General features: G+C 73.0%; 82 protein-coding genes, 1 pseudogene and 1 riboswitch (2 of these 84 cut by a window edge). Of the genes and pseudogenes, 54 read left to right on the forward strand and 29 right to left on the reverse strand.

What is annotated here, in order from left to right:
• On the reverse strand, window positions 1-821 hold the 5' portion of the coding sequence (locus OG867_RS29485) for a glycosyltransferase (protein WP_328898917.1). It extends 352 nt beyond the left edge of the window; the window shows 821 of its 1,173 coding nt (coding positions 1-821); its start codon is at window positions 819-821; its stop codon lies off the left edge, out of view.
• 58 nt (window positions 822-879) lie between these two features.
• On the opposite strand from OG867_RS29485, the gene OG867_RS29490 reads away from it, so the two are divergent.
• Both OG867_RS29490 and OG867_RS29495 read left to right on the forward strand, forming a co-directional pair.
• On the forward strand, window positions 880-1,662 hold the full coding sequence (locus OG867_RS29490) for an aspartate/glutamate racemase family protein (RefSeq protein WP_328898916.1): 783 nt from the start codon (window positions 880-882) through the stop codon (window positions 1,660-1,662).
• Window positions 1,663-1,731: 69 nt separating this feature from the next.
• The gene (locus tag OG867_RS29495) at window positions 1,732-2,295 is read left to right on the forward strand and encodes a hypothetical protein (RefSeq protein ID WP_328898915.1); all 564 of its coding nucleotides are present in this window, start codon (window positions 1,732-1,734) and stop codon (window positions 2,293-2,295) included.
• On the opposite strand, the gene OG867_RS29500 is transcribed toward OG867_RS29495, so the two are convergent.
• Window positions 2,243-3,358 (reverse strand): O-antigen ligase family protein, encoded by a 1,116-nt coding sequence (locus OG867_RS29500; RefSeq protein WP_406289951.1) that lies wholly within the window; start codon window positions 3,356-3,358, stop codon window positions 2,243-2,245. The two genes, OG867_RS29495 and OG867_RS29500, sit on opposite strands and share 53 nt — an antisense overlap.
• A 194-nt stretch (window positions 3,359-3,552) precedes the next feature.
• Here OG867_RS29500 and lnt point away from each other — a divergent pair, with 194 nt between their 5' ends.
• The gene (gene lnt / locus OG867_RS29505; RefSeq protein WP_406289953.1) at window positions 3,553-5,148 is read left to right on the forward strand and encodes an apolipoprotein N-acyltransferase; all 1,596 of its coding nucleotides are present in this window, start codon (window positions 3,553-3,555) and stop codon (window positions 5,146-5,148) included.
• Between the two features lie 29 nt (window positions 5,149-5,177).
• Complete coding sequence (locus OG867_RS29510) at window positions 5,178-5,660, forward strand: NUDIX domain-containing protein (RefSeq protein WP_328898912.1); 483 nt, start codon at window positions 5,178-5,180, stop codon at window positions 5,658-5,660.
• Window positions 5,661-5,715: 55 nt separating this feature from the next.
• On the opposite strand, the gene OG867_RS29515 is transcribed toward OG867_RS29510, so the two are convergent.
• Window positions 5,716-7,098, reverse strand: coding sequence for an MFS transporter (locus OG867_RS29515; protein ID WP_406289956.1), 1,383 nt, complete (start codon window positions 7,096-7,098; stop codon window positions 5,716-5,718).
• Between the two features lie 244 nt (window positions 7,099-7,342).
• Here OG867_RS29515 and OG867_RS29520 point away from each other — a divergent pair, with 244 nt between their 5' ends.
• Window positions 7,343-8,758: a hypothetical protein gene (locus OG867_RS29520; protein WP_406289958.1), complete on the forward strand. Its 1,416-nt coding sequence runs from the start codon at window positions 7,343-7,345 to the stop codon at window positions 8,756-8,758.
• Between the two features lie 6 nt (window positions 8,759-8,764).
• Here the strand turns inward: OG867_RS29520 and OG867_RS29525 are convergent, their stop codons facing one another.
• Entirely contained in the window at window positions 8,765-9,361 is a 597-nt protein-coding gene (locus OG867_RS29525) for a helix-turn-helix domain-containing protein (protein WP_328898909.1), read from the reverse strand.
• 254 nt (window positions 9,362-9,615) lie between these two features.
• On the opposite strand from OG867_RS29525, the gene OG867_RS29530 reads away from it, so the two are divergent.
• Together OG867_RS29530 and OG867_RS29535 are read left to right on the forward strand one after the other, a co-directional pair.
• On the forward strand, window positions 9,616-11,103 hold the full coding sequence (locus tag OG867_RS29530; RefSeq protein WP_406289961.1) for a DHA2 family efflux MFS transporter permease subunit: 1,488 nt from the start codon (window positions 9,616-9,618) through the stop codon (window positions 11,101-11,103).
• 137 nt (window positions 11,104-11,240) lie between these two features.
• Window positions 11,241-13,187: pseudogene (locus OG867_RS29535) on the forward strand (acyl-CoA dehydrogenase); the annotation flags it as partial.
• Here the strand turns inward: OG867_RS29535 and OG867_RS29540 are convergent.
• Window positions 13,185-14,006, reverse strand: a complete 822-nt coding sequence (locus OG867_RS29540; RefSeq protein ID WP_406289964.1) for a class I SAM-dependent methyltransferase — start codon at window positions 14,004-14,006, stop codon at window positions 13,185-13,187. The pseudogene OG867_RS29535 and the gene OG867_RS29540 overlap by 3 nt on opposite strands.
• Before the next feature lie 72 nt (window positions 14,007-14,078).
• On the opposite strand from OG867_RS29540, the gene OG867_RS29545 reads away from it, so the two are divergent.
• Complete coding sequence (locus tag OG867_RS29545) at window positions 14,079-14,672, forward strand: TetR/AcrR family transcriptional regulator (protein ID WP_406289966.1); 594 nt, start codon at window positions 14,079-14,081, stop codon at window positions 14,670-14,672.
• A 113-nt stretch (window positions 14,673-14,785) separates the two neighbouring features.
• The gene (locus tag OG867_RS29550; RefSeq protein ID WP_406289969.1) at window positions 14,786-15,448 is read left to right on the forward strand and encodes a lysophospholipid acyltransferase family protein; all 663 of its coding nucleotides are present in this window, start codon (window positions 14,786-14,788) and stop codon (window positions 15,446-15,448) included.
• Between the two features lie 9 nt (window positions 15,449-15,457).
• On the opposite strand, the gene dhbC is transcribed toward OG867_RS29550, so the two are convergent.
• Complete coding sequence (gene dhbC / locus OG867_RS29555) at window positions 15,458-16,654, reverse strand: isochorismate synthase DhbC (RefSeq protein WP_406289971.1); 1,197 nt, start codon at window positions 16,652-16,654, stop codon at window positions 15,458-15,460.
• 478 nt (window positions 16,655-17,132) lie between these two features.
• Between dhbC and OG867_RS29560 the strand changes: the two genes are divergently transcribed.
• The 8 genes from OG867_RS29560 to OG867_RS29595 all read left to right on the forward strand — a co-directional run bounded on the left by OG867_RS29560 (window position 17,133) and on the right by OG867_RS29595 (window position 33,537).
• Entirely contained in the window at window positions 17,133-17,372 is a 240-nt protein-coding gene (locus OG867_RS29560) for a phosphopantetheine-binding protein (protein WP_406289974.1), read from the forward strand.
• The gene (locus tag OG867_RS29565; RefSeq protein WP_406289976.1) at window positions 17,369-18,265 is read left to right on the forward strand and encodes a siderophore-interacting protein; all 897 of its coding nucleotides are present in this window, start codon (window positions 17,369-17,371) and stop codon (window positions 18,263-18,265) included. The genes OG867_RS29560 and OG867_RS29565 overlap by 4 nt, the downstream gene beginning before the upstream one ends.
• Window positions 18,266-18,360: 95 nt before the next feature.
• Window positions 18,361-19,362 carry an ABC transporter substrate-binding protein gene (locus OG867_RS29570; protein ID WP_406289978.1) on the forward strand — a complete coding sequence of 334 codons (1,002 nt, stop codon included), beginning with the start codon at window positions 18,361-18,363 and terminating at the stop codon, window positions 19,360-19,362.
• Window positions 19,359-20,384, forward strand: a complete 1,026-nt coding sequence (locus OG867_RS29575) for a FecCD family ABC transporter permease (protein WP_406289980.1) — start codon at window positions 19,359-19,361, stop codon at window positions 20,382-20,384. Before OG867_RS29570 ends, OG867_RS29575 begins: the two co-directional genes overlap by 4 nt.
• Window positions 20,381-21,376 carry a FecCD family ABC transporter permease gene (locus OG867_RS29580; protein WP_406289982.1) on the forward strand — a complete coding sequence of 332 codons (996 nt, stop codon included), beginning with the start codon at window positions 20,381-20,383 and terminating at the stop codon, window positions 21,374-21,376. The genes OG867_RS29575 and OG867_RS29580 overlap by 4 nt, the downstream gene beginning before the upstream one ends.
• Window positions 21,373-22,158 carry an ABC transporter ATP-binding protein gene (locus OG867_RS29585; RefSeq protein ID WP_406289984.1) on the forward strand — a complete coding sequence of 262 codons (786 nt, stop codon included), beginning with the start codon at window positions 21,373-21,375 and terminating at the stop codon, window positions 22,156-22,158. Before OG867_RS29580 ends, OG867_RS29585 begins: the two co-directional genes overlap by 4 nt.
• Window position 22,159: 1 nt before the next feature.
• The gene (locus OG867_RS29590) at window positions 22,160-32,140 is read left to right on the forward strand and encodes an amino acid adenylation domain-containing protein (protein ID WP_406289986.1); all 9,981 of its coding nucleotides are present in this window, start codon (window positions 22,160-22,162) and stop codon (window positions 32,138-32,140) included.
• Window positions 32,137-33,537 (forward strand): MDR family MFS transporter, encoded by a 1,401-nt coding sequence (locus OG867_RS29595; protein ID WP_406289989.1) that lies wholly within the window; start codon window positions 32,137-32,139, stop codon window positions 33,535-33,537. The genes OG867_RS29590 and OG867_RS29595 overlap by 4 nt, the downstream gene beginning before the upstream one ends.
• Window positions 33,538-33,597: 60 nt before the next feature.
• Here OG867_RS29595 and OG867_RS29600 read toward each other — a convergent pair whose 3' ends face one another.
• Window positions 33,598-34,545 (reverse strand): methionyl-tRNA formyltransferase, encoded by a 948-nt coding sequence (locus OG867_RS29600; protein WP_406289991.1) that lies wholly within the window; start codon window positions 34,543-34,545, stop codon window positions 33,598-33,600.
• 247 nt (window positions 34,546-34,792) lie between these two features.
• Here OG867_RS29600 and OG867_RS29605 point away from each other — a divergent pair, with 247 nt between their 5' ends.
• The 8 genes from OG867_RS29605 to OG867_RS29640 all read left to right on the forward strand — a co-directional run bounded on the left by OG867_RS29605 (window position 34,793) and on the right by OG867_RS29640 (window position 54,763).
• Window positions 34,793-36,139, forward strand: a complete 1,347-nt coding sequence (locus tag OG867_RS29605) for a lysine N(6)-hydroxylase/L-ornithine N(5)-oxygenase family protein (protein ID WP_406289993.1) — start codon at window positions 34,793-34,795, stop codon at window positions 36,137-36,139.
• A 53-nt stretch (window positions 36,140-36,192) separates the two neighbouring features.
• Window positions 36,193-37,251, forward strand: coding sequence for a FecCD family ABC transporter permease (locus tag OG867_RS29610; RefSeq protein WP_406289996.1), 1,059 nt, complete (start codon window positions 36,193-36,195; stop codon window positions 37,249-37,251).
• The gene (locus OG867_RS29615) at window positions 37,248-38,309 is read left to right on the forward strand and encodes a FecCD family ABC transporter permease (protein WP_406289998.1); all 1,062 of its coding nucleotides are present in this window, start codon (window positions 37,248-37,250) and stop codon (window positions 38,307-38,309) included. Before OG867_RS29610 ends, OG867_RS29615 begins: the two co-directional genes overlap by 4 nt.
• Window positions 38,310-38,348: 39 nt before the next feature.
• A complete protein-coding gene (locus OG867_RS29620) occupies window positions 38,349-39,191 on the forward strand; it encodes an ABC transporter ATP-binding protein (RefSeq protein ID WP_406290000.1) in 843 nt (280 codons plus the stop codon).
• 113 nt (window positions 39,192-39,304) lie between these two features.
• Window positions 39,305-40,363, forward strand: a complete 1,059-nt coding sequence (locus OG867_RS29625; protein WP_406290002.1) for an iron-siderophore ABC transporter substrate-binding protein — start codon at window positions 39,305-39,307, stop codon at window positions 40,361-40,363.
• Entirely contained in the window at window positions 40,360-42,147 is a 1,788-nt protein-coding gene (locus tag OG867_RS29630; protein WP_406290004.1) for an ABC transporter ATP-binding protein, read from the forward strand. Before OG867_RS29625 ends, OG867_RS29630 begins: the two co-directional genes overlap by 4 nt.
• Before the next feature lie 57 nt (window positions 42,148-42,204).
• Entirely contained in the window at window positions 42,205-53,076 is a 10,872-nt protein-coding gene (locus tag OG867_RS29635; protein WP_406290006.1) for an amino acid adenylation domain-containing protein, read from the forward strand.
• Window positions 53,063-54,763, forward strand: coding sequence for an ABC transporter ATP-binding protein (locus OG867_RS29640; RefSeq protein ID WP_406290008.1), 1,701 nt, complete (start codon window positions 53,063-53,065; stop codon window positions 54,761-54,763). The genes OG867_RS29635 and OG867_RS29640 overlap by 14 nt, the downstream gene beginning before the upstream one ends.
• 12 nt (window positions 54,764-54,775) lie before the next feature.
• Here the strand turns inward: OG867_RS29640 and OG867_RS29645 are convergent, their stop codons facing one another.
• On the reverse strand, window positions 54,776-55,897 hold the full coding sequence (locus OG867_RS29645; protein WP_406290010.1) for an alpha/beta hydrolase-fold protein: 1,122 nt from the start codon (window positions 55,895-55,897) through the stop codon (window positions 54,776-54,778).
• A 103-nt stretch (window positions 55,898-56,000) separates the two neighbouring features.
• On the opposite strand from OG867_RS29645, the gene OG867_RS29650 reads away from it, so the two are divergent.
• Window positions 56,001-56,213: an MbtH family protein gene (locus tag OG867_RS29650; protein WP_406290012.1), complete on the forward strand. Its 213-nt coding sequence runs from the start codon at window positions 56,001-56,003 to the stop codon at window positions 56,211-56,213.
• A 5-nt stretch (window positions 56,214-56,218) separates the two neighbouring features.
• Entirely contained in the window at window positions 56,219-56,728 is a 510-nt protein-coding gene (locus OG867_RS29655; protein WP_406290014.1) for a GNAT family N-acetyltransferase, read from the forward strand.
• A 47-nt stretch (window positions 56,729-56,775) separates the two neighbouring features.
• On the opposite strand, the gene argB is transcribed toward OG867_RS29655, so the two are convergent.
• Both argB and OG867_RS29665 read right to left on the reverse strand, forming a co-directional pair.
• Complete coding sequence (gene argB / locus OG867_RS29660; protein ID WP_406290016.1) at window positions 56,776-57,618, reverse strand: acetylglutamate kinase; 843 nt, start codon at window positions 57,616-57,618, stop codon at window positions 56,776-56,778.
• A 97-nt stretch (window positions 57,619-57,715) separates the two neighbouring features.
• Window positions 57,716-61,090, reverse strand: coding sequence for a pyruvate carboxylase (locus OG867_RS29665; RefSeq protein WP_406290018.1), 3,375 nt, complete (start codon window positions 61,088-61,090; stop codon window positions 57,716-57,718).
• Between the two features lie 265 nt (window positions 61,091-61,355).
• Between OG867_RS29665 and OG867_RS29670 the strand changes: the two genes are divergently transcribed.
• Window positions 61,356-62,105, forward strand: a complete 750-nt coding sequence (locus tag OG867_RS29670) for an IclR family transcriptional regulator (protein ID WP_406290020.1) — start codon at window positions 61,356-61,358, stop codon at window positions 62,103-62,105.
• A 14-nt stretch (window positions 62,106-62,119) separates the two neighbouring features.
• On the opposite strand, the gene ligD is transcribed toward OG867_RS29670, so the two are convergent.
• The 7 genes from ligD to OG867_RS29705 all read right to left on the reverse strand — a co-directional run bounded on the left by ligD (window position 62,120) and on the right by OG867_RS29705 (window position 66,949).
• Window positions 62,120-63,088, reverse strand: a complete 969-nt coding sequence (ligD, locus tag OG867_RS29675; protein WP_406290023.1) for a non-homologous end-joining DNA ligase — start codon at window positions 63,086-63,088, stop codon at window positions 62,120-62,122.
• A 50-nt stretch (window positions 63,089-63,138) separates the two neighbouring features.
• Window positions 63,139-63,714, reverse strand: a complete 576-nt coding sequence (locus OG867_RS29680; RefSeq protein ID WP_406290025.1) for a hypothetical protein — start codon at window positions 63,712-63,714, stop codon at window positions 63,139-63,141.
• 3 nt (window positions 63,715-63,717) lie between these two features.
• Window positions 63,718-63,984: a hypothetical protein gene (locus OG867_RS29685; protein WP_406290027.1), complete on the reverse strand. Its 267-nt coding sequence runs from the start codon at window positions 63,982-63,984 to the stop codon at window positions 63,718-63,720.
• Window positions 63,985-64,112: 128 nt separating this feature from the next.
• Window positions 64,113-64,745 carry a class I SAM-dependent methyltransferase gene (locus OG867_RS29690; protein ID WP_328898878.1) on the reverse strand — a complete coding sequence of 211 codons (633 nt, stop codon included), beginning with the start codon at window positions 64,743-64,745 and terminating at the stop codon, window positions 64,113-64,115.
• Window positions 64,746-64,832: 87 nt separating this feature from the next.
• Window positions 64,833-65,786: an IS481 family transposase gene (locus OG867_RS29695; RefSeq protein WP_406290030.1), complete on the reverse strand. Its 954-nt coding sequence runs from the start codon at window positions 65,784-65,786 to the stop codon at window positions 64,833-64,835.
• Window positions 65,787-65,903: 117 nt separating this feature from the next.
• A complete protein-coding gene (locus tag OG867_RS29700; protein WP_406290033.1) occupies window positions 65,904-66,638 on the reverse strand; it encodes an SDR family NAD(P)-dependent oxidoreductase in 735 nt (244 codons plus the stop codon).
• A 143-nt stretch (window positions 66,639-66,781) separates the two neighbouring features.
• On the reverse strand, window positions 66,782-66,949 hold the full coding sequence (locus OG867_RS29705; protein WP_158071815.1) for a DUF6381 family protein: 168 nt from the start codon (window positions 66,947-66,949) through the stop codon (window positions 66,782-66,784).
• Window positions 66,950-67,098: 149 nt separating this feature from the next.
• Between OG867_RS29705 and OG867_RS29710 the strand changes: the two genes are divergently transcribed.
• Complete coding sequence (locus tag OG867_RS29710) at window positions 67,099-67,785, forward strand: ribonuclease H (RefSeq protein ID WP_406290036.1); 687 nt, start codon at window positions 67,099-67,101, stop codon at window positions 67,783-67,785.
• Between the two features lie 152 nt (window positions 67,786-67,937).
• The gene (locus OG867_RS29715; RefSeq protein ID WP_406290038.1) at window positions 67,938-68,669 is read left to right on the forward strand and encodes a CDP-alcohol phosphatidyltransferase family protein; all 732 of its coding nucleotides are present in this window, start codon (window positions 67,938-67,940) and stop codon (window positions 68,667-68,669) included.
• Here OG867_RS29715 and OG867_RS29720 read toward each other — a convergent pair.
• Window positions 68,638-69,084: an adenylyltransferase/cytidyltransferase family protein gene (locus tag OG867_RS29720; RefSeq protein WP_073969665.1), complete on the reverse strand. Its 447-nt coding sequence runs from the start codon at window positions 69,082-69,084 to the stop codon at window positions 68,638-68,640. The two genes, OG867_RS29715 and OG867_RS29720, sit on opposite strands and share 32 nt — an antisense overlap.
• Window positions 69,085-69,236: 152 nt before the next feature.
• Here OG867_RS29720 and OG867_RS29725 point away from each other — a divergent pair, with 152 nt between their 5' ends.
• The 3 genes from OG867_RS29725 to OG867_RS29735 are packed head-to-tail and all read left to right on the forward strand — an operon-like array spanning window position 69,237 to window position 73,533.
• A complete protein-coding gene (locus OG867_RS29725; protein ID WP_406290042.1) occupies window positions 69,237-70,499 on the forward strand; it encodes a glycosyltransferase in 1,263 nt (420 codons plus the stop codon).
• On the forward strand, window positions 70,496-72,217 hold the full coding sequence (locus OG867_RS29730; protein ID WP_406290044.1) for a lipopolysaccharide biosynthesis protein: 1,722 nt from the start codon (window positions 70,496-70,498) through the stop codon (window positions 72,215-72,217). Before OG867_RS29725 ends, OG867_RS29730 begins: the two co-directional genes overlap by 4 nt.
• Complete coding sequence (locus OG867_RS29735) at window positions 72,214-73,533, forward strand: hypothetical protein (RefSeq protein WP_328898872.1); 1,320 nt, start codon at window positions 72,214-72,216, stop codon at window positions 73,531-73,533. Before OG867_RS29730 ends, OG867_RS29735 begins: the two co-directional genes overlap by 4 nt.
• On the opposite strand, the gene OG867_RS29740 is transcribed toward OG867_RS29735, so the two are convergent.
• Window positions 73,427-74,896, reverse strand: a complete 1,470-nt coding sequence (locus OG867_RS29740) for a hypothetical protein (protein ID WP_406290046.1) — start codon at window positions 74,894-74,896, stop codon at window positions 73,427-73,429. The two genes, OG867_RS29735 and OG867_RS29740, sit on opposite strands and share 107 nt — an antisense overlap.
• A gap of 113 nt (window positions 74,897-75,009) precedes the next feature.
• Between OG867_RS29740 and OG867_RS29745 the strand changes: the two genes are divergently transcribed.
• Window positions 75,010-76,200, forward strand: a complete 1,191-nt coding sequence (locus tag OG867_RS29745) for a glycosyltransferase (RefSeq protein ID WP_406290048.1) — start codon at window positions 75,010-75,012, stop codon at window positions 76,198-76,200.
• Here OG867_RS29745 and OG867_RS29750 read toward each other — a convergent pair.
• From OG867_RS29750 to gmd, 4 genes are all read right to left on the reverse strand, one after another.
• Window positions 76,172-76,999, reverse strand: a complete 828-nt coding sequence (locus OG867_RS29750) for a glycosyltransferase family 2 protein (protein ID WP_406290050.1) — start codon at window positions 76,997-76,999, stop codon at window positions 76,172-76,174. The genes OG867_RS29745 and OG867_RS29750 overlap by 29 nt on opposite strands.
• A complete protein-coding gene (locus OG867_RS29755; RefSeq protein ID WP_406290052.1) occupies window positions 76,996-77,712 on the reverse strand; it encodes a hypothetical protein in 717 nt (238 codons plus the stop codon). Before OG867_RS29755 ends, OG867_RS29750 begins: the two co-directional genes overlap by 4 nt.
• Window positions 77,709-79,955, reverse strand: coding sequence for a LamG-like jellyroll fold domain-containing protein (locus tag OG867_RS29760; RefSeq protein ID WP_406290054.1), 2,247 nt, complete (start codon window positions 79,953-79,955; stop codon window positions 77,709-77,711). Before OG867_RS29760 ends, OG867_RS29755 begins: the two co-directional genes overlap by 4 nt.
• Window positions 79,956-80,088: 133 nt before the next feature.
• Window positions 80,089-81,102, reverse strand: coding sequence for a GDP-mannose 4,6-dehydratase (gene gmd / locus OG867_RS29765; RefSeq protein ID WP_328898866.1), 1,014 nt, complete (start codon window positions 81,100-81,102; stop codon window positions 80,089-80,091).
• Window positions 81,103-81,214: 112 nt separating this feature from the next.
• Here gmd and OG867_RS29770 point away from each other — a divergent pair, with 112 nt between their 5' ends.
• Window positions 81,215-82,192 (forward strand): GDP-L-fucose synthase family protein, encoded by a 978-nt coding sequence (locus tag OG867_RS29770; RefSeq protein WP_406290056.1) that lies wholly within the window; start codon window positions 81,215-81,217, stop codon window positions 82,190-82,192.
• An 87-nt stretch (window positions 82,193-82,279) separates the two neighbouring features.
• Here OG867_RS29770 and OG867_RS29775 read toward each other — a convergent pair whose 3' ends face one another.
• Window positions 82,280-83,734, reverse strand: coding sequence for a sugar transferase (locus OG867_RS29775; protein WP_328898864.1), 1,455 nt, complete (start codon window positions 83,732-83,734; stop codon window positions 82,280-82,282).
• Window positions 83,735-84,200: 466 nt separating this feature from the next.
• Between OG867_RS29775 and OG867_RS29780 the strand changes: the two genes are divergently transcribed.
• The gene (locus OG867_RS29780; RefSeq protein WP_406290058.1) at window positions 84,201-85,463 is read left to right on the forward strand and encodes a D-arabinono-1,4-lactone oxidase; all 1,263 of its coding nucleotides are present in this window, start codon (window positions 84,201-84,203) and stop codon (window positions 85,461-85,463) included.
• Window positions 85,464-85,472: 9 nt separating this feature from the next.
• Here the strand turns inward: OG867_RS29780 and OG867_RS29785 are convergent, their stop codons facing one another.
• Together OG867_RS29785 and OG867_RS29790 are read right to left on the reverse strand one after the other, a co-directional pair.
• Window positions 85,473-86,468, reverse strand: a complete 996-nt coding sequence (locus OG867_RS29785; protein WP_328898862.1) for an MASE1 domain-containing protein — start codon at window positions 86,466-86,468, stop codon at window positions 85,473-85,475.
• A gap of 66 nt (window positions 86,469-86,534) precedes the next feature.
• Window positions 86,535-87,368, reverse strand: a complete 834-nt coding sequence (locus OG867_RS29790; protein ID WP_328898861.1) for a PP2C family protein-serine/threonine phosphatase — start codon at window positions 87,366-87,368, stop codon at window positions 86,535-86,537.
• Between the two features lie 166 nt (window positions 87,369-87,534).
• On the opposite strand from OG867_RS29790, the gene OG867_RS29795 reads away from it, so the two are divergent.
• Both OG867_RS29795 and OG867_RS29800 read left to right on the forward strand, forming a co-directional pair.
• Window positions 87,535-87,834, forward strand: a complete 300-nt coding sequence (locus tag OG867_RS29795) for a DUF1876 domain-containing protein (RefSeq protein ID WP_406290061.1) — start codon at window positions 87,535-87,537, stop codon at window positions 87,832-87,834.
• A gap of 393 nt (window positions 87,835-88,227) precedes the next feature.
• The gene (locus OG867_RS29800) at window positions 88,228-88,707 is read left to right on the forward strand and encodes a lamin tail domain-containing protein (protein WP_161208101.1); all 480 of its coding nucleotides are present in this window, start codon (window positions 88,228-88,230) and stop codon (window positions 88,705-88,707) included.
• A 101-nt stretch (window positions 88,708-88,808) separates the two neighbouring features.
• Here OG867_RS29800 and OG867_RS29805 read toward each other — a convergent pair whose 3' ends face one another.
• Complete coding sequence (locus OG867_RS29805) at window positions 88,809-90,881, reverse strand: SpoIIE family protein phosphatase (RefSeq protein ID WP_406290064.1); 2,073 nt, start codon at window positions 90,879-90,881, stop codon at window positions 88,809-88,811.
• A 196-nt stretch (window positions 90,882-91,077) separates the two neighbouring features.
• Between OG867_RS29805 and OG867_RS29810 the strand changes: the two genes are divergently transcribed.
• Window positions 91,078-92,967 carry a rhamnogalacturonan lyase gene (locus tag OG867_RS29810; RefSeq protein ID WP_406290066.1) on the forward strand — a complete coding sequence of 630 codons (1,890 nt, stop codon included), beginning with the start codon at window positions 91,078-91,080 and terminating at the stop codon, window positions 92,965-92,967.
• Between the two features lie 45 nt (window positions 92,968-93,012).
• Here the strand turns inward: OG867_RS29810 and pgm are convergent, their stop codons facing one another.
• Together pgm and OG867_RS29820 are read right to left on the reverse strand one after the other, a co-directional pair.
• Entirely contained in the window at window positions 93,013-94,653 is a 1,641-nt protein-coding gene (gene pgm, locus OG867_RS29815; protein WP_328898856.1) for a phosphoglucomutase (alpha-D-glucose-1,6-bisphosphate-dependent), read from the reverse strand.
• A gap of 46 nt (window positions 94,654-94,699) precedes the next feature.
• Window positions 94,700-95,434, reverse strand: coding sequence for a 4'-phosphopantetheinyl transferase superfamily protein (locus OG867_RS29820; RefSeq protein ID WP_328898855.1), 735 nt, complete (start codon window positions 95,432-95,434; stop codon window positions 94,700-94,702).
• A gap of 156 nt (window positions 95,435-95,590) precedes the next feature.
• Here OG867_RS29820 and OG867_RS29825 point away from each other — a divergent pair, with 156 nt between their 5' ends.
• The 15 genes from OG867_RS29825 to OG867_RS29895 all read left to right on the forward strand — a co-directional run.
• Window positions 95,591-96,070: a GNAT family N-acetyltransferase gene (locus OG867_RS29825; RefSeq protein ID WP_406290069.1), complete on the forward strand. Its 480-nt coding sequence runs from the start codon at window positions 95,591-95,593 to the stop codon at window positions 96,068-96,070.
• A gap of 397 nt (window positions 96,071-96,467) precedes the next feature.
• Window positions 96,468-100,742: a discoidin domain-containing protein gene (locus OG867_RS29830; protein ID WP_406290071.1), complete on the forward strand. Its 4,275-nt coding sequence runs from the start codon at window positions 96,468-96,470 to the stop codon at window positions 100,740-100,742.
• A 214-nt stretch (window positions 100,743-100,956) separates the two neighbouring features.
• Window positions 100,957-102,381: an extracellular solute-binding protein gene (locus OG867_RS29835; RefSeq protein ID WP_328898850.1), complete on the forward strand. Its 1,425-nt coding sequence runs from the start codon at window positions 100,957-100,959 to the stop codon at window positions 102,379-102,381.
• Between the two features lie 91 nt (window positions 102,382-102,472).
• Window positions 102,473-103,432, forward strand: coding sequence for a sugar ABC transporter permease (locus tag OG867_RS29840; protein WP_328898849.1), 960 nt, complete (start codon window positions 102,473-102,475; stop codon window positions 103,430-103,432).
• Window positions 103,433-103,448: 16 nt separating this feature from the next.
• Window positions 103,449-104,408 (forward strand): carbohydrate ABC transporter permease, encoded by a 960-nt coding sequence (locus OG867_RS29845; RefSeq protein ID WP_328898848.1) that lies wholly within the window; start codon window positions 103,449-103,451, stop codon window positions 104,406-104,408.
• Between the two features lie 107 nt (window positions 104,409-104,515).
• Window positions 104,516-106,141 carry a glycoside hydrolase family 13 protein gene (locus OG867_RS29850; protein ID WP_406290074.1) on the forward strand — a complete coding sequence of 542 codons (1,626 nt, stop codon included), beginning with the start codon at window positions 104,516-104,518 and terminating at the stop codon, window positions 106,139-106,141.
• Between the two features lie 109 nt (window positions 106,142-106,250).
• Window positions 106,251-106,577 (forward strand): cupin, encoded by a 327-nt coding sequence (locus tag OG867_RS29855; protein WP_020207421.1) that lies wholly within the window; start codon window positions 106,251-106,253, stop codon window positions 106,575-106,577.
• Between the two features lie 42 nt (window positions 106,578-106,619).
• Entirely contained in the window at window positions 106,620-107,246 is a 627-nt protein-coding gene (locus OG867_RS29860; protein ID WP_406290076.1) for a GNAT family N-acetyltransferase, read from the forward strand.
• 91 nt (window positions 107,247-107,337) lie between these two features.
• Window positions 107,338-108,213: an ABC transporter substrate-binding protein gene (locus OG867_RS29865; protein WP_406290078.1), complete on the forward strand. Its 876-nt coding sequence runs from the start codon at window positions 107,338-107,340 to the stop codon at window positions 108,211-108,213.
• A 79-nt stretch (window positions 108,214-108,292) separates the two neighbouring features.
• Window positions 108,293-109,225 (forward strand): carbohydrate kinase, encoded by a 933-nt coding sequence (locus tag OG867_RS29870; RefSeq protein ID WP_406290080.1) that lies wholly within the window; start codon window positions 108,293-108,295, stop codon window positions 109,223-109,225.
• An 81-nt stretch (window positions 109,226-109,306) separates the two neighbouring features.
• Window positions 109,307-110,554, forward strand: a complete 1,248-nt coding sequence (locus tag OG867_RS29875) for a beta-ketoacyl-[acyl-carrier-protein] synthase family protein (protein WP_406290082.1) — start codon at window positions 109,307-109,309, stop codon at window positions 110,552-110,554.
• Window positions 110,555-110,605: 51 nt separating this feature from the next.
• A complete protein-coding gene (locus OG867_RS29880) occupies window positions 110,606-112,450 on the forward strand; it encodes an acyl-CoA dehydrogenase (RefSeq protein ID WP_406290084.1) in 1,845 nt (614 codons plus the stop codon).
• Window positions 112,451-112,692: 242 nt separating this feature from the next.
• Window positions 112,693-112,932, forward strand: a complete 240-nt coding sequence (locus OG867_RS29885) for an acyl carrier protein (protein ID WP_328898841.1) — start codon at window positions 112,693-112,695, stop codon at window positions 112,930-112,932.
• The gene (locus tag OG867_RS29890; protein WP_328898840.1) at window positions 112,929-114,152 is read left to right on the forward strand and encodes a beta-ketoacyl-[acyl-carrier-protein] synthase family protein; all 1,224 of its coding nucleotides are present in this window, start codon (window positions 112,929-112,931) and stop codon (window positions 114,150-114,152) included. The genes OG867_RS29885 and OG867_RS29890 overlap by 4 nt, the downstream gene beginning before the upstream one ends.
• 36 nt (window positions 114,153-114,188) lie before the next feature.
• A riboswitch (cobalamin riboswitch) is annotated at window positions 114,189-114,376 on the forward strand.
• Between the two features lie 59 nt (window positions 114,377-114,435).
• A protein-coding gene (locus tag OG867_RS29895) for an ABC transporter substrate-binding protein (RefSeq protein WP_328898839.1) crosses the window boundary here: on the forward strand, window positions 114,436-115,343 show its 5' portion. Its footprint extends 133 nt past the window's final position; the window shows 908 of its 1,041 coding nt (coding positions 1-908); it begins with the start codon at window positions 114,436-114,438; its stop codon lies beyond the right edge, outside the window.

The following is a 115,343-nucleotide window of genomic DNA, read 5'->3' on the forward strand; positions in this document are numbered from 1 at the left end:
ACCATCCGCCACAGATCGGCCAGGCACGGATACGGGCGCACACTGTCCACCCGGTCCGCGAGCCCCAGCCAGATCCGGCCTCCCGAGCGCCGCACCACCCGGGCCAGCGACACGTCATCGATCACCGCCTGCCGGATCGAGTCCGGCACCCCCGCCCGCACCGCCGCCTCCGTCCGCAGCAGCACACAGCCCCCCGCCGCGGCGGCCGTCCGCCCCCGATTCCGGTTGATCCACCGGAACGGATAGAGCTGCGAGAAGAAGTAGACGAAGGCCGGTACGACCAGCCGCTCCCAGAAGCTCGCCACCCGCAGCCGCGCCATCTGCGAGACCAGGTCGAAGCCGCCCGTCTCCGCCGCCGCCACCAGCTCCCGCAGGCTGTCCGGCTCATGCGCGATGTCGGCGTCCGTGAGCAGCAGATACTCCGGCTCACGGGCCCGGGCCAGCGCGATCCCGTGGCGTACGGCCCAGAGCTTGCCCGTCCAGCCGGGCTCGGGCTCGCCCGGCGACACCACGGTCACCGGCAGGCCCCCGTACCGCACGGACAGGGCGCGGGCGACGTCCCCCGTACCATCCTTGCTGCAGTCGTCCACGAGGAAGACCTCGGCGGTGCCCGGATAGTCCTGCGCGAGCAGCGACGGCAGGCTCACCGGCAGCATCGCGGCCTCGTCGCGCGCCGGCACGACGACGGCGACCGAGGGCCAGCGCGCCGGGGCCGCCCGGCTCGGCAGCCGCTGGTCGGTGCGCCAGAAGAACCCCTGGCCCAGCAGCAGCCACACCCATGCGACAAGCGAACCCACGGCGATCCAGGCAACGGCGCTCATTGGCGGAAGTCTGCACCACTGAGCGGGGACCGCAAGGGCGGTCGACTATGGTGACCGGGTGAAGATCGCGCTCATGGACTCCGGAATCGGACTGCTCGCCGCCGCCGCCGCGGTACGCCGGCTGAGGCCGGACGCCGATCTGGTCCTGTCGTCCGACCCGGACAACATGCCCTGGGGCCGCGCCCCCGAGGGTGTGCGGGCCCACGCGCTCGCGGTGGCCCGGGCCGCCGCCGCGCACCGGCCCGACGCGCTGATCGTCGCCTGCAACACCGCCTCCGTGCACGCGCTGGAACTGCTGCGGGCCGAGCTCGAACCGGGCCTGCCCGTCATCGGCACCGTCCCCGCCATCAAGCCCGCCGCCGCGGCCGGCGGCTCCGTCGCGATCTGGGCGACCCCGGCCACCACCGGCAGCCCGTACCAGCGCGGCCTGATCGGCGAGTTCGCCGGGTCCGCCGCCGTCACCGAGGTGCCCTGCCCCGGCCTCGCCGACGCCGTGCAGTACGCGGACGAGGACGCCATCGAGAAGGCGATCGCCGCCGCCGCCGCGCTCACCCCGCCCGACGTCCGGGCCGTGGTCCTCGGCTGCACCCACTACGAGCTCGTCGCGGAACGCATCCGCGAGGCCGTCGTCGGCGCCGCCGGGCGCCACGTCGTCCTGCACGGGTCCGCCGGGGCCGTCGCCGCCCAGGCGCTGCGCCGGATCGGTGCCGAACCCGCTCCGTCGGCCGAACCCTCCTCGTCCATCGCGGTCATCCTCAGCGGACGCGTCTCGGAGCTTCCGCCGGCGGCTCTGACCTACCCGGAAGGGCGCGGACTGGCCGCCGTCGGCTCCGTCCGCTGACCTCCCGACGGGCCGGCCGGAGCCTTCGCGGCCCTCCCCGCCGGCCCGTTCTTCAGTACGCTGCTCGGCATGAGGGAGCACCCCGGAGAACCGAAGCGCACCGGAACCGGCAGCCACTCGCAGGTCTGGGTCGGCCGGGCCACCAACCGCACCCAGTGGGTCCTCGCGGCCTTGGGCGCCGCCTGCCTGGCCCTGGGCATCCAGCTCGCGGTCAGCTCGAACTGGACCTCCGGCATCGCCCCGCTGCTGATGTCGGTGATCGGCTGCGTGGCCGCCGGCCTGCTCATGCTGTTCGGCACCCTCGCCTTCGTGAACGTCGCCGTCCGCGTCGACGGCGACGCCCTGGAGGTCCGCTGCGGCCACATGGGCCTCCCGCGCCGCCGCATCCTGCTCACCCAGGTGGTGGCCGCCGACTTCGCGCCGCACGTGAACCCCCGGCAGTGGGGTGGCTGGGGCTACCGCTGGCGCCCCGAGAAGGGCACGGCCGTGGTCGTGCGCCGGGGCGAGGGCCTGGTGCTGAGGCTCGGCGACGGCCGCACGTTCACCATCACGGTGGACGACGCCGAGGCGGGCGTACGGTTCATCCGGGCCCGGCTGCACCTGCCGTCCTCGGGCTTCCCGGCCGGGGCCTGACCCCGTCCTCCACCCCGGCTTCCTGCCCGTCCTGCCCGCACGGCTCGCCCGCGCCGATCGGCCGCCTCGCCGACGCCAGCCCGGCCAGCAGCCCCGCGCCCGCCGTCACCGGGGTGAAGCTCAGCGCGTTGCCCACGCTCGCCAGCACGGCCAGCGCCGTGAGCGTGGCCCCCGCCGCCAGGACCACCGCGGTGGACCGGGGCGAGCGCCACAGCGCGTACAGCAGCCAGCCGAACGCGGCGCCCAGGAGCACCACCCCCACGACCCCCTGCTCGGCGGCCTGCTGCCAGGGCGCCGAGTGCGGTTTGCCGTCCGAACCGAGGCTCTGCTGCGCGGTCGGGCTCAGCTCGGCGAACCGGCCCGGACCGATCCCGAGCACCGGATGCTCCTCCGTCAGCCGGGCGGCGTCCTGCCACAGCTCGACCCGGTTCCGGGTGAGCTGCCCCTCCAACGAGACCGTCAGCCCCTCGGGCAGCACCTCCTCGGCCATGGCCCACGAGGTGCCGACGACCAGCCCGGCCACCAGCGCGAGGCCGCCCAGCGCGAGCAGCCGGCGCCGCGTCCGGGTGGCGGCCAGCGCACACACCAGCACCCCGAGCGCCGCTGCGAACCCGGCCACCGAACCCAGCGCGAACGAGGCGCCGGCGGTGCCGAGCGCCAGCAGCCGCAGCGCCGTACGCACCCCCCGCCTCCCGGTCCCCGCCGCCGCGCAGCACGCCGCCCCGGCGGAGAGGACCAGCAGCGCGGCCGCGCCCCCGGTCTGCCCCGGCGCGTGCTCCGCCGTGGCCGTCGCACCGGGCATGCCGTGCCGCCAGAGCAGGGCGAGGAGCAGGGCCGCCAGCGCGGCGCCCGTGGCCGTCGCCACCGGCAGCAGCGTGCCGCAGATGCGCCCGCAGGCGAAGCCCGCCGCGACGGCGAGCAGGGCGAGCAGCACCCCTTCGGGCCGGGTCTCCCGCCCCGCCGCGCTGATCAGCGCCCAGACCGCACAGGCGGAGAGGATCAGTGCCCCGGCGGCATCGGAGGCGTTCCCCCGCTCGGGCCCCCGCCCCACTGATTCAGCCATCACGTCCGTCCCCCGGCCTGTGACCGTCCCGTACGCGAGGGCCGGAGCCGGCCCGTCGGCGGGGGACTGGCGCACAGGTTAACGGCCGCATCGGTCATATGGGCGGAAGATGCGGAGAAATGATGCGGTGGTCGTGATTCCGTCATCGGGACGGGGCTCCCGCGTGGCCCGGCGGCCACCGTAGACTCCGCCGGGTGAGCACCACCATCGCCCAGGTCGGCGAACCGCAGAGCCCCGCCCCCGCCCCCCGGACAGGCGGGCTGCCGCAGCGCCTCGTGCGGCCCGGGGCAGCCGTCCTCTCCGGCGTGATGCTGTACCTCAGCTTCCCGCCCCGGCCCTTGTGGTGGCTGGTTCTGCCCGGTTTCGCCCTGCTCGGCTGGGTGCTGTTCGAGCGCCGGGCCCGCGCCGCGTTCGGGCTCGGGCTGCTCGCGGGACTCGGCTTCATGCTGCCGCTGCTGCACTGGACCGGCGAGGAGGTCGGCCCGGTGCCGTGGCTGGCCCTCGCCGCCGCCGAGGCGCTGTTCATCGCGGTCGGCTGCATCGGCATCTCCGCCGTCTCCCGGCTCCCCGGCGGACCGCTGTGGGCGGCCGCGGTCTGGACATTGGACGAGGCGGTCCGCGCCCGGGTGCCGTTCGGCGGCTTCCCCTGGGGCAAGATCGCCTTCGGCCAGGCGGACAGCGTCTTCCTGCCGCTCGCCGCGCTCGGCGGCACCCCGCTGCTCTCCTTCGCCGTGGTGCTCTGCGGCTTCGGCCTCTTCGAGGCGGTGCGCCGCTGCACCCGCTACCGGTCCGCCGGTGAGTTCCGCCGAGGAGCGGCAGCCGTGGCCGCGGCGGCCGTCCTCGTCCCCGTGGCGGCGGCCTTCGCGTCGCTGCCGCTCGTGGACGACTCCGCCGAGGACGGCACCGCGACCGTCGCCGCGATCCAGGGCAACGTGCCCCGCCTCGGCCTCGACTTCAACGCCCAGCGCCGCGCGGTCCTGGACAACCACGCCAAGCGTACGGAGCAGCTGGCCCGGGACGTGAAGGCCGGCAAGGTCCCGCAGCCGGACCTCGTCCTGTGGCCGGAGAACTCCTCCGACCTCGACCCGTACCGGAACCCGGACGCGCGGATCGTCATCGATGACGCCGTGAAGGCGATCGGGGCGCCGACCGTCGTCGGCGCGGTGGTCGAACCCGACTCGGGCCCCCTGCGCAACACCCTGATCCAGTGGGAACCGGACAAGGGCCCCGTCGCCACGTACGACAAGCGGCACATCCAGCCGTTCGGCGAGTACATGCCGATGCGCTCCTTCGTCCGCATCTTCAGCTCGGACGTCGACCGGGTGCAGCGCGACTTCGGGCCCGGAAAGAAGGTCGGCGTCTTCGACCTCGGGGGCACCTACACCGGTCTTGTCACCTGCTACGAGGCCGCGTTCGACGACGCGGTACGCGACACGGTCGAGCACGGCGCCCAGCTGATCGCCGTCCCCAGCAACAACGCCACCTTCGGCCGCAGCGAGATGACCTACCAGCAGCTCGCGATGTCCCGGGTGCGCGCCGTCGAGCACAGCCGGGCCGTCGTCGTCCCCGTCACCAGCGGCGTCAGCGCCATCATCCGCCCGGACGGCACGGTGGCCGAGAAGACGAAGATGTTCACCCCGGACGCCCTGGTGGACGAGGTGCCGCTGCGCTCCTCGCTGACCCCCGCGACCCGGATGGGACCGCTGCCCGAGGGCATCCTGATCCTGCTCGCGCTCGGCGCGCTCGGCTGGGCGGGGGCCCTGGCGGTGCGCGCGCGACGGGCCGGCTGAACGAATGGCACGCCACGTAGGGTCGTCACATGGCCATTCCTGACTTCATCCGCGAGATCCGTTCCACCGCCGGGCAGCAGCTGCTCCTGCTGCCCGGTGTCACCGCCGTCGTCTTCGACGCCGAGGGCAGAGTGCTCCTCGGCCGGCGCGCCGACACCGGCGAGTGGTCCGTGATCGGCGGCATCTCCGAGCCCGGCGAACAGCCCGCGACGACGGCGGAGCGCGAGGTGTACGAGGAGACCGCCGTGCGCTGCGTGGCGGAGCGGGTCGTCCTCACCCAGGCGCTGCCGCCCATCCAGTACGAGAACGGCGACCGCTGCCAGTTCCTCGACATCACCTTCCGCTGCCGCGCCACCGGCGGCACAGCCCGGGTCAACGACGACGAGTCGCTGGAGGTGGGCTGGTTCCCCGTGGACGCGCTGCCCGACCTGGCCGAGTTCGCGCTGCTGCGGATCAAGCAGGCGCTGACCGACGGGCCCACCTGGTTCGAGTCCACCGCCCCGCAGCAGTAGGCACAGCGTGGGAGCCGGGCGGACCGCCCGGCTCCCACGCCTTCCTCACCCCGGATCAGACGGTGTGAGCCGCGTCCCGCGCCTCGGCCTCCGACCCGGACCCGGCACCGGGCCCGACCTCCGCGAGGTCCCGGTGGCGGGTCTCCTTGGCGCAGACCAGGGCCAGCACCGTGAGGAGCGCGGCGGCTATCACGTACAGGGCGATGGGCGTCGAGCTGTCGTAGTCGGCGAGCAGGGCCGTGGCGATGAGCGGGGCGGGCGCGCCCGCCGCGACGGACGAGAACTGCGCGCCGATCGACGCGCCCGAGTAGCGCATCCGGGTCGCGAACAGCTCCGAGAAGAACGCCGCCTGCGGCGCGTACATCGCCCCGTGGAAGAACAGCCCGACCGTGACGGCCAGCAGCAGGTTCCCGAAGCTCCGGGTGTCGATCAGCGCGAAGAACGGGAACATCCACAGGCCCACGCCGACCGCGCCCACCAGATAGACGGGCTTGCGCCCCACCCGGTCGGAGAGCGCGCCCCACAGCGGGATCACGGCGAAGTGGAAGGCCGACGCGATGAGCACGGCGTTGAGCGCCGTCTGCTTGCTCAGGTCCACCGCGGTCGTCGCGTAGACGAGGATGAACGCGGTGATCACGTAGTAGCTGATGTTCTCCGCCATCCGCGCCCCCATGGCGACCAGGACATCGCGCCAGTGGTGGCGCAGCACGGCGACGACGGGCATCTTCTCGGCGGCCCCCGAAGTGGCCTTCCGCTCGTCGGCGCGGGCCAGGGCCTCCTTGAACAGAGGCGATTCATCGACAGAGAGACGAATCCACAGACCGATGATCACGAGCACCCCGGACAGCAGGAACGGAACGCGCCACCCCCACGACTCGAACGCCGCGTCCGAGGTCAGCGCGGTGAGCGCGGACAGCACTCCGGTCGCCAGCAACTGACCGGCCGGCGCACCGGTCTGCGGCCACGACGCCCAGAACCCGCGCCGCTCCGCGTCCCCGTGCTCCGACACCAGCAGGACGGCCCCGCCCCACTCACCGCCGAGCGCGAACCCCTGGACCAGCCGGAGCAGGGTGAGCAGCACGGGAGCCGCCATGCCGACGGTCGCGTGCGTCGGCAGCAGCCCGATCGCGAAGGTCGCCCCGCCCATCATCAGCAGGCTCAGCACCAGCAGCTTCTTGCGCCCGAGCCGGTCGCCGTAGTGGCCGAACACCAGCGCCCCGATGGGCCGTGCGGCGAAGCCGACCGCGTACGTCAGGAACGACAGCAGCGTGCCGACGAGCGGTTCGGAGTCCGGGAAGAACAGCTTGTTGAAGACCAGCGCGGCCGCCGACCCGTACAGGAAGAAGTCGTACCACTCGATGGTCGTGCCGATGAGGCTGGCGGCGACGATGCGCCGGAGGTGCGAGGGCGGTGGGGGAGCGGATGCTGCGTCGGCCATGGGTACCACTTCCGGCGGTCGGGGGACGGGGGACGTGTCGCCACACCGTAGGAAGGGGCAGGTCAGGGGCGTATGTGGCGGGACACCACAGTTCTCGGCGGGGGTGTGCGCGGGGGCACCATGGAATTGCGGGGTACGCGGGCGGTTGGCGCGGTCGGGGCTGTGCGACGATCGCGGGCATGACACCCCCGCCGCCCTGCCGCCGTCCGGCGTTTCCCCCGAAGGCGTGAACGACGGCCCGGCCATGGCCGTGTTGGCGGCGCTCCTGGACCGCTCGGTGGTCCAGATCGCCGAGGCCGCGGCGGATGCCCGCCGGTACGACCGGGAAGCGATCCGGGCGGCCTCCGACGTGTGGGACAACAACCTGTTCCCGCTCTTCCGGGCCGCGCACTCGGCCCATGCGCACAAGCGGGAACGGCGGGCGCTGGCCGCCCTGGAGTGGATGGCCGGGATCAGCGAGCGCCGCCGCGGGTGGATGACGGAGCAGGCCGCCGTCGCCGGGTACGACATCGGCCCGCTGCTCCCCTCGGCCGGGCCGTACGTCCCGGGCCGGAACTATCGCGGACACGTCATGGCACCCCTGCCCCAGGCGGTGACCGGGAGGCGTGTGGAGGAACTGCTCCCCGACTACGACCTGTCGGCGGCCGAGGTGAGCCATCTGCGGGTGGAGCGCGCCGGCCGGGAGCTGACCGCCCAGCTCCAGCTGGCCGTTCCCCGGAAGTTCGCCGTCGAGCAGAGCGAAGCCGCGGACCCCGCGCTGCTGAACGTCGCCCTGGACCGTGTCACCGAGGCGGCCTTCGACCTGTCGGACACGCGGGGCGCGGTCCTGGACCCCCGGTCCGACGGGATCGCCGTATCCGTGGGGGCGAACGGCCGGCTCCGCGCGGAAGCCGCCGAGTTCTGGTGCCACGACCGTGCCTGGTACCGCTCCGCCGCCGGCCGGCGCGCCGACGCCGTGACTCCGCCGCGCGGTGACCGTTCGGGGCGGCTCAACCCACCGCCCGGGGACGGGAAGCTGGGGGCCGACGCGCAGGCCGCCGCCGTGCTGCTGCGGCACGTCATGTGGGAGATCCGCTCCGTGCGGTACCCCGGCGAGGCCGACCGTGTTCCCGTACGCGATCTGTGCCGGGTCTTCGCGGGGGCGGGGGCGGCGGTCCTCGCCGCCGGCTCCGCACCGCGCGCGGACCGGGAGGCGGCCTTCCGGGACCTGATCCGCGCCTGGGCCGACCGGGGCGGCCCGGTCCTCGCCCGCACGTTCGCGGGGATCCTCAGGTCGACGGGCCGCGACGACCTCATCGAGGCCGGCGAGGACCCCGTACGAGCGCCCTCCCCGCTCACCGCAACGCCTCGGACCCCGGAGCCGCCGCGCCGCGCCGCTCTCGTGATGGCCGCCTGGACGGCCGCCCGCGCCGGCTACCGCACCGAGCAGCCCGCCGAGGCCCAGCTCCAACTGGCCCTCCCGGCCGGGCCCGGGGAGCCGTGGCGACCGCGCACCGTCAGCTGTGCCGAGCCCCGCGCCTTCCGCCTCGCCGTTGCCGCGTTCCAGGGGCCCGGCGCGCTCGCCCGTACCGGGAAGGCCACCGGTCCCAGCAGTCTGGACCTGCATCAGGGCGCGTTGTACGTCGCCACGGAGGAGGGGTGGAGCGCGGCCGTCGGCTGACGCGCCTCAGAAGCCCGCCGGGGACGGGCTGTTCACCAGCCCCTCGTTCGCCGGCCGCCGGGTGCCCGCGCCGTGCATGAAGACCGAGGTGACGGCGGCGGCAGCGGGCTCCACGCCCAGCTTGGCGTGCAGCGCCTGGCCGAGCGCGCCCTGCAACAGCGCGCTGTACAGGTCGAGGAGCGTGTCGGGGCCGAGGTCCGTGCGCCAGGTGCCGTCGGCGGAGCCGCGTACGAACAGGGCGGTGAGGGGCTCCATGAGCCGGCGGGCGGTCTCGTCGGGCATGGCGGGCTTGCCGTGGATGCACATCAGGGCCTGGTACTTGGCGGCCTGGCCCATCGCGATCCGGCTCACCCGCGCCACGCCCTCGGGCACGGCGACGCGGTCCAGGCCCGCGTCCGCCAGCTTGCCGATCAGTTCGGCGCACGCTTCCTGGGACAGCGCGTCCAGCAGGGTCTCGCGGCTGGGGAAGTGGCGGTACAGAGTGGTGCGGCCCACGCCGGCGGCCGCCGCGACGTCCGCCATGCTGACGCTCTCGCCCCGTCGGGCGAGCAGCATCGCCGCGGCGTCGAGGATCGCGACCGCGACGCGATCGCGAAGGTGCACGTTTCTTGTCATCAATCCAAAAGATACTGGCCTACCGGCGCTGGTACATTCATGTTCCACAACGGATCGCATGAATCCCGCCCGGTGAGTCGTCCGTCGTGGACCGTGCCCCGGTGGAGCTCCGACCGCCCGATGGAAGGGCGGATTCCGTATCCATGCCCGCCGGAGCGCACCGTTGCCACCAGCCGGAGGTCGCGGGGGGTGGACAGATCGAGCGGGCCCGTCGGCCCCGCAGCTTCTCCGAAAGGTGAGTCATGACCACGTTGCAGAAAAACGAGTCGAGCCCTCCGGGGGGAGGGGGCGGAGCCGGCGACAAGCTGGACAGCAAGGTCCTCCTCGTGGCCGGAGTGGTCGTGCTCGGCGGGATCATGTCGATCCTCGACATCACCGTGGTCTCGGTCGGACTGCAGACGTTCCAGAAGGAGTTCGAGGCGACCTCGGCCCAGGTCGCCTGGACGATGACCGGTTACACGCTGGCCCTGGCGAGCGTCATCCCGCTCACCGGCTGGGCCGCCGACAGGTTCGGGACAAAACGTCTCTATCTGCTCGCGGTCGCGTTGTTCGCGGCCGGGTCGGCGCTGTGCGCCGCGGCCAACTCGCTGGAGATGCTGGTCGCCTTCCGGGTGATCCAGGGCCTGGGCGGCGGCATGCTGATGCCGCTCGGTATGACGATCCTGACGCGTGCGGCCGGCCCCGAGCGGGTCGGCCGGGTGATGGCCGTACTCGGCATTCCGATGCTCCTCGGCCCCATCTTCGGCCCCATTCTGGGCGGTTGGCTGATCGACATCGCCTCCTGGCACTGGATCTTCCTGATCAACCTGCCGATCGGCGCGATAGCGATCGTGTACGCGGCGCTCGTGCTGCCCAAGGACAATGTGGAGCCGTCCGAGACCTTCGACTGGGTGGGCGTGCTGCTGCTCTCGCCCGGCCTCGCGTCCTTCCTGTACGGCGTCTCCTCCATCCCGGAGACCGGCACCGTCTGGGCCGCCAAGGTCCTCGCACCCGCGCTCATCGGTCTGGTGCTCGTCGCCGCGTTCGTGCCCTGGGCGCTGCGGCCCGCCAACATCCACCCGCTGATCGATCTGCGGCTCTTCCACAACCGTGACCTGAGCGTCGCCGTGATCGCCATGTCGCTGTTCGCGATGGCGTTCTTCGGCGCCAGCCTGCTGTTCCCGCTCTACTTCCAGCAGGTGCGCGGGGAGTCGGCGCTCGACTCGGGCGTGCTGCTCGCCCCGCAGGGCATCGGCGCGATGATCACCATGCCGATCGCCGGCATGCTCGCCGACCGCATCGGCCCCGGCAAGATCGTCATCACCGGCATCGTGGTCATCACCGCCGGCATGGGCATGTTCACGCAGCTCACCGCCGACACGTCCTACGCGTACATCATCACCGCGCTCTTCATCATGGGCCTCGGCATGGGTGCCTCGATGATGCCGATCATGGCCTCGGCGCTGGCCACCCTGAGGGAGCACACGGTCGCCCGTGGCTCGACCCTGATGAACATCGTCCAGCAGGTCGCCGCCTCCATCGGCACCGCCCTGTTTTCGGTGCTCCTCACCAACGGCCTCAAGGACATCACCGCGAGGACTCCGGACGGCATCAAGGACCAGATGGGCGACGCCTTCGCCTCGGTGTTCCTGGTGGCGGCCGCCCTCATCGCGGTCTGCCTCGTCCCCGCCCTGCTGCTGCCCCGCAGGAAGGTCAAGGCGGCGGACCCGACCGCGATGGTCGGCCACTGAGCCAACGGCACAGCCCGGCGAACGCCGCCGGGCCGGAACGGCCTCGCGCCGCCTCCGGCCCGGCGGCGTTCTCGCGTCGCCTGAGGAGACGGCCACGGCACTCGCTTGATCGTCCCGGGGCGGGGTAGCGAAGGTGCATGGTCACTGAGAACACGCCCGCTGCCGGATACGTACAGCCCGAGATCGACGTACCGGGGCTGACCCGGGTGCTCGACGGGGACTACGCCGGGATCCGGGATCTCGTACGGAGCAATCTGGTCGCGTACGCCTCCGTGCTGGAGGAAGCCGAGGAGCTCGGGATCGACGCGTATCGCGAGCGGGTGCGGGAGATCGTGGTCGAGATGGCCGCGACCGGGCAGACCGGGATGGGGTTTCCCGAGGAGTACGGCGGGGGCGGGGACGTCGGGGCGTCCATCGCCGCGTTCGAGACGCTCGCCTTCGGGGACCTGTCCGTGCTGGTCAAGGTGGGGGTGCAGTTCGGGCTCTTCGGCGGGGCGGTCCTCCAGCTGGGCACCGGGCGCCACCATGAGGCGTATCTGCCGGACCTGATCACCGGGCGCCTGATGGGCTGCTTCGCGATGACCGAGACCGGGCACGGCTCCGATGTGCAGTCGCTCGGGACGGTCGCGCGGTACGACCCCGGGGCCGAGGAGTTCGTCCTGACCACCCCGGACGACGGGGCGTGCAAGGACTACATCGGCAACGCCGCCCGCCACGCGGAGCTCGCGGTCGTCTTCGCCCAGCTGGAGGTCGGCGGACAGGCGGAGGGCGTGCACGCCTTCGTCGTACGGGTCCGGCGGGACGGCGAGGTGATGCCCGGCGTCCGGATCGAGGACGACGGGCGCAAGATGGGCCTCAACGGCGTCGACAACGGCCGCATCCGCTTCGACGGGGTGCGCGTGCCACGCGAGGCGCTGCTCAACCGGTTCGCCGACGTCACCGCCGAGGGCGTCTACGAGAGCCCGATCGAGAACCCCGGGCGGCGGTTCTTCACCATGCTCGGCACCCTCGTGCAAGGCCGGGTCAGCGTCGCCGGAGCCGGGGTCGGCGCGGCCAAGGTCGCCCTCGCCGTCGCCGTCAAGTACGCCGCGCGGCGGCGGCAGTTCGCGGCCGCCCCGGACACGGAGGAGCAGCTGCTCCTCGACTACGGACTGCACCAGCGCCGCCTGCTGCCGCTCCTCGCCCGTACGTACGCGCTGCACTTCGCGCAGGACACCGTACGCACCCAGCTGCACGACGTCTTCTCGGGCGCCGGGGACGACCCGCAGGCCCGGCGCCTCCTGGAGTCCCGGGCCGCCGGCACCAAGGCGCTCGCCACCTGGCACGCCACCCGGGTCGTCCAGGAGTGCCGCGAGGCGTGCGGCGGCGCCGGCTACCTCAGCGTCAACCGGTTCGCCGCGCTCAAGGCCGACAGCGACATCTTCACCACGTTCGAGGGCGACAACCACGTCCTGCTCCAGCTCGTCGCCAAGGGCCTGCTCACCCATTACGCGAGTGAGTTCGAGGACCTGGACCAGCTCGGGACCGTCCGTCATGTCGCCGGGCTCGCCGTCGAGACGGTCCTGGAGAAGACCTCCGCCCACAAGCTCCTCGAACGGGTACGGGACCTGCTGCCGGGCGGCGACGAGTGGGACCGCGAGGCCGGGCTGCTCGATCCGGAGTACCAGCTCGCCATGGTCCGCTTCCGCGAGGAGCACATGCTCGCCGGGGTGGCCCGCAGGCTCAAGCGCGGAATGGACGAGCACGAGGACCCGGGCGCCGTCTTCTCCCGGGTCCAGGACCACGTCATCGCCGTCGCCCGCGCGCACGTCGAACGGCTCGTCCTGGAGGCGTTCACGGACAAGGTGCGCGCCCTGCCCGAGGGCGGCGGCAAGGAGGCGCTGCGCCTGCTGTGCGACCTCTTCGCCCTCTCCACCATCGAGGCGGACCGGGCCTGGTTCATGGAGCACGGCCGGCTCACCGTCCAGCGCTCCAAGGCGATCAGCCGCGAGGTGAACGACCTCTGCCGCAAGGTCCGGCCGCTCGCGGTGGACCTCGTGGACGCCTGGGGTATCCCGGACGAGATGCTGCGCGCCCCGGACCTAGCTCTTACCGACGCGCACGGCGGTCGTCGCCAGGGTGACGTACCGCATGGTGAAGCGGCCGCCCAGCGCGTCGATCGCCTTGCCCACCGCCGCGAGGATCTCCGTCAGTTGCCCGGGGCGGAGCTGGGTGAGGCCCCCGGTGGTCGGTAGCAGGTCCAGCCACTGGTCCCGGGTGTACGGGCGCTCCCAGTCGAAGCGCCACTGCTCCGGTTCGTCGAACCGGCCGGTCGCGCGGATCTGTTCGGCGGTCTTCGCGTATCCCGCCCGGTACGCCTCCAGCGGGCGCCGGGCCGGCTGACCGCTGAACGGCGATTCCGGGGCCACCCGGCGGAAGGCCGCCGCGAACGGCTCCGCCACCTCGGCGGGCGGCTCGAAGACATGGCCGAAGACCGCAAGGCGTCCGCCCGGCCGCAGCACCCGGGCCGCCTTGCCGGCGCTCACCGCCGGGTCCACCCAGTGCCACGACTGGGCGGCGGTCACCGCGTCGAACATCCGGCCCGCCGGGTCCCACGCCTCGAAGGTCGCCACCTCGACCCCGACGCCGTGCACGCGCGCCAACTCCGCCATCCGGGCATCCGGTTCGACACCGAGCACCGCGCAGCCGGCCGCCCGAAGCTGACGGGCCGCGATCCCGGTCCCGCAGCCGACGTCGAGCACATCCGGCCCGGGACTCCCGGCGACCACACGGGCCACCAGCTCCTCGGGGTAGGCGGGGCGGGCCTCGTCGTATCGCCGTGCGTCCGTGCCGAAGGACTCGGCGGTCCGCCGGGCGTGATGGGGCTGCTGAGGTCCGGGCTGCTCTCGCGGTAGAGTGGGCATGCGTTCACTTTAATGGGCAAGCGCCCACAAGCCAAGGTGTGGCAGGACGCGGACGACATGAGGAGTGGGTACGTGCCGACCGGAGTGCACCTTCGCGACGCCCGCCAGCAGCTGTTCGACGCCGCCGAGCGCGTCCTGCTGCGGGACGGCGCGGGCGGCCTGACCAGCAGGGCCGTCACCGACGAGGCGGGCTGCGCCAAGGGCGTCCTGCACCGGCACTTCGCCGACTTCGACGCCTTCCTCGCCGAGCTCGTGCTCGACCGGGCGGCGGACCTCGAAGCGCGGGCGCGGACGCTGGGCGAGAGCGCCGGCACCGGCACCGTGGCGGGCAACCTCACCGACGCGCTGACCGCCCTCTTCGGGCCGGTTCCGGTGGCGATCATCCCCCTCATCACCTTCCGGGACGAGCTGCGCGCGCGCCTCAGGGAGGCGACACCCGGGGGCGGCATCGCGATCCTCGCCCAGATCACGACCGCCGTCTCCGGCTACCTCACCCAGGAGCGGGCACGGGGGCGTGTCTCGGCCGGTGCCGACATCGACTCGCTCACCCTCTCCCTGGTCGGGGGCGGGCATCTGCTCTTCGCGGACCGCGATCCCGGTCCGCCGGACGCGGCGGCGGTCGGCAAGCTGGTGACCACGGTGCTCGCGGACGTCGTACGGCGATGAGGTGCGGGCGGCGGGGGCGTCCGGGTACCCACGGCGGATGAGTACCACCGCTCAGCCAAACGGGCGTTCGTCGCGGAACGATGGAACTCCGCCCGAGCGAACCGGAGATCCCCATGCTCAGCCGACTTGCCGGTCAACTGGTGCCCGCCTTCGGGAGGTTGACGCTCACCACCGACACGGACGCGGTGTTGCCCCCGGTCGGCATCATCGCCGCCAACCACACCTCGCTCGCGGATCCCGCGATCGTCCTGGCGGCGCTCCGCCGCCTCGGCGCCCGGCCCGTCGTCATGGCGGCCGCCGGGCTCTGGCGCGTCCCGGTCCTCGGCCGCGCGCTCGCACGTGAGGGCCACATCCCGGTGCACCGCGGCGACCCCCGCGCCAGCCGGGCCGTCGTGCTCGCCCAGGAGGCGCTGGAACAGGGCCGGCACATCCTCATCTACGCGGAGGGCGGGCTGCCGGACCGCGGGGACGCGGCCGAAGCGGCGCCCGGCGCCTTCCACCGCGGACTCGCCCGGCTCGCGCACCGCACCGGAGCGCCGGTCATCCCGGTGGGCCAGGCCGGGGCCCGCCGGGTCACCTCCGGCCCGGTCGCCAAGCAGCTCGCGGGCCTGGCCACCGCCCCGCTGCGCCGGCCCCGGCTGCACGTCCACGTCGGGCCGCCGCTGCGGCTCGACGGCGACGGCCCGGCGGCCACCGCCCAGGCCCGGCTCGCGGTCACCGCGGCCTGGCGGACGGCGGCCGCCCGGCTGGGCGAGCCCGCCGCCCTGACCGCGTAGAACAGCGGCTCAGAGCTCGGCGCCCACCGCGCTCAGGAAGGTGCGGAACTTCGCGGCGGTCTCGGCGGTCTCCGCCTCGGGTTCGGACGCCGCGACGACGCCCGCGCCGGCGTAGAGGCGCAGCGTGCGCTCCTCCGCCTCGGCGCAGCGGATGGTGACGACCCATTCCCCGTCGCCGCTCGCGTCGCCCCAGCCGACCATCCCCGTGAAGTAGCCCCGGTCGAACGGCTCGGTCTCGGTGAGCACCTGCCGGGCCGTGGCCGTCGGCGTGCCGCACACCGCCGGGGTGGGGTGCAGGGCGCAGGCCAGGGCGAGCGCGGAGGCGTCCGGGTCGGTGAGCGTGCCCGTGACCGTGGTGGACAGGTGCCACATGGTGGCGGTGCGGATCAGCGTCGGCCGGGGCGGCACGGTCATCCCCGTGCAGTACGGGGCGAGCGCCTGGTGCACGGCGTCCACGACGACGGCGTGCTCGTGGAGGTCCTTCGCGGACTCCAGGAGAGCGGCGGCCCGGCGGACGTCCTCGGCGAGGTCGTCGCTGCGCGGGGCGGAGCCAGCGAGGGGGTTGGCGACCAGCCGGCGGCCCCGGCGGGAGACCAGGAGTTCGGGGCTGGCGCCGATCAGGGTGCGGCCGGGGCCGGTGGGGAGCGCGAAGGTGTAGCCGGAGGGGTCGCGGCGGGCCAGGCGCTGGAGCATGGCGGGCACGTCCAGCGGTACGGGCGAGGTGAGTTCGAGGGTGCGCGCGAGGACGACCTTGCTGAACTCGCCGCGCCACATCCGCTCCACGGCCGAGGCGACGCCCTTCGCGTAGACCTCCGGCTCCGGGACCGGCCGGATCTCCCAGCCGGGGGAGTCCGCCCCCGGCGAGGGCAGGGCGATGAGGGGGTCGGAGGTCAGCGGCGGCGCGATGCGCAGCGCGGCGGGCACGCTCAGGGCGGCCGGCTCCGTGTGGTCGAACGGGATCGCGCCCATCACCACCGGCGCCTGCTGCCCGGCGTCGGCTGCCTGCGCCAGGGTGTCCGCCACGCGCCGGTCCACCGGCTGTGCGCCGTGCGGCACTTGGAGTGCGGCGCCCCGGGCCAGCAGGGTGCGTCCGGGGGTGGCGAGGAAGCGGGCGCCGGGCGCGTAGGCGTCCAGCAGAGAGGTGGCCGCCCCGGTGGCCGGATGGGCCGTGGGTATGGGCGTGGCGACTCGGGATGCCGTCGACACGGGGACTCCGTTCTCGATGGCCCCACGGGCGGGGCCAGGGATGAGGATGCGCTGAGGAGCTGCGCCGGTTCGGCGCGCTGGCACGCCTGCGGCGGGTCTTCACCCGGAGCAGCACCTACGGTAGGTTAGGTGAGGGTAACCTAAATTTGAGAGTTCGCGCAGGAGGGTGGTGGGGGTCGGGTCATGGATCCGATGTCTGAACTGCGCTTCCCTGCGGCCCGGTTGGCGGGGTGGGGGCGTGTGTCGCGGATGTCGATGTTAGGTTAGCCTTGCCTCGGTCTGGGGGGCCGCGGCCGATTCCGCACCCTGCGCCGCGGGCCGCCATGCCCGCCGGCGGGCCGAGCCGCGCCCTGGCGCGCCCCGTGAACGGCCGCGCCCCGGGCGGGTGTTCACGCGCTCACTGCCGCGCCCGGTCCCGTCAGCACCGTAATTCTCGCTCCGACCCGTCGTCGGCGCTCACCCACTGAGGAGTACTCCGATGAGTCAGACCTTGTCGCCGGACCGTGTCCGGGCCGACATCGCCGAACTGCTGGGCTGCGAGCCCGGTGAGATCGCGCCCGAGGAGAACCTGGTCGATCTCGGTCTCGACTCGATGCGGATCATGGTCCTGGTGGAGCGCTGGCGCGCGGCGGGGGCGACCACGCTGGAGTTCCCCGACCTCTTCGAGCTGCCTGAACTCGGCCACTGGCAGACGCTGCTGGCAGGTGAGGCCGCATGAGCCGCACCGACCACCGCGGGCGCCATCTGGACCGGATCGCCGAGGTGCGCGCCGGGCTGCACGCCGAGAAGGTCGGCTATCCGATCGGCATCCGCGAGGCCGAGGTCGTCCGCACGGCCGCCGTCGGCGCGGGTCTCCTGCGCGTGACGCTGGGCGGCCCCGGCACCGAGGGATTCGAGGCCCACGCGCCCGACGAACACGTGAAACTGATCTTCCGGGAACCGGACGGCACCCTGCGGCTGCCCGAGCGCGACGGCGCGATGCTGCGCTGGCCGAGGCCGCTTCCCACCTCGCGCGAATACACCGTGCGCCGCTACGACTCCCTCACCGGCGAGCTGGATATCGACGTCGCCGTCCACGAGGGCGGACTCGCCTCCGACTGGGCCGGCAAGGCGCGGCCCGGCGACACCGTCCACATCGCCGGACCGCCCGGCGGGCTCATCGTCCCGCACAGCTACGACCGCTATCTGCTCGTCGGGGACCTCACCGCCCTGCCCGCCGTCGCGCGCTGGCTGGAAGAGCTGCCGAGGACCGCCAGGGGCTGGGCGTTCATCGAAGTCGCGGACGCCGCCGAGGAGATCGAGCTCTCCGCGCCGGAGGGCGTCGAGGTCCACTGGCTGCACCGCGACGGCGTGCCCGCCGGCTCCGGTGACGCGCTGACCCGGGCCGCGATGTCCGTCACCGTGCCCGAGGGCGAGCGGGCGTACGTCTGGGTGGCCGGCGAGGCCGGGCAGATCAAGCCGCTGCGCCGCTGGGTCCGGGACGAACTGCGCCTGGACAAGGCCGACTACGACATCACCGGCTACTGGAAGCGGGGCGTCGCGGACTTCGACGAGGACCACGAGCACGACCACGAGCACGGTCACGGTCACGACGACAGTCACGACCACTGATTCATCGCAGCACCGGGGGCGGGCCACCCGCGAGTTGTCCCCCCGAAAGGCCATCAAGTAAAGTGAGCCTTACCTAAGTAGCAAGGAGCTTCGGAATGTCCATACGCAGATCGTCCGGCCTGGTCGGCGCCGTCGCGCTGGCTCTCGTACTGGCCGGATGCGGGTCATCCTCGGACGGCGGGTCGGACTCCGCCTCGGAGAAGACCAAGACCCGGGTGTTCGCCGCGGACAACGGCAAGATCACGATCCCCGCGAACCCGAAGCGTGTGGTGGCCACCGGCTACGCCGTGCCCGCGCTGATCGAGGCCGACGCACCGCTGGTCGGCATCTCGTCGTGGAAGCGCGGCGAGCCCATGATGACCAAGGACGACCTCGCCACCTACAAGAAGCTCAAGAAGATCGCGGGCGAGCAGGCGAGCGAGACCAACTACGAGGCCATCGCCGAGGCCGAGCCCGACCTGATCGTCATCGGTGTCCCCGCGCCCGTGCTCGGCGACATCGACATGAAGCGGCTGAAGTCGATCGCCCCCGTCGTCGCGATCGGCCCGAGCCTGCCGTCCGCCTGGCGCGACCTCTCCCGCAAGCAGGCCGACGCGGCCGGTGCGGTCAAGCAGTTCGACGCCCAGAAGAAGACGTACGACGACAAGGCCGCCGAGCTGGCCGCCCATTACAAGGACGTCCTGCCGAAGCTGAAGCTCGGCCACGTCGGCGCCTACGGCGACGCCGCCAAGGGCACCTTCCAGCGCGAGTTCAACGGCTCCTGGGGCACCAACATCGCCGAGGACCTGGGCGCCACTTACTACGGCAAGGTCAAGAAGGCCGGTCCGGGGTCCGCGGCCGTCAGCGAGTATCCCTCCATCGAGGAACTGCCCGCCGCCTTCCACGAGGCCGACGTGCTGACGTACTCGGTCAACGCCGACGGCAGCGTCCCGCCCTCCGTCAAGTACGTCCTGGACTCCAAGCTCTGGAAGAACCTGCCCGCCGTCAAGGCCGGCAAGGCATTCCCGTACCGCTACACCGAGGCCGCCACCTACGGTGAGGCCCTGTTGACCCTGGACGCGATCGACCAGTCGCTCGCTCCCCTGCTGAAGCCGTGACCGTCGCGGGCCGCGCGTCCGAGACGGCGGAAAAGAACCGGCGGGCCGTCCCGCAGACCGCCCTGCTCGCCGGCGGACTGATCCTGCTGGCCGTTCTCGCCGTACTCAGCATGGGCGTCGGGGCCCGCCACGTCGCACCCGGCGAAGTCGTGCGCGCGCTCTTCGACTACCAGGGCACCGACGACCACGTCGTCGTACGGGACGTGCGGGCACCGCGTGCGCTGCTCGCCGTCGCCGTCGGCGCCGCGCTCGCCGTGGCCGGCGCGCTCATCCAGACGCTCGCCCGCAACCCGCTGGCCGAGCCCGGCATCCTCGGGGTCACCGCGGGCGCCGGGTTCGCCGTCACCCTCGGGTCGGCGGCGGGCCTGGCCGGCGGCCAGGCCGGCGAACTCGGCTTCGCCATCGTCGGCTCCGTGGCCGCGGCGCTCCTGGTCGCCGCGGTCGGCCGCACCTCCCCGCTGCGCCTGGTGCTCACCGGTGTGGCGGTGACCGCGGTGCTCAACGGCGTCGCCCTCGGGCTGCGCCTCATGCTCCCCGACACCTTCGACCTCTACCGGTTCTGGTCGGTGGGGACGCTCGCCGGCCGCGAACAGGCGTCCCTGGGATGGCCGTTGACCGCCATCGCGGTGTCCCTGGCCGGTGCGCTGCTGCTGAGCAAGGCGCTCAACGCCCTGACCCTCGGCGAGAACGTGGCGCACACCCTGGGCGCCAACGTGGGCCGGGTCCGCGTCACCACCCTCGTCCTCATCACCGTGCTCAGCGGCGCGGCGACGGCGGTGGCGGGGCCCATCCTGTTCGTCGGGCTGATCGTGCCGCACCTGGTGCGCAAACCGGCCTCCGGATCGGTGCCCTGGCTCATCGCCTACACCATGGTCCTCGGCCCCATCCTGCTCCTCGCCGCCGACATGGCCGCGCGGGTCCTGCTGCCCACCGGCGAGGTGCCGGTGGCCATCGTGACCGCCTTCCTCGGCGGCCCCATGCTGATCTGGGCGGTCCGCCGCTACGGGGCGGGGTCCCTGTGAACGTGCTGAGATTCCACTTCGAACGGCGTACGGCGATACTCGTCGCCGTCCTGGTCGCCCTGATGCTGGGGCTCGGCCTGCTCGGGCTGTGCTACGGGGCGTCATGGGCGCCGCCCGGCAAGGTGTTCGCCGTCCTCACCGGCTCCGAGCACTCCGTGGTGATCCGGGACTGGCGGCTGCCGCGCGTACTGGCCGGCCTGGTCTTCGGCGCCGCGCTCGGCGTCGCCGGCGCCCTCTTCCAGAACCTCACCCGCAACCCCATGGGCAGCCCCGACGTCATCGGTCTCGACGCCGGCGCCTACACCGGCGCCCTGGTCGCCCTCACCGTGCTGTCGGGCACCTCCGCGCAGCTGGCGGTCGGCTCCGTGGTCGGCGGACTCGTCGTCGCGGCCGCCATCTACCTGCTGTCGCTCGAAACCGGCTTCTCCGGCCTCCGGCTCGTCGTCATCGGTATCGCCATCAACGCGATGGTCACCGCGATCAACTCGTGGATCGTGCTCCGCGCCGACCTGGAGGTGGCGATCGCCGCCGTGGGCTGGAGCGCGGGCTCGCTCAACGGCGTGGGCTGGGAGGACCTCGGCATCCCGTTCACCGTGATCGCCGTCCTGCTGGCCCTCATGACCACCCGGGCCCACGCCATGCACCAGGCGGCGCTGGGCGACCCGATCGCCGTGACGACCGGCGTCGGACTCGACCGGCTGCGGCTGCTGATGGTCCTGGTCGGCGTCGGCTGCACCGCCACGGTGACCGCCGTGGCCGGGCCCATCGCGTTCATCGCGCTGGCATCGCCGCAGATCGGCCGCCGGCTCGCGGGCGCCGCCGGCATCCCGCTGCTCCCGGCCGCGCTGACCGGGGCGGTCCTGCTCCAGGGCGCGGACCTGCTGGCGCAGCTGCTGCTGGCCCCGGTGGCGCTGCCCGTGGGCGTCGTGAGCACCGCGATCGGCGGTTGCTATCTGATCTGGCTGCTGACCAAGGAGGTGAGGCGCGCGTGACCGCACGCCTGACGGCGCGGGAGATCACCCTGCGCTACGGAGACCGCGTCGTGTCCACACGGCTCACCCTCGACATACCCGACGGCGCGTTCACCGCCATCGTCGGCCCCAACGCCTGTGGCAAGTCAACCCTGTTGAGCGCGCTGGTACGGCTGCTCAAACCGCACTCCGGACAGGTGGAGTTCGACGGCCGCGAGGTCGGCGCGTTCGGCACCAAGGCGTTGGCCAAGCAGCTCGGCTTCCTGCCGCAGGACCCCACGGCGCCCGAGGACATCAAGGTCCGCCAACTCGTGGCCCGGGGCCGCTTCCCGCACCAGTCGCTGCTGGCCCTGTGGTCGGACGGCGACCAGGAGGCCGTCGACGGGGCGATGGCCGCCGCCGGCGTCGCGGACCTGGCCGACCGGCCCGTGCAGGAGCTCTCCGGCGGGCAGCGGCAACGCGTCTGGATGGCGATGGTGCTCGCCCAGGAGACGCCCTACATGCTGCTGGACGAACCCACCTCGTTCCTCGACATCACCCACCAGTACCAACTGCTCGGCCTGCTCGCCAAGCTGCGCGACGAGGGCCGCACCGTCGTCGCGGTCCTGCACGACATCAACCAGGCATGCCGGTTCGCCGACCACCTGGTGGCCATGAAGGCCGGCGAGGTGGTCGCCGAGGGCGACCCCGGGGACATCGTGGACGCCACGCTGATCAAGGACGTGTTCGACCTGCCCAGCGTCGTCGTCCCGGACCCCGTGACCGGCACTCCGATGGTCGTCCCCACACTGCAAGGAGAGTAAGTTGACCACCGCGAGCGTGTCCCCGGACGGCCTCCTTCCCCTGACCGGCGCCCAACTCGGCATCTGGAACGCCCAGCGCATCGAACCCGACTCCCCGTACTACGTGGTCGGCGACGTGATCGAGATATCCGGCGAAGGACCCGTCGACACGGACGCGCTCGCGCAGGCCGTCCGGGCCACCACCGGGGAGGCCGAGAGCCTGCGGCTCAGGGTGTACGAGACGCCCGAGGGCCCCCGTCAGGCGGTCGGCGCCGAACCCGTCGCCCTGCCGCCGCTCGTCGACGTCAGCGCCGAGGCCGACCCCGCCGCGGCGGCCCAGGCGCTGGTCGACGCCGAACGCGCCCGGCTCGCCGAGGCGTGCCGGGGCATGACGGACCGCCCGCTGTACTCCCGTACCGTCATCAAGCTCTCCGACCGCGAGGTCTGGTACACCCAGCTCGGCCACCACCTCGTCTTCGACGGGTACACCGCCGCCCAGCTCGCCCGCCGCACCGCCGCCCGCTACACCGCGCTGGTCCGTGGCACCGAACCGCCCCGCTCGACGTTCGGCGCGTTCGCGGCGCTCGTCGCCGAGGACACCGCGTACCGCGCGAGCGACCGGGCCGCCGAGGACCGCGCCTACTGGGTCGAGCGGTTCACGCCGCTGCCCGACGTCGACGCCCACGACGGGCCCGACACCGACGGCGCGCCCGCCCGCACGCTCACCGCCCGGGCCGAACTGAGCGCCGGTGAGACCGCCGCCCTGCGCGCCTTCGCGGACGCGGAGGGCGTCGCCTGGGGCGAGGCCCTGATCGCCTGCTACGCCGCCTTCCTGCACCGCATGCTCGGCCGCACCGACGTCGTCTTCGCCCTGCCCCTGATGTGCCGGACCGGCTCCGTCGCGCTGCGCACCCCCGCCATGGCGGTCAACGTGCTGCCGATGCGGGTCACCGTGCGCGGCGACGACCGGCTCGGTGACCTCAGCCGCCGCGTCGCCACCACCATGCGCGAGATGCGCGACCACCAGCGCTACCGGGGCGAGGACCTGCCCCGTGACCTCGGCGTGCCGGGCGCCGGCGCGCTGCTGCACGGACGCGGCATCAACCTCAAGGCGTTCGACCTGACACTCGACTTCGCCGGGGCGGCCGGCGTCATGCGCAACGTCGCGGGCGGACCGCCCGAGGACATGGGCCTCAGCGTCCTGCCCACCCGCGACGGAGGGCTCCTGCTCGGCTTCGAGGTGGACGCCCGGGCCAAGGACCAGGCCGCCGTCGACAGCCTGATGACCGGGCTCCGCGCCCTGCTCACCGGGCTCATCGAGGGCCTGCCCGTCGCCCGCATCGCGCTCACCGGCGACACCGGCGCCCAGCTCGCCGAGTGGAGCCCGCCCGCCCTGCCCGGCACCCCCCTCGACGTGCCCGCCGCCTTCGACGCGATGGCCGCCGCCGGACCCGGGAACACCGCGCTGGTCTGCGGAGGCGAACGGCTGACCGCCGCCGGACTCGCCGACCGGGTGCACCGCGTGGCCCGCGCCCTGCGCGCCCGGGGCGTCGGCGCCGAGGACGTCGTCGCGCTCGCCCTGCCGCGCTCGGCCGACGCCGTCGTCGCCCTGCTCGCCGTGCTCCACGCGGGCGCCGCCTTCCTGCCGCTGGACGCCGCGCACCCGCCCGAGCGGCTGCGCGAACTCATCGCGGACACCCGCCCCGTCCTCGTCCTCACCGACGGCACCGTCGACGGACTGCCCTGGAAGGCACTCCTGGACGAGGCCGCCGACCTGTCCGGCGCCCCGCTCACCGCCGCCGAGCTCTCCCGGCCCCGCCACCCCGGGCACCTGGCCTACGTCATCCACACCTCCGGATCGACCGGCCGCCCCAAGGGCGTGCTCGGCCGCGCCGGCGGGCTCGCCGCGCTGCTGCACCACCAGCGGTCCACGGTCGTCGCGGAGGCCGAACGGGCCACCGGTCGCCGGCTGCGCGCCGCGCACACCTACTCCTTCGCCTTCGACTCCGCCTTCGAACACCTCATCTGGTTGCTCTGCGGGCACGAACTCCACGTGTACGACGCCGAGACGGCCCGCGACGCGGACGCCCTGCTCGCCTCGTACGCCCGCGACGGCATCGACGTCATCGACACCACGCCCTCGATGGCCGCCCCGCTCATCGACGCCGGACTGCTCGACCTGCCCCCGGCGCTGCTGCTCCTGGGCGGCGAGGCGACCCCGCCCGCCCTGTGGCGCCGGGTCGCCGCGTCCGGGATCGCCGCGCGCAACATGTACGGGCCGACCGAGGCCACCGTGGACGCCACCACCGCCCGCATCGACGGCGGCGACCCGGTCATCGGGCACCCGCTCGCCGGCACCCGGGTCTACGTCCTGGACAACGCCCTCCAGCCCGTCCCGCCCGGCACGGCCGGCGAACTCCACCTCGCCGGACCCCACTTGGCCCGGGGCTACCTCGGCCGCCCCGGCGCCACCTCCGAACGCTTCGTCGCCGACCCCTTCGGCGCCCCCGGCGACCGGATGTACCGCACCGGCGACCGGGCCCGCTGGGTGCCAGGCCGCGGCCTGGAGTACGGCGGCCGGGGCGACGGACAGGTCAAGATCCGCGGCCACCGGGTGGAGACCGGCGAGGTCGAGGAAGCCCTCGCCGCCCTGCCCGGGGTCACCGCGGCCGCCGCCCGGGTCCGGTCGTCCCGGCTCGTCGGATACATCGTGTCCGCCTCCCTGACCGGCGACGAGGCACGCGCCCGGCTCGCCGAGCGGCTGCCCGAACACATGGTGCCCGCCGCCGTCGTGGTCCTCGGCTCCCTGCCCGTTACGCCCAACGGCAAGCTCGACCGCGCCGCGCTCCCCGCGCCCGCCCTCCCCGGCGGCGGCCGGGAACCGGGCACCGCACGCGAACGGCTGCTGTGCACCGTCCTCGCCGACGCGCTCGACGTCGAACGGGTCGGCGTGGACGACGACTTCTTCGCCCTCGGCGGCGACAGCATCACCGCGATCACCGTCAGCAGCCGGCTGCGCGCCCTCGGCCTCGGCCTGCGCCCCAAGGACCTGCTGGCCCGCCGCACCTTCGCCGCGCTCGCCGCCTCCGCCGAACCGCTCGACGGGGCGGCCGGCCCGGCGGACGAGCCGGTCGGCCCGGTGCCCGCCCCGCCCATCGTGCGCGCCCTGCTCGACCCGCACCCCGACATCGACACGGTCGCCGGATACGCCCAGTGGACCGCCCTGCACGTCGACGCGCTCACCCCGGACCAGCTGACCCGGGGCGTGCAGGCCCTCCTCGACCACCACGACGCGCTGCGGCTGCGCGTGGCCGGCGAGCCGGAGATCCTGCCCCGGGGCACGGTCCATGCCGCCGTCGAGGAGGCGACCGGCGAAGAGGTGACCGCCCTGGCCCGGCGGCTCGCCGGACAGCTCGACCCGCGCACCGGCGACCTGGTGCGCGCCGCCCTGCTCCGCACGGGCGAGGGCACGGGCGACGGCACGGCGGACCGGCTGGTCCTCGTCGTGCACCACCTCGCCATGGACGGCGTGTCCTGGCGCGTCCTCCTGCCCGACCTGCGCACCGCCTGCGCGGGCGGCGCCCTCGAACCCGCCGGCACCTCCTGGCGCCGCCACGCCCAGGTCCTCGCCGAACAGGGCAGGACCGGCGCCCGGCGCGGTGAACTCGCCCACTGGCGTACGGCACTGGGCTCCGCGTCCCGGCTCGGAGCCCGCCCCCTGGACCCGGTGCGCGACACCGTGGCCACCGCCCACCGCTCGGTCACCACCGCCTCGCCCGAGGCCACCGAGGCCCTGCTCACCACGCTGCCCGCCGCCTACCGGGCCGGCGTGGACGAGATCCTGCTCGCCGCCCTCGTCCTCGCCCTGCGCGGCTGGGGCCTGCGCGACGACGCCGTCACCGTGACCATGGAGGGCCACGGACGCGAACACCTCGACCTGGCCCGCACGGTGGGCTGGTTCACCAGCGAGTACCCCGTCCGGGTGCCCGCCCGCGACGACGTCCGCGCCACGCTGCGCGCCGCCAAGGAGGCCCGCCGCGCCGTCCCCGACAACGGCGTCGGCTACGGGGTGCTGCGCCACCTCGACCCGGAGGCGGGTCCGGAGCTCGGCGCGACACCGCCGCCGGACGTGCTGCTCAACTACCTCGGCCGGTTCGCCCCGTTGGCCGCGGACGGCTGGCGGCTCCCCGAACACGACGCGTTCTCGGTGACCGAGCCCGACGCCAAGGCCCTCGAACAGGTGCTGGCCCTCAACTGCTTCGTCCACGAGGGCGACACCCCCCGGCTCGCCGTCGAGTGGACCGCCGCCGGCGAGGTCGTGGGCCCCGACGCCCTGGCCGCCCTCCAGGACTGCTGGGCCGCCGCGCTCGACGCGCTGGCCGCGCACGCCCTGCACACCACGGGCGGGCTCACCCCCTCCGACCTGCCGCTGGTGGCCCTCGACCAGGAGGCGATCGACGCCCTGGAGAGCACCGGCCGGGTCAGCGACGTGCTGCCCGCCACCCCGCTCCAGCTCGGTCTGTCCTTCCACACCATGGTCCGCGACGACACGGACACCGACGTCTACGTCGTCCAGGCCGTCACCACCCTGTCCGGGGAGCTGGATCCGGACCGGATGGCCCGCGCCGCCCACGAGCTGCTGCGCCGCCACCCCGCGCTCCGCGTCCACCTGGGCACCGTCGGGGACGACGTGGTGCAGGTCATCCCGGCCGACGTCGTGCTGGACTGGCGGCAGGACGACGACTTCGCCGAAGCGGCCCGCGCCGACCTGGCGCGCCCCTTCGACCCGGCGCGGCCGCCGCTCATCCGCTTCCTGCTCTCCCGGGTCGGGCCCGCCGAGCACAGGCTCGTCATCACCAACCACCACGCCCTGCTCGACGGCTGGTCGATGCCCCTCGTCGGCCGCACCCTCCTGGCGATCTACGCGGAACTCGGCGGCGGCCCCGCCGCACCCGTCTCCCCGCCCCTGTCCGAGTACTTCCACTGGCTGTCGGGCCGGGACCAGGAGGCGTCCGTCGCCGCCTGGCGCGAAGCCCTCGCGGGTGTCGACGACGCGACCCGGCTGGCCCCCGCGAGCACCGGGAAGGCCGTGGAGCGGCCGGGCCGGGAGACCGTCGAGCTGGGCCGCGAGTTCAGCGACCGGCTGCGCGCCTTCGCCCGGGAACGGGGCATCACCCTGACCACGGTCCTCCAGACCGCGTGGGGCCTGCTCCTCGGCAGGCTCACCGGCCGTCGAGACGTCGTGTTCGGCTGCCCGGTCTCCGGCCGGCCCGCCGAGGTCGACGGCGTCGAGTCGATGATCGGCCAGCTCGGCACCACCGTCCCGGTCCGTGTCCGGTACACCCCGGGCCGCACGGCGACGGACGTCATGGCCGAGGTGCACGCGGAGAGCGTCGCCCTCGCCGAGCACCACCACGTCGGACTGCCCGGCATCCAGCGGGCCGTGGGCATCGGCGAACTCTTCGACACGATGCTCGTCATGGAGAACTTCCCGCTCTCCAGCCGCACCCGCACCCCGCTCGCCCCCGGGCTCGACCTCACCGGCGTCGACATCACGGACGCCACGCACTACGCCCTCACCGTCATCGTGATCCCGGGCGACGAGATCACCGTCGGACTCGGCTACCAGCCCGGCGCGTTCGACCGGGACACCGTGCGCGACTACGGCCGCTGGCTGCGCAACCTGCTCCACGAGATCACCGAGAACCCGGACCGGGCCGCCGTCGCGCTGCCCGCCCTGGACGCCGGCGAGCGCGCCCGCATGCTGCGTACGGGCGCCGGGATCGTCGCCGCGAAGGAACGCGGCCACTGGCTGGACGAGTTCGCCGGCTGGGTCCGCCGCAAGCCCGCCGGCGAGGCGCTGGTCTGCCGCGACCGCGGCCTCTCGTACGAGGAACTCGACCGGCGGGCCAACCGCCTCGCGCACGCGCTCATCGCGCACGGCGTCCGGCCCCAGGACCCCGTCGCGGTCCTCATCGGCCGGGACATCGAGATGACCGTCGCCCTGTTCGGCGTCGCCAAGGCCGGTGCGGTGTACGTGCCGATGGACGCCGCCTACCCGCGCGAACGGCTCGCGTACATGTTCGAAGACATCGCACCGGCGGCCGTCGTGACGACCGGCGCCGAACTGCCCGTCGACCGCGAGATCCCCGTCCTGCGCCTGGACGACCCCGCCACCCTCGCCTCCGTACCCGACACCGACCCGGCCGAGGCCCGTGCCCGGCTCACCGACGACGCGCTCGCGTACGTCATCTACACCTCGGGCACCACCGGCCGCCCCAAGGGCGTCGGCGTCACCCACCGGGGCGTGCCCGACCTGATCGCCCTCCAGGAGGAGGTCGTCGGCGTCACCGAGCACGACCGCTATCTGCACTTCGCGTCGACCAGCTTCGACGTGGCGTTCTGGCAGACCATGGTGCCGCTGCTGTCCGGCGGTACGTCCGTCATCGCGCCCGAGGAGGTGCGCGTACCCGGCGACGAACTCCTCGACTACATCGCCGAGCACCGGGTGACCGGCGTGAACCTGCTCCCGTCGTTCCTCGCCGCGATGCCCGACGACCGCACCGTCGACTCCGACGTGTTCTTCGTCGTCGGCGCCGAACGGCTCGACCCGGAGCTCGCCCACCGCTGGGGCCGGGGCCGCCGGGCGCTGTTCAACGCCTACGGGCCGACCGAGGTCACCATCAACTCGACCACCTGGCACTACGATCCGGAGGACGCCGGACCGCTGCCCATCGGCCGCCCCGACCCGAACGTCCGCGCCCATGTGCTCGACGGCGGACTCCAGCCCGTCGGTGTCGGCGTCACCGGAGAGCTCTACCTCGGCGGCCCGAGCGTGGCCCGCGGCTACCTCGGCCGCCCCGGCCTGACCTCCGGCGCGTTCGTCGCCGACCCGTACGGGCCGCCCGGCACCCGCATGTACCGCACGGGCGACCTGGTGCGATGGCGCCACGACGGACAACTGGTCTTCCTCGGCCGCGCCGACCACCAGATCAAGGTGCGCGGCTTCCGCGTCGAGCTCGGGGAGATCGAGACCGCCCTCACCGGGCACCCCGACGTCCGTGCCGGCGCCGTCGTGATGCGCGAGGGCCGGCTCGTCGGCTACGTCATCCCCACCGACGACGCCGACCTGGACACCGCCGGGGTGCGCGCGTATCTCGCCGAGCGGCTGCCCGACCACATGGTCCCGACCGCGCTCGTGCCGCTCGACCGCCTCCCGCTGAGCCCCAGCGGCAAGCTCGACGCCTCGGCACTGCCCGCCCCCGCCACCGTGTCCGCCGTCCGGCGCGAACCGGCCACCGAGGCGGAGGCGCTGCTGCTCGCCGTGTTCCGGGACGTCCTGGGCCGCGACGACATCGGCCCCGACGACAACTTCTTCGACGTCGGCGGCGACAGCATCGTCTCCCTCCAGCTGGTCTCCCGGGTCCGCCGCCAGGGGCTCGGGCTGAGCCCGAAGGACGTGTTCGACGGCGAGACCGTCGCGGGCATCGCGGCCCGCGCCCGCGCCCTGGACGGCGAGGCCGCCCCGGCCGTCGGGGACGCCCCGCTGACCCCGGTCATGCGGGACCTGCTGCACCGCGCGGGGAAGGCCGCCGACGGCTTCTGCCAGTGGGTGGAGGTCTGCGTCCCGGCCGGCGGCGACGAGAAGAGCTGGCAGGCCGTGCTCGACGCCCTCCTCGGCCGCCACGACGTACTGCGCGCCCGCCTCGGCGACGACGCCCTGCACATCCCGCCGGCCGGTGACCTGACCGGCGCCGACGTCCTGACCCGCGTCCCGGCGAACGGCGACCCGCGCGCCGCCGCCGACGCGGCGACCGCCGCCGCGCGCGCCGCGATGGACCCGCGCACCGGACCGATGCTGCGCGCGGTCTGGGTGGACGCCGGGCCCGACCGCCCCGGCCGGCTCGTCCTGATCGCCCACCACCTGGTGGCCGACGGCGTCTCCTGGCGCATCCTCCTGGACGACCTCCGGCACGCCCACGACGGGGGAGAGCTGACCCGGCACGGGCAGTCCTTCCTCGGCTGGGCCCGCACCCTGCGCGAGGCCGACCGGCGCGCCGAACTCCCGCACTGGCGGCGGATGACGGCGACCACGCCCCTCACCCGGCCGCTCGACCCCGCCCGGGACACCGTGGCGACCGCCGCGCACCACGAGATCCGGCTCGACGCGGACACCACCCGCGCCCTGGTCACCACCCTGCCCGCCGCGCACCGCACCACCCCGGACGCCGTCCTCCTGACGGCGCTCGCCCAGGCGGTACGCGACTGGCGCGGCACACCGGAACTGCTGGTCGCCCTGGAGAGCCACGGCCGGCCGCGCGACGTCGACCTCTCCCAGACCGTCGGCTGGTTCACCGCGATCCACCCCGTCCGGCTCGACGCCGAGGACGATGTGCGGGCGGTCCGGGACCGGCTGCGCGCCCAGGGCGACGGCCTCGGCCACGGCATCCTCACCACGGCGGGGCTGCTCGACCCGGTCCGCCCGGAGCTCGCCTGGAACTACCTCGGCCAGTACCCCGGCGCCCCGGAGACCGAGACGCCGTGGCAGCCCGCCCCGGACGCCGACCCGCTCGGCTCCGACGCCTCCGGCCCGATGCCCCTCCCGTACAGCCTCATGGTCAACGCCCTGGTGCGCGACGACGCGCTCGGGGTGCGGATCACCTGGCCCCGGGCGCTGTTCACCGGCGCCGAGATCGAGGAGCTGACGCAGCACCTGAGGGCCGCGCTGCTGCGGGTCGCCGCCGCGCCGGAGACCGTCGCGCTCGGGGACCGGCCGGTCGCCGCCGTACAGCCGCTCAGCCCGTTGCAGGAGGTGATGCTGCGGCACTCGCGCACCGAGCGCCCCGACCCGTACACCGTGCAGTCGGTGTTCTCGCTCGCGGGCCGGCTCGACACCGAGGCGCTGCGGGGCGCGGGCGACGACCTGCTGGTCCGGCACCCCAACATGGGCGCGGTGTTCCCCGCCTCGCTCGCGGTCATCCCGGACGCGCCCCGGACGGAGTTCCGGGTCACCGACGCACCGGCCGACGAGGTGCTGGCCGCCGACCTCGCCGAACCCTTCGACCTCGCGCACGGCCCCCTCTACCGGATCACCGTGATCCGGCTCGGACCCGAGCGCGCCGACCTCGTCCTGACCAGCCATCACGCCCTGTCCGACGGCTGGTCCGCCCCGCGCGTCCTCGGCGAGCTCTTCGCCCTGTACACCGCGCGGACCGGCGGTACCGCCCCCGCCCTGCCGGCCCCCGTGCCGTTCGCGGACTACCTGGACTGGTGCGCGGAGCACGAGCCGGACCTCGACGCCTGGGCGGCCGAGCTGGACGGGCTGCCCGAGGGTGACTACCTGGGCGGTGAGGGCAGCGGCCCGGCCTGGCAGGAGCCCGAGGTCATCACGTTCGACGCGGCGCTCGTGGCCGGGCTCACCCGGCTCGCCGCCCGGCGCGGACTGACCCCGAACACCCTGGTGCAGGGCGCCTGGTCGGTGCTGCTGGCCCGGCGCTCCGGGCGGCGGGACGTCTGCTTCGGCGCCATGGTGTCGAGCCGGCCCCCGGCGCTGGAGGGCGTGGAGGTGATCATCGGCCTGCTCGCCAACACCGTGCCGGTACGGGCCCGGCTCACCGGCACCCTGGCCGCCGCGCTCACCGGTCTCCAGGCCCGCCAGCGGGACCTGGTCGAGCACCACCACGTGGCCCTGTCCGACCTGGAAAGGCTCACCGGCCGGCGCAGGCTCTTCGACAGCATGGTCGTCTTCGAGAACTACCCGGTCGACCCGGACCGGCTGCGCGAACCCGCGCCCGGACTCACCGTGCTCTCCACGCGCTTCCGGGAGTCCACCCACCACCCCGCCACGCTGACCGTCATGCCGGACGGCGACGGCTGGACCGGAGTGCTCGCCCACCGCGCCGGCACGGACACCGCCGGGCTCGCCGGCCAACTGACGGACCTGCTGCGGAACATGGAACAGCACCTGGACGCCGACGTGAGCGCCCTCCTGGAGGACCGATGACCGAGGCACCCGCCCCGCCCGCCGAACGCGTGGACCGGGAGCTGCTGCGGATCGCGTTCATCCTGGTCCTCGGCACGTTCATGGCCACGCTCGACGCCACCATCGTCAGCGTCGGACTCGACCGGCTCACCGAGGAGTTCGACGCGTCCGTCGCCGAGATCCAGTGGGTCTCCAGCGCGTATCTGCTCGCCGTCGTCGCCGCCGTCCCCGCGTCCGGCTGGCTGGCCGGGCGCTTCGGCGGCCGGCGGGTCTGGCTCGCGGCCATCGGCGTGTTCCTGATCGGCTCGGTGCTGTGCGCCTCGGCCTGGTCGGCGACCAGCCTCATCGTGTTCCGTGTGATCCAGGGGCTCGGCGGCGGCCTGCTCCCCGCGACCGGGCAGGCGCTGCTCGCCCGGATCGCGGGGCCCGGACGCACCGGCAAGGTGATCAGTGTCGTCGCCGTGGTCCCGCTGCTCTCCCCGGTGTTCGGGCCGCTCGCCGGGGGCTCCGTGCTCGCGGTCGCTCCGTGGCCCTGGCTGTTCCTGGTCAACCTGCCGATCGGCGCGGCGGCGGTCCTGCTGGCCCGCCGCTACGTGCCCGTGGTGCCACCGGCCCCGCAGCGGACCGCGTTCGACCTGCGCGGGGCGCTGCTGCTCTCACCGGGGCTCGCGGTGCTGGTGTACGGGCTGACCGAGGTCGCCCACGACCGCGCCGTCCCGGCCACGATCGGTGTGGTGGCCGGGGTGGTCATGCTGGTCGCGTTCACCGTGCACGGGCTGCGCACCCGGGGCACTCCGCTGGTGGACCCCCGGCTGTTCGCCCGGCCCCCCTTCGGGGCCGCCGCCCTGGCGCTGGTGGTGCTCGGGGCCTCGGTCTTCGGCACCACGTTCCTGCTGCCGCTGTACTTCCAGTCGGGGCGCGGGATGACGGCCTGGGAGGCGGGGCTGCTGCTCGCCCCCCAGGGGCTGGGCGCGGCCGCCGGTTCGGTGCTCGTCAACCGGACGATCAGCAAGGTCGCGCCGAGGACCCTGGTGGTGGCCGGCATCGTGCTGATCGTCGCCGGGACCGCCCCGTTCACCCTGCTGGGGCACGGGGTCCCGGACGCGGTGATCGTCTCGGCGCTGGTGGTGCGGGGCTTCGGGATGTCGATGGTCGGCGCGCCCGTGATGAACATCGTCTACAGCCGGATCGAGCCGGAGCAGCTGCCCCGGGCGGCCGGAGCGCTCAACCTCCTGAACACCGTGGGCGGTTCGGTCGGCACGGCGGCGGTGGCGGTGATCCTGGAGAACCGGCTCGCCGCGACGGGCGCGGACATCCCCGCGGCCTTCGGCGACACGTTCTGGTGGGTGCTCGGCTTCTGCCTGTTCGCCGCGGCGGCGGCGACGCGGCTGCCCCGTACCCAGCCCCGCAAGGGCTGACCGGCAGGACACATGGGTGTGCCCCCGGCCCTCGGGCCGGGGGCACACCCATGTGCGGGGTCAGGGGCGGCTGGTCAGGTAGCCGCCCATGGAGGTGAAGTACTCCGTCGCGGGCAGCTCGCGGCCGTCCTCGGTGCGGACCCGGGTGACGGCCAGGCCGTGGTTGCGGCCGGTGCGGGCGTCGGCGCCGGCGACGATGACCACGCCCTCGCCCTCGCGGTAGAAGATCCGGCCCGGCGTTCCGCCGTAACGCGCCTCGGAGACCACACTGGCCAGGATCTCGATCCGCTTGCCCCGGTGGAAGGTGAAGGCGCTGGGGTACGGGGCCGACTGGGCGCGCACCAGACGCTCCAGGTCCTCGGCAGGCCAGTTCCAGTCGATCCGGATGTCCTCCTCGGCGCGCTTGTGGAAGAAGGTGGCCTGCGAGCGGTCCTGCGGGGTGAACTCCGTCTGCCCGTCCGCGATCAGGGCCAGCGCCTTGGTGGTGACGGGGGCGATGAGGTCGACGGTCTTGTGGAAGAGGTCGGTGGTGGTGTCCCTCGGGCCGACCGGCACGGACTCCTGCCGGACGATGTCGCCGGCGTCCAGCTCGTCGTTCATCATGTGCGCGGTGACGCCCACCTCGCTCTCGCCGTTGATGAGGGCCCAGATGAGCGGCGAGAAGCCCGCGTACTTCGGCAGCAGCGAGTCGTGCACGTTCAGGGTGCCCCGGCGGGGGAGCGCGAAGATGCGCGGCGGGATCCACGTACGCCAGTTGTTGGCCACGATGACATCGGGGTCGGCGGCCTTCAGAGCCTCGTACAGCTCGTCGTCGTCCGGGCGGTTGCGGATCAGGACCGGGACGCCGTGCTCCTCGGCGAGATCGGCGACGGAGTCGCTCCAGATCTTCTCGTAGGCGTGCTCGCTCCTGGGGTGGGTGACGACCAGCGCCACGTCGTGCTCGGAGTCCAGGAGGGCTTGCAGGGTGCGGTGCCCCCAGGTCTGGTAACCGAACATGACGACCCGCATGGGGTTCCTCCTCGACGTAGAAACAGAACCTGGTTAGTAAAGCAAGGCTTACCTTATCTTGCAACGGAGGTGTGGAGTGCCCCAGTTGGGGTGGGTTCGTGTCCGAGGTGTCCGAATCGCACCTATCGACAAGCGTTGACGGATTAGCTTAGGCTCACCTAAGTTCATCGGGTCGCTGTTTCGGCGTGCCCGTCCTACGCCCGTTCCCCGCATCCGACAGGCGGCTTCCCCGCACGATGGGAGTGACATGTCACAGGCTCGTCCTGGCGACGCAGCACCGGTCCACGACCTCATTGGTATCGGCTTCGGCCCGTCCAATGTGGCCATGGCGATCGCGATCAGCGAGCACAACGCGCGCTTCGGGACGCGGGACGCGGTGACCGCCCAGTTCTTCGAGCAGCAACCGGTCTTCGGCTGGCACCGGGGCATGCTCATCGACGACGCCACCATGCAGGTCTCGTTCCTCAAGGACCTGGTGACACTTCGCAATCCGTCCAGTGAGTTCAGCTTCCTCTGCTACCTCAAGAGCAAGGGACGCCTGATCGACTTCATCAACCACAAGAACCTCTTCCCGCTGCGCGTCGAGTTCCACGACTACTTCGAGTGGGCCGCCGCCCAGGTGGACGACCTCGTCTCCTACGACCACGAGGTCGTCGGAGTGACCCAGGTGGTCGAGGACGGCGTCGTGGAGTACCTGGACGTCACCGTCCGGTCGGGGGAGGGGCTGACGGTCCACCGTGCCCGCAACCTCGTCATCGGCACCGGACTGCGCCCGCTGGTGCCCGAGGGCATCGAGCGCGGCGACCACGTGTGGCACAACTCCGAACTGCTGACCCGGGTCGGCGAGCTGGACGGCACCTCGCCCTCCCGCTTCGTCGTCGTGGGCGCCGGGCAGAGCGCCGCCGAGAACGTCGCGTATCTGCACCGCCGCTTCCCCGGGGCCGAGATATGCGCGGTCTTCTCCCGCTACGGCTACAGCCCGGCGGACGACAGCAGCTTCGCCAACAAGATCTTCGACCCGGACGCGGTGGACGAGTTCTACGCGGCGCCCGAGAACGTCAAGCGCCGGCTGATGGACTACCACGGCAACACCAACTACTCCGTGGTCGACATCGATCTGATCGATGATCTGTACCGGCAGATGTACCAGGAGAAGGTGCTCGGCACCGAGCGGCTGCGCTTCCTCAACGTGTCCCGGCTCACCGCGGCCGAGGAGACCCCGGACACGGTGCGCGCCACCGTGACGTCCCTCGTCACCGGCGAGGAGACCGTGCTCGACGCCGACGTCGTGGTGTTCGCCACCGGCTACAGCCCGGCCGACCCGCTGGGACTCCTGGGCGAGGCCGCCGAGTACTGCCTGCGCGACGAGGAGGGCCGGGTCCGCGTCGAGCGCGACTACCGCATCGCCACCGACCCCGCGCTGAACTGCGGCATCTACCTCCAGGGCGGTACGGAGCACACCCACGGCATCACCTCGGCCCTGCTGTCCAACACCGCGATCAGGGTCGGCGAGATCCTGGACTCACTGCTGGACCGGAGCGTCAAGTCCGCCCCCGACGCCGCCCGCCCGGTCGCCGGGGACGGCTCCCGCTAGATCGCCCGACCGCCGTCCGGGCCCGGTGGGCCAGAGAGATAACGTACGCGGACATGAGCACAACTGCAGTGGAGCGCCCCATAGCCAGGGGCGTCACGGTGACCCGTCGCAGACGGGTCACCGGACTGGCCGCCCTCGCGGTGGCCGTCCTGGCCGTGGCCGCCCTCTCCCTGGCCGTCGGGGCGCGCGCCCTGACACCGGCCGAGGTGTGGCACGGCCTGTTCGCGGCCCCGGAGTCCGATCAACGGCTCTCCGAGATCCGGCTCATCGTGCAGACCGTGCGCGTGCCCCGCACGGTGCTCGGCATCGTGGCGGGCCTGGCCCTCGGGGTCGGCGGCGCGCTGATCCAGGGGTACACGCGCAACCCGATCGCCGACACCGGGCTGGTCGGGGTCAACGCCGGCGCCTCGTTCGCCGTGGTGTCGGTGATCGCCGTGTTCGGGTTCACCGACCCGCTCCAGTACGTCTGGTTCGGGTTCCTCGGATCGGCGGTCGCCGGCGTTGTCGTGTTCGGCCTCGCCAGCATCGGCAGGGGCGCCGGCAACCCGCTGACCCTGGCCCTCGCCGGGCAGGGCGTCACGGTCTTCCTCGCGGCGATGACCACGGCCGTCGCCCTGTCCGACGTGAAGTCGCTGAACGCGCTGAGGTTCTGGAACTCGGGCTCGGTGGCGGGCATCGGCTTCGACGTCATCCGGCCCGTCACCGCGTTCGTCGCGGTCGGGCTGGTCCTGGCCGCGGTCATGCTGCCCTCCCTGAACCTGCTCAACCTCGGTGACGACGTGGCGCGCGGACTCGGCGTCAACATCGCGCTGAGCCGTACGGTCGGCATCGTCGCCGTCACGCTGCTGGCGGGCGCCGCCACCGCGGCCTGCGGCCCCATCGCGTTCCTCGGGCTCATGGTGGCCCACGTCGCCCGGTATCTGACCGGGCCCGACTACCGCTGGCTGGTGCCGTACGCGGGTCTGCTCGGCGCGCTCGTCCTGCTGGTGTGCGACATCGTCGGGCGCCTGGTGGTACGGCCGGGGGAGCTGGACGCCGGGGTCGTCGTCTCGTTGCTCGGAGCGCCGTTCTTCGCGGTCCTGGTGTGGCGTGGAAAGTTCAGGAGCGCATGAACGGCACGGAGTTGAAGGCATCGGTCACGGCGGGCGTCCGCGCCGGCGGCGTCTCGTTCGTCTGGCGGCCCTGGCTCGTCCTGGTCACCCTGCTGCTGGCGGCGGCCACCTTCCTGGTGTTCTGCCTGTCCATCGGCGTCGGCGACTTCCCGATCGGCCTGTCGCGGGTGATCGCCACGGTCCTCGGCGGCGGCGAGCAGGTCGACCGGTTCGTCATCATGGACCTGCGGATGCCGCGCGCCCTGGCCGGCGTCGTCGTCGGCGTCGCGCTCGGGGTGTCCGGCGCGATCACCCAGTCCGTCGCCCGGAACCCCCTCGCAAGCCCCGACGTCCTCGGCATCACCGGGGGCGCCAGTGCGGTCGCCGTGTTCCTGGTGACGGTCACGGGCGGGGCCGCCGCGGCCGTCACGAACTCCGTGGGCCTGTCGGTGGCGGCGCTCCTGGGCGGCCTGGGAACGGGGCTGCTGGTGTACTTCCTGGCCTGGCGGCGCGGGATCGACGGCTTCCGGCTCATCCTCATCGGCATCTCGGTGAGCGCGGCGATGGAGGCGATCACGACCTGGCTCCTCACGTCGGCCGACATCCGGGACGTGGCCCGGGCCCAGGCATGGCTGGTCGGGTCCCTGGACAACCGGTCGTGGGGCGAGGTCCGGATGGCGCTCTGGTGCACCCTCGCCCTGCTGGCCGTGGTGGTCTGCCTCGCCTTCCAGTTCAAGCCGCTGCACCTCGGGGACGAGGTCGCAGCGGGGCTCGGCGTCCGGTTCAACCGGGTGCGGGCCGTCATGCTGCTGTGCGCGGTCCTGCTGGCCGCCGCCGCGGTGGGCGCGGCGGGCCCGGTGCCCTTCGTCGCCCTCGTCGCACCGCAGGTGGCGATGCGTCTGACGAGACACCCGACGCCGCCGATGGCCGCCTCAGGACTGGTGGGGGCGCTGCTGCTGACCGGTTCCGATCTGATCGCGCGCACGGCCCTGCCCGTCGGCCTGCCGGTCGGTGTGGTCACCGCCGCGATCGGCGGACCCTTCCTGGTGTACCTGCTGGTCCGGGCGAACCTCAGGTAAATGACAGACGAGTCGGACAACCCGAGCAGAGGGGGGCCAGTGGCCGCGCATCTCACCACCACGCAAACCAGGGCGCCGGGCGGCGGAGCTCCACGGCTCGCCGCCAGGGGCATCAGGGTCGGCTACGGCGGCCGGACCGTCATCGACGGCCTCGACGTCGAGATCCCGTCCGGCGTGGTCACCACCATCATCGGCCCCAACGGCTGCGGCAAATCGACGCTGTTGCGCACCCTGACCCGGCTGCTGAAACCGGCCGGCGGCGCCGTCGTGCTGGACGGCGAGGACATCGCCTCGCTCCGGACCCGGGACGTGGCGAAGAAACTCGGCCTGCTGCCCCAGGCGCCCGTCGCGCCCGAGGGGCTGACGGTCTCGGACCTGGTCGCCCGGGGGCGCCACCCGCACCAGAGCTGGCTGCGGCAGTGGTCCTCGGACGACGCCGACATCGTACGTCGGGCGCTCGCGCTGACCGGGGTCGCCGACCTCGCGGACCGGCCCGTCGACTCGCTGTCGGGCGGCCAGCGCCAGCGCGTGTGGATATCGATGACCCTGGCTCAGGGCACCGATCTGCTGCTGCTGGACGAACCCACCACCTATCTGGACCTGGCGCACGCGATCGACGTGCTCGACCTGGTGGACGACCTCCACGAGTCCGGGTGCACGGTGGTGATGGTCCTGCACGACCTCAACCTCGCCACCCGATACAGCGACAACCTCGTGGTGATGCGGGACGGTTCGGTGCTGGCGCAGGGCCACCCGCGCGACGTGATCACCGCCGAACTGCTGGAGGAGGCGTTCGGGCTGCGGGCCATGGTGATCGATGACCCGGTCGGCGACCGGCCGCTCATCGTGCCCATCGGCCGTACCCACGTACGCCTGAAGTAGTTTCAGGATCAAGGAAGTGCCTGAGTAAGGCTAGGCTGTCCTCACTCGGTCGGGATAAGGTTTGGCTGCCCTTATGAAGGGCCCAAGTGACAGTGTGAAAGCAAGGGATTCGGATGCTCCTCGACAGAACCACGCCCACCAGGTCGCGGCGGCGGCTCGCGGCGGTCATGACCGCGGCGGCCCTCGGCGTCGGCCTCCTCGCGGGCTGCGGCTCCGACTCCGAGGACAAGGCGGCCGACAAGGCCCCGGCGGCCTCGGCGGACGGCGCCTTCCCTGTCACCGTGGAGCACGCCTTCGGGTCCACGAAGATCACCAAGGCCCCGAAGCGGGTGGTCTCCGTCGGCTACACGGACGACCAGGACATCCTGGCGTTCGGCATCAAGCCGGTCGGCATGGTCGACCAGTACCCGAACCCCGAGGGCAAGACCCCCGACATCAACACCCAGTGGCCCTGGACCAAGGACAAGTGGGGGGACGCCCGCCCCGAGGTCATCATGAAGAACGGTGACTCCGGCCCCAACTACGAGAAGATCGCGGGCCTGCGCCCCGACCTGATCGTCGCCGTCTACTCCGAGATCGACCAGGCCGCCTACGACAAGCTGTCGAAGATCGCCCCCACGGTCGCCCGCACCAAGGGCGAGAAGGAGCCCTTCAGCGCCCCGTGGCAGGACAACGCGGTGCACATCGCCAAGGCCCTCGGCAAGGAGAAGGAGGGCAAGGAGATGGTGGCCGGCATCCAGGAGCGGCTGGACACCGCCAAGAAGGCGCACCCCGAGTTCGCCAAGCAGACGGCCGTCGCGCTGTCCTGGTACGACAACTCGGTGGCGCCGTTCACCACCACCGATGTGCGCGGCCGGCTGCTGACCGGCATCGGCTACCAGGGTGACACCGAGATCGACAAGATCGCCGGCGGCAAGTTCTACACCAAGCTCTCCCCGGAACGCATGGACCTCGTCGACGTCGACCGCGTCTTCGTCATCAACGACAAGGCCGACACGGACGCCCTGAAGAAGTCCGAACTCTTCAGCAACCTGAAGGCGTTCAAGGAGGGCCGGGTGACCTACCTCCTCGACAGCGAGGGCCCGGCGGTCGGCGCCGCCATCTCGCAGGGCACGCTGCTGTCCATGCCGTACGCGGTGGACGAACTGGTGAAGGCGGCGGCCGCCAAGTGACCCTCGCCGCCCGCGCCGACGCACCGTCGACCCTGCGTACGGCGACGGGCGGTGAGGCCACCCGCTGGCTGGTCGCGCACTGCCGCGCGGTGCCGTGGCTGACCACCGCGACCCTCCTCACGACCGTGGCGGGGGCGGCACTCCAGGTGGTCCCCGTGCTGCTGCTCGGCCAAGTGGTCGACGGGGTCGTGGACGGCGGGTCGCGCACGGTGCTGGTCAGGGTCGGGGCACTGATGGTGGCCGCCGCGCTGCTCGGCGCGGCGGCCACCGCGGCCTCGACGTATCTGATCGGACGGCTCGGCGCCGACCTGCTCGCGACGCTGCGGGAAGGCGCCGTCCGTGCGGTGCTGGGCATGCCGAGCGCCCGGCTGGAACAGGTCGGCCGCGGCGATGTGCTCTCCCGGGTCGGCGACGACGTCGCCGTGTTCTCCCGGGGCATCAGGAGCGCGGTCCCCACGGTGTTCTCGGCGGGGGTGCTCGTCGCCATCGCCACCGTCGGCATGTTCGGCCTGGACTGGCGGCTCGGGCTCGCGGGCGCCGGCGCGCTGCCCGCGTACGCGCTGGCGCTGCGCTGGTACCTGCCGCGCTCCGCCCCGCTCTACCGCAAGCAGCGCGCGGCCCAGGCCGACCGCGCCCAGGCGTTGATCAGCGGCCTCAACGGGATCGGCACGGTCCGGGCGTACCGCCTGGAGGGCGCGTTCCGCGAGAAGGTCACCACCGAGTCCTGGCGGGTACGCGATCTGGGCGTCGAGGTGTTCCGCTTCTTCGGCCGGTTCGTCGGCCGGGAGAACCGCGCCGAGTTCATCGGGCTGGTCCTCATCCTCCTGGTCGGGTACGCCCTGCTGGAGGGCGACGCGGCCACCCTCGGCGAGGTCGCTGCCGCGCCGCTGATGTTCCACCGGCTGTTCACCCCGCTCGGCGCGATCATGTTCACCTTTGACGAGGCGCAGAAGTCGGGCGCCAGTCTGACCCGTCTGGTCGGGGTCCTGGGGGAGGACACCGAGGAGAGACTGGTGGGCGACCCCGAGGTGACACCCGCTCAGGAGGTGCCCTACCGGGTGGCGGTGGAGGGGCTGACGTATCGCTACCCCGGCACCGAGGAGCCGGTCCTGCGCGACGTGGGCCTGACCATTCCGGCCGGCGGCTCCCTCGCCCTGGTGGGGGCGACCGGCGCCGGCAAGTCGACCCTGGCCGCGCTGATCGCCGGCATCGGCACCCCGGAGTCGGGATCGGTGCGCATCGGGACGACCGATCTGGCGGACGTGGACGAGGCGGGCGCGCGGGCCCTGGTGAGCATCCTCACCCAGGAGACCCATGTGTTCTCCGGCCCGCTCGCCGACGATCTGCGCCTGTCCGCGCCCGGCGCGAGCGAGGCCGAACTGCTGGACGCCCTGCGGACGGTGGGCGCCGCCGACTGGGTGGAGGCGCTGCCCGAAGGGCTGCGCACCGCGGTCGGCGAGGGCGGCGAGCGGCTGGACGTCACCAAGGTGGCCCAGATCGCCCTGGCCCGTCTGGTGCTGGCCCGTTCACCCGTCGTGGTGCTGGACGAGTCCACCGCCGAGGCGGGCAGCGAGGGCGCCGCGGAGCTGGAGCGTGCCGTGCTGGCGGCCTGTGCGGGACGCACGACGCTGTTCGTGGCGCACCGGCTGACCCAGGCGATGGCGGCGGACCGGATCGCCGTGCTGGACGCCGGGCGGGTGGTGGAGCAGGGCTCCCACCAGGAGCTGGTCGCCCTCGGCGGCCGTTACGCCCGTCTGTGGCGAGCGTGGCGAGAAGGAAGTTAGACCATATGTGCTTAGGTTAGGCTCAGCTAAGTATCTCGGAGAGAAGCGGAGTCCTCGATGTCGGAACCGAGCGGTCGCCACGTACGGCTTTCTCCCCGGGGGCTGGCCGAACTGCGCCGGCGGACCGGCGACCGCGACGACCGGACCCTGACCGAAGCGTGTGCCATCGGCCTGGCGTACTGGGCGGGCGGCCGGAGCCCGGAGGGCATCGACCTGACGCCCGCCACCCTCTTCGCCGACGTGCTCGCCTGGGCCGACAACGGCGGTACGGCTCCGGCCGGCTGGGAGACCGGCACGGACGGCCACACCATCGGCCTTCCCGGGGACGTGGCGCGGGACGACGCGCAGCTCGCCCTGGACGACCTCGCCGGATTCCCCGACCGGCCGCTCGGCACCATCGCCCCCTCCGGTCCCGCCACCCGCATCGAGGAGCTGGCCCGCTGGAACGACACCGGCGCGGACCGGGACCGCCCCACGATCGTGGAGATGTTCCGCGCGCAGGCACGCCTGCGGCCGGACGCCGTCGCGATCGTGGACGAGCACCGCTCCCTGACGTACCGCCAGGCGATGCGGCTCAGCGCCCAGCTGGCCCACCACCTCGCCGGGCGCGGCCTCGCCGCCGAGCAGGTCGTCGGGATATCCCTCGGCCGCTCCGCCGAGATGGTCATCGGGCTGCTCGGGGTCCTCCAGGCCGGGTGCGCGTTCGTCCCGTTCGACCCGCTGTGGCCCGCAGCCCGGCGTGCCGTCGTCGCCGAGGACGCCCGGATCGTGCTCCAGCTCAACGGCGCGGGCGAGCAGACCCCGGGCGAACCGGAGGCCGTGGGAGTCGACCTCGATGACTGGGCCTTCGCCGCCCACCCCGACGACCCGCCCGCCGTGGCCGTCGCGGGCGAATCCCTCGCCTATGTGATCTTCACCTCCGGCTCGACCGGCCGGCCCAAAGGCGCGATGATCCGCCACGAGGCCATCAGCGAACGCCTGTTGTGGCAGTCCCGCGAGATCCTCGGCTTCGGCCACGACGACGCCTCGCTGTTCAAGGCCCCGCTCTCCTTCGACATCTCGATCAACGAGATCTTCCTGCCACTGGTCACCGGCGCCCGGCTGGTGGTCCTCCGGCCGGGCGGCGAACGCGACCCGCACCACCTGCTGGACGTCATCGCCGGGCACCGGGTCACCTTCACCTACCTGGTCTCCTCCATGCTCGACGTGCTCCTTGAGATGACCGGCGAATCCGGCCGGCTCGACAGCCTGCGCCATGTGTGGTGCGGCGGCGAGCTGCTGACCCCCGAGCTGTACGAGCGGTTCCGCGCCCGCCTCGGCATCCCCCTGTACCACGGCTACGGCCCCGCCGAGACGACGATCGGCGTCTCGCACGTCATCTACCGGGGCGAGGCGGAGCGCCTGTCCACCTCCATCGGCAAGGCCAACCCCAACACCCAGCTCTATGTGCTGGACGACGAGCTGCGCCCCGTGCCCGTCGGCGTCGGCGGCGAACTCTACGCAGGCGGGCTCCTGTTGGGCCGGGGCTATGTCAACGCGCCGGGGCTGACCGCGTCCCGCTTCGTGGCCAACCCCTTCGCGCGGGACGGCTCCCGGCTCTACCGCACGGGCGACCTCGCCCGGTTCATGCCGGACGGCTCGCTGGACTTCCTCGGCCGCGCCGACAACCAGATCAAGATCCGCGGCATGCGGCTGGAGATCGAGGACGTGGAGGCCGGCCTCGCCGAGCACCCCCGCGTACGCCACACCTGTGTCGTCGCCCGGAAGAACACCGCGGGCGGGACCTACCTCGTGGCGTACGTGATCCCCGCCGCCGGACACGAGGAGCTGACCCCGGAGGACGTCCGGGTGTGGGCCGAGGCGCACCTCGTGGAGTACATGGTGCCCGCCCACACCGTCGTGCTCGACGCCTTCCCGCTCACCGCGAACGGCAAGACCGACCGGGCCGCGCTGCCCGAACCGGTGCTCACGAGCGGCCCGGTGACCGCGCCCGCCACCGACGACGAGCGCACCGTGTGCGCGGCCGTGGCGGAGGTGCTGCGGCTGGACGCGGCCGGCACCGACCAGGACTTCTTCCGCCTCGGCGGCGACAGCATCCTGGCGATCTCGCTGCTGAGCGCGCTGCGCAAGGCCGGTCTCCACGTCACCGCGCGCCAGATCTTCACCCACAGCGTCCTCGGTGAACTCGCGGCGGTGGCGAGCCGCGAGGACGTCTCCACGGCCCGGGACGACGACGAGCCGACCGGACCCGTCGCCGGCACGCCCATCGTGCGGTGGCTCGGCGAGACCACCGACGCGATCGACGGATTCGTGCAGTCCGTGGTGGTGAACACCCCGGCGGACCTGACCGCCGGAGCGTTGGACGACCTCCTCACCGCCCTCGTCCGCCGGCACGGCATGCTGCGCGCCCGGCTGGTACGCGGCACACCGTGGAGCTTCGACATACCCGGGGCGGACGACGCCGTCGCGGCCTGGGAGGAGAGCGGCGCACCGCTCGACGCCTGCGTCGCCCGCGCCACCGCCGGACTCGACCCGGACAACGGCGTCATGCTGCGCGCCGTCTGGCGGAGCGAGGCCCGCCAACTGGTCCTGGTCGCCCATCACGTGGTGGTCGACGGTGTGTCCTGGCGCGTCCTGACCGAGGACCTGGCCACCGCCTGGGAGCAGTCCGTCGCGGGCGCCCCGGTCGCACTGCCACGCGAGGGCACCTCGTTCCGCCGCTGGGCCGGACTTCTCGACCACACCGCCTTCGACGCCGACCGGGACCACTACGCGCGCCCCCTGCCGGGCCCGGACGCGCCGCTGGGCCGCCGCCCCCTGTCCGAGGACGACACGGTCGCCCGGGAGCGCGCGCGGACCTTCAGGCTCGGCCCCGCCACCACCTCCGCCCTGCTGGGCGAGATCCCCGCCAGGTTCCACGCGGGCGTCAACGACGTCCTGCTCACCGGTCTCGCCGTCGCCCTCGCCCGCCGGCGACGCGACCTCGGCCAGGACCAGACCTTCGCGCACATCGAACTCGAAGGCCACGGCCGCGAGGGCCAGGCGGTCGCGGGCACCGCCGGATTCGAGCCCGACCTGTCGCGGACCGTGGGCTGGTTCACCACCCTCTTCCCCGTGACCGTGGACCCCGGCCCGGCGGCCGACCTCGCCGCCGCCCTCAAGGCGGTGAAGGAGGACCTCGCCCTCGTACCGCACCACGGCCTGTCCTACGGCGCCCTGCGCCACCTGCACGGCACCCTCGGGGCGTCGCCCGCGCCGCAGGTGCTGTTCAACTACCTCGGCCGTTTCGACGCGGGCACCGGCGGGGACTGGCAGCTCGCCGGGACCACCGGCCGGCTCGGCGAGAGGCGCGACCCGCGGATGCGGCTGCCGCGCGCCCTGGAGTTCAACGCCATCGCGGAACCCGACGCGAGCGGCGCCTACGGCCTCGCCACCACCGTCTCCTGGCCCGAGGGCATGTTCACCGACGAGGACATCGACACCCTCGGCGGATACTTCCAGGACGCTCTGACCGCCCTGGCCGCGCTCGACGGCGGCGGCCACTCGCCCAGCGACTTCGCGCCCGTCCCGCTCACCCAGGCCGACGTCGACGCGCTCGACGGACCCGCCCTGCGCGACATCCTGCCGCTGACCCCGCTCCAGGAGGGCCTGTACTTCCACTCGGTCTACGACGACGAGTCGGCGGGCAGCTACGTCGAACAGCAACTCCTCACCCTGGACGGCGAGGTGGACCCCGGACGGCTGGCGACGGCCGCCACCCGGCTGCTCACCCTGTACCCGAACCTGGCGGCCCGCTTCACGGCCCTCGCCGACGGCCGGGTCGTCTCCGTCCTGGAGAGCGGCACCGAGGCCCCCTTCACCGTCCTGGACCGGCCCGGCATCACAGACGAGGAGATCCGCGACCTCGCCGAGCGGGACCGTCGCGCCGGGTTCGACCTGGCCGCCGGACCCCTCATGCGGTACACGCTCGTGCGGGGCGGCCCCGGCCGTCCCGTGCTCGTGCAGACCGTGCACCACATCGTCGCCGACGGCTGGTCCGTGCCGCCGATGCTCCGCGCCCTGCTCGCCGAGTACCACCACCCCGGCGCGGCCTACCGGGCGGGCGGCTTCCCCGACTACGTACGCCTGCTCGCCGGCCGCGACGACGAGGCGAGCGACCGGGTCTGGGGCGAGCAGCTCGCCGGACTGCCCGGCCCCTCCCTGGTCGCCGAGGGCCACACCCCGTCCGACACGTTCGCCGACACGGCCGTGGAGCCCGCCCACGACATCGACACCGCCGCCCGCGAGGCCGGGGTGCCGCTGAGCGTGGCCGTGCACAGCGCCTGGGCGGTGACGCTGGGCGGCCTGCTGCACCGCGACGACGTGGTGTTCGGCTCCACCGTCTCGGGCCGCGACGCCGATGTCCCCGGCATCGCGGACATGGTGGGCCTCCTCATCAACACCATTCCGGTACGCGCCCGTTGGGCTGCCTCCACCACCGCCGCTGACCTGCTCGCCTCCGTACGCGATCACCAGAGCGCGGTCCTGGCGCACCAGCACGTCTCCCTGGCGCGGATCGGCCGCCTTGAGGGCGCCGCCGCCCGTTTCGACACCCTGGTGGTGTTCGACGTCGCCACCGATGTGACCGCGCTGCGCGGCCCCGGTGACGAGCTGGTCGTCGCCGGCATCGTGAACGAGGGCGCCCCGCACTACCCGCTGACCCTGGTGGTGGAGCGCGCCCCCGACGGCCGCCCCCGCTTCAACCTGATCCACGACGGCGCCCTCCTGCGGGAACCGGGTGCACGGCGCATCCTGGACACCTTCACCCGCACCCTCACCGGGCTCCTCTCCCGGCCCGGCACCCCGGTCCGGGAGCTGGCGGCCGAGGGCACCGCGCGCCCGGCAGCCCTCGCCCCCACCACGCTGGACGCCCTGTTCGACGCCGCCGCCCGGCGCGACCCGGCCGCCACCGCCGTCACCCGGTGCGGCCTCGACGGCACCACCACCTCCCTGACGTACGGGGAACTCGGCGCCGCCAAGGACCGGTTGGCCGCGACCCTGCGCTCCGCCGGGGTCCGGCCGGGGCTGCGCGTCGCCGTCGCCGTACCGCGATCCCTGGAGCAGGTCACCGCGCTCATCGCCATCGTCTCGGCGGGCGGCGCCTACGTACCGCTCGACCTGGCGTACCCCGACGAGCGGCTGGAGTACATCCTCGGCGACGCCGCCCCGCAGGCCGTCCTGGTCGGCCCCGACGAGCGCGAGCGCTTCACCGGACTCCTGGAGCGGGCGGGCGTCCCGGCCCGGGTGCTCGTCCTCGGCGAGGAACCCGTCCTCGGCGAGGCACCGGTGGTCACGGGCCCCGCCCCGCACGACCCCGCGTACGTCATCTACACCTCGGGTTCGACCGGCCGCCCCAAGGGCGTCGTCGTCCCGCACCTCGGCGTGGCCGCGCTGCTCGCGAACACCCGCGCCGACATGGACTTCGGGCCCGACGACGTGTGGGTGCAGTTCCACTCGTACTCCTTCGACTTCGCCGTCTGGGAGCTGTGGGGCGCGCTGGCGCACGGCGGCGAGCTGCTGGTCCCGGACTACGGGCTGACCCGCTCCCCGGTCGACTTCCACCGGCTGGTGCGCGAGCGCGGGGTCACCGTGCTCAACCAGACCCCGTCGGCCTTCTACCAGTTCATCGAGGCCGACCGGCACGCCGGGGAACGGGCCACCGCGCTGCGCCGGATCATCTTCGGCGGCGAGGCGCTGGACCCCGTCCGGCTGCGTGGCTGGGTGGAGCGGTACGGCACCGGCTCGCCCGAGCTGGTCAACATGTACGGCATCACCGAGACCACCGTCCACGTCACCCACCGGGTCCTCACCGACGGCGACTTCGGTGTCGGCGTCAGCCCGATCGGCGGCCCGCTCCCCGGCCTGACGGCCTATCTGCTGGACGACCGGCTCCGCCCGGTCCCGCCCGGCAGGACCGGCGCGATCTACGTGGCGGGGGACCAGGTCTCCCTCGGCTACCTGGGCCGCCCCGGCCTCACCGCCGGTCGCTTCGTCGCCGACCCCTTCGCGGACGACGGCTCCCGGATGTACCACACGGGCGACCTGGCCCGTCGCACGCTCGACGGCGAGCTGGAGTTCGCCGGGCGCGCCGACGACCAGGTGCAGCTCAAGGGGTTCCGGATCGAGCTGGGTGAGGTCGAGGCGGCGGTCCGCGAACTGGACGGCGTGGTCGATGTCGCCGTCACCCCGTCGGCCGACGGCGACCAGCTCATCGCGCACGTCGTGGGCCGGGTGCCCGGCGACCTCGGCGTCCTGCTCGCCGCGAAGCTGCCGGTGCACATGGTGCCCGGCCAGGTGCTGACGGTGGACGCGCTGCCGCTCACGGTCAACGGCAAGCTCGACCGCAAGGCGCTGACCGCCCGGGCCGCCGCGCGGACGGACACCGGCCACGCCGCGGTGGACGGCTCCACGCTCGCCGCGCTGACCGCGATCTTCGCGGAGGTCCTGCCGGGCACCGCCGTCGACGAGGACACCGACTTCTTCATGGCGGGCGGCGACAGCATCGTCGCGATCACCGTCATCAACCGGGCCAGGGCGCGCGGTCTGGCCATCGCGCCCCGGGACGTGTTCCTGTGCAAGACCCCGCGTGCCCTCGCCGGGGAACTGCGCTCGCGCGCCCCGCAGACCGCCGCGCCCGAGCGGAGGCGCCGCGACGACGGGCCCTTCGCCCCGACGCCGGTCATGCTGCGCAGGCGCGAACTCGACGGCACGCTCGACGGGTTCGCCCAGGCCCGGACGATGGTCACGCCCGAGGGGATCACGCCCGCGGACATCGAGCGCGCCGCGAACGCCGTCGTGGCCGCCCACCCGGCCCTGCGGATGAGCCTGGACACCCGGCACGGCGTGTGGACGCCGCGCACCGAGCCCGTCCGCGAGGTCTCCCTCGTCCACGCGGACTTCGGTGACCCGGCGCTCGCCGCCCACGCGGCCGCCGCACACCTGAACCCGGAGACCGGCGAGGTCGTCGCGTTCACCTGGCTGGCCGCCACCCGGACCCTGGTCGTCACCGCGCACCACCTCGCCGTCGACACGGTGTCCTGGCTGATCCTCCTGGACGACCTGGCCACCGCCCTGCGCGGCGAGGCACTGCCGCCCGCGACCACCTCCTACGCCGAGTACGCCGACGCGCTCACCGCCCGGGCCGCGCACACCACCGAGGACCTGGGCGACTGGATCACGGTGCTCGACGCCCCCGCCGCGCTGCCCGGCGACGGGGAGCTGCGCGAGACGACCGTGGTCCTCGGCCCCGAGGTCAGCGACCGGGTCACGCGTACCGCGCCCGCCGCCCTGGGCATCGGCCTCACCGAACTGCTCTGCGGCGCCCTGCGCACCGCCCTGACCCGCGTCCAGCCCGAGCCCACCGACCTCGCGGTCGACCTGGAACGCCACGGCCGGGTCCCCGCCCTGGACGGCCACGACTACACCCGTACCGTCGGCTGGTTCACCTCCATCGCACCCGTGCGCCTCACCCCGCACACCGACCCCGTCGCCGCCGCCCGGGAGGTCGTGGCGCGCCAGCCCGACGAGCACGGGCACGTCGCCTACGGCCGGCTCCGGTACCTCAACCCGCAGACCGCGCCCCTGCTCACCGCCCGCCCGCAGGTGCTCTTCAACTACCTCGGCCGGGGCGGCGAGTCCGACGCCCCGCGCATCACCGGCGGCGAGGGCGACAGCCCGTACGCCGTCGAGGTCAACGCCTGGACCGACGCGACCACCGGCAGCCTGCACGCCGAGTTCCTGCTCGCCGAAGGCGTCCCCGACGCGCTCACCGGCCACTGGCGCGCGGCGCTGGAACGCCTCGCGGAGACCGCCGCGACCGCCGAGCGCACCGCGCCGGTCACCCCGCTCCAGCGCGGCCTGTACTTCCAGGCCCAGCTGACCGGCGCGACCGGGCACTACGTCGCACAGAGCCACTTCACCTTCGACCGGCGCCTCGACACCGGAGCACTGGCCGACGCGATGGCGTACGTCATCGCCCGGCACCCCGTCGTCGGCGCAGGCTTCACCACCGACGACGACGGCAACCCGGTCCAGATCCTCCGGGCCGGGACCCGCGTCGGCGTCCGCACGGTCGACGTCGCCTCCGAGGCGGAGTCCGACGCCCTGCGCGCCCGGGACCGCGACACCGGGTTCGACCCCGGGGAGCCGCCGCTGATCCGGCTCACCGTGCACCGCCTGCCCGACGGCCGCGACGGGCTGCTGCTCAGCTACCACCTGCTGCTGTGGGACGGCTGGTCGCGGGAGATCCTGCTGCGGGACCTGTTCGACGCCTACGCGACCCTCGTCGCGGGCGAACCCCTGACCGACGCCACGCCCCGTACACCCGGCTTCGAGGACCACGCCCGCGAGCTCGCCGCCAAGGACCCCGCCGTGGCGGAGCGGTTCTGGGCGGAGCACCTGACCGGACTCACGGGCCCGACGCTGCTCGCCGGGGCCCGGCCGCCCCGCACGGACGAGCTGCCGCAGGCGCTCCTGCACACCCTGTCCGCCGAACTCTCCGAGCTGCTGCGCGGCGCGGCCAAGGCGCACGGAGTCACCCTCAACACCGTGCTCACCGGCGCCTTCGGCCTGCTGCTGGGCGCGCACACCGGCCGCGGCGACGCGGTGTTCGGCGTGACCGTCTCCGGGCGCGAGGGCGAGGGCCTGGCCGGCATCGTCGGCGTCCTGCTCAACACCGTGCCCCTGTGGACCCGCGCCCGGCCCGGTGACACGGCCGGGGAGTACCTGGCGGGCGTGCAGGCGGCCCGCGTCGAGGCCATGGAGCACGAGCACCTGGGACTCGGCGAGATCCAGCGTGCCGGCGGCCACGACACCCTGTTCGACAACCTCTTCGTCCTCCAGAACTTCCTGGACCTGGACGCCCTCGCAGGGATCAACGCCCGGCACGGCATCACCTCGGTGCGGGCCGACGACTCGACGCACTACCCGTACACCTGGGTCGTCACCCCCGGCGACCGGCTGACCGTCAAACTGGAGCACCGCGACGACGACCCCGCCGCCGCCCGCCGCCTCCTGGACGGCTACGTACGGCTGCTTGAGGACCTGGCCCGGGCCACGGGCCCGCTCGGCGCCCTGCCCGGCCCGGAGCAGGCGCCCGGACCGGCCGTGCGCACGGACGTCGGCACGGACACCGTCGTGGACCGCTTCGACCGGGCGGCCGACCGCCACCCGGACCGCGTCGCCCTCGTCGCCGACGGCGCGGCCATGACCTTCGGGCAGCTCCGGGACCGCAGCCGCGAGGTGGCCGGGGTGCTCGCCGGCCGGGGCATCGGACCGGAGAAGGCGGTGGGCATCGCCGTACCGCGCTCCCTCGACTCGATCGTGGCACTGTTCGCCGTGCTGCGCACCGGTGCCGCGTACGTCCCGCTGGAACTGGACCACCCCGACGAGCGGATCGCGGCGATCGTCGCGGACGCCCGGCCCGAGGTGACCCTCACCGTGAGCACCGTCGCACCCCGGCTCACCGGCGAACTGATCGAGCTGGACCGCCCGTTGCCCGCCGCCGCGCCGTACACCACCTTCGCGCCCGGCGCCCCGGGCCGGCTGCGGCACCCCGCGTACACGATCTACACCTCCGGCTCGACCGGGCGCCCCAAGGGCGTGGTCACCGAGTACGCCGGACTCACCAACATGCTCGTCAACCACCAGCGCCGGATCTTCGAACCCGTCCTCGCCGAGCACGGCCACCGCACCTTCCGGATCGCGCACACCGTGTCGTTCGCGTTCGACATGTCGTGGGAGGAGCTGCTCTGGCTCGCCGACGGGCACGAGGTGCACATCTGCGACGAGGAACTGCGCCGCGACGCGCCCCGGCTCGCCGCGTACTGCCTCGACCACGGCATCGACGTCATCAACGTGACCCCGACCTACGCGCAGCAACTGGTCGCAGAGGGGCTGCTCGACCACCCCGGGCGGCGGCCCGCACTGGTGCTGCTCGGCGGCGAGGCCGTCACCCCGGGCCTCTGGCAGCGGCTCGCCGACACGGAGGGCACCGTCGGCTACAACCTCTACGGGCCCACCGAGTACACCATCAACACCCTCGGGGTCGGCACCTTCGAGTGCCAGGACCCGGTGGTGGGCGTGGCCATCGACAACACCGAGGTGTACGTCCTGGACCCGTGGCTGCGACCGCTGCCCGACGGGGTCCCGGGCGAGCTGTACGTGTCGGGTATCGGCATCGCGCGCGGCTACCTCGGGCAGCCCGCCCAGACCTCCCACCGCTTCGTCGCCTGCCCGTTCGGCGCGCCCGGCGAGCGCATGTACCGCACCGGGGACCTGGTCGTCCGGCGGCCCGACGGCAACCTCGCCTACCTCGGCCGCACCGACCAGCAGGTCAAGATCCGGGGCCACCGCGTCGAACCCGGCGAGGTGGAGGCCGCGTTCGCCGCGCACCCGGCGGTCCGGTTCGCCGCGGCCGTCGCCCAGCCGGACCCCCAGGTGGACGGGGCCTACCGGCTGGCCGCCTACCTCGTGCTCGACCACGGTGATCTGGCCGCCGTCGCCGCCGAAGTGGGCGCCGCGCTCCCGGACTTCCTGCGCCCGTCCCACTACGCCGAGGTGGACAGCATCCCCCTCACCGTCAACGGCAAGGCCGACACCAAGGCGCTCCCCGAACCCAAACCGCTCGGCGTCCTGTCCGGGGCGGGGGAGCGCGCCCCGGAGACCGGCACCGAGATCACGGTGTGCGAGTTCTTCGCCGAAGCGCTCGACCTGGACGAGGACGAGGTGAGCGCGGTCAGCGACTTCGTCTCCCTCGGCGGACACTCCATGCTGGCGGTCCGGCTGACCGGGCTGCTCCGGCGGGAGTACGGTCCAGTGATCACCATCCGCGACCTGCTCACCCTGCGAACCCCCGAAGCGATTGCCGGCCACCTCGATGAACACTCCTGACACCCCCCGGCCCCGCCAGGGCGCCGCCATCCTGCGCACCGCACTGCGGCGCAACCTCGGTGCCATGGCCTGGGGAACCGTCCTCATGGGCCTCTACCAGGCCGGGGAGACCGCCTTCCCGATCGCGCTCGGCCTGATCGTGGAACACACCCTGCAACACCGCAGCCCCACCGCGCTCGGCCTGTCGATCGGCGCGCTGGCCGTGATCATCACGACCGTCTCGCTGTCCTGGCGGTTCGGGATGCGCGTCCTGCAGAAGGCGAACACGACCGAGGCGCACCGCTGGCGGGTACGGGTCGCGGCCTGCGGACTCCAGCCGGTGGCCCGGGACGTGGACCTGAAGTCCGGCGAGGTGCTGACCATCGCCACCGAGGACGCCGACCAGACCGCGGACATCATCGAGGTGGTGCCGCTGCTGATCAGCTCGGTGGTCGCGGTCCTGGTCGCCGCCGTCGCGCTCGGGCTCGCCGACCTACGGCTCGGGCTGCTGGTGATCGTGGGCACCGTGGCGATCCTGTCCGTGCTGAGCGTGATGTCCCGGCGGATCGGCGCCAGTACGCAGGAGCAGCAGGCCCGGGTCGCGCGCGCCGGGGCCAAGGTCGCCGACCTGATCACCGGTCTGCGCCCGCTGCACGGCTTCGGCGGCAACCACGCCGCCTTCGGCTCCTACCGCCGGGTCAGCACCGAGGCCAAGGAACAGTCGATCACCGTCGCCCGGGTCAACGGGGTGTACGCGGGCACCGCGCTGGCCCTCAACGCGGCCCTCGCCACCGCCGTCACCCTCACGGCCGGATACCTGGCCTTCGCCGGGCACATCAACATCGGGGAACTCGTCATGGCGGTGGGCCTGGCGCAGTTCATCATGGAACCGCTCAAGCTGTTCTCGGAGATGCCCAAGTACGTGATGATGGCGCGCGCTTCGGCCGAGCGCATGGCCCTGGTGCTCTCCGCGCCCCCGGTCACCGAGCCGGGGACCGGGAGCCCGGCGCCGGGCGGGACGCTGGAGATCGACGGCCTCCGCCACGGGGTGCTGCGCGGCGTCGGGTTCGAGGTGGCCGCCGGGGAGTTCGTGGCCGTCGCCGCCTACCAGCCGCGCGCCGCCGCCGACTTCGCGGCGGTCCTCGCGCTGTCCGTGCCTCCGGAGGCGTACGGGGGAGCGGTACGCGTCGGCGGGCAGGCGCTCGCGGACCTGTCGGCCGAGGCGGTCCGGGAACACCTGCTGGTCAACCCGTACGACGGGGAGATCTTCGCGGGCACCCTCCGGACGAACATCGACCCCTCGGGCACCAGCACCCTGCTCCCCGAGGCCGTCGAGGCGTCCATGCTGACCGACGTGGTCGCCCTCCACCGCGAGGGCCTCGACTACGCCATCCGCGACCGGGGCGCGAACCTGTCCGGGGGCCAGCGCCAGCGGCTCTCGCTGGCCCGCGCCCTGGCCGCCGACGCGGAGATCCTGGTGCTCCACAACCCGACCACGGCCGTCGACGCGGTGACCGAGCAGCTCATCGCCCGCAACATCGCGAAGCTGCGGCGGGGCCGTACCACCGTGGTCATCACCAGCAGCCCGGCCGTCCTGGACGCCGCCGACCGGGTCCTCGTCCTGGACGACGGCCTCATCACCGCCGAGGACACCCACCGCAACCTGCTCTCCACGGACGAGGCGTACTGCCTGGCCGTGGCGCGGTGACGCGGCGGTGACTCAGCCGAGCGCCCAGGCGACGTCCCTCAGCATCGCGTGCCGCCAGCCCGCGCGGTCGTGATCCGCGGGGGAGCGCGACACGCGTACCGCCGCCCCGGCCTGCTCGGTCAGGGCCTCGACCGCCGCGCAGTGGGGGAGCATCCGCGTCTCGTGTTCGCCGAGGTCGAAGGCGATGCGGAGACCGGAGAGATCGGGCCGCTTCCGGAGCCGGTCGGCGAGGGCGCCGCCGACCGGGCCGTCCAGCAGGTCCGTACGGTCCGCGCGGTCGGGCGCCCACCAGAACGACCCCGACTGGCAGGCGACCCGCGACACCAGCTCCGGGAACTCCACGGCGGCGTACAGCGCGCTCAGCCCGCCGAGGCTCTGCCCCGCGACCACCAGCGTGTCCGGGTCGGCGGACACACCGGACTCCGCGACCAGGGGCAGCAGTTCGTCCCGGACCGCCTCCCACAGCTCCGGCCGGCAGGCGAACTCGCCCACCCGGTCCTTGGACGGCAGGAAGACCAGGGTGACCGGAGGCAGCGCCCCGTCCGCGACGGCCGCCTCGAACGCGGTCATGGCCGGGTGCAGATACAGCCAGTCGTCCCCGTCGAGCAGCAGCACCACGGGCCCGCCCCCGGCCACCGGGTGCACGCGCACCGTGCGGCGCCCGCCGAGCCGCGCGGAGGCCCAGCGCAGCCGGGTGCGGGGCACGGGCAGGACGTCGTCCGCGCCGACGAGAGGCCAGTACGGCTGCGCCGGGGCGTCCGGCGTGGCCGCGATCGAACGGTCGCCACCGGCGGCGGACGGGTTGAACGGGTCGGCATGCGCCCCCTCGTCCGTGAGGAACCGGTAGGTCACCCGCAGCCGCGCGGGCATCGGCACCTCCGCGTACCAGCAGTCCGTGCCGCCCCACCGGCGCAGCGGCAGCGGTTCCCGGGTCCAGCTCTCGAAGGCCACGTCCGCCGGGCCGCCGCGCCAGAGGAACAGCGTCACCCAGCCGCCGCCCCCACCGGGCCGCGACACGGGCGTCCTCGCCGCCGCCCAGAACGCCTCGGTGCCGGGTTCGCCGGGCAGCCCGAATGCGGCGAAGGGGCTGCCGGTGGCGGCCAGGACCTGATCCGTGCGATCGCCGGAGGGCATCAGGGGTCTCCTTGTGCAGGGGGAACGGAAAAGGCTAAGCTCACGAATTGTTAGGCGAGCCTAACCTAAGCTTGTTTTTCCTTGATGAGGAGGCACCGCCCGCATGAGCACCAACCCGTTCGACGACCCCGAAGGCCGTTTCCTGGTCCTGGTGAACGACGAGGGCCAGCACTCCCTGTGGCCGTCGTTCGCCGAGGTGCCCCCTGGGTGGACGGTCGCCTTCGAGGAGAACACGCGCGAGGCGTGCCTGGAGTACGTCGAGGCCAACTGGACCGATCTGCGGCCCCGTTCGCTCGCCGCGTCGATGGACGCCTGACCCCCGTGACCACGGCCGCGCCGCGCCCCGTACCCCTGCTCTCCCCGTCCCGCCCGCGGCCACCGCGCGTCCGGACCGCCGGGTCCGGCGACACCACCGCGCTCGCGGAGCTGTCCCGGCCGTTCGCCCGCTCGGGCGTCCTGCGCGAACGGCCCGACTCCCTCTACGCGGCCCGCGCCGCCGAATTCCTCGTGGCCGTCGGGTCCGACGGCGGGATCGAGGGCTGTGTGGGCCTGCGCGTGTACGAGGGGGACGGGGCCCACACGGGCGTCCTGTACAACTTCTGCGTGGCGGGGCACCGGCAGGGGCGCGGGGCCGGGGGCGCCCTCCTGCGGACCGCGCTGGCCCTGGGGCGCACCCAGGCGCTCGGTGCCCTCTTCACCGCGACCACCGGGGACGGCCGGCTGTTCCGCCGGTACGGCTTCACGCCCGCGACGGCCCGTCGGGCGCCCCGCGTCTGGGCCGAATCCCTGGACCCCCGGCGCGACGCGCTGATCCTCGCCCGCACCCTGTGAACCGGGCGCCGGGCCGGACGTGAGCCCGGCCCGGCGCCCCCCACACGTCAGACCGGGCTCACCGCGTGGTCCTCGTCCGGCACCACCGTGGTCCCCGCGCCGTCACCGCCGAGGACGCTCCGCAGCACCGCGTGCGGCACCCGGCCGTCCAGCACGTCCGCCCGGCCGACCCCGCCCCGTACGGCCCGCAGGCAGCCCTCCATCTTCGGCAGCATCCCACTCGCCAGGCCCGGCAGCAGCCCGTCCAGGGCGTCCGCCGTCAGCCGCCCGATCACCTCGGTGCTCGCCGGCCAGTCCGCGTACAGCCCCGCCACATCCGTCAGGACCACCAGCCGCTGCGCGCCGAGCGCCACGGCGAGGGCGGACGCGGCGAGATCCGCGTTGATGTTGTACACCTGACCGTCCGTGCCCCGGGCCACCGGTGAGACCACCGGTATATGGCCCTGCGTCAGGAGTGCGCGCACCATGCCCGGGTTCACCTCCACGACGTCCCCGACCTGGCCGATGTCCACCGGTACGCCGTCCACCCAGGCGGGCCGCCGCACGGCCGTCATGGTGTGCGCGTCCTCGCCGGTCATGCCCACGGCGTACGGCCCATGGCTGTTGATGTGGCCCACCAGTTCGCGCTGGACGCGGCCGGACAGCACCATGCGGACGACTTCCATGGTCTCCGCCGTGGTCACCCGCAGGCCCGCCTCGAAGCGGCTCTCCAGGCCGAGGCGGTCGAGCATGGCGCTGATCTGAGGGCCGCCCCCGTGCACGACGACCGGGCGCAGACCCGTGTGCCGAAGCTCCACGACGTCCTGGGCGAAGGTCTGTTGCAGCTGTGCGTCGACCATGGCGTTGCCGCCGAACTTGATGACGACGACCGGTCCCGAATCCTCTTCCATTTAGCTTAGCCTAACCTTAATTGGCTCGGTGTTGGTCAAGAAGAGGCCCGCCGGCGGAGGAAGCTCCCCTCCGCCGGCGGGCGGCCCCCGCGCGTGGTCAGCCGATCTCGATGAGGAGGTCGCCCGCCTCCACCTGCTGGACCCTGCCGATGGCGAGGCGGCGCACCACACCGGCGGACTGGGCGGTGATCGACGCCTCCATCTTCATCGCCTCGATCGTGGCGACCGTCTGCCCGGCCGACACCGACGCGCCCTCCTCCACCTGGAGCGTCACCACCCCGGCGAACGGCGCCGCGACATGCCCCGCGTCGGTCCGGTCCGCCTTCTCCGCCGCCTTCACCTCGGTCGCCACGGACCTGTCTCGCACCGAGACCGGCCGCAACTGCCCGTTGAGCGTGGCCAGTACGCTGCGGAAGCCGCGTTCGTCCGCCTCCGAGATGGCCTCCAGCTCGAACAGCAGGGTGACCCCGGGCTCCAGCTCGACCGGGTGCTCCGCCTCCGGCTCCAGCCCGTACAGGAAGTCCGGCGTCGGCAGCACCGAGGTGTCGCCGTACGCCTCCCGGTGCGCGGTGAACTCCTTCGTCGGGCCGGGGAACAGCAGCCGGTTCAGCGTCGCGCGCGGCGACTCGCGCAGCGCCTCGCGGTCCTCGTCCGACAGGTGCGGCGCCTTCGCCTTGTCCGGGCGGCCCTTCAGCGCCCGGGTGCGGAACGGCTCGGGCCAGCCACCGGGCGGGTCGCCCAGCTCACCGCGCAGGAACCCGATCACCGAGTCCGGCACGTCGAACTTGCCTGGGTCCGACTCGAAGTCCGCGGCACTCACACCCGCGCCCACCAGGTGCAGCGCCAGGTCACCGACCACCTTCGAGGACGGCGTCACCTTCACCAGCCGGCCCAGCATCCGGTCGGCCGCCGCATAGCAGTCCTCGATCAGCTCGAACCGGTCGCCGAGGCCCAGCGCGATGGCCTGCTGCCGCAGGTTGGACAGCTGACCGCCCGGGATCTCGTGGTGGTAGATCCGGCCCGTCGGTGAGGCGAGCCCCGACTCGAACGGGGCGTACACCTTGCGGGTCGCCTCCCAGTACGGTTCCAGATCGCCGACCGCCTGGAGGGAGAGGCCCGTCGCGCGCTCGGTGTGGTCCGTGGCCGCCACCAGCGCGGACAACGGCGGCTGGCTGGTCGTCCCGGCCATCGAGGCGACGGCCGCGTCCACCGCGTCCACCCCCGCGTCGATCGCGGCGATCAGCGTGCCCAGCTGGCCGCCCGCCGTGTCATGGGTGTGCAGGTGCACCGGCAGGTCGAACCGCTCGCGCAACGCCGTGACCAGGGTGCGCGCGGCCGGCGGACGCAGCAGCCCGGCCATGTCCTTGATGGCGAGCACATGGGCGCCCGCCTCCACGATCTGCTCGGCCAGCCGCAGGTAGTAGTCCAGCGTGTACAGCGTCTCGCCCGGGTCCGACAGGTCGGCGGTGTAGCACAGCGCCACCTCCGCCAGTGAGGTCCCCGTGGCGCGTACCGCGTCGATCGCCGGACGCATCTGCGACACGTCGTTGAGGGCGTCGAAGATCCGGAAGATGTCCATCCCGGCCGAGGCCGCCTCCGAGACGAACGCCTCGGTGACCTCCGTCGGATACGGCGTGTAACCCACTGTGTTGCGGCCGCGCAGCAGCATCTGCGTACAGATGTTGGGCACCGCCTCACGCAGCTTGACCAGCCGCTCCCACGGGTCCTCCGCCAGGAACCGCAGCGCCACGTCGTACGTGGCACCGCCCCAGCACTCCAGGCTCAGCAACTGCGGGACGGTGTGCGCCACCTGCGGTGCGACCGCCAGCAGGTCCCGGGTGCGCACCCGGGTGGCGAGCAGCGACTGATGGGCGTCGCGGAACGTGGTGTCCGTGACCGCGACCGCCGGCTGCGCCCGCAGCTCGGCGGCGAACCGCTCCGGACCCAGCTCCGCCAGGCGCTGCCGCGAACCGGGCGGCGGCGTGCCCGGAGGCAGCGCGGGCAGCTTGTCAGCCGGGTCGATCACCGAAGGGCGGGGCCCGTAAGGCCGGTTGACCGTGGTCTCCGCCAGATAGCTGAGCATCCGGCTGCCCCGGTCGGCCGAGGGACGGGCCCGGATCAGCTCCGGGTGCTCCTCGATGAACGAGGTCGTGATGTGCCCCGCCCGGAACTCCGGGTGGTCGAGGACCGCGCCCAGGAACGGCAGGTTCGTCGCCACCCCGCGGATGCGGAACTCGGCGATCGCCCGGCGTGCGCGGCGGGCCGCGTTGGCGAAGTCGTGGCCGTGACACGTGAGTTTGACGAGCATCGAGTCGAAGTGCGCCGACACCTCCGCACCCGTGTGCACGGTCCCGCCGTCCAGCCGCACACCCGGACCGCCGGGGGAGCGGTACGCGGAGATGGTGCCGGTGTCCGGACGGAAGCCGTTGACCGGGTCCTCCGTCGTGATCCGGCACTGCATCGCGGTGCCGTTGAGGGAGATGGAGTCCTGCGACAGACGCAGCTCGGGCAGCGTGCCGCCCGCCGCGATGCGCAGCTGCGCGATCACCAGGTCGCGGCCGGTGACCTGCTCCGTCACCGTGTGCTCGACCTGGATGCGCGGGTTCATCTCGATGAAGACGTGGTTGCCGCGCTCGTCCACCAGGAATTCGACGGTGCCCGCGTTCACGTACCCGATGTGCCGGGCGAAGGAGACCGCGTCGGCGCAGATCCGCGCCCGCAGCTCCGGGTCCAGATTCGGGGCCGGCGCGATCTCGACCACCTTCTGGTGGCGGCGCTGGAGCGAGCAGTCCCGCTCGTAGAGGTGCACCACATTGCCCTCGGCGTCGGCCAGGATCTGCACCTCGATATGGCGGGGGTTGATCACCGCCTGCTCCAGGAACACCGTCGCGTCGCCGAACGCGGACCGCGCCTCGCGCATCGCCGCGTCGATCGACTCCCGCAGTTCCCCGGCCTCGGCCACCCGCCGCATGCCGCGCCCGCCGCCCCCGGCGACCGCCTTCACGAACACCGGGAAGCCGATCTCCTCCGAGGCCGCGACCAGGGCGTCCACGTCCTCGGACGGCTCCGACGACTTCAGCACCGGCACACCGGCCTCCCGGGCCGCCGCCACCGCACGCGATTTGTTGCCCGTCAGGTTCAGCACCGACGCCGGGGGCCCGACGAAGGTGATGCCGGCCGCCGCGCACGCCGCCGCCAGGTCCGGGTTCTCCGACAGGAAGCCGTAACCGGGGTAGATCGCGTCCGCCCCCGCCTTGCGGGCCGCCTTCACCACCTCGTCCACCGACAGATACGCCCGCACCGGATGCCCCGCCTCACCGATCCGGTACGCCTCGTCCGCCTTGGCCCGGTGCAGCGAGTTGCGGTCCTCGTGCGGATACACGGCCACCGTGGAGATGCCCAGTTCGAAGGCCGCGCGGAACGCGCGGATCGCGATCTCCCCGCGGTTGGCGACCAATACCTTGTCGAACATCAAACTCCCCAGTCGTGTCGCGGCTGTGTGGCGTCGAGGACGGGCGGTACGGCACGGACACGCTGCTCCGCGTCGGGGACCGTACGGCGGTGGCGAGGTGCTCCGTGACCTGCCGGGTACGGAGCGTTCGACACCGTACCGGAGACTTCCCCCGAGATCGCGAGCGCAAAAGATGGCTTGCGTCACGCCCCAAAACGTCCCCCGGACGCACTCCCGCCACCGCGATGTTTTGCCGGTTCTTGGCAGCGGGGCCATGCTGGTGGGCATGGCCGACCACGCCGGCCCCGAACCCGTCGCCACCGTCCGGCGCGCCCTCCGCCTGCTGGAGGCCGCGGGCGCCCACGGGGGCGAGGCCACCGCGCAGCAGCTGGCCCGGGAGGCGGGGCTTCCCCCGGCCACCGTGCGCGAGCTGCTGCCCATGCTCATCGGCGACGGCTACCTCAGGGAGCTGGAGGACCACACCTACGTCCTCGCCGACGACGCCCCGGGCGGCGGCCCCGGCGCGCAGCCGGTGCCCGCCCGGGTACGGCCCGCCCTCGCCGCTCTGCGCAACGACCTGGGAGCCGCCGCCTATCTGACGCTCTACGTGGACGGCGAGGTCCGGGTCATGGAGATCGTGGACAGCGCCCGCACCCCGCGCGTGGACCTGTGGGTGGGACTGGACGAGGCCGGGCACGCCACGGCGCTCGGCAAGAGCGTGCTGCGGGAGCTCGACGACGAGGCGCGGGACGACTACTTCTCCCGGCACGATCTGACCGGGCTCACCCCCCGGACCATCACGCACCGCGACGAGCTGGTCCAGCAGCTCGACGGCTCGCCCGCGCCGGTGGTCATGGACCGCGAGGAGTACGTACGCGGCACGACCTGCGTCGCGGTCCCGGTCTACAGCGGCGAGCAGGTCGGCTCCCTCGGCATCTCCTTCCGGTCCGACCGGATGTACCGCACCTCCCGGGTCCGCGCGGAGCTGCTCTCGGCCGCCGTCAGTGTGTCCCGCAGGCTCACGCTGCCCGGCTGAGGGGCCGCGCGCGTTCAGTCCAGCCGGGTCAGGTCCGGCCGCAGCCGCTGCCACACCGGATGCCGCAGCCGCCCCGCCGCCGTCCACTGCGAGGCACTGACCTCCGCCACGAGCCGCGGCTCCACCCAGTGCGCCCCGGCCACGTCGACCGGCCCGGTGAACGGGGACTCCGGCCGCGCGATCACCCTCAGGTAATCCCGCAGCTCTCCCAGCTCCCGGTCCGACATCCCCGACCCCACGGACCCCGCGTACCGCAGCCCCGACGCGTCGTCCCGCCCCACCAGCACCGCGCCGGGGACACCCGCGGGCGCGCCCTTGCGCTGGGTCCAGCCGCCGATGACCACGTCCAGCGTCTCGACCCGCTTGGTCTTGCGCCAGTCGGGTGAACGGAGACCCGGTGTGTACGGAGAGGAGAGCCGCTTGGCGACCACGCCCTCCAGGCCCCCGCGCACGACGGTCTCCCACGCCTTCGGGCCCTGGCCGCGCACATAGGACGGCACCGACCAGTGCGGCCCCGCGGACAGCAGACCGGCAAGGACCGCGCGCCGCTCCTCGTAACCCAGCGCCGACAGCGTCCGGCCGTCCAGGTACAGCACGTCGAAGACCACCAGGTGCGCGGGGACGTCCAGCGCCAGGCGGGCGGCGCGGCGCGCGTTCAGGATGCCCATCCGGCACTGGAGCAGCCCGAAGTCGGACCGCCCCGACGCGTCCAGGGCCACGATCTCGCCGTCCAGGACCACGCGGCGGCCGCGCAGCACATCACCGAGCGCGTGCAGCTCCGGATAGGTCGGGGTCACGTCGTTACGGGCCCGCGAGGTCAGCCGCAGGGTGCTGTCGCCCGGCGTCGCGACGACACACCGGGCACCGTCCCACTTGGCCTCGAAGGCCCACTCCGTGTCCGGTACGGGGAGCGGGCCGGGCACGGCCAGCATCGGCGCGATCCACGGGGGTGCCCCGGAGGCGTCGGCGGGGAGGGGGGCCATAGCCTCCATGATCGAACGGCCGGCGGCTCCCCGCAGTGCGAGGACGGGCCCTACGCCGCCCAGGCGGACACCGTCAGTGTGGAGGCGAGGAGCTGCCACAGCGCCCAGGCGCCCGCCCTGCTCGCCGCGCCGCACAGCACCTGCCTGGTGCAGTCCGTCTCCCGGTCCTGCCACGCGGCGACGTCCAGGTAGTGGAAGCCGAGGGAGCGGGTGAACGTGAACCGGATGTGCAGGCCGTCGCCCAGGTCGTGGCCGGGAAGCGTGGCGATCTGGAGGTGCTCCCCGGCGGCGGACTCCACGCGCACCGGATTGCCGCCCAGCAGATCGCACGTGTCGCCCGTACGCACACGGCCCGGGCAGCTCCCGCTCACCGGGAACAGCCGGAAGTTGTCGGTGAGCTGCCGGCGTACGGCCTCCGGCGTCGCGAACGGGTGTACGCCGAGCCCGTAGCCGTACCAGTACAGCAGGCGTCTGCCGTCGAGGCAGCGCTCGCGGTCCTGGTCGCACGCGGCCGCGCCCCCGGCCCCTGCGTCCGCGCGAGCCGCCGGGGCGGCGAGCACCAGGGCGAGGCACGGGGCCACCGCGAGCGCCAGGACGCGCCGGGCGGCCCGGCGCTCACGGGGCACGGCTCAGCCCGGTGACTCGTCCGGCACCGGATGCTCCGGGTGCACTCCGGCGTTACGGGCGGAACCGCGTCCCGACCCGGACTCGTCGGGGTCGGGCAGGTTCTCGTCCTCCCGGCCGTCGTCCCCGGTCTGCCCGGCGCGCGGCGGGCCCGGCACGTCCATCGGGTCCTCGCCCTCCTGGACCTGCTGGTCGGGCATGTCCGCGGGCACCGGAGGGGGACTCGGGGACGCGCCCTCGTGGATGGGGCCCTCTGGTCTGCGGTCGGTCATGGAAGATCCTCCGTCGTGGTCCCCGCGGGCAGGCGGCGGGGCATCGGCAGCCTCGCGGTGCCGGGTACCCACGGAGGTCCGGCCAACTCATTGTGGGCCGGTGAGGACCGCACGGCATGTCCGGCCGCTCAGCGCCGCCGCGCGAGCAGGAACATCTGCGGCTCGGGCACGGCCGCCGGGACGGCGGGCACGAACATCGTGTTCTCCCGGGACAGGACGGCGAACCCGGCATCCTCCACGAGCGCCGCGAACGCGTCCTCGCCGAAGCTGGTCACCTCGACCGGCTGGCCCATGAACGTGCCGCTCACGCCCTCCACGTCGAACGGCACCGTCGCCACGGCCAGATGACCCCCCGGCCGCAGCACCCGCGCGATCAGGCGCACCACCTCGCCCTGGTCCTCCCGCCCCATCTGCAACAGCGCGAAGTACAGGCACGCCGCGTCGAAGGAGCCGTCCTCCAGCGCCAGCGTGCGGATGTCGGCGCAGCGGAACTCCGCCCCCGGCACCTGGCGCGCGGCGATGTCCACCATCACCGGCGAGACGTCGACCCCCAGCACCTCGTGCCCGGCGTCCACCAGGGTCTGGGCCGTCGGCCGGCCCGTGCCACTTCCCACGTCCAGCACCCGCGCGTGCGGCGGAAGCACCCCCAGAAGCCGCTCCAGCGAGGCACGGTGCGCGGCCGAAGCGGCGAACGCCGCCTCGTAGTCGGTGCCGAGAGCGTCGAACACGGCGGCGGCGGTGCGACCTCGTCCCGCTGACATGGCAGGCCCCTTCCTGTCGGTGCACCACCACTTCTACTGCAACAGGCGCACCCCCGCCGCGAAACCGCAGGAAGCCGGTGTGCCGCCCTAGCTGTACTGACCCGTGAGGTTAGGGACGCGGCTGGCGGGTGGTTGGCCCTTGAGCGCGGTGTGTCCGCGGTGGTGATTGTAGGTGTGGAGCCATCGCGAGTAGGCGTCACGCCGTTCGGTCTCGGTCCGATATGCCTTGGCGTAGGCCCACTCGTCCAGCAGGGTCCGGTTGAACCGCTCGACCTTCCCGTTTGTCTGGGGCCGGTAGGGGCGGGTGCGCTTGTGTGAAATGCCCTGTGAAACAAGTGAGTTGCGCCAGAGGTACGACGTGTAGCAGGAACCGTTGTCGGTCAGGACGCGCTGGACGGTGATCCCGGCGGCGGCGAAGTAGGCGTGGGCGCGCTGCCAGAATCCGACGGCGGTTTCCTTCTTCTCATCGGTGAGGATCTCGCTGTAGGCGAGACGGGAATGATCATCGACTGCGTTGTGCAGGAAACTCATGCCGGCGCCCGCCCGGTTCTTGCGGCCTGCTTGCCGGCCGAGGGCCTTGTGGCCGCCGCCGTCGGGAATGTTGCCGAGCTTTTTGATGTCGACGTGCACGAGGTCACCGGGGGCGGCATGCTCGTAGCGGCGGATCACCCGGCCGGTCGCTCGGTCCAGATGGGCCAGGCGGGCGAGTTTGTAGCGAGTCAGGACGCGGTGCACGGTCGCCGGGTTCAGCCCGAGCAGATAGGCGATGCGGGCTGGTCCCCAGCGCCGCAGGACACGGACCTTGATGATCCGCCGCTCGGTACGGGTCGGTGTCCGGCGCGGGCTGTAGTGGGGCCGGGAGGAGCGGTCGGTCATCCCGGCCTCGCCCCGCTCGCGGTAGCGCCCCGCCCACCGCTGAGCCGTGGTGGGCGAGACCTGGAAGCGCTCGGCGGCCCGGCGCAGAGGCCAGCCGTCCTCGACGACGCAGCGGGCCAGACGCAGACGCCCGGTCTCGGTCAGGGGTGCATTACGGTGGGGCATGAGGGCCTTCTGATCGTTCCGTGTAGATGTCGCAATCCACACCGAACCCGGAAGGCCCTCACTCGTTCAAGATCCCCAAGCCGTGGGATCCGTCACCAACCTCCATGGACAGAACACCTAGCGCCCGCCCGACACCCGCAGCACCGTCCCCGTCGCGTACGAGGCGTCCGGGGAAAGCAGCCAGGCGACGGCGCCCGCGATCTCCTCCGGTTCGCCGGGGCGCCCGAGCGGGGTGCCGGGGCCCAGCTTGTCGGGGCGGGCCGGGTCCGCGTGGAATTCGGTGCGGATGACTCCGGGGGCGACCGCGTTGACGCGGATGCCGGACGGGCCGACCTCCTTGGACAGGCCGACGGTCATCGTGTCGACGGCCCCCTTGGCGGCGGCGTAGTGCACGTACTCACCGGGGCTGCCCAGCGTGGCGGCGGCCGAGGACACGTTGACGATCGCCCCGCCGCCCGAGGCCGTCATGTCCCGCACCGCGCGGCGCGCGCAGAGCAGGTAGCCCAGGACGTTGACCTCCAGGGCGCGCCGCATCTCCGCCGCGTCCGCGTCGGCCAGGGGGCCGACCGGGCCGCTCATGCCCGCGTTGTTGACCAGGCCGGTGACCGGGCCCAGCTCGGCGGCGGCGGTGTCGAAGAGGCGGTCCACGTCCTTCTCGTCCGCCGTGTCCACCCGGACCGTCACACAGCGCCGGCCCGTCCCCCGTACCGCCTCGGCGACCTTCTCCGCCGCGTCGGCGTCCGAGCGGTAGGCCAGCGCGATGTCCTGGCCCTCAGCCGCCAGACGTACGCAGACCGCCGCACCGATGCCCCGGCTGCCTCCGGTGACCACGGTGACCGGTTGACCGTTCATGGCAGGCCCCACTTCCCTCGTACTCGCTTGCGGAGCCATCGTAGGCGCGGGTGATCATCCACCCCGGAGGGGGCCGGAAACGCGGCGGTGGACTGTCACCCACTCATGGAAGAGTGACAGTCCACCGGTCTGTGCGCCCTGCCTCAGACGGGCATGCCGTCCTGGCGGTCGCTCTGCTCCTGGAGCTTGCGGGCCTTCTCCTGGAGGCGGCTGCGCTGCTCGGGGTCGCTGGTGCGCTCCGCGGCCTCGGTCAGGTGCCGCGCCTTCTCGCGCATCTGCTGGGCTCGGTTCACCTCTCGTGCAACGCTCATCGTCACTCCTCGGGGACGGTAGGGGAGAGCGGGCCCCTTCAGGGAAGCAGCGCCCCGTCACCGATGCACGCCGAAGCATCACCCACCGTGAAGGCCGCAGGTGGGGGCGGGGGGCGGAACCGGTCCCGCGCGCTGGCATGATCGAGGGTATGAACGAGCGCATGATCGCCGCGTGTGACGGGGCGTCGAAGGGTAATCCGGGGCGGGCCGCCTGGGCCTATGTGGTGGCCGACGCGGAGGGCCGTCCCCAGCGGTGGGAGGCGGGGCCGCTCGGCACCGCCACCAACAACGTCGCCGAGCTCACCGCCCTCCAGGAGCTCCTGGAGTCCGTGGACCCCGCCGTGGCGCTGGAGGTCCGGATGGACTCGCAGTACGCGATGAACGCGGTCACCAAATGGCTGCCCGGCTGGAAGCGCAACGGCTGGAAGACCTCGGCCGGCAAGCCCGTCGCCAACCGCGAGCTGGTCACCCGCATCGACGAGCTCCTGACCGGGCGCGCCGTGAGCTTCGTCTACGTGCCCGCCCACCAGGTGGACGGCGACCCGCTCAACGCACTCGCCGACCAGGCCGCCAGCGAGGTCGCCGTCTCCCAGAGCGCGGCCGGCACCGCGCACGGCTCGGCCACCCCCGTACCGGCACCGTCCCGCGCCACCGAGGGCCGCGGGACCGGCGCGACGGCGAAGAAGACCGCGGCCCGGAAGGCGGGGGGCGGGGCCACCATCCGGGCCAGGTTCGCCGGCCGCTGCCACTGTGGACGGCCGTACGCGGCCAAGGACATGATCGCGAAGAACGACCACGGCTGGGGCCACCCGGAGTGCCGGGCCGTGTCCGCCTGAGGGCGGCTGTTCCCGGCCAACTGCCCCCGTAAGACCATCAGATGGGGCGTTCCGCCCGCGCGGCGGACGTCCCCGTGCCATGATGCGGCTCCGGCGGTGCGTGGGGAGCGCCGCCGGGGGAGCGGTGGCGACACCGGGACGCTGGGGGGCGCATGGAAACCACGACGACGGTGCTCGGCCGGCTGCGCGGGGCGCAGAAGACGGCCAAGGGGGTCTCGCTCTACTCGCGGTACGTGAACCGCCCGGCCGGCCGGGTCTTCGCCGCCGCCGCGTACCGGCTCGGCATGACGCCCCATCAGGTCACCCTGACCAGCGCGGCGTTCACCTTCACCGCCGTCGCCTGCGTGGCGCTGGTGCGCCCGGGGCCCTGGGCGGCCGTCCTGGTCTACCTCGGGCTCGCCGTGGGCTTCGCCCTCGACTCGGCCGACGGGCAGCTCGCCCGGCTGACCGGGCGCGGCGGGCCCGACGGCGAGTGGCTGGACCATGTGGTCGACTGCGCCAAGATGATCCTCGTCCACACCGCCGTACTGATCGCGTTCCACCGGTACTTCGCACTGCCCGGCGACGGCTGGCTGCTGCTGCCGCTCGGTTTCCTGTTCGTCGCCGTGCTGACCTTCTGCGCGGGGCTGCTGCGCGAACAGCTCGGCAGGGCGGCGGCGTACGGCGCGGCGCGCGCCCCCGGGCCCGCCGCGCCGCCGTCCCGGCTGCGGGCCGTGGCACTGCTGCCCGCCGACTACGGGGTGTTCTGCCTGGTCTTCCTGCTGCTCGGCGACGAGACCGCGTTCCGGATCGGGTACGCCGTACTCGCCGCCGTGCACACGCTGTTCCTCGTCCTGTTCCTGGGCAAGTGGTTCAGGGAGCTGAAAGCGCTCCGGGCGCACTGACGAGCGTGTCCAGCGCCCGGCGCAACTGGGTGCTGGAGGTGTGCACGGTGTACGGGAAGTACACGACCTCCACACCCACCTCGGCGAAGTCGCGTTCGAGCTTCCTGCCCTTGTCCGTGTCCCGCCAGTCGTCCCCCTTGAAGATGACGTCGAACCTGACCTGCTGCCAGGTCTCGACCTTCTCCGGCACGGTCTCCACGAAGGCGGCGTCCACATACCGCACGCTCCGCACGATCTCCAGCCGCTCCGGGAGCGGGATCACCGGCCGGTGTCCCTTGGCGAGCGTGGCCATCTCGTCGGAGACGACCCCCGCCACCAGGTAGTCGCACTGGCTGCGCGCATGACGAAGGATATTGAGGTGTCCCACATGGAACAGGTCGTAAACCCCCGGCGCGTAACCGACCCTGTGCACCATCCGTTCTCTCCCCCCACGGTGAACGCGATGTCCGCGATAGTCCAACGACCTTACTGTGAAGACCACTTGCTCATCTCATGAACGGATAAGCTCGCTTTTGGGGCTGTTCCTCGGTGGAACGCAGCCGGCTCCGGGGGGAAGGCGATCGTCCGATGGCAGACGAAGAGCACCGCAGACCGTTCGAGCAGCGCCGCCTGCTGGTGGTCTCCACGAACTACGCGCCGGAGCTGACCGGTATCGGTCCGTACGCCGCCCAGCTCGCCGAACACTGGGCCGCGTCCGGCGCCGACACCCACGTGCTCGCCGGCATGCCGCACTACCCGGCCTGGCGGACCGACCCGGCCTACCGGGGGGTCTGGCGCACCGAGGAGCGGCGCGCGGGTGTCACCGTGCACCGCAGGCGCCACTACGTGCCGGCCCGCCAGAGCGCCTTGCGCAGAGCCGCCTTCGAGGGCACCGTCCTGGCGCACGGCCTCCTCGCACCTCCCGGCGTCCGCCCCGACGCGGTGGTCTCCCAGATGCCCAGCCTCGCCGGCGGGGTCATCGGCGCCCGCCTCGCCCGCCGCCACCGGGTGCCGTACATCCCCGTCGTCCAGGACCTGATGGGCGCCGCCGCGGCCCAGAGCGGCATCCGGGGCGGGGACGGGGCGGCGGCCCTCGCGTCGAAGGCCGAGCGGTTCGCATTGCGCGCCGCGACGCTCGTCGGCGTCATCCACGAGACCTTCGTGCCCCGGGTCACCGCCTACGGGGTGGACCCGGACCGCATCCGCGTCGTGCCCAACTGGAGCCACGTACACGCCCCTTCGGCCGACCGCGCCGCGACCCGGGCCCGGCTCGGCTGGCGCGAGGACACCCCGGTCGTCCTGCACTCCGGCAACATGGGACTCAAACAGGGCCTGGAGGTCCTGGTCGACGCGGCCCGGCTCGCCCCAGAGGTCCGGATCGTCCTGATGGGCGACGGCAACCAGCGCGAGACCCTGCGCGCCCGCGCCGCCGGGCTGCCCAACCTCGAATTCCTGCCCCCGGCCGGCGCGGAGGAGTTCACCGACATCCTGGCCGCCGCCGATGTCCTCGCCGTCACCCAGCGCGCCTCGGTGCTCGACATGAGCGTGCCGTCGAAGCTCACCTCGTACTTCGTGTCGGGGCGCCCCGTCGTCGCCTCCGTGGCCGAGGAGGGCGGCACCGCCGAGGAGGTGCGGCGCTCCGGGGCCGGACTCCTCGTCGCGCCCGAGGACCCGGCCGCCGTGCTCGGCGCCGTCCGCAAACTGGTCGAGTCACCCGCCGAGGCCGAAGCGCTCGGCGGCAACGGGCCGCGCTACGTGGCCGGCCATCTGGGCCGGGAAGCGGCGCTGGCCCGCTTCGACGCCCTGCTCACCGAGGCCCTGCGGGACGGCCGGGGAGGCCCACGCCGATGACCGAACCGATCCGCGCCCTGGACGAGCAGGACGAACCCGCCCTGCTACGGGACCAGTTCCGCCAGCTCCTGCGCTACCGGACCCTCCTCGTGACCGGTGTGCTCCTCGGTCTCCTCGGCAGCGGCTGGCTCGCCCTCAGCGGCGAGGACACCTACGCGGCCACCGGTGAGGTGTCCGTGCGGTCCGCCGCCTCCGACCCCTTCGCCGCCGGGGCCTCCGCCGACAAGGGCATCAACATCGGCTCCGAACGCCAGACCGCCGTCAGCGACGCCGTGGGCACCATCGCGGCCGGCACCCTCGCCAAGCAGGGCGACGAGGTCGAGGTCGGCGCACTGCTCTCCGGGCTCCAGGTCACCAACCCGCCCAACACCCTCGTCCTCAAGTTCGCCTACACCGGCCGCACCCCCGAGCAGGCCAGGGCCCGGGCAGAAGCCCTCGCCGAGGCATACCTGGAGATACGCCGGGAGCGCACCGAGGACAGCATCGACAACATGGTCGACGGCTACCGCGCCCAGGTCAAACCCCTCACCGAACAGCGCGACCGGCTCGCCGAGCAGGAGACCGGTCCCGGCGGCGACGACGTCACCAGCGCACGCGCCAACCTCATCGTCGCCATCTCCGCGCTCAACCAGAAGATCTCCGAGCTCCGTGCCCTGGACACCACACCCGGCTACCTCAACAAGAAGCCCGTCGCCCCGCGGCAGCCCACCGGGGCGGGCCTGCCGCTCCTCCTCGGACTCGGCGGTGTCGTCGGGCTCGCCCTCGGGCTGCTGCTGTCCTGGGTGCGCCTCGTCTTCGACCCGGCCGTCCGCTCCACCAGGGAGCTCGTCCGCTCCCTGGGCGCCCCGCTGCTCGGCACCCTGCCCAGGGAGCGCGCGGCCGCCGGCACCCTGCTCGCGATCGGCCGCCCCGGCAGCAGGCTCGCCGAGGAGTACCGCGCGGTCGCCTTCCGGCTCGCCTACGACCCGTCCTTCGCCGAACGCCGCCGCCTCCTGGTCACCGCGCCCCGGGGCGACAACGACATGGCACGGGCCGCCGCCGCCAACCTGGCCGCCGCCTTCGCCGAGATGGGCCGCGACGTCCTGCTGGTCGAGGCCGACCTGCGGACCCCGTCCCTGGCCGGCGACCTGGGCGCCGCCCACCCGGGCCGCAGCCCCCGCTGGGCGACGGGCGGCCAGGACCGCGGCTGGCCGTCCGACAGCCGGGCCAACGTCGACGTGCCGGGGTCGGGCGCCTTCACCCTGGTCGCGGGCCGCCGCACCGACAACGTGCCGCGTGCCCTGACCTCCGCCCCCGTCAGCCGCATCATCGCCGAGGGCGGCAGGCCCGGCGCGGTCGTCATCGTGCTCGCCCCGCCCGTCCTGTCGTACGCGGACGCCGTCGCCCTCGTGGACCGCGTCGAGGACGTCGTCATCGTCTGCCGACCCCGCGAGGTGCACCGCAGCGACCTCGAACGCATCCGCGAGGTCATCGGCGCGGCGGGCGGCTCGCTCCTCGGCACCCTGCTCCACCCCGGCTACGGGCGGCTGGACCGGCGGGCCCTCAGGAAGTCGGGCGACAGCCCGGCGCCGGGGCACCGGCCCGCCGCCCCGGGCGGCAGATACGGCGACCCCGATATGACGGGCCGCACCGGCGACCCCGCGGAGACGATGGGCCTGCGCACCGTGGACGGCGGTCAGGGACGCGACGGCCGCAACAGCGCCGCCGGACACCGATGAGAGCCCGCACCGCGATCGTCTGCTCGATCGCGGACCAGGGGGTGGCCGCCCTCACCAACATCCTGGTGCTGGTGGCCGCCGCCCGGCTCTCCACCGTGTCCGGATTCGCCCGCTTCTCCGCCGTCTACCTCGTCTTCACCGTCCTGCTCGGCGTCTCCGGCGCCTATACGGGGCAGCCCTTGGTGCTGCGCCGGGGCGGCGGCGAGGACACCCGGGGCGCCTGCCGGTCCGCCGTCTGCTTCACGCTGCTCGCCGCCACCGCCCTCGGCGGCCTGCTCGCCGCCGTCTGCGTCCTGCTGCCCGGCTCCACGGCAGGGGCCCTGCTGACGCTGGGCCTGGTGCTGCCGGTGGTGCTGGGGCAGGACATCGCCCGTTACGCCTTCGCCACGCTGCACGCCCAGCATCTGGCCCTGACCGCCGACACCCTCCGGCTGGTCTGCGTCATCGGCGCCCTGGCCGTACAGCCGCACGGGGCGCCGGCCGCCCGGCTGGTCGCCGTCTGGGGCCTCTCGGCGCTTCCCGCGCTGCTGTTCTCGGCGGTCGCCCTGCACCGCAGGACCACGGGGGCGCCGGTGGCGTTGCGGCCGATGCTCGCGAAGGGGCACCTCGGCCGGAGGTTCGTGGTCGAGTTCGGCGTGGGCAACGCCACCTCCCAGCTCTCCGTGCTCGGCCTCGGTGCCGTCGGCAACCCCCTCGTCGTGGGCGCCCTGCGCGGCGCCACCACGCTCTTCGGCCCGCTCAACGTGCTGTTCACCTCCGCCACCGGCTTCGGCCCCCCGCTCCTCGGGCGGCTCGCGACCGACCGGCTCCGGGTGCGCGCGACCGCCGCGCTGGCCGCCGTCCTGGCCCTGACCGCCGCTGCCTGGGCCACCGTCCTGGCCCTGCTGCCCGGCTCGGCCGGCCGCCACCTGCTCGGCGCGACCTGGCCCACGGCGGCGGCGCTCCTCCCGGCCACCGGCAGCCAGTACGCGGCGATGGCCGTCGGCACCTGCGGACTGCTGGCCCTCCGGCTCCTCGACCCGCGCACCACGCTCTCGATCCAGGTGGTGTTCTCGCTCGCCGCGGTCGCCTTCCTCGCCACGGGATACGCGATCGGCGGGGTGACCGGGGCCGCCTGGGGCCTGTGCCTGGGCTCCGTCTGCAAGGCCGTCGCGACCTGGACCCGGGTGGCCCGGCTGACCCGGGCGGGCGCGCGGGCCCCGGCGTCGGTCAGCGCGGACGCCGCCCGGACCGGAAACTCGTCACCAGTGCCAGGCACAGGACCGCGATCGCCAGTTTCCCCGCCGCCTGCAACAACGGACCGCGCAGCAGGATGAAGGTGTACCCGGCGATCAACGGCGCCGCGATGGCCGGCACACTGCCCGGCCCCGGCCCGTCCCGCGAGACCGCCCGCGCGTAACGCCGGTCGGTGCGCGCGGCCCCGTACCCCGTCAGCGCCAGCCCGCCGACCAGGCCCACCACCCCGAAGTCGACCCACAGCTCCGTCCACAGCGGCGCGGAGAGGTTGGTCATGTTCATCCCCATCCACTGCCCGACGCGCACCCCGGTGTCCTCCGGCTTCCCGCTCCACGCCGCCCTCGGCACGAAGAAGAACGCGGACCCCGCCAGCTGCCGCCCGTAGGTGTGCCCCCGGGTCCCGACCCAGGTGACGGTGTTGGCGAACATCACCGTCTGGTCGTAGTCCTTGGTGGCCAGCGGCTCGAACACCGACGACGACTGGACCGGCCGGTACCCCTCGTCGTCGTACCGGAACCGGTCCGCGTACGGGAACAGCACCAGCGCCCCGATCACCCCGAGCGCCAGCACCGACCGGTACATCGCCGCGCTGCGCGGGAACGCCGTGAACAGCACCGAGACCAGTACCGTCAGGAACCAGTAACGGGCGTTGGAAACAGGGTTGTTCACGACCAGGTTGACGGCCGCGAGACCGCACCAGACCAGGACGGTCGACGGCGCGCGCCTGGCCCGGCGCGAGGTCACCAGCCTGCGCGTGTAGAACAGCAGCGCCAGCAGCGCCGGAACCGTGCCGAAGCCCTTCAGGAAGGCCGAGCCCACATGGGACTCGCCCGAGGCCACCCCGCTCTCGGCGACCGAGGCGCTGATCTCCTGCCTGCTGGAGAAGAAGACCGCGGGCCCGCCCACCTTCAGCACGTAGTACCCGCTCGCCGCGAACGCCACCAGCACCAGCAGCCGCAGCCGCGCCGGGTGCGCCGTGGCACCGTGCCCGTCCCCGCGCGCCGTGCGGCGGCGGCGCAGCGGGCGCCGCGACGCCAGCAGCGCCCCCAGATCGAAGGCCGCGCACCCCACCAGGACCAGCGCGACGGCGGTCACCAGGTCGGCGCGCGGCCCGACCGCGGGCGTCGGCGACTGGCCGATGACCACCTGCGCGAACGGTGCCACCCCCATCGCGATGTACACGAACATCCAGAAGACGCCCTGGAGGAGCCGCCGCCGCGTGGACAGGATCATCGTCGCGAGCCGCGCCCCCGAGTAACAGGTCAGGACGAGCTGCAACCAGTACGCGGTGTCCCGCACCCCGGTCCCGGGCTGGGCGGCGATCAGCGCGGGCAGAAAGCACACCAGGCCGAGGACGATCGGCACCGCCAGCGCCCGCGACAGCATCGCCCAGGACAAGGGGCGGGCGGGCGCGGAGGCCACACCCTCATGCACGGATGTCATCAACTCCCCGTTCCTGAAGCGCGGTTGTGTGACTACACATTAACGAATCACCACACGTGAGGAGATGTGACGACTAGTCTGGGCAGAGCCGGACGAGGGCGAGGGGGACCCTGGTGAAGATCCTGCACATCGTCACGCTGCACACCCCGGACCACGCCTTCGGCGGTCCGACCCGAGTCGCCCTGAACCTCTCCAAGGTCCAGCGCGCCGGGGGCGACGACGCGAGGATCATGGCGCTCGGCGACGGCTTCGACGGGCCCCTGCCACGCGAGGTGGAGGGCGTCCCCGTCCACCTCTTCCAGGCCCGCCACCTGCTGCCGGCGTTCGAGGTCAGCGGGATCACCTCCGCAGCCCTGCTGCGGACCGCCCACCGCATGATGCGCGGCGCCGACCTCGTCCACGTCCACCTGATGCGCGACCTGGTCACCCTGCCCGCCGCCCTCCTCGCCCTGGCCTCCGGCACCCCCCTGGTCGTCCAGACCCACGGCATGGTCGACCCCACCGAGAAGCGCGTCGCACAGCTCACCGACCTCCTCGGCGTCCGCAGGGTGCTGCGCCGCGCCGACGCGGTGCTCCACCTCACCGAGGCCGAGCGCGTCGACGTCAACGCCGTCGCCGCCCCCGTGCCGCTCACCCGGACCGTCCGCCTGGTCAACGGGGTGCGCCCGCAGCCGTTCAAACCGGCCCGCGAGCCCGGCCGCCCGCCCACCGTGCTGTTCCTCGCCCGCGTCCAGGAGCGCAAGCGCCCCGAGGACTTCGTCGCCGCGATGCCCGCCGTCCTGGCCGAGCACCCCGACGCCCGCTTCGTCCTCGCAGGCCCGGACACCGGCGCGCTGCCCGGCACCCTCGCACTGGCCCGCCGGCTCGGTGTGATGGACTCGCTGGACCAGGTGGGACCGCTCGGCCACGAGGAGGTGCTGGCGGCCGGCCGCGAGGCCGATGTGTATGTCCTGCCGTCCATCGAGGAGCCCCTGGGTGTCTCGGTCCTGGAAGCGATGTCCGTCGGCACCCCGGCCGTCATCACCCGCACCTGCGGACTCGGGCCCGATGTGGCGCGGGCCGGAGCGGGCCGGGTCATCGACAGCCGCGTCGGGGAGGACGCCGCCAACGCGGACAAGGTCGCGCGGGCGGTGCTGGAACTGCTTGAGCCGGACGCCAACGCCCGGGCGGGCAGAGCCGCCTGGGAGCTGGTCAACGAGCACTTCACCATCGAGGTCGTCACCCGTACCCTCCGGCGGACCTACGAGGACGTGGTCCGCCGGAGGAGCGAAGGCGTCAAGAAGCAGGCTTCTCACGCGACTTGAGGGCGATCTGCCAGCGGTAGAAGCTCATCGCCAGGGCGAAGTCGAACCCGGCGCGCCCGTCGAGGAACCCCCGCCGGTAGACGTACATGTAGGCGAAGGACATCAGCGGCTTGAACGGCGCCTTGTGGAACAGCTGCCCCTGCCGCGACTTGGCCCGGCGCACCTGCTCCTTCACCTCCGGATGGTGGTTGAGCCACGCCTCCCAGTCCGAGTAGCGGTTGTGCCGCTCGAACCAGGCGGTCACCGGGTCCAGATCCTGGTGTTCGATCGGATGGCGCAGCGCCGCCGTGCTCTGCGCGACCGGCTGGTAGTGCCCCTCCACCTCCCCGATGCCGGGCGCGTCCAGATCGCCGACCTCCGGGTAGTGGCAGCGGGTCCGGTCGGTCAGCGAACGTTTGCGGATGGTGTAACCGTGCCGCAGCCGCTTCCCGGAGAACCAGTAGCCGAGCGGAATGTCGTACGCGGCGGGCTTCGGCGTGTCCGGAGCGGCGAAGATCCCCCGCAGCTCGGCCAGCAGGGCGGGGCTCAGCCGCTCGTCCCCGTCGAGCAGCAGGATCCAGTCCAGGTCCGTGCGCACCTGGTCCAGGCACCACTGCTTCTTCCGCGGATGCCCTCCGTCCCAGGTGTACAGGACGACCTCGGCTCCGCACTCGGCGGCGATCTTCGCCGTGTCGTCGGAGCTGTGCGAGTCCACGACGACCACCGCCTCGAAGTGGTCGATGACCGACCGCACGGCCTCCGCGATGTTCAGCCCCTCGTTCTTGGTGGGGATCGCCACGGCTATCGGCAGCTTCCTCATCCGTTGTCCCCTTCGGGCAGCCAGGCCCAGCAGCCTGTGGAGGTGAGGGCGAGCGCCGCCTCCGGAATCGTGATCGTGGTCCGCTTCCCGCCGTGCGAGGAGCCGGAGGCCAGCACCTTCCCGCCCGGGCCGGTGACCTCCCAGGTGCAGTCCGGGGTGGGGGAGACGTCCCGGTAGCGGCCGGGCCGCAGCCCCTTGCCCCGGTGCACACCGTCGGCGTACCCGTGCGACGCCCGTTCCACCAGGGCCTCGTGCCCGGGGCACAGATGGGCGACGGCGGGCTCCGCGCCGGTGATCTCGCCCGTCACGATGGCACCCACCGCGGTGTCCCGGTCCACCTTGACCAGGTAGTCGAGCCGGTCGCAGGTCTCCTGCCCGGTCTGGAGCACCGCGGCCGGGTCCATGCCCACGGGCACCCGGTCGGTCAGGTACTCCTTCTGCTTCTTGGTGAACGTGCCGGTGGCGGGCGTCAGCCGATCGGCGGGGATCTTGGGCGGCTCGCCGCTACGGGAAGGCCGGGGCCCGGCGGACGCGGCCCCGGAGGGCTCCGCGTCCGTCCCGGCCACGGGCCCGGAGGAGACGGCGGAGGGCGCGCCCGCCGCCCTGCCGCCGCCGTCCCCGCTCCCGCCCCGGTCACCGGAGGACGAGCCGCAGGCGGCCAGCGCCGCCGTCGCGAACACGACGGCGGCACCGGCCAGGAGGGTGTTCCTCATCCGCTGTTCCTCAGCGCGTAGTGGGCACTGACCTGGGCAGCGGTCAGCGCGGCCGGGTACACGGCGGTCTCGTCGATCTGACCGGCGAAGAAGTTGCTCGTCGGCCGGTTCGGCCAGGTCGCGAGGTTGTCCCCGCCCACCCGCCAGTACCCGGTGTAGCTCTGGTTCCTGGTGTACCGCGCGTCCGAGGCACGCCGCTGCCCGTCCACGTACAGGGCCATGCCGCCGGAGCCCTGGGTGGCGACGACATGGTGCCAGGCACCGTCGTTGTACGCCCCGGTGGTGCTGACGGTCTGGCCACCGCCGTTGGAGGTGCCGAACGTGAGCCGCCCGTTGTTGAGCATGTACACGTGCTTGTCGTACTTGCCGCTCAGCTCCATGGTGTTGCTGCCGAAGCCGATGATCTTCCCTCCCCGGGTCGTCGTGGTCTTGATCCAGGTCTCCACGGAGAACGCCGTGGGCTGGGACCGGCTGCGGTTGCTGTACGCGTACTGGGTGGACCCGTTGAACCCGATGGCGGTCGAGGGCCCGGCCACGGCCGCCGGGACCTGCCGGTACGAGGGCGAGTTGCGCAGGAAGCCGTTGTCCAGGCCCGACCCGGTGTCGGCGGCGAACGTCGACGTGCCCTCGTCGTAGCGCCAGTACAGGGTCGCCCCGTCGGAGAGCACCTTCGCCGGATAGCTCTCCGCCTTGGCCGCCACGGTCGCGCTCACCGCGGGCGACTTCGCGCTGGTGCTGGTGCCGTCGCTCGCGGTGATCCGGTACGTGTGGGTCTCACCGGGCGCCACGTCGGTGTCCGTCCACCGCAGCTGCGGACGGTCCCAGAACACGGAGTACCCCGTCGTCGTGTGGACCGGGGCGGTCGCCCCGTCCTTGTAGATCCGGTACGTGAGCACCCCGTCGTCGGTGTCGAAACTGGTCTGCCAGTTCACGTCCACCTTGTCCGGGGCGACCGTGGAGACGCTGACGTTCGGCACCCAGGGCGCCCCCGTGTCCGGGCCGTCGGCGAACCGGGTGAGCCCCTGCTGCGCCTTGCTGTTGACCGTGGTGAACTCGCCGCCCACCCACAGGTAGTGGTGGCCGCCCTTGTCGGTCTGCGCCATCACCCGCGGGCCGACCGGCTCACCGATCCCGTCGTTGGTGTCCGGGAACCACGGCAGCAGCTTCGGGTCGTCCACCGACTGGGCCAGCAGGTGCTTGCGCGGCTGGTCGGGGAACTCGCCCATGGACGCGCAGTCGTGCGCGTGACTGCCGCTGTAGAGCACCCCGTTGTGCACCAGCAGTGCCTGCGTGGCACCCAGGCAGGTATCGCGCCACACCTGGTTGAACGTGGTGAGGTCAAGGGCGATCCGCCCGTCGAACACCCCACCGCCGGTGCCTTCGTTGGCGGTGTAGAACTGCTTGGCGTCGCTGGTGAGGTCCTGCACCGTGGAGGTGTTCGGGATGAAGCCCGGATAGCTCTTGGACAGCGCCCCGGTGGTGGCGTTCACCACCGCCAGCGCGTGCGAGCCGGTGCCGTTCATCGTGAAGAAGTCCCCGCCGAGCACCACGTGCTGCCCGTCCGGTGTGACCTCCACCGCCCGGCCCACCTCGTCCGCGTTCGCCGTCCACGGCTTCAGCGCCGCACCGGTGGTGACGGCCGCGAAGAAGGTGCGGGACTGCCCCGCCACGCTCTTGAAGTCGCCCCCGAGGTAGACCGTGTCGTCGGTGACCGCGAGCGCCCGCACGGTGGCGGACACGGCGACCTTGAAGTTCTGGCGCGGGGTGCAGGTGGCGGTGTCGATGGCCGCGATGTTGCTGACCCCCACCCCGTTCACCGCACCGAACTGCCCGCCCGCGTACAGGGTTTCACCGTCCGGGGACAGGGCCAGCGCGCGCACCGTCGCGGTCCCCGAGGAGAGCGTGAACGACAGGGAGCAGCCGGTGGGCGCCCCGGTCGCGGTGTCGAACGCGGCGAAGTTCACCGCGGGCTGCTCGGAGGTCCCGGCGGCCGCGCCCGGCGGCCGTACGGTGGAGAAGGTGCCGCCCGCGTAGACCACGCCGTCGTCGGTCGCGGCCATCGACCAGACGATGCCGTTGGTCTGCCAGGTGGACAGGTCGTCCGCGGTGATCGAGACGGGCGCGGTGAGGGCGGCGGCCGGGGGACTGCCCGCGGCGGCGGCGCTCAGGGCGCCCGCGAGCAGGCCGAGCGCCGCGGCCGCGGCCCGCGTCCGGCCGCGTCGGCGCCCTGTGGTTCGGTTCATCATTCAGCTCCGAAGGTGAGAACGAGCCGCGGCCCGATGGCCGCGGTCGAGGAGGCGGAGCCGGGGCCCCGCCCGAACCGGCGCGTGCGGCCCCACCGCGTCACCGGTGGGGGTGGGGGCGCGCCGGAGCCTGTTACCGGTCCACGCGCACGGCGGCCCCCGCGAGTTCGTCGGAGAGCCGGCGCACATCGGCGTCGACCATGATCCGGGCCAGCTCACGGGCGCGTACGGCCGGTTTCCAGCCCAGCAGCCGGCCGGCCTTCGAGGCGTCCCCGATCAGCGCGTCGACCTCGCTGGGCCGTTCGTACTTCGCGTCGTAGCGGACGTACTCGCGCCAGTCGAGGCCGGCGTGCTCGAAGGCGTACTCCAGGAACTGCCGGACGCTGACCCCCTCCCCGGTGGCCACCACGTAGTCGTCCGGGGCGTCGCACTGGAGCATGCGCCACATCGCGTCCACGTACTCGGGGGCGTAACCCCAGTCGCGCACCGCGTCCAGGTTGCCCAGATGCAGCCGGGACTGGAGGCCCGCCCTGATCCGGGCCACACCACGGGTGATCTTCCGGGTCACGAAGGTCTCCCCGCGCCGGGGCGACTCATGGTTGAACAGGATGCCGTTCACCGCGAACATCCCGTACGCCTCACGGTAGTTGACCGTCGCCCAGTACGAGTACACCTTGGCGACGCTGTACGGGCTACGCGGGTGGAACGGCGTCTGCTCGTTCTGCGGGGGCGGGCTCGCGCCGAACATCTCCGAGGAGGACGCCTGGTAGATCCGGGTGTCGATGCCACTGGCCCGTACCGCCTCCAGGAGCCGGATCGTGCCCAGACCGGTCACATCCCCCGTGTACAGCGGCGCGTCGAAGGAGACCCGCACATGCGACTGGGCGCCCAGGTTGTACACCTCGTCGGGCCGGATGTCCCGCAACAGGTTCACCAGCGCGACCCCGTCGGCCAGATCCGCGTGGTGCAGCACGAAGGACCGGTGCTCCTGCTCCGGGCCCTGGTAGATGTGGTCGATCCGCTCCGTGTTGAAGCTGGACGAGCGGCGGATCAGGCCGTGGACCGTGTACCCCTTCTGGAGCAGCAGCTCCGACAGGTACGAACCGTCCTGTCCGGTCACCCCGGTGATGAGCGCGGTCTTCGCCACGTTTCCCCCTTCTGCGGTCGCCCGTAAGGCAGTTGGTCATGGAATGTCAAGGTCTGAGGGATCCGGGACAAAACATCACTGTTTCGCCCGGCTGCTGGCACAATCCGAAAACATGACGACTGATCTCCCCGGCCCTTCCCGGGAACGAGTCCCCTCCCTGCTGCGCCCCGGTGCCCGCGTGTTCGTCGCCGGCCACCGGGGCCTGGTCGGGTCGGCGGTGGTCCGCCGCCTCACCGCCGACGGCCACGAGGTGATCACCCGCGGCCGCGACCTCCTCGACCTCCGGGACGCCGGGCGCACCGCCGCCTTCCTGAGCGGCATACGCCCGGACGCCGTGGTGCTGGCCGCCGCCCGGGTCGGCGGGATCATGGCCAACAGCACGTATCCCGTGCAGTTCATCGAGGACAACCTGCGCATCCAGCTGAGCGTGATCGCGGGCGCGCACGCGGCAGGCACCGGGCGGCTGCTCTTCCTCGGCTCGTCCTGCATCTACCCGAAGCACGCCCCGCAGCCGATCCCCGAGAGCGCCCTGCTCACCGGGGTGCTGGAACCCACCAACGAGGCGTACGCCCTGGCGAAGATCGCCGGCATCGTGCAGACGCAGTCCTACCGCCGCCAGTACGGCGCCTCCTACATCAGCGCCATGCCGACCAATCTCTACGGCCCCGGCGACAGCTTCGACCTGGAGACCTCGCACGTCCTGCCCGCCCTGATCCGCCGCTTCCACGAGGCCCGCGAGTCCGGCGCGCCGGCCCTCACGCTCTGGGGGTCCGGAAACCCCCGGCGCGAGTTCCTGCACGTGGACGACCTCGCCGCCGCCTGCGTACTCCTGCTGGAGCGCTACGACGAGGACGCACCGGTCAACGTCGGCTGCGGCGACGACCTCACCATCCGCGAACTCGCCGCGATGGTCGGTGAGGTGACGGCTTATCAGGGTGAGATCCGGTGGGACACCGGCAAGCCCGACGGCACCCCGCGCAAGCTTCTGGACGTGTCCCGGCTGACCTCCCTCGGCTTCGCACCGCGCACCCCGTTGAAGGAGGGCATCGCGGAGACGTACTCCTGGTGGCTCCGGCAGCAGGCCGCGTAGCCGCCCCCGCCCGGCCGGGCGGCCCGGTCCCGTCCACGACGGGCGGACCACCCGGCCTCTTTCCCCGGTGCTCATCCGCCCCCGCCCTCAGTACGCCCCGCGGCCGTCGGTGACGGCACGCAGCGTCCGGGCCATGAGCCCCATGTCCGTGGCCACCGACCAGTTGTCGACGTACCAGAGGTCCAGGGACACCGTCTCCTGCCACGAGAGGTCGGACCGGCCGCTGACCTGCCACAGTCCCGTCAGCCCCGGTTTCACCGTGAGCCTCCGCAACTCCCGCTCGTCGTACCGGGACACCTCGTCCGGCAGCGGCGGCCGGGGACCGACCAGGGACATGTCACCCTTGAGTACGTTGATGAGCTGGGGCAGTTCGTCCAGCGACGAGCGGCGCAGCAGACGGCCGAGCCGGGTCACCCGGGGATCCCGGCGCATCTTGAACATCGGGCCGTCGTTCTCGTTGGCCTCGGCGAGCCGCGCCTTGTGCCGCTCGGCGTCCACCACCATCGTGCGGAACTTCCACATGACGAACGGGTGGTTGTGCTGCCCCTGACGGACCTGCCGGTGAAAGACCGGGCCCGCCGACGTGAGCCGGACCGCCACCGCGATCAGCAGCAGCAACGGAGACAGGGCGACCAGCCCGCAGGCGGCGCCCGCCCGGTCCACCGCCGCCTTCAGGACCGGCTGAAGCCCCCGGCGCAGCGGCGGCACGATGTGCAGCAGCGTGAGCCCGGCCGCCGACGAGGGCCGGATCCGGTCCGCCGCGGTCTCCGAGAGGTGCGAGAGCACCGACACCTCGAGACCGCCGTCGTGCAGCCCCCAGGTCAGCCGCCGCAACCGCTCCTCGGCCAGCCCCGGCCCCGGGACCACCAGCGCCAGATCCGCCTCGTGCGCGAAGGCCGCGCCCAGCACCGTCGAGGAGTCGTCCCCCGCGGGCGCCGGAGCGAGCCGCCCCGGTACCGGGACCTCGCAGCTCAGCGCCGCCGCGCCCACCGGCAGCGCGGCCACGACCCGATAGCCGTGGTCCTCCCGCGAGGTGAGCAGCCGCACCGCCCGGTCCACCCCCGCGGCCTCGCCGACCACCAGCACCCGGCGCGCCGTCCGGCACTTCCCGGACCAGGCCAGCCGGCGCGCCCCCGAGGTACCCGCCCCCGCCAGGAGCCCGGGCATCAGGGCGACGACGGCCGCCGCCGGATCGATCGGCGCGTCGAGGACGGTCCACAGCACCGCCAGCACACCGATGAGCAGTAACCAGTCCCCGGGCGTGGTCAGCGCCCCGGGCGGGCGGCCCGGCAGACGTAAGACGTACCGTCCCCGCGCGGCCCGGACCCCGCACCACACCAGGGCGGCCGCGAGCGCCCCGGCCAGGGCCTCGGGCTGCCCGTCGGCGCGGAGCACCAGCCAGGCGGGCAGCCCCAGCCCGGCGGACTCGGCGCACACCACCAGGGGCAGCAGGCCCGGGCGCCTGCCGGGCGCCCCGGCGCCGCGTTCGTACGGTACGTGCGGGAGCTGCCGCGGCCGGCCGATGTCCTGGCCGCGCGGCATTCCTGAAGAGGTCCGCGGACGTGGCGCTCCCGCCAGTCCCACGGGCCTCGGTATATCGGATTCGGGTAGCTCGACATGCCCCATGAACCCCCCAGTCACAGTCGCATCGCCACAAACGGGGCGCATCCGCCGATCCAGTGGACTGACGGACGCGCCCTCGCTCGGTGCACGATATCCACACACATGGCATTTCGCTGCGGTTCCGGTGAAGTTCAGACAGGCAGGGTGTTCCGGGACTCGTCCCGATCCGTACCGGATCTCTGGTTCTGTGTGCACCTGTTGGTATGTGTGACATGCGCCAAACGGTTGGTGTGCGGATATGTACCTCGGTCTGCCAACTACCGTACGTGCTCACGTGGTTGCGCGGGTGGTATTCGGTCCGCTCGGCTCCGGCGGCCGCCGGGCGGTCTGGGAGAATGCGGTGCCGGGAGCACGCGCCCGGCTCTGAGTGGAAGAGGGACGTACGGTGACCCCCGCGGAGAAGAACTGGGCCGGCAACATCACCTTCGGCGCGAAGCGGCTGTGTGTGCCGCGATCCGTCCGCGAACTGCGCGAGACGGTCGCCGCCTCCGGCGCGGTCCGCCCCCTGGGCACCCGGCACTCCTTCAACACCGTCGCGGACACCTCCGGCGACCATGTGTCGCTCGCCGGGCTCCCGCGCGTCGTGGACATCGACGTCCCGGGCCGGACCGTCTCGCTGACCGCCGGACTCCGCTTCGGCGAGTTCGCCGCCGAGCTGCACGCGCGCGGTCTCGCCCTGGCCAACCTGGGCTCGCTCCCGCACATCTCGGCCGCCGGCGCCATCGCGACCGGCACCCATGGCTCGGGGGTGGGGAACCGCTCACTGGCGGGCGCCGTGCGCGCCCTCTCCCTGGTGACGGCCGACGGAGGGACGCGCACCCTGCGGCGCACCGACCAGGACTTCGCGGGCGCGGTCGTCTCCCTCGGCGCCCTCGGCGTGGTGACCTCCCTGGAACTCGGCCTCGTGCCCGCCTTCGAGGTGCGCCAGTGGGTGTACGAGGACCTGCCGGAGGCGACACTGACCGCACGCTTCGACGAGGTGATGTCCGCCGCGTACAGCGTCAGCGTCTTCACCGACTGGCGCCCCGGCCCGGTCGGCCAGGTCTGGCTGAAGCAGCGGGCGGGCGACGAGGGCACCCGGGCCGCGATGCCCGCCGACTGGCTGGGCGCCCGGCTCGCCGACGGCCCCCGGCACCCGGTCCCCGGGGTGCCCGCCGGGAACTGCACCGCACAGCAGGGTGCGCCCGGCCCCTGGCACGAGCGGCTGCCGCACTTCCGGATGGAGTTCACCCCGAGCAACGGCGACGAGCTCCAGTCGGAGTACTTCGTGGCCCGCGCGGACGCCGTCGCCGCCTACGAGGCCCTGGCCCGGCTGCGGGACCGGATCGCCCCGGTGCTCCAGATCTCCGAGCTCCGCACCGTCGCCGCCGACGACCTGTGGCTGAGCCCCGCCCACGGCAGGGACTCGGTGGCCTTCCACTTCACCTGGATCCCGGACGCGGCGGCCGTCGCGCCGGTGGCCGCGGCGATCGAGGAGGCACTGGCCCCCTTCGGCGCCCGCCCGCACTGGGGCAAGGTCTTCTCCACGGACCCCGAGGTGCTGCGCACGCTGTACCCGCGTTACGCGGACTTCGAGGAGCTGATGCGCCGCTACGACCCGGAGGGCACGTTCCGCAACGCGTTCCTGGACCGGTACTTCCGCCGCTGATCCGCGGGCTCAGCGGCTGCCGCGTTCGTCCTCGGCCCGGGACGGCCAGGCGGCGGCCGAGCGGCCCGGGGCGAGCTGGTCGACCACCTCGGCCAGCTCCTCGCAGGCGTGCTCGATGCGGTGCCGGATGTTCTGCTGCTCGGTGACGATGGCGGCCAGCAGGAGAGCGGTGAGGGCGACGGCGCCGTTCAGGACCGTGAGGCTGATCATCACTTCCACGATGGTGTGACCGCCGAACGGACCGGCTCCGTCCGTTCCCGCCACGATCGCCAGCACGGACACCAGCAGGGCGCACGGGGCACTGCCCGGAAGCCGGAAGCGCAGGGCGGCCCAGATGAGGATCGGGAAGACCAGGTACATCATCGAGAGGGTGCTCTGGGTGGCGATGACCGCACCGACGACCGAGACGACCAGCAGTGCCCCGGCCTCCGCCCAGCGGTCCGTGAGCCGCGGCAGCCGCGCCCGGGGCAGGATCAGGAGGACCGGGGTGACCATGAGCACCCCCATGACGTCGCCCGCCCACCAAGAGGCCCAGACGGATCCGAAGTCGTGGACCGGGAGCCTCCCGTCCGCCACGAGCATCCCCGTTCCCGTCGTGCTGCTGATCGTCATGGGGACCATCCCGCCGAGGAACACCAGGATGATCCCGTCGCGCAGCCGGTCCAGCTCGTTGCGGAAACCGGCCCTGCGCATCAGCCAGTACGCGCACAGGGGTGCGAGCGTGCTGCCCGCCACGATGGCCGCGGTGGCCGGGCGTGCCGTACCGGTGACCGTGGTCACGACCACCGCTGAGCCGACCACGATTCCGGGCCACGCGCGCGCCCCCAGGTACAGCAGACAGCCCAGCGCGATCCCGGTCGGTGGCCACAGGGGCGTGACCACCGCACCGTGGACGGTCACCTGCCGCAGCAGCCCCAGGCGGGCCGCCCCGTAGTAGGCCGCGGCGACGGCCACGACAGGCAGGACCGCCACCACACACCGGCGGACCTTCTCGCTGCGGATCACGGTTCACATCAGACACCGGCCCCGGCGGCGGACGCGGTGTGACACGCACGGGTGCCGCGGGCCGCCTCATCCGCCCTCGGCGGCGGGCCGCCCGTGGCGCAGGACGAGGACCGCCGCGTCGTCCTGGTGCCCCGTGTGTTCCACGGCCCCCATGATCGCGTCGGCCAGCGCGTCCGCGTCCCCGGTCGCCCGGGAGCGTACGAGCCGCACCACCTCGTCCAGTCCTTCGTCCAGGGAGTACGAGGGACCCTCGACCACCCCGTCGGTCAGCAGCACGAACGTCCCCTCGCCGCTGAGCGAGCGCGTGGTGACCGGGTACTCCTCGCCCGACTGCACCCCGAGCGGCAGCCCGCCCGCGTCGTCCGTGGTGCCGGCCCGGCCGTCGGCGGTGGCCCAGACGGCGGCCACATGACCGGCCCGGGCGCTGCGCAGCTCCCGGGTTGCCGGGTCGAGACGTACGAAGGTGCAGGTGGCGAGCAGTCCGGTGTCGGCGGCGAGCAGCAGGTCGTTGGTACGGCTCATGACCTCGCCCGGGTCCTCGGCCGTGAGCGCGAGGGCGCGCATCGCGATCCGGATCCGGCCCATGAACGCGGCGGCCTCCACGTCGTGCCCCTGGGCGTCCCCGATGGCGAACGCCAGTGCCCCGTCGGGGAGCTCGAACCCGTCGTACCAGTCGCCGCCGATGTCCAGACCGCTGCGCGCGGGGGCGTACCGGGCGGCGGTCCGCAGGCCCGGCGGCGAGGGCAGGTCGGGGGGCAGCATCTCGCGCTGGAGCGCCTCGGCCAGCTCCACCCGGGCCTGATGCAGCTCCACCTCGCGACGGGCCCGGGAAGTGAGGTCGTGGAGGGTGGTGAGCAGTTCGTCGGAGCTGGCCGACCGGGAAGGACGACGCCGGTTCATGGGCCGCTCCGCGGGACGGGGGGTGACGGGCCGGGCCCCTGCATCCTATTTCGGCGGGGGACCGGGCGCAGGCCGGGCGGGCGGCGGCGGCCGGTTGGGTGGATGCTGGGAGTGGACCCGTGTGTCGGCCCGCGCCCGCCGGCCGGTGCGGGCCGGGAGGTATGCGATGAACCGCACGCTGGAATGGACGGTGCGCGTCGAGCTCTCCGAGGAGGGCGGGACGACCAAGGCGGAAGCGGTGCTGGACACCGGCACCGCGAGACTCTCCGGCCAGGGGATCGCCCGGCTGAGCCCCCAGGATCCCGACGTCCCCACGATCGGCGACGAGGTCGCGGCGAGCCGGGCCATGCACGACGTCGCCGGGCAGCTGATGAGCGTGGCCGACCGCGCCATCGGCGAAGCCGGCGCCGGACGGCCGGACGGCCTGGTGCCACCGCCCTACGCCTGGTCGGACGCCACGGCCTGAGCGCCTCGCTCGATGTTCGTGGGAACGGCCGTACGCCCGTTCCGGCGGTAACGGAACGGGCGTTCAACAGGGCTCGCGGTCTGTTTGTTACGAACCCGCAGGCCCGGCGCGCGCGGCCGCCGGTGGGGCGCCAGGCGGTGTCGCCCGCACGGTCGACTCCGTCAACCCGGCGCCGTACGGCTGGTTGCAGCGGTCAGGAATTGACAGGTACCCGTACCTTTCCCTCCATGTCGACTACACCCGTGTGTGACGGAAATGTCCGTACTTCGTAACAGGCCCCGATGCGGTTCCCGCACGGCCGCCGGCAGGTCCAAGGTGTGGCTCCCGGCACGACGCCGGGAACGGCAAACCGCCCGGACCCCACCGGTCCGGGCCTGCACCTGAGGGGTCTTCATGTCCCGTTCCGCACGGCGGATCACCGCCGCCGTCCTCGCTTCCGGCGCACTGGTCGCCGCCGCCGCTCTCCCGGCGGTCGCCGACGGCCGTGACCACGGCCGGGGCCACCACGCCCCGCGCCCGACCGTCGTCCTGGGCAAGATCCAGTACGACAGCCCCGGTCGCGACAACGGCTCCAACCGGAGCCTGAACGGTGAGTGGGTCACCGTCACCAACACCGGGCGGCACACGGTGAACCTGCGCGGCTGGACGCTCAGCGACGAGAGCCACCGCACGTACAAGTTCGACCTGCGCCTGCCCGGCCGCTCCTCGGTGCGGGTCCACACCGGCGTCGGCCGCGACACCCGCCACGACGTCTACCAGGACCGGCGCAGCTACGTCTGGGACAACAGCGACACGGCCACCCTGCGCGACGCGCACGGCCACAAGGTCGACTCCAAGTCCTGGGGGCACCGCCACCACGGTCCCCGCCGCTGACCCACCGGCGGCGGCCCGCTGAACCCGGGCCGCCGCCCGTGGCCTCTCCTCGCGGCGCACCCCGGCCCTCCCGGCCGGGGTGCGCCGCACCCGTATGCCCGTCAGGAGTCCTCGTCCCGGAACTCCTGCTCCGTCCACAGCGCCTTGCCGTTCGTGCTGTAGCGGGTGCCCCAGTGGTTGGCGAGCTGCGACACGATGAACAGCCCGCGCCCGCCCTCGTCCACCGTCCGCGCATGCCGCAGATGCGGGGCCACCGGGCTGGTGTCGTGCACCTCGCAGGTCAGCGCGCGGTCCAGCAGCAGCCGCAGCTGCAGGGGCGGCGTCCCGTAGCGGACCGCGTTCGTGATCAGCTCGCTGACGATCAGCTCGGTCGCCTCGATGGTGTCCTCGCCGAGCTCCCAGCCCTCCAGCCGGTCCCGGACCAGGGTGCGGGCGACCGCCGGCGTGGTCCGGTCGTGGGCCAGCTCCCAGGTCGCCACCCGGTCCGGCGGCACCACGCCCGTCCGGGCGAGCAGCAGCGCGGCCCCGTCCGGATCGGCCTCGGCCGGCAGGTTGTACACGATCGCGTCGCACAGGTCCCGCAGCCGGCGCTCCGGGAAGGCCAGCGCCTCCCGCACCCGCTCCACCGACCGCTCCTCGGGCAGCAGCGAACCGGTGAGGAACGCCAGCACACTGCCCTCCTCCAGCCGCACCGAACCCGTCGCGAAGGGCGCGCTGTCCGTCGAGAAGAGCGCCGGCCCCTCCGGCACGTCCAGCACCAGCGGGCGCCCGTCCGGCCCGACGGCCACCGGAGCGGGATGCCCGGCCCGGGCCACCGTGCACACCTGTGTGAACGGGTCGTAGACCGCGTACAGGCAGGTCGCGGTCAGCGGCTGGCGGTGCAGCGAGTCCCCGGGCGGCAGCGACCGCCGCTCCTCGACCAGCCGGTCCGCCGTGTCGTTGAGCCGGGCCAGCACCTCGTCGGGCTCCAGGTCGAGCCCCGCCAGCGCGTGGATGACGGTGCGCAGCTGCCCCATCGTGATGGCCGTCTGCAACCCGTGTCCGGCGACATTGCCGATGATGAGCGCCGTCCGGGCGCCGGAGAGCCCGATCGTGTCGAACCAGCAGCCGCTGTTGCGCCCCGGCAGCAGGACGTGCGCGGTCTCGATCGCGACCCGGTCGTTCTCGTGCTGGGGGAGCAGCCGGCGCTGGACGGTCGAGGCGATCACGTGCTCGCGGGCGAAGCGCAGCGCGTTCTCGATGCTCAGCGCCGCGTGCGCGGCGGCGTTCAGCGCGAGGGTGAGGTCGCGCTCGTTGTACGGATCGCCCTGGTGCCGGTACAGGCTGATCAGGCCGAGGACGGAGCCGTGCAGCTTCAGCGGTGCCACGATCATCGAGTGCGCCCCGGTCGCCTCGATCATCCGGCGCGTCGCCGGGTCGGCGTCCAGCCAGGGCGTGTCCGGGCCCAGCTGGACCAGCCGGGGCCGCAGATCCGTGACGGCGAGGGCGAAGGGGGTCGCCTCCGGCAGCCGGCGCAGCTCACCGACCAGGTTGTCCGACGCCGTCCCCGTGCCCCGTACCGCCGCACGCCGCAGCGGGACGTCCCGGCCCAGCGGGCTCAGCGGCGGACCGGCCCCGCGCAGCACCTCGTCCACCACCTCGACCACGGCCAGGTCGGCGAACGGCGGCACCAGCGCCGACGCCAGGCCCTCGCAGGTCGCCGCCACATCGAGGGAGTGGCCCGCGCCCCGGCGCACCGCCGCCAGGACATCGGCCCGGACATGGGCCTTCTCCCGTTCGTTGACATCGACCACGGCCGCCAGCACACCGAGCGGGCGGCCGTCCCCGGCGTCCAGGCGGTGCAGGGTGACGTTCAGCATGCGGTCGGGGCCGGGGGCCAGGGCGATGCGCCCGCGCACCGCGTGGTTGACCACCGGCGCGCCCGTCTTCAGGACCTGGCGCAGCAGGTGTTCCGCCTCCTCCGGGTCGTCCAGCAGGTAGGCGTCGGTGAAGTGCAGGCCGACGATCTCCTCCGGGTCCACCACCTCGGTCAGGGCGTTGACGCGGACCACCCGGAGATCCAGGTCCAGGACGTGCAGGCCGACCGCGGACTGGCTGAACAGCGTGTCGAGCAGCGCCCCCGCCATCGCGTCACCCGGGTCCGCACCAGGGGCCGTGGTACCGGTGTCCGACACGTCGCACCCCCAACGGGCTCCGCCACCCCTGGCGATCGGCAGCTCTCCGGACAGCCTGCGCGCCCCCGGACCACGCCCGCCACCGCGCGGCGCCGAACGGGTGAGGGCGTACGGGATCGCACGAGGCGGCAACCTTTCCGCGCCCGGCGGCCACTGAGGAGTACCCCACCCACCCCCACTCCGGAAGGCACGTACCGTGGCTCTCGCGCATGCCCGCACCTCCCGCAGACGCCGCACCACCCGGACCCGCACCCTGCTCGGCGCCGTCACCGCCGGAATCCTCGCCGTTGCCGGACTGGTCGTCACCGGCCATACCTCGCACGCCGCGACCGCACGCCAGGTGGAGGCGCTGGACCGGGGCGTCGTCAGCGTGCACACCGACTCCGGCAACCTCGTCAGCTGGCGCTGGCTCGCCACCGACCCCGACTCCGTCGCCTTCAACGTCTACCGCGCCGGTACGAGGGTCAACGCCTCGCCCGTCACCGGCTCCACCAACTACTTCCACTCAGGCGCCCCGAACTCCGCCGACTACACCGTGCGCGCGGTGGTCGACGGCGTCGAACAGGCCGACTCCGTGCACGCGGTCCAGTTCCGCGCCGGCTACAAGGACGTGCCCATCAGCCCGCCCCCGGGCGGCACCACCCCCGACGGCGTCGCCTACACCTACGAGGCCAACGACGCCTCCGTCGGCGACCTCGACGGCGACGGCGCGCTCGACTTCGTACTGAAGTGGCAGCCCACCAACGCCAAGGACAACTCCCAGTCCGGCTACACCGGCAACACCGTCGTGGACGGCATCCGGCTCGACGGCACCCGGCTGTGGCGGATCGACCTGGGCCGCAACATCCGCTCCGGCGCGCACTACACGCAGTTCCAGGTGTACGACTACGACGGCGACGGCCGGGCCGAGGTGGCGATGAAGACCGCCGACGGCAGCGTCGACGGCCGGGGCACCGTGATCGGCAGCGCATCGGCCGACCACCGCAACTCCTCCGGCTACGTCCTGTCCGGCCCCGAATACCTCACCATGTTCAACGGCCTGACCGGCGCCGCCATGGGCACCGTCGACTACGTCCCGGCACGGGGCACCGTCTCCTCCTGGGGCGACGGCTACGGCAACCGCGTCGACCGCTTCCTCGCCGGCACCGCCTACCTGGACGGCGGCAGGCCCTCGCTGATCATGGCGCGCGGCTACTACACGCGTACGGTGATCGCCGCCTGGGACTGGCGCGGCGGGGCCTTCACCCGGCGCTGGACCTTCGACACCAACAGCTCGACCAACACCGGCCGGGGCTACGACGGCCAGGGCAACCACCAGCTGTCGGTGGCCGACGTCGACGGTGACGGCCGGGACGAGATCGTCTACGGCGCCATGGCCGTGGACGACAACGGCAGCTCCCTGTGGACGACGAGGAACGGCCACGGCGACGCCCTGCACGTCGGCGACCTGGACCCGGCGCGCCCGGGCCTGGAGGAGTTCAAGGTGGACGAGGACGGCTCGAAGCCCTCGTCCTGGATGGCCGACGCGAAGACGGGCCAGATCATCTGGTCGACGCCCGCCGGGGGCGACAACGGACGCGGTGTCAGCGACGACATCTGGGCGGGCAGCCCCGGCGCCGAGTCCTGGTCGTCCGCCGCCTCCGGGATCCGCGACCCGCACGGCACGGTGGTCGCGAGCCGCAAGCCCTCCAGCACCAACTTCCTGGCCTGGTGGGACGGTGACACCACCCGGGAACTGCTGGACGGCACCCACATCGACAAGTACGGCACCTCCGGCGACACCCGCCTGCTGACCGGCGCCTCCGTCCACGCCGACAACGGCACCAAGGCCACCCCGGTCCTCTCCGGCGACCTCCTCGGCGACTGGCGCGAGGAGGTGGTCTGGGCGACGACGAACAACACCGCGCTACGGATCTACTCCACGCCGTACGAGACCACCACCAGGATCACCACACTGCTCCACGACACCACCTACCGCACCGGACTGGCCTGGCAGAACACCGCATACAACCAGCCCCCGCACCCCGGCTTCTTCCTCGGCGACGGCATGGCGGCCGCCCCGAGGCCCACGGTGTGGACCCCGTGAGCTGAGGCCCGCCCTCCCGGTACCGGGAGGGCGGGCCCCGCCGGGTCAGGCGTCCAGCGCCGCCGAGACCACGGCCTTGGCCTCCTCCTGCACCTGGGCCAGGTGTTCGGCGCCCCGGAAGGATTCCGCGTAGACCTTGTAGACGTCCTCGGTGCCCGAGGGCCGGGCGGCGAACCAGGCGTTCTCCGTGGTCACCTTGATCCCGCCGATCGCGGCCCCGTTGCCCGGTGCCGTGGTCAGCACGGCGGTCACCGGCTCACCGGCGAGGGTGTCCGCGCCGACCTGCCCGGGGGAGAGGCGTGCCAGCACCGCCTTCTGCTCGCGGTCGGCGGGGGCGTCGATCCGCGCGTAGGCGGGCTCGCCGAAGCGGGCGGTCAGCGCGGCGTAGTGCTGGGACGGGGACTCGCCGGTGACGGCCTGGATCTCGGAGGCCAGCAGGGCGAGCAGGATGCCGTCCTTGTCGGTCGTCCACACCGAGCCGTCCCGGCGCAGGAACGACGCCCCGGCCGACTCCTCGCCGCCGAAGCCCAGCGAGCCGTCGGACAGCCCGTCCACGAACCACTTGAAGCCGACCGGCACCTCGACCAGCTCCCGGCCGAGGTCGGCGGCGACCCGGTCGATCATTCCGGAGGACACCAGGGTCTTGCCGACGCCCACCCCGGACGGCCAGTTCTCCCGGTGCGCGTACAGGTAGTTGATGGCCACGGCGAGGTAGTGGTTCGGGTTCATCAGCCCGGCGTCCGGGGTGACGATGCCGTGCCGGTCGGCGTCGGCGTCGTTGCCGGTGGCGATCTGGTAGCGGTCGCGCCGGCCGATCAGCGAGGCCATCGCGTGCGGCGACGAGCAGTCCATCCGGATCTTCCCGTCCCAGTCCAGCGTCATGAACCGCCAGGTGGGATCGGTCAGCGGGTTGACCACGGTGAGGTCCAGCCGGTGCTGCTCGGCGATCCGCCCCCAGTACGCGACCGAAGCGCCGCCCAGCGGGTCGGCGCCGATCCGGACACCGGCCTCGCGCACCGCGTCCAGGTCCAGGACGGACGGCAGATCCGCCACATAGGTGCCGAGGAAGTCGTACCTGCCGGTCGTGGCGGCGGCGAGCGCCCGCGTGTACGGCACCCGGCGGACGTCCTTGAGCCCGTTGGTGATGATCTCGTTGGCCCGGTCCTGGATCCAGCCGGTCGCGTCCGACCCCGCCGGACCGCCGTTCGGCGGGTTGTACTTGAACCCGCCGTCGCCCGGCGGGTTGTGCGACGGGGTGACCACGACGCCGTCCGCGAGGCCGGAGGCGCGGCCGCGGTTGTACGTGAGGATGGCGTGCGAGACCGCGGGCGTCGGGGTGTACCCGTCCTCGGTGTCGATGAGGACGCGCACGTCGTTGGCGGCGAACACCTCAAGGGCGGTGACCCGGGCCGGCTCCGACAGGGCGTGGGTGTCCGCCCCCAGGAACAGCGGCCCGTCGGTGCCCTGCTGGGCCCGGTACTCGCTGATGGCCTGGCTCGTCGCCGCGATGTGGTCCTCGTTGAACGCGGTGGCCGTCGACGAACCGCGGTGCCCGGAGGTGCCGAACGCCACCCGCTGGCCGGGCTCGGCCGGATCGGGGTGCAGCGCGTAGTACGCCGTCACCAGCCGTGCCACATCGGTCAGATCCTCGGGGCGCGCCTGCTGTCCGGCTCGTGCGTGCGGCATCTGCCACTCCTCCGTATCGGTCGGTCGGTGCGATGTGCCCGTGCCGTCATTTTCGCCGGTCGTGGCCCTCGGCGGGCGCCCGCCCCGCCGCTTGTACGGCCACCGCCGCCGCGTACCCGGCGGGGACGGCGACATCGGTGACGGCCCAGCCCGGCGGGCCGACCGGGCGCGGGCCGGTGCCGACGTGCTCGCGGTGCAGTCCGCCCGCCAGGCCGGTGCCCTCACCCTTGAGGTACGCCTCCTTGCGGGTCCACACCCGGGCGAAGGCGGCGGGCCGTTCCTCCTGCGGCAGCGCGGCCAGCTCGGCCGCCTCGGCCGGGTGCAGCTGCCCGGTGACCTCCGTGACCACCCGCTCCTCCGGGACCCGCTCGACGTCCACCCCGACCGGGGCGCCCGAGAACGCCAGCAGTGCGACGCCCCGGGTGTGGGAGAGCGAGAAGTGCGTGCCGCCACCGGTCGCGGGCCGGCCGTGCGGGCCGTCGCAGGAGGGGCAGCGCTCCCGCGTCAGCCGTACGGCCTCCGGGGCGACGCCCTGGCGGGCGCCGAGCAGCAGACGCAGCGCCAGGTGGGCGGCGGTGTAGCACGCCCGGTCCGCGGGGAAGGCCAGCCTCGCCACCCGGGCGAGCTCCGAGGCGTCGAGGATCTTCGGTGCCAGCAGCCGGGCGGCCTCGGCCGCGCGCTCCGTGTCCACCAGCCACAGGGAGGGGGCGCCGGCGCTCCAGGAGGGCGCGGGCCCCCGGTAGCCGTCCTCGGTCAGCGTGAACACATGGGGCTGGTACACCGTTACGTCGTTTCCTCGGCGGGGTCGGGCGCCTCGGGCGGGCACCGGCGGGGCAGGGCGCTCTTATCCTATGGAGATCCGGAACGCGTCCGACGTATGTTCGATCACCGTGCGCCTCGCGCCCAGGGCGGCGGCCACTCGGACAGGAGCCCCCGTATGCCGTTGGACAGCCACCCCGCCGTGCTCCGGGAGGCCCGGGCGGACGACGCCGGGCCCCTCACCCGGCTCCTCCTCGCCTCCCGCGCCGCCGCCATGCCGTATCTGGCGCGGGTGCACGGCGACGAGGCGACGCTGGCCTGGCTGACCCATGTGGTGCTGCCCGGCACCGATGTCCGGGTGGCCGAGATCCACGAGGGCGGGGACGTACGGATCGCCGGCTTCCTCTCGCTGGACGGCTCCGAGCTGGAGCAGCTCTACCTCGACCCCGGTCTGCGCCGCCGGGGCATCGGCTCGCTCCTGCTGGCGGCGGCCAAGAAGGCCAGCCCCGGAGGGCTCACCCTGTACACCTTCCAGCGCAACACCGCGGCCCGGTCCTTCTACGAGCGACACGGCTTCACCGCGGTCGCCTTCGACGACGGGAGCCGCAACGAGGAGAACGAGCCGGACGTGCGGTACCGGTGGGCGCCCGGCGGGTGAACCACCCAGGCTGGGGAACGGGAGACGAGAGAGGGCGGGGTCCGCGGCGGACCCCGCCCTCCGTCGTGCCCGGGCGCCCCGCGGTGAACCCCCTCCGAACTGGCACCTTTCAGCGGCTTGCATAGCGACGCAAATTCCTTGCACACCGGAAGGCGTCCGGCCGTCCTGGTTGACCTGTCGCCAAATGCCCCTCTTGTCAGGCTAGTTGGTTCCTGTGGGCCGGGTCTTCCGGGTCACTGACTTCTGCCGGAGTGGTGGACTCCGCGTCAATTCTCTGCAACTCTCTGACCGCAAAACGCAAAAGGTCATCTCGTCGGTGCAGAAATTCATGTACCGGCGGGGTCGCAGACTGAGCCGCGCCTCGGCCCCCTGCGCCGAGGCAGCAGATCGGGGACAGATGAGAACGCGACGCTGGAGATGGCGGATTCTTTCCGCGACCGTCTCCACCAGCCTGATGATGGTCGCCTGGCCGGCGCTGAACGCCTCGGCCGCCGGCGGCCCGAATATCGCCGCCGGCCAGCGCGCCGCCGCGAGCAGCGGGAAGTCCGCCGGGAACATCGCCGACGGACAGCAGTCCACCTACTGGGAAGGGGCGGGCAAGTCCCTGCCCCAGTGGGTCCAGAGCGACCTGGGCGAGGTCACCCGCATCGACCAGGTCACCCTGAAGCTCCCCGCCGACTGGTCGGCCCGCCGCCAGACGCTCTCCCTCCAGGGCAGCGTCGACGGCACCAGCTTCACCACGCTGAAGACCTCGGCCTCCTACTCCTTCGCACCGGGCGGCTCCAACAAGGTCACCATCAGCTTCCCGGCCACCCGGACGCGCTTCGTCCGGGCCGACATCACCGCGAACACCGCGTCCGACAACGGCCAGCTCGCCGAACTGGAGGTCCGGGCGGCCGCGGAGTCCTCGGTGAACCTCGCCACCGGGCGCCCGCTCACGGCGAGCAGCAACACCCAGACGTACATCGCGGCCAACGCCAACGACGGCAACCGGGCCAGCTACTGGGAGAGCCGCAACAACGAGTTCCCGCAGTGGCTCCAGGCCGACCTGGGCTCCTCGGTGCGCGTCGACCGCGTGGTGCTGCGGCTGCCCGACGGCTGGGAGACCCGCAGCCAGACGCTGAAGATCCAGGGCAGCGCCAACGGCTCCGACTTCACGGACCTGACCCAGGCCAAGGCGTACACCTTCAGCCCCGGCTCCGAGTCGGCGACGGTCACCTTCGACGCCACCACCACCCGCTACGTCCGCGTCCTGGTCACCGCCAACAGCGTCCAGCCCGGCGCCCAGGTCTCCGAGCTGGAGGTCTACGGCCCCGAGACCGGAGACACCCAGGCACCGAGCGCTCCGACGCAGCTGGCGTACACCGAACCGGCCACCGGGCAGATCAAGCTGACCTGGAAGCCCTCGACGGACGACACCGCCGTCACCGGGTACGACATCTACGCCGACAACACCCTGCTGACCATCGGCGGTGACGTCACGACGTACACCGACACCCGCCCGGCAAGCTCCACCGTCTCGTACTACGTACGGGCCAAGGACGCCGCGGGCAACGTCTCGGGCAACAGCAACACCGTCACCCGCAAGGGGGACTCCGGTGACACCCAGGCGCCCACCGCACCGGCGAACCTCAGCTTCACCGAACCCTCCTCCGGGCAGATCAAGCTGACCTGGACGGCGTCCAGCGACAACAAGGGCGTCACCGGGTACGACATCTACGCCAACAACGTGCTGCGCAAGACCGTCGCCGGCGATGTCACCACCTACACCGACACCCAGTCCGCCGGCACCACCGTGTCGTACGTCGTACGGGCCAAGGACGCGGCGGGCAACGTCTCCGGCGACAGCAACACCGTCACCCGCAACGGCTCCACCGGCGCGGCCTCCAACCTCGCCGTCGGCAAGCCCATCACCGCCTCCTCCGTGGTGCACACCTTCGTCGCGGAGAACGCCAACGACAACCAGCTCTCCACCTACTGGGAGGGCGCGGGCGGCAGCTACCCCAACACCCTCACGGTGAAGCTGGGCGCCAACGCCGACACCCAGAGCGTCGTCGTGAAGCTCAACCCGGACAGCAGCTGGGGGGCCAGGACCCAGAACATTCAGGTCCTCGGCCGCGAGCAGAGCGCCTCGTCCTTCACCAGCCTGGTCGCCGCCAAGGACTACGCGTTCAGCCCGGGCAGCGCCAACACGGTGACGATCCCGGTCGACGCCCGGGTCGCCGACGTCCAGTTGAAGTTCACCTCCAACACCGGCGCGCCCGCCGGGCAGGTCGCGGAGTTCCAGGTGCTGGGTGCCCCGGCCCCCAACCCGAACCTCCAGGTCAGCGGCATCACCGCGAGCCCGGCCGCGCCCGTCGAGTCGGACCCGGTCACGCTCACCGCGACGGTGCGCAACACCGGCGCCGTCGCCGCACCGGCCGGCAAGCTCGCATTCCGGCTCGGTGACACCAAGGTCGCGACGGCGAACGTGGGCGCGCTCGCCGCAGGGGCCTCCACGCAGGTCAGCGCGAACATCGGCGCGCGCGACGCGGGCACGTACACGCTGAGCGCGGTCGTCGACCCGGACAACCAGATCATCGAGCAGAACGAGACCGACAACACCTACACCAGCGCCTCCGGCCTGGTCGTGAAGCCGGTCGCCAGCTCCGACCTGGTGCCCACGGCCGTCACCACCTCGCCGTCCGCCCCGGCCCAGGGCGACAACGTCACCTTCTCCGTCGCGATCCGGAACCAGGGCACGGTCGCCTCGGCCTCGGGCGGTCACGCCGTCACCGTGACCCTGCTCGACGCCAAGGGCGTCACGGTGAAGACCCTCACCGGCAGCTACAACGGCTCGATCGCCGCGGGCGCCACCAGCGCTCCGGTGAACCTGGGCTCCTGGACGGCGGCCAACGGCTCGTACACCGTGAGGACGGTCGTCGCGGACGACGCCGCGGAGCTGCCGGTCAAGCGCGAGAACAACACCGTCAGCAGCTCCTTCTTCGTCGGGCGCGGCGCCAACATGCCGTACGACACCTACGAGGCGGAGGACGGCGTCACCGGCGGCGGCGCGAAGGTCGTCGGGCCGAACAGGACCGTCGGCGACGTCGCGGGCGAGGCGTCGGGCCGCAAGGCGGTCACGCTGAACAGCACCGGCAACTACGTCGAATTCACCACCCGGGCCAGCACCAACACCCTGGTGACCCGCTACTCCATCCCGGACTCCGCGGGCGGCGGCGGCATCGACTCCACGCTCAGCGTCTACGTGGACGGCGCCTTCCTCAAGACGATCGACCTGACCTCCAAGTACGCCTGGCTGTACGGCGCCGAGACCGGCCCCGGCAACTCCCCGGGCTCCGGTTCACCCCGGCACATCTACGACGAGGCCAACGTGATGCTGGGCAAGACCGTCCCGGCGGGCAGCAGGATCCGGCTCCAGAAGGACGCGGCGAACAGCAGCACCTACGCGATCGACTTCGTCAGCCTGGAGCAGGCCACCCAGATCGCCAACCCGGACCCGGCCGCCTACGCCGTTCCGGCCGGCTTCACCCACCAGGACGTCCAGAACGCCCTGGACAAGGTGCGCATGGACACCACGGGCAAGCTGGTGGGCGTCTACCTGCCCGCGGGCGACTACCAGACCGCCAGCAAGTTCCAGGTCTACGGCAAGGCCGTCAAGGTGATCGGTGCGGGGCCCTGGTACACCAGGTTCCACGCGCCCTCGACCCAGGACAACACCGACATCGGCTTCCGGGCCGAGGCGAGCGCCAAGGGCTCGACGTTCGCGAACTTCGCGTACTTCGGGAACTACACCTCGCGCATCGACGGACCGGGCAAGGTGTTCGACTTCTCCAACGTGTCGGACATGGTCATCGACAACATCTGGAACGAGCACACGGTGTGCCTCTACTGGGGCGCCAACACCGACAACATCACCATCAAGAACTCCCGTATCCGCGACACGTTCGCCGACGGCGTCAACATGACCAACGGCTCGACGGACAACCGCGTCGTCAACAACGAGTCGCGGGCCACCGGCGACGACAGCTTCGCGCTGTTCTCGGCGATCGACTCCGGCGGCGCGGACATGAAGAACAACGTCTACGAGAACCTCACCTCGCTCCTGACCTGGCGCGCGGCCGGTGTGGCCGTCTACGGCGGCTACGACAACACCTTCCGGAACATCCGCATCGCGGACACCCTGGTGTACTCGGGGATCACCGTCAGCTCGCTCGACTTCGGCTACCCGATGAACGGCTTCGGGACCGGCCCGACGACGGTCGAGAACGTCTCCGTGGTCCGCTCCGGCGGCCATTTCTGGGGCACGCAGACCTTCCCCGGTATCTGGCTGTTCTCCGCCTCCAAGGTCTTCCAGGGCATCCGGATCAATCACGTCGACATCGTCGACCCGACGTACAGCGGCATCATGTTCCAGACCAACTACGTGGGAGGCCAGCCGCAGTTCCCCATCAAGGACACCATCCTGACCGACATCTCCATCTCCGGCGCCCACAAGAGCGGGGACGCCTTCGACGCCAAGTCCGGCTTCGGACTGTGGGCCAACGAGATGCCCGAGGCCGGCCAGGGACCCGCCGTCGGTGAGGTCACCTTCAACGGGCTCAGGTTCAGCGACAACGCCCAGGACGTGAAGAACACGACGTCCACCATGAAGATCAACATCAACCCGTAGCAACCACCGCACACAGGGGCGCCGTCCGGTCCGCCGGGCGGCGCCCCGTGCTGCGCTCACGCCGATTTCCGCATGCGGTGTACCGATCGCTGTCAAACTTTTACGAAAACTGCGCGAGATATTGCGTTCACATGTCGACGCTGGTTGAGTGTGCCTCGCCCCGGCAGTCAGTCGGCCGAGGGCCATCCACGCTCATGCCCGAAGGGGACCATCGATGAGAAGTGCTGGGTTGCGCCGCACACGCCGTATCAGCCGTGCCTCCGCGGTTGCCGTTGTCACCGCACTTGCCCTGACCTCGCTCGCGTCCTGCGGCACGAGCAGCAGCAAGGACGACGACTCGAGCAGTTCGTCCAAGGGTTCGTCCGACCCTTCGGCTCCGCTGGACCCGAAGACCAAGGTGACGATCTCCATCGACTGCATGCCGCCGGCCGCCAAGGCCGCGGAGCTGCGGGAGTGGAAGGAGGACATCAAGACGTTCAACCAGAAGTACCCGAACGTCACGATCAACGGTAAGTCCACCCCGGGCCAGTGCAACGAGCCGCCCCGCTTCACCGCCATGCTGAAGGGGAAGTCGCAGCCCGACGTCTTCTACGCCTACTTCAGCGACCTCCAGCAGGTCCTGGACAACAACGGGGCCGAGGACATCTCCGCGTACGTCACCGACAAGACCGTGCCCGCGCTGAAGGACATCCAGCCGCAGGTGGTCGACGTGGCCCGCAAGGACGGCAAGCTCTACGGCCTGCCGACCAGCAACTACACCATGGGCCTGATGATCAACCGGAAGCTGTTCAAGCAGGCCGGTCTCGACCCGAACACCCCGCCCGCCACCTGGGACGAGGTGCGCGCCGCCGCCAAGAAGATCGCGGGCCTCGGCAAGGGCATCTCCGGCTACGGCGAGTACAGCGCCGGCAACAACGGCGGCTGGCACTTCGCCGCGACGCAGTTCGGCCTCGGCGGAGAGGTGGTCGACGCCTCCGGCAAGAAGGCCGCCTTCAACAACGAGACCGGCAAGCAGGTCCTCCAGCAGCTGCACGACATGCGCTGGGAGGACGACAGCATGGGCAAGACCCAGCTGCTCAAGTGGGGCGAACTCCAGAAGCAGATCGCCAACGACAAGCTGGGCATGTACCTCGCCGCCCCCGACGACATCCCGTACATGGTGCAGCAGCTCGGCGCCCAGTACGAGACCTTCGGCCTCGGCCCCATCCCCGGCGGCAAGGGCACGCTCTTCGGCGGCAACAACTACCTGATCAAGAAGGGCAGCTCGCCCGACCAGATCAAGGCCGCCATCGCCTGGCTGAACTTCAAGAACCTCACCCCCGGCAAGGGCCAGTTCGACTGGGCCCGCACCAAGGCCGACAAGCTCCCCGTGGGCCTGCCGCAGCCGAACTTCTTCCTCGATGGGAGCAAGACCACGGACGACGCCGCACGCGCCCAGAACGCGACGATGCCCGTCGAGAACTTCAAGGCGTTCATGGACAACCCCGTCCCCGGCAAGGCCGAGCCGGCGAAGGCGCAGGAGATCTACAAGATCCTCGACAACGCCATGTCCGGTGTTCTGACCAACAAGAACGCCGACATCGACAAGCTGCTCTCCACCGCCGAGCAGCAGGTCAACCAGGTTCTGGCGAACCAGTAACGGACGCGCGGGGCCGGGTCACGCGGACCCGGCCCCGCATCCGGACCCCGTCCGCTACGCGCTCGTCGTACACCGGCACCGAGGAGACACCATGTCGGCCCCAACCCTGTCCCCCCGCAAGGCGACCCGGCCTCGCCCAGGACACCCAGGCCCCGCAGGCCGGAACTCCGCCCGCGAGGAGTTCCTGCGCGCTCTGCGCCGCAACATCTCAGCGCACGGCTTCCTGATCGGAGCGGTGCTCTGCTTCTCGCTCTTCTCCTGGTATCCGATGGTCCGGGAATTCATCCTGGCCTTCCAGAAGAACGAGGACGGCACCACCACCTGGGCCGGCTGGTCCAACCTCACGTACGTCTTCAACGACCCGGCCTTCTGGCAGGCATGGCGCAACACCCTGCTGTTCACGGTGCTCGCCCTGCTCCTCGGCTTCGTCGTCCCGTTCGCCGTCGCCGTCGTGCTCAACGAGTTCCGGCACGGACAGGGATACCTGCGGCTGCTCGTCTACCTCCCCGTCATGCTGCCGCCGGTCGCCTCGGTGCTGCTCTTCAAGTACTTCTACGACCCCGGCTACGGCCTCTTCAACCGCATCCTGGGCATCTTCCACCTGCCCGAACAGCAATGGCTGCAGGACACCAGCACCTCCATGCTCTCCGTCGTCATCGCGGCGACCTGGATGAACATGGGCGGCGCCACCCTCATCTACCTCGCCGCGCTCCAGGGCATCCCGGGCGAGCTGTACGAGGCGGCGGAGCTCGACGGCGCCGGTCTGCTGCGCAAGATCTGGCACGTCACCATCCCGCAGACCCGCCTCATCCTCTCGCTCCTGCTGCTCATGCAGATCATCGCGACGATGCAGGTCTTCACCGAGCCCTTCCTGCTCACCAACGGCGCCGGACCCGAGGGCTCCACCACGACCGTCGTCTACCTCATCTACCAGTACGCCTTCAACTTCAACAACTACGGCAGCGCGGCGGCACTCGGCCTCGTCCTGCTCGTCGTCCTCGCGGCGTTCTCCGCGGTGTACGTACGACTGAGCCGCAGCAGCGAAGACTAGGACGGGAGCCAGGACCATGGCATCGAACACGCTTGTCTCCCGGCGCGGGAGCACCTCACGCAAGTCCGCACGGCGCAGGTCCGAGGGCGCCGCCGAACGCGCCCGCCAGCGCACCCTGATCTCACCGGCCCAGCTCGGCCGGCCGCGCGGCAAGGCCGTCTACTGGATCGTCTTCGGCCTGGTGATGGTCCTGTTCACGGCGGTCTTCCTCGGCCCGCTGTACTGGATGGTCACCGGCGGTCTGAAGACCACCCAGGAAGTGGTGCAGAGCCCGCCCACGGCCTTCCCCAGCTCTCTCCACACCGAGAACTACAGCCAGGCATGGACGGTCATGGACCTGTCCAAGCTGCTGTTCAACACCCTGTACTACGCCTTCGGCGCGCTCGCCTTCCAGCTGATCTTCGACGTGGCAGCCGCCTACTCGCTGTCCAAGCTGCGGCCGGTATTCGGCAAGGCCATCCTCGGCATGATGCTGGCGACGCTGATGATCCCGGCCACCGTGCTCGTCGTCCCGCAGTACCTCACGGTCCTGGACGTGCCTCTGATCCAGCGCAACCTGGTCAACTCGCCCTGGGCGATCTGGCTGCCGTCGGTCACCAACGCCTTCAACATCTTCCTGCTGAAGCGGTTCTTCGACTCCATCCCCGGCGAACTCCTCGACGCCGCGGCCATGGACGGCGCCTCACCCCTGCGCACCCTGCGCTCGATCATCCTTCCCATCTCCCGGCCGATCCTCGGGGTCGTCTCCATCTTCGCCGTCGTCGGCGTGTGGAAGGACTTCCTCTGGCCGATGCTCACGCTGCCCGACCCGAGCAAGCAGACCCTCAACGTAGGGATCTACTCACTGGCCAGCGGCGTCCCCGAGAACGTCCTGATCGCCGCGCTCACCATCGCGTCGATCCCGACGCTGCTGATCTTCCTGCTGTTCCAGCGCAACATCATGAGCGGTCTCACCGCGGGCGGCCTCAAGGGCTGACGCCCGCTCCCGAACCGCCTTCCCCTCAGCGCTCCGCCGCCGGCTCACCCATCCTGCCCCGCTTGCCGGGCCGGCGGCGGAGTCCCACCTGCCCGAAAGGAACGTCAGTGGCAGCCAACCGTCCGTCCGAGGCCACCGCACAGTGGTGGCGCGACGCCGCCATCTACCAGATCTACGTACGCAGCTTCGCCGACGGCGACGGCGACGGCACCGGCGATCTGGCAGGGGTACGGGCCAGGCTGCCCTACCTCGTGGAACTGGGCGTGGACGCCCTCTGGTTCACCCCCTGGTACCTCTCGCCGCTGGCCGACGGCGGCTACGACGTGGCCGACTACCGTACGATCGACCCCGCGTTCGGCACCCTCGCCGAGGCCGAGAAACTCATCGCCGAGGCCCGCGAGCTGGGCATCCGCACCATCGTGGACGTCGTGCCCAACCACGTGTCCGACCAGCACGCCTGGTTCCGCGCCGCCCTCGAAGCCGGCTCCGGCAGCCCCGAGCGCGACCTCTTCCACTTCCGCAAGGGCCGCGGCGCGAACGGCGAGATCCCGCCCAACGACTGGGTCTCCGAATTCGGCGGCACCCCCTGGACCAGGCTGGACGACGGCGAGTGGTACCTCCACCTCTTCGCCACCCAGCAGCCCGACCTCAACTGGGCCCACCCCGCCGTCCGCCGCGAGCACGAGGACGTACTGCGCTTCTGGTTCGAACGCGGCGTCGCCGGCGTACGCATCGACTCCGCCGCCCTGCTCGCCAAGGACCCCGGGCTCCCCGACTTCGTCATCGGCAGCGACCCGCACCCCTTTGTCGACCGCGACGAACTCCACGACATCTACCGCTCCTGGCGCGCCATCGCCGACGAGTACGGCGGCGTCTTCGTCGGCGAGGTCTGGCTCCCCGACACCGAGCGCTTCGCCCGCTACCTGCGCCCCGACGAGCTGCACACCGCCTTCAACTTCAACTTCCTCGCCTGCCCGTGGGAGGCGGAGAAGCTGCGGACCGCCATCGACGACACGCTCTCCGAGCACGCCTCGGTCGGCGCCCCCGCCACCTGGGTGCTCTGCAACCACGACGTCACCCGGACCGTCACCCGCTACGGCCGCGAGGAGACCGGGTTCGACTTCGCCGTCAAGACCTTCGGCACCCCCACCGACCTCGCCCTCGGCACCCGCCGGGCCCGCGCCGCCGCCCTCCTCTCGCTGGCCCTGCCCGGCGCGGCCTACCTCTACCAGGGCGAGGAACTGGGCCTGCCGGAGGCCGACATCCCGCTCGACCGCATCCAGGACCCGATGCACTTCCGCAAGAACGGCGCCGACCCGGGCCGGGACGGCTGCCGGGTGCCCATGCCCTGGGCGGCGGGCGAACCGTACGCCGGATTCGGCGCCACCGCGGAGCCCTGGCTCCCGCAGCCCGAGGGCTGGTCCAACTACGCCGCCGACATCCAGAACGGCGACCCGGACTCCCTGCTCAACCTGTACCGCGAGGCCCTGCGGCTGCGGCGCTCCGAACCGGGCTTCGGTACGGAGGGGGAGCCCGGCATCCAGCGACTGACCTGGCTCGACGCCGCACCCGGGGCGCTCGCCTTCGCGAGGACCGACGGACTGCTGTGCGTCGTCAACCTGGCGGCCGAGGCCGCGGAGCTGCCTCCGCACAGCGCGGTGCTGCTCGCCAGCGGACCCCTGGACGAGGCGGGGCGCCTCCCGCAGGACACGGCGGTGTGGCTGCGCGCCTGACGACGCCATGGCCGGGCCGTGCCCGCCGCACGGGCCGGGACGCGTGGGAGCGCGTCCAGGCCCGTGCGGCACGTTCGCGGGCGGGCCGGGGCTGCGGCACAGTGGGCATATGGACGCTCCGAACGACTTGAATGCCCTCGCCGCCGAGCACCTGGCCGCCGCCCGCGACGCCCCGCACGGCCGCAGCGCCCACCTCCTGCTCCACCAGGACCCGCTGCGGCAGACCGTCATCGCGCTCACCTCGGGCTCCGCGCTGGACGAGCACAACGCCCCGCCCGCCGCCTCGCTGCAGGTCCTGCGCGGCTCCGTCCGCCTCACCGCCGCCTCCGGCGACGTCGAACTGACCCCCGGGCGGCTGCACCCGATCCCGCAGGAGCGGCACGGGCTGCTCGCCCTGGAGGACGCCGTCGTCCTCCTCACCGCCGTCAACCCCTGAATGCTCTTGTGGGAGCGCTCTCCCAGTCGGCAGGATGAGCCGGTGACCTCGCATCCCGGCCTCCGGCCCTACCGCCCCGAAGACAGCGCCGCGCTCTCCGACATCTGCATACGCACCGCCGCCGGCGGCAGCGACGCCCGGGACATCTACCCGGACCACGAACTGGTGCCGTCCATCTTCGCCACGCCCTACGCCGAGCTGGAACCGGAGCTCGCCTTCGTCCTGGACGACGGCACGGGCCGCGCGGTCGGGTACATCCTCGGCACCGCCGACACGCCCCGCTTCGTGAAGGAGTACCGCGAGAGCTGGCTGCCCCGGGTCGCCGACCGCTACCCGCTGCCCGAGGGCCCGCCGCAGAGCCCCGCCGACGAGATGACCGGCCTCCTGCACGACCCGGAGCGCATGCTCCTGCCCGAACTCGCCACCCACCCCGCCCACCTGCACATCGACCTGCTGCCCGACTGGCAGCGCAAGGGGTACGGGAAGGAGCTGATGCACACCTTCCTCGCGGCGCTGAACGCCAAGGGGGTCGAGGGCGTCCATCTGTCCATGCTCACCTCCAACACACGTGCCAGGGCCTTCTACGACCGGCTCGGCTTCACCGAGATCCCCGTTGTCGATCCCGGTCCCGTCAGCTACCTCGTACGCGGCACGAAGGTCGATTCCTAGCGCATGTCCGGAGGGTGCCGCCCGCAATTGCTGGGCAGGTACGGGTCGACCGCCGTCGCCGGGCGGCGGATTCGGCTGGGAGGCGTGTGACGTGAACGAGCGGACCGTATGGCAATTCACCGACGACCGGGGGCAGTTGTCGGCAACCGGTGAGCGCCCTCGACGAGTGCTCGCCTACATCCAGGCCGGCGCGACCCTGTGGGACCACGGGATACGCCCGGCCGGGCTGTTCGGCTCCGGCCACGACGACCCGGCCGCACCCGACCCCGCGAAGACCGGGTCGCTCCCGCTCGACGGGATCGCGTACGCCGGTGCCGGGGCCGCCCTGGACGTGGACGCCTTACTGCGCTGCGCACCGGACCTCGTCGTCGCCGTCAGCTACGGCGGCGGCCAGGTCTACGGCCTCGACCCGGAGACCGCCAAGCACCTGGAGGGCCATGTCCCGGTCGTCGTCATCGACGTCGGCCAGGCGCGCACCCTCGACCGGATCGGAGACCGGTTCGCGGAACTGGCCCGCTCGCTCGGCGCCGAGGAACCGGCGTCGGCGACCCGCGAGCTGGACGCCGCCCGGGACCGCCTGCGCGCCCTCACCACGGGCCCCGCCAAGACGAGGGTCCTCGCCCTCTCCCCGGCGGACCAGGACCAGGCATACCTCGCCCGCCCCCGCATGTGGCCCGAACTCCGGGTCCTCGCCGACCTCGGCGTCGGCCTGATCGAACCCGCCGACGGCCCCGGGGCCAACTGGTCCACGGCCGGCTGGACCGAGGCCGCCGCCCTGCGCCCCGACGTCGTCCTCGCCGACATCCGGGTCAACGCGATCCCGCTCGCCGAACTGCGCGACAACGCCGAGTGGTCGGCCGTCGCCGCCACGGCCCGCGTGGTCCCGTGGAACCCGGAACCGGTGTGCAGCGCCCACGCCCACGCCCGGTTCCTGGAGCTGGTGGCCGACGCGCTGGACAGGACCTAGAAACCCCACGCGGCCGGGGCCGTACGGTGGGCCGGACGTTCCGTCAGCCCTCCGTCGCACCCCGGGAGACCCCGCCCTCATGTCCGACCGCCCCGACTTCCTGGTCATCGGTGAATGCGTCGCCGACATCGTCCGCGTCCCGGACGCCCCCGACCGGGTGCACGCCGGGGGCAGCCCCGCCAACCTGGCGTACGGCCTGGCCAGGCTCGGCCACGACGCGGCGCTGCTCACCCAGCTGGGGCGGGACGACAACGGACGGCTGATCCGCGCGCACCTCACCGGGGCGGGGGTCGAGGTGCTGACGGACGGAGCCCCCGGCCCCACCCCGTCGGCCGTCGTCACCCTGGACGGCGAGGGCCGCGCCGCGTACGCGTTCGACATCGCCTGGACGCTCGGCCGCGTCGCCCTCGACCGGCAGCCCCGGCACGTCCACACCGGGTCGATCGCGGCGGTGACCGAACCCGGGGCGGCCACGGTGCTCGCCGCCGTCGAGTCGCTGCGGACGGCCGCCACCGTCAGCTACGACCCCAACGTGCGGCCCGCGCTGATGGGCGACCACGACACCGCCGTACGCCGGGTCGAGCGGTGCGTGCGCCTCAGCGACGTCGTCAAGGCCAGCGACGAGGACCTGGGCTGGCTGTACCCCGGCCAGGACCCGGCCGAGGCCGCCCGGCGCTGGCTGGCGTCCGGCCCCGCCCTCGTCCTCGTCACCCGGGGCGGCGACGGCGCCACGGCGGTGCTGCCCGGCGGCCAGGTGGACACCGGCGCGCTCCCCGCCGACGTCGTGGACACCGTGGGCGCGGGGGACGCCTTCATGTCCGGCACCCTGCACGCGCTCGCCGCCCACGGCCTGCTCGGCGCGTCCGGCCGGAAGCGGCTGCGCTCCCCGGAGCGGGGCGCGGTGAGCGACGTACTGCGCCACGCGGCGGCCTCGGCGGCCGTGACGGTCGCCCGGGCCGGGGCGAACCCGCCGGACGAGGCGGAGTTGCGCGGGGCGCTGGGGCTGGGCTGAGATTCGGCCCCGCCCGCACCCTCGACGGCCTCCGGCGCGTTCCCCTTCCGAGGGACCGACGACGCGGGGGAGGGCCGGGGCATGGCGCGGGACACGGGGACGGCGACCGTGGTGACGGGGCTGGGGGTGGTCACCCCCGCGGGCGACGACGAGCGCGCCTTCTGGGCCGGGCTGTGCGCGGGGCGGTCCACGGCCCGGCGCTGCGCGGAACTGGCCGGGCTGCCCGCCGACTTCGCCTGCCGGGCCGACCGGACCGATCTGGACGAGGCCATCGGGGGCCGCGCGGGCTGGCGGATGGCGCGGTTCGCGAAGATGGCCCTGGTCGCCGCGCGCCGGGCCGTCGCCGACGCCGGGCTGCGCCCGGACCGCTGGGACGGCGGCCGGGTGGGCGTCGTGCTCGGCGTCGGCGTCGGCGGGGTCTCCGCCCTCGTGGACAACGTCCGCCGGTTCGACGCGGGCGGCGCGCAGGCCGTCTCCCCGCTCCTCGCGCCGATGATGATGCCCAACGCGGCGGCCGGCGAGATCGCCATCGACCTGGGCGCCCACGGCCCCAGCCTGGCCCCCGCCACCGCCTGCGCCTCGGGCGCCACCGCCCTCGCCACCGCGCACGACCTCCTGGCCACCGGCCGCTGCGACCTCGTCGTCGCGGGCGGCGCGGAATCCGTCCTGACGCCCCTGGTGGCCGCGGCCTTCGCCCAGCTCGGCGCGCTGTCCACGCGCACCGGCGACCCGGCCGCCGCCTCCCGCCCCTTCGCGCCCGACCGCGACGGCTTCGTCCTGGGCGAGGGCGCCGGCGTGCTCGTCCTGGAGCGGGGTGCGCACGCGGCGGCCCGGGGCGCCCGGGTACGGGCCGTGCTCGCCGGGGCCGGGGCCGCCACGGACGCCCACCACCCCACCGCGCCCGACCCCGGCGGCCACGGCGCCCGGCGCGCCGTCGAGGCCGCCCTGGACGCGGCGGGCTGGGCCGCCCACGAGGTCGGCCACATCAACGCGCACGGCACCTCGACCCCGCTGAACGACGCGATGGAGGCCGAGCTGATCGCTCGCCTCTTCCCGCACCGGCCCCCGGTCACCGCCCCGAAGGGCGTCCTCGGTCACACGCTCGCCGCCGCCGGCGCGATCGAGGCCGCCGCCACCGTGCTCACCCTCGAACACGGGGTCGTCCCGCCGGTCGCCAACCTGGACGCCCCGCCCGCCGACTGGGACATCGACTGCGTCACCAAGGAGCCGCGCCGCCTGCGCGTCGAGCGTGCCGTCAGCCACTCATTCGGCTTCGGCGGGCACAACGTCGCCCTCTGCCTCGAACGGGTTCGCCCCTCCGGCCGGTGAACATCTGCACGAGCGCGGTGTCCTGACCGTACGCCGGTCGTTCAGCCTGGTATGACCACCACGCTCACCGGCGCCGATCCCCTCGCACGCCCGCTCACCTCCGTGCTCCTCGGCGCCGACGCCCGCCGCGAGCACGGCTTCTGGCGGCGGCTCATCGCCACCGCACCGTTCCGGCTGCCCCCCGGGCCGGCGGCCGGCGGCACTCCGGACGAACGGCTCGCCCGCGCGTACGCACGACTGCGCACCCTCAACGACGCCCTGGACAGCGCCGCCCGCCCGGCCTCCGACTTCCGGGCGCTGGCGGCCCTGCACGAGTGGCTGGCCCCGGTCGACCCGGCGCTCGCCACCCTCGCGGGCATCCACTACAACCTCTTCCTCGGCAGCCTCCTGGACCACATCGCCGACAGCCCCCGCGACCTGTCGGACTTCCTGGCGCTGCGGCGTACCGGAACCTTCCTGTGTACGGAGGTGGCGCACGGCAACGACGCGGCGGCCGTCGAGACGACCGCCTCCTACGACCCCGTACGCGACGGATTCGTGCTGCACACCCCGCACTGCGGGGCGCAGAAGTTCATGCCCAACACCGGTCAGCCCGGCGGCCCCAAGACGGGGCTCGTCGCCGCGCGACTGCTGGCCGGCGGGGCCGACCGGGGGGTGTTCCTGCTGCTGGTGCCGCTCACCGACGCCACCGGGCCGCTGCTGGGCGTACGCGTGCGCAGGCTGCCCGCCCGCATGGGCAGCCCCGTCGACCACAGCCTCACCTCGTTCGACCACGTCTTCGTGGGACGCGAGGCGCTGCTGACGGGGCCGCAGGGGCGGATCGACGGCGACGGGGAGTTCCGCAGCGCCATCGAGGGCCGCAGGCGCCGCTTCCTCGCCTCCATCGCCCGGGTCGTCACCGGCAGGATCTCCATGAGCGCCAGCGCCGTCGGCTCGGCGCGCGCCACGCTGGCCGTCGCGGTGCGGTACGGCGGCCACCGCCACGTCTCCGCCGGACGCGGGGCGCGGCTGCCGGTGCTCGCGTACCGCACGCACCACGGGCCGCTCGCCGAAGCCATGGCCACGGTCTTCGCCATGAGCCTGCTGCACCGCCGCGTCCTGGACCGCTGGGAGGCGGCCCAGGAGGGGCCCGAGGCCGGGCGGGAGGCCGCCGAGCGGCTGGTGGACATCGCCAAGGGCTGGATCACCTGGCAGGCCAGGGCCGTGATCGTGGAGTCCCGGGAACGCTGCGGCGCCCAGGGCCTCCTGGAGAACAACGGGATGGCCGCGCTCGTCACCGGAGTCGAGGGCGCCATCACCGCAGAGGGCGACAACCTCGCCGTCCACGCCAGGGCCGCCGCCGCCCTGCTCGCCGACCGCGCTCCGTACGAGCCGGCCGCCCCGGCCGACGGCGACCTCACCGACCTCCGGTTCCTGGTCCGGCTCCTGGGCCGCGCCGAGGAGCTGTGGTTCGCGCGCGCCGGGGCCCGGGCGGCCCGGACCGCGCCCGGCGACCCGCTGGGCCGGTGGAACGCGGCGGCGGGCCCCGCGCTGCGCGGGGTCGAGGCGCACGCCTGCCGGCAGGCGGCCGAGGCGTACGCGGAGGCGGTCGAGGAACTGCCCGCCGGGGCGGACCGGGACCGGCTCGGCGAGCTGGCCCGGCTGTTCGCCCTGGGCCGGGTCGCGCGCGACAGCGGGGACCTCCTCGCGGCCGGCCACCTGAGCACCGGCCAGGCGGAGGCGCTGACGGACCACACCGAACGGCTCATCGAGGCGGTGGCCCCGCACCTCCCGGAGCTCGCCGACTCCTTCGCCTTCCCCGAGGAGATGCTCGCCGACTGGCCGATCACGGGCGCCGGTTACGCGGAGGCGTACGACGATCCGGAGGCCCACTGGCACACGGAGGCGGGCCGATGAGGGGCACGCGGGCACGCCGCGCGGCACGGGCCGTACAGGGGCTCGGGGCGGGGGCCGTCGTCCTCGCCTACTGGACGGCCGTCGCCGTGTTCGCGCGGTGGTGCGGGGCTCCCCGGACAGGCCCTAGGCGAATCGGTTCGCCGCAAGGCGTAACCGGATCGACGCTGCTCCGTTGTTCCGGCGTCGGGGCCGTGCGCGCCGGCGCCGGACCCCCGCCGGATGGACCTGAGGAAAGGAAGACCATGAGCACGATCCACCCCCACATCACCGATGTACTCAGCCGTACCTTCAAGGTGCCCGTGGCCGAGATCCTTCCGGACTCCACGATGGACAGCCTGGACATGGACTCCCTCGCGGCCGCCGAGTTCGCCGTCGTCCTCCGGGAGACCACCGGGGCCGAACTGGACACCGGCACCCTCACCCGGGGGACCACCCTCGCCGAGCTCACGGCGCACCTCCACGCGTCGGCCGCCGCCCGATGAGGACACCGGCCGTCGCCGTCACCGGGCTCGGCATGATCACCCCGGTCGGCAACGACACCGAGTCCACCTGGGCCGGGGTGTGCGCCGCCGTGAGCCCGGTGCGCATCGTCCCCGCGCTCGCCGGGTGCGCGATCGACTTCGCCTGCGTGGTCGACGGCATCGACCTGGACGCCGAGATCGGCCGCCGTACGGCCTTCCGGATGGGCCGGTACGTCAAGTTCGCGGTCCTGGCCGCCCGGGAGGCCGTCGCCGACGCCGGGCTCGACCCGGCCGGCTGGGACGGCAGCCGGGTCGCGGTCGTCGTCGGCACCAGCAGCGGCGGCTCCGCGCACCTCACCGACCAGGCGCTGGTGCTGGAGCGGAAGGGCCCGGAGGCGACCTCGCCGGCCGGCGTCCTGCTGACCATCCCCAACATGCCCGCCGCCGAGATCGCGATCGAGATGCGGGCCACCGGCCCCAGCATGGCCCCCTGCACGGCCTGTTCGTCCGGCATCACCGCGCTCTCCGTCGCCCGCGACCTGCTGGCCACCGGGCAGTGCGACGTGGCCATCGCGGGGGCGACCGAGTCGACCGTCTTCCCGATCGCCATGACCGGCTTCGCCCGGTCCGGGGCCGCCGCCCGCGCGGACGGCGAACTGTCCCGGCTCAGCCGGCCCTTCGCCGCCGACCGGGCCGGCCTCGTCATGGGCGAGGGCGCCGCGGTCATGGTGCTGGAACGCGCCGCCGACGCGGAGGCCCGGGGCGCCGAACCCCGGGCCCTGCTCGCCGGCACCGGCGCCACCACGGACGCCCACCACCCCACCAGCCCGCACCCCGACGGCCGGATCGCCCGGGCCGCCGTCGAGGCCGCCCTGCGCGACGCGGGCTGGCGGGCCGACGAGGTGGAGCACGTCAACGCGCACGGCACCGCGACCGTACGCAACGACGCCGCCGAGGCCGCGCTGATCAGCCGGGTGTACCCGCACCGGCCACCCGTCACCGCCCCCAAGGGCGTGCTCGGGCACTGCATGGGCGCGGCCGGGGCGATCGAGGCGGGGCTGACGATTCTCACTCTCCAGCGCGGGGTCGTCCCGCCGGTCGCCAACCTGGACGCGCCCGCGCCCGGGTTCGACATCGACTGCGTCACCAAGGTGCCGCTGGTACGGCCGGTCCGCCGGGCCGTCAGCCACTCCTTCGGCTTCGGCGGGCACAACGCGGTGGTGGCCCTGCAGCGCCCATGAGCCCTGAGGGGCGGCGCTGAGCTGCGCGAACGCCCGTGGTAGCGTGCCGGAGCCAGTCGAACTCCTCGTAGGAGTCAGGGAATCCGGTGCGAATCCGGAACTGACGCGCAGCGGTGAGGGGGACGGGCGGGGCCACGGCCACTGGGAGACCCGGCGTCTCCCGGGAAGGCGTCCCGTCCGAGCGAACCCGAGTCCGAAGACCTGCTGGCGACCGCCGCCCGGGACCGGGCGGCGGACCGTACAGCGGGCCCCGCGCATGGGCCCAGAGACGCCGAGGTACCCCGTGCCGCCGATATCCGGCCCCGCCCGTTCCGCCGCCCTGCTCACCGCCGTGCTCCTGCTGCTGACGGCCTGCGGAGGGGCCCCGTCCGAAAAGGCCGACGCGTCCGGAAAGGCGGACGGCTATCCGGTCACCCTCAAGAACTGCGGGCGCACCGTCACCGTGAACGCCGCACCCCGCCGCGCGGTCTCCGTCGACCAGGGCACGACCGAGATCCTGCTCTCGCTCGGCCTCCAGGACCGGATGGCGGCCACCGCCACCTGGACCGACCCGGTGATGAAGGGTCTGGAGAAGGCCAACGCGGGCGTGAAGCGGATCGCCGACAACCGGCCCTCGTCCGAGAAGGTCCTCGACCAGGAGCCCGACTTCGTCGCCGCCGACTTCGAGTCGACCCTCGCCAAGGGCGGCGTCGCCCCGCGCGAACAGTTCGAGAAGCTGGGCGTCCCCACCTATGTCGCTCCCGCCGACTGCACGGCCAAGGACAACACCGAGGACGGCGACGGCGTCCGCACCGGCGCCCTCACCATGGACAGCGTCTACGCCGAAGTGAACGACCTGGCCCGCGTGTTCGGCGTACCCGAGCGCGGGGAGAAGCTGGTCGCGCGGCTCCGCGACCGCATCCGGAAGGCCACCGACGGCATCGACGGATCGGGCACCTCCGTCATGTACTGGTTCGCCAACTCCGCGTCCCCCTACCTGGCGGGCTGCTGCGGGGCGCCGGGCATCATCACCCGGGAGCTCGGCCTGAAGAACGTCTTCGCCGACACGCATGACGAATGGCCCCAGATCAACTGGGAGACCGTCGCCGACCGCGACCCGGACGTCCTGGTCATCGGCGACCTCACCCGCACGTCGCAGACCGCCGAGAGCGCCGCCGGGAAGATCGGCTTCCTGGAGTCCAACCCCGTCAC

This window comes from Streptomyces sp. NBC_00209 (assembly GCF_045206345.1).
Classification (GTDB): domain Bacteria; phylum Actinomycetota; class Actinomycetes; order Streptomycetales; family Streptomycetaceae; genus Streptomyces.

What these genes read in the sequence shown, in the direction of transcription:
- OG867_RS29495 (WP_328898915.1), top strand. Translation starts at nt 1,732, where the DNA reads ATGAGGGAGCACCCCGGAGAACCGAAGCGCACCGGAACCGGCAGCCAC.
- OG867_RS29500 (WP_406289951.1), bottom strand. Translation starts at nt 3,358, where the DNA reads ATGGCTGAATCAGTGGGGCGGGGGCCCGAGCGGGGGAACGCCTCCGAT.
- OG867_RS29510 (WP_328898912.1), top strand. Translation starts at nt 5,178, where the DNA reads ATGGCCATTCCTGACTTCATCCGCGAGATCCGTTCCACCGCCGGGCAG.
- OG867_RS29515 (WP_406289956.1), bottom strand. Translation starts at nt 7,098, where the DNA reads ATGGCCGACGCAGCATCCGCTCCCCCACCGCCCTCGCACCTCCGGCGC.
- OG867_RS29520 (WP_406289958.1), top strand. Translation starts at nt 7,343, where the DNA reads ATGGCCGTGTTGGCGGCGCTCCTGGACCGCTCGGTGGTCCAGATCGCC.
- OG867_RS29530 (WP_406289961.1), top strand. Translation starts at nt 9,616, where the DNA reads ATGACCACGTTGCAGAAAAACGAGTCGAGCCCTCCGGGGGGAGGGGGC.
- OG867_RS29540 (WP_406289964.1), bottom strand. Translation starts at nt 14,006, where the DNA reads ATGCCCACTCTACCGCGAGAGCAGCCCGGACCTCAGCAGCCCCATCAC.
- OG867_RS29550 (WP_406289969.1), top strand. Translation starts at nt 14,786, where the DNA reads ATGCTCAGCCGACTTGCCGGTCAACTGGTGCCCGCCTTCGGGAGGTTG.
- OG867_RS29560 (WP_406289974.1), top strand. Translation starts at nt 17,133, where the DNA reads ATGAGTCAGACCTTGTCGCCGGACCGTGTCCGGGCCGACATCGCCGAA.
- OG867_RS29565 (WP_406289976.1), top strand. Translation starts at nt 17,369, where the DNA reads ATGAGCCGCACCGACCACCGCGGGCGCCATCTGGACCGGATCGCCGAG.
- OG867_RS29570 (WP_406289978.1), top strand. Translation starts at nt 18,361, where the DNA reads ATGTCCATACGCAGATCGTCCGGCCTGGTCGGCGCCGTCGCGCTGGCT.
- OG867_RS29595 (WP_406289989.1), top strand. Translation starts at nt 32,137, where the DNA reads ATGACCGAGGCACCCGCCCCGCCCGCCGAACGCGTGGACCGGGAGCTG.
- OG867_RS29600 (WP_406289991.1), bottom strand. Translation starts at nt 34,545, where the DNA reads ATGCGGGTCGTCATGTTCGGTTACCAGACCTGGGGGCACCGCACCCTG.
- OG867_RS29605 (WP_406289993.1), top strand. Translation starts at nt 34,793, where the DNA reads ATGTCACAGGCTCGTCCTGGCGACGCAGCACCGGTCCACGACCTCATT.
- OG867_RS29610 (WP_406289996.1), top strand. Translation starts at nt 36,193, where the DNA reads ATGAGCACAACTGCAGTGGAGCGCCCCATAGCCAGGGGCGTCACGGTG.
- OG867_RS29615 (WP_406289998.1), top strand. Translation starts at nt 37,248, where the DNA reads ATGAACGGCACGGAGTTGAAGGCATCGGTCACGGCGGGCGTCCGCGCC.
- OG867_RS29625 (WP_406290002.1), top strand. Translation starts at nt 39,305, where the DNA reads ATGCTCCTCGACAGAACCACGCCCACCAGGTCGCGGCGGCGGCTCGCG.
- OG867_RS29635 (WP_406290006.1), top strand. Translation starts at nt 42,205, where the DNA reads ATGTCGGAACCGAGCGGTCGCCACGTACGGCTTTCTCCCCGGGGGCTG.
- OG867_RS29640 (WP_406290008.1), top strand. Translation starts at nt 53,063, where the DNA reads ATGAACACTCCTGACACCCCCCGGCCCCGCCAGGGCGCCGCCATCCTG.
- OG867_RS29645 (WP_406290010.1), bottom strand. Translation starts at nt 55,897, where the DNA reads ATGCCCTCCGGCGATCGCACGGATCAGGTCCTGGCCGCCACCGGCAGC.
- OG867_RS29650 (WP_406290012.1), top strand. Translation starts at nt 56,001, where the DNA reads ATGAGCACCAACCCGTTCGACGACCCCGAAGGCCGTTTCCTGGTCCTG.
- argB (WP_406290016.1), bottom strand. Translation starts at nt 57,618, where the DNA reads ATGGAAGAGGATTCGGGACCGGTCGTCGTCATCAAGTTCGGCGGCAAC.
- OG867_RS29665 (WP_406290018.1), bottom strand. Translation starts at nt 61,090, where the DNA reads ATGTTCGACAAGGTATTGGTCGCCAACCGCGGGGAGATCGCGATCCGC.
- OG867_RS29670 (WP_406290020.1), top strand. Translation starts at nt 61,356, where the DNA reads ATGGCCGACCACGCCGGCCCCGAACCCGTCGCCACCGTCCGGCGCGCC.
- ligD (WP_406290023.1), bottom strand. Translation starts at nt 63,088, where the DNA reads ATGGCCCCCCTCCCCGCCGACGCCTCCGGGGCACCCCCGTGGATCGCG.
- OG867_RS29685 (WP_406290027.1), bottom strand. Translation starts at nt 63,984, where the DNA reads ATGACCGACCGCAGACCAGAGGGCCCCATCCACGAGGGCGCGTCCCCG.
- OG867_RS29690 (WP_328898878.1), bottom strand. Translation starts at nt 64,745, where the DNA reads ATGTCAGCGGGACGAGGTCGCACCGCCGCCGCCGTGTTCGACGCTCTC.
- OG867_RS29695 (WP_406290030.1), bottom strand. Translation starts at nt 65,786, where the DNA reads ATGCCCCACCGTAATGCACCCCTGACCGAGACCGGGCGTCTGCGTCTG.
- OG867_RS29700 (WP_406290033.1), bottom strand. Translation starts at nt 66,638, where the DNA reads ATGAACGGTCAACCGGTCACCGTGGTCACCGGAGGCAGCCGGGGCATC.
- OG867_RS29705 (WP_158071815.1), bottom strand. Translation starts at nt 66,949, where the DNA reads ATGAGCGTTGCACGAGAGGTGAACCGAGCCCAGCAGATGCGCGAGAAG.
- OG867_RS29710 (WP_406290036.1), top strand. Translation starts at nt 67,099, where the DNA reads ATGAACGAGCGCATGATCGCCGCGTGTGACGGGGCGTCGAAGGGTAAT.
- OG867_RS29715 (WP_406290038.1), top strand. Translation starts at nt 67,938, where the DNA reads ATGGAAACCACGACGACGGTGCTCGGCCGGCTGCGCGGGGCGCAGAAG.
- OG867_RS29720 (WP_073969665.1), bottom strand. Translation starts at nt 69,084, where the DNA reads ATGGTGCACAGGGTCGGTTACGCGCCGGGGGTTTACGACCTGTTCCAT.
- OG867_RS29725 (WP_406290042.1), top strand. Translation starts at nt 69,237, where the DNA reads ATGGCAGACGAAGAGCACCGCAGACCGTTCGAGCAGCGCCGCCTGCTG.
- OG867_RS29730 (WP_406290044.1), top strand. Translation starts at nt 70,496, where the DNA reads ATGACCGAACCGATCCGCGCCCTGGACGAGCAGGACGAACCCGCCCTG.
- OG867_RS29735 (WP_328898872.1), top strand. Translation starts at nt 72,214, where the DNA reads ATGAGAGCCCGCACCGCGATCGTCTGCTCGATCGCGGACCAGGGGGTG.
- OG867_RS29740 (WP_406290046.1), bottom strand. Translation starts at nt 74,896, where the DNA reads ATGACATCCGTGCATGAGGGTGTGGCCTCCGCGCCCGCCCGCCCCTTG.
- OG867_RS29750 (WP_406290050.1), bottom strand. Translation starts at nt 76,999, where the DNA reads ATGAGGAAGCTGCCGATAGCCGTGGCGATCCCCACCAAGAACGAGGGG.
- OG867_RS29755 (WP_406290052.1), bottom strand. Translation starts at nt 77,712, where the DNA reads ATGAGGAACACCCTCCTGGCCGGTGCCGCCGTCGTGTTCGCGACGGCG.
- OG867_RS29760 (WP_406290054.1), bottom strand. Translation starts at nt 79,955, where the DNA reads ATGAACCGAACCACAGGGCGCCGACGCGGCCGGACGCGGGCCGCGGCC.
- OG867_RS29770 (WP_406290056.1), top strand. Translation starts at nt 81,215, where the DNA reads ATGACGACTGATCTCCCCGGCCCTTCCCGGGAACGAGTCCCCTCCCTG.
- OG867_RS29775 (WP_328898864.1), bottom strand. Translation starts at nt 83,734, where the DNA reads ATGCCGCGCGGCCAGGACATCGGCCGGCCGCGGCAGCTCCCGCACGTA.
- OG867_RS29790 (WP_328898861.1), bottom strand. Translation starts at nt 87,368, where the DNA reads ATGAACCGGCGTCGTCCTTCCCGGTCGGCCAGCTCCGACGAACTGCTC.
- OG867_RS29795 (WP_406290061.1), top strand. Translation starts at nt 87,535, where the DNA reads ATGAACCGCACGCTGGAATGGACGGTGCGCGTCGAGCTCTCCGAGGAG.
- OG867_RS29800 (WP_161208101.1), top strand. Translation starts at nt 88,228, where the DNA reads ATGTCCCGTTCCGCACGGCGGATCACCGCCGCCGTCCTCGCTTCCGGC.
- pgm (WP_328898856.1), bottom strand. Translation starts at nt 94,653, where the DNA reads ATGCCGCACGCACGAGCCGGACAGCAGGCGCGCCCCGAGGATCTGACC.
- OG867_RS29825 (WP_406290069.1), top strand. Translation starts at nt 95,591, where the DNA reads ATGCCGTTGGACAGCCACCCCGCCGTGCTCCGGGAGGCCCGGGCGGAC.
- OG867_RS29830 (WP_406290071.1), top strand. Translation starts at nt 96,468, where the DNA reads ATGAGAACGCGACGCTGGAGATGGCGGATTCTTTCCGCGACCGTCTCC.
- OG867_RS29835 (WP_328898850.1), top strand. Translation starts at nt 100,957, where the DNA reads ATGAGAAGTGCTGGGTTGCGCCGCACACGCCGTATCAGCCGTGCCTCC.
- OG867_RS29840 (WP_328898849.1), top strand. Translation starts at nt 102,473, where the DNA reads ATGTCGGCCCCAACCCTGTCCCCCCGCAAGGCGACCCGGCCTCGCCCA.
- OG867_RS29845 (WP_328898848.1), top strand. Translation starts at nt 103,449, where the DNA reads ATGGCATCGAACACGCTTGTCTCCCGGCGCGGGAGCACCTCACGCAAG.
- OG867_RS29855 (WP_020207421.1), top strand. Translation starts at nt 106,251, where the DNA reads ATGGACGCTCCGAACGACTTGAATGCCCTCGCCGCCGAGCACCTGGCC.
- OG867_RS29870 (WP_406290080.1), top strand. Translation starts at nt 108,293, where the DNA reads ATGTCCGACCGCCCCGACTTCCTGGTCATCGGTGAATGCGTCGCCGAC.
- OG867_RS29875 (WP_406290082.1), top strand. Translation starts at nt 109,307, where the DNA reads ATGGCGCGGGACACGGGGACGGCGACCGTGGTGACGGGGCTGGGGGTG.
- OG867_RS29880 (WP_406290084.1), top strand. Translation starts at nt 110,606, where the DNA reads ATGACCACCACGCTCACCGGCGCCGATCCCCTCGCACGCCCGCTCACC.
- OG867_RS29885 (WP_328898841.1), top strand. Translation starts at nt 112,693, where the DNA reads ATGAGCACGATCCACCCCCACATCACCGATGTACTCAGCCGTACCTTC.
- OG867_RS29890 (WP_328898840.1), top strand. Translation starts at nt 112,929, where the DNA reads ATGAGGACACCGGCCGTCGCCGTCACCGGGCTCGGCATGATCACCCCG.